General features: G+C 39.3%; 60 protein-coding genes and 1 pseudogene (1 of these 61 only partly in view). 9 read left to right on the top strand and 52 right to left on the bottom strand.

The window, feature by feature from the left end:
* From FBD94_RS21760 to FBD94_RS21690, 16 genes and pseudogenes are all read right to left on the bottom strand, one after another.
* A pseudogene (locus tag FBD94_RS21760) lies at positions 1–188 on the bottom strand (IS5/IS1182 family transposase); the annotation flags it as partial.
* Between the two features lie 161 nt (positions 189–349).
* Entirely contained in the window at positions 350–1,540 is a 1,191-nt protein-coding gene (locus FBD94_RS21755) for a thioredoxin family protein (protein ID WP_136881768.1), read from the bottom strand.
* Positions 1,541–1,562: 22 nt separating this feature from the next.
* A complete protein-coding gene (locus FBD94_RS21750) occupies positions 1,563–3,017 on the bottom strand; it encodes a RagB/SusD family nutrient uptake outer membrane protein (protein WP_136881767.1) in 1,455 nt (484 codons plus the stop codon).
* 12 nt (positions 3,018–3,029) lie between these two features.
* On the bottom strand, positions 3,030–6,680 hold the full coding sequence (locus FBD94_RS21745) for a SusC/RagA family TonB-linked outer membrane protein (protein ID WP_136881766.1): 3,651 nt from the start codon (positions 6,678–6,680) through the stop codon (positions 3,030–3,032).
* 248 nt (positions 6,681–6,928) lie between these two features.
* Positions 6,929–8,101, bottom strand: coding sequence for a FecR family protein (locus FBD94_RS21740; protein WP_136881765.1), 1,173 nt, complete (start codon positions 8,099–8,101; stop codon positions 6,929–6,931).
* A 100-nt stretch (positions 8,102–8,201) separates the two neighbouring features.
* Positions 8,202–8,774: an RNA polymerase sigma factor gene (locus tag FBD94_RS21735; protein WP_136881764.1), complete on the bottom strand. Its 573-nt coding sequence runs from the start codon at positions 8,772–8,774 to the stop codon at positions 8,202–8,204.
* Positions 8,775–9,436: 662 nt separating this feature from the next.
* On the bottom strand, positions 9,437–11,965 hold the full coding sequence (locus tag FBD94_RS21730; RefSeq protein ID WP_136881763.1) for a family 20 glycosylhydrolase: 2,529 nt from the start codon (positions 11,963–11,965) through the stop codon (positions 9,437–9,439).
* Positions 11,966–11,977: 12 nt separating this feature from the next.
* Positions 11,978–13,099 (bottom strand): acyltransferase family protein, encoded by a 1,122-nt coding sequence (locus FBD94_RS21725; protein WP_136881762.1) that lies wholly within the window; start codon positions 13,097–13,099, stop codon positions 11,978–11,980.
* Between the two features lie 15 nt (positions 13,100–13,114).
* On the bottom strand, positions 13,115–14,899 hold the full coding sequence (locus FBD94_RS21720; protein ID WP_136881761.1) for a RagB/SusD family nutrient uptake outer membrane protein: 1,785 nt from the start codon (positions 14,897–14,899) through the stop codon (positions 13,115–13,117).
* An 11-nt stretch (positions 14,900–14,910) separates the two neighbouring features.
* On the bottom strand, positions 14,911–18,447 hold the full coding sequence (locus tag FBD94_RS21715; RefSeq protein WP_205945926.1) for a SusC/RagA family TonB-linked outer membrane protein: 3,537 nt from the start codon (positions 18,445–18,447) through the stop codon (positions 14,911–14,913).
* Positions 18,448–18,640: 193 nt separating this feature from the next.
* On the bottom strand, positions 18,641–19,666 hold the full coding sequence (locus tag FBD94_RS21710) for a FecR family protein (protein ID WP_136881759.1): 1,026 nt from the start codon (positions 19,664–19,666) through the stop codon (positions 18,641–18,643).
* A gap of 72 nt (positions 19,667–19,738) precedes the next feature.
* On the bottom strand, positions 19,739–20,320 hold the full coding sequence (locus FBD94_RS21705) for an RNA polymerase sigma factor (protein ID WP_136881758.1): 582 nt from the start codon (positions 20,318–20,320) through the stop codon (positions 19,739–19,741).
* A gap of 139 nt (positions 20,321–20,459) precedes the next feature.
* Complete coding sequence (locus FBD94_RS21700) at positions 20,460–23,303, bottom strand: beta-sandwich domain-containing protein (protein ID WP_136881757.1); 2,844 nt, start codon at positions 23,301–23,303, stop codon at positions 20,460–20,462.
* A gap of 55 nt (positions 23,304–23,358) precedes the next feature.
* The gene (locus FBD94_RS26150) at positions 23,359–24,261 is read right to left on the bottom strand and encodes a hypothetical protein (RefSeq protein WP_205945927.1); all 903 of its coding nucleotides are present in this window, start codon (positions 24,259–24,261) and stop codon (positions 23,359–23,361) included.
* Between the two features lie 200 nt (positions 24,262–24,461).
* Entirely contained in the window at positions 24,462–25,481 is a 1,020-nt protein-coding gene (locus FBD94_RS21695) for a cytochrome d ubiquinol oxidase subunit II (protein ID WP_136881756.1), read from the bottom strand.
* Positions 25,478–26,812 carry a cytochrome ubiquinol oxidase subunit I gene (locus FBD94_RS21690; RefSeq protein WP_136881755.1) on the bottom strand — a complete coding sequence of 445 codons (1,335 nt, stop codon included), beginning with the start codon at positions 26,810–26,812 and terminating at the stop codon, positions 25,478–25,480. Before FBD94_RS21690 ends, FBD94_RS21695 begins: the two co-directional genes overlap by 4 nt.
* A 201-nt stretch (positions 26,813–27,013) precedes the next feature.
* Here FBD94_RS21690 and FBD94_RS21685 point away from each other — a divergent pair, with 201 nt between their 5' ends.
* The gene (locus FBD94_RS21685) at positions 27,014–27,814 is read left to right on the top strand and encodes a hypothetical protein (RefSeq protein WP_136881754.1); all 801 of its coding nucleotides are present in this window, start codon (positions 27,014–27,016) and stop codon (positions 27,812–27,814) included.
* 6 nt (positions 27,815–27,820) lie between these two features.
* Here FBD94_RS21685 and FBD94_RS21680 read toward each other — a convergent pair whose 3' ends face one another.
* Positions 27,821–30,385: a M1 family metallopeptidase gene (locus FBD94_RS21680; RefSeq protein ID WP_136881753.1), complete on the bottom strand. Its 2,565-nt coding sequence runs from the start codon at positions 30,383–30,385 to the stop codon at positions 27,821–27,823.
* A gap of 145 nt (positions 30,386–30,530) precedes the next feature.
* Here FBD94_RS21680 and FBD94_RS21675 point away from each other — a divergent pair, with 145 nt between their 5' ends.
* A complete protein-coding gene (locus FBD94_RS21675; protein WP_136881752.1) occupies positions 30,531–31,379 on the top strand; it encodes a DUF2911 domain-containing protein in 849 nt (282 codons plus the stop codon).
* Between the two features lie 98 nt (positions 31,380–31,477).
* On the opposite strand, the gene FBD94_RS21670 is transcribed toward FBD94_RS21675, so the two are convergent.
* From FBD94_RS21670 to FBD94_RS21650, 5 genes are all read right to left on the bottom strand, one after another.
* Positions 31,478–32,707, bottom strand: coding sequence for a hypothetical protein (locus FBD94_RS21670; protein WP_131608749.1), 1,230 nt, complete (start codon positions 32,705–32,707; stop codon positions 31,478–31,480).
* Positions 32,704–33,150 carry a Rieske 2Fe-2S domain-containing protein gene (locus tag FBD94_RS21665; protein ID WP_131608750.1) on the bottom strand — a complete coding sequence of 149 codons (447 nt, stop codon included), beginning with the start codon at positions 33,148–33,150 and terminating at the stop codon, positions 32,704–32,706. Before FBD94_RS21665 ends, FBD94_RS21670 begins: the two co-directional genes overlap by 4 nt.
* A 2-nt stretch (positions 33,151–33,152) precedes the next feature.
* Positions 33,153–34,355, bottom strand: a complete 1,203-nt coding sequence (locus FBD94_RS21660; RefSeq protein ID WP_131608751.1) for a di-heme oxidoredictase family protein — start codon at positions 34,353–34,355, stop codon at positions 33,153–33,155.
* 93 nt (positions 34,356–34,448) lie between these two features.
* Positions 34,449–35,690, bottom strand: a complete 1,242-nt coding sequence (locus tag FBD94_RS21655) for a hypothetical protein (RefSeq protein WP_136881751.1) — start codon at positions 35,688–35,690, stop codon at positions 34,449–34,451.
* 64 nt (positions 35,691–35,754) lie between these two features.
* Positions 35,755–37,497: an ABC transporter ATP-binding protein gene (locus FBD94_RS21650; RefSeq protein WP_136881750.1), complete on the bottom strand. Its 1,743-nt coding sequence runs from the start codon at positions 37,495–37,497 to the stop codon at positions 35,755–35,757.
* Positions 37,498–37,646: 149 nt separating this feature from the next.
* Between FBD94_RS21650 and FBD94_RS21645 the strand changes: the two genes are divergently transcribed.
* Positions 37,647–38,483 (top strand): alpha/beta hydrolase family esterase, encoded by an 837-nt coding sequence (locus FBD94_RS21645; RefSeq protein ID WP_205945925.1) that lies wholly within the window; start codon positions 37,647–37,649, stop codon positions 38,481–38,483.
* A 98-nt stretch (positions 38,484–38,581) separates the two neighbouring features.
* The gene (locus FBD94_RS21640) at positions 38,582–39,244 is read left to right on the top strand and encodes an NAD-dependent epimerase/dehydratase family protein (protein ID WP_131608755.1); all 663 of its coding nucleotides are present in this window, start codon (positions 38,582–38,584) and stop codon (positions 39,242–39,244) included.
* A 1-nt stretch (position 39,245) separates the two neighbouring features.
* Here the strand turns inward: FBD94_RS21640 and FBD94_RS21635 are convergent, their stop codons facing one another.
* The 22 genes from FBD94_RS21635 to FBD94_RS21530 all read right to left on the bottom strand — a co-directional run bounded on the left by FBD94_RS21635 (position 39,246) and on the right by FBD94_RS21530 (position 70,384).
* A complete protein-coding gene (locus tag FBD94_RS21635) occupies positions 39,246–39,596 on the bottom strand; it encodes a DUF2200 domain-containing protein (protein WP_136881749.1) in 351 nt (116 codons plus the stop codon).
* 1 nt (position 39,597) lies between these two features.
* Positions 39,598–39,999 carry a YybH family protein gene (locus FBD94_RS21630; protein ID WP_131608757.1) on the bottom strand — a complete coding sequence of 134 codons (402 nt, stop codon included), beginning with the start codon at positions 39,997–39,999 and terminating at the stop codon, positions 39,598–39,600.
* Positions 40,000–40,429: 430 nt separating this feature from the next.
* Entirely contained in the window at positions 40,430–41,701 is a 1,272-nt protein-coding gene (locus FBD94_RS21625) for a polysaccharide pyruvyl transferase family protein (RefSeq protein ID WP_136881748.1), read from the bottom strand.
* A gap of 16 nt (positions 41,702–41,717) precedes the next feature.
* Positions 41,718–43,091, bottom strand: coding sequence for an SGNH/GDSL hydrolase family protein (locus FBD94_RS21620; protein WP_169472383.1), 1,374 nt, complete (start codon positions 43,089–43,091; stop codon positions 41,718–41,720).
* 16 nt (positions 43,092–43,107) lie between these two features.
* Positions 43,108–44,520, bottom strand: a complete 1,413-nt coding sequence (locus FBD94_RS21615; RefSeq protein ID WP_205945924.1) for an alpha-L-fucosidase — start codon at positions 44,518–44,520, stop codon at positions 43,108–43,110.
* A 12-nt stretch (positions 44,521–44,532) separates the two neighbouring features.
* Positions 44,533–46,452 carry a heparinase II/III family protein gene (locus FBD94_RS21610; protein WP_136881746.1) on the bottom strand — a complete coding sequence of 640 codons (1,920 nt, stop codon included), beginning with the start codon at positions 46,450–46,452 and terminating at the stop codon, positions 44,533–44,535.
* A gap of 10 nt (positions 46,453–46,462) precedes the next feature.
* Positions 46,463–47,356, bottom strand: coding sequence for a DUF5017 domain-containing protein (locus FBD94_RS21605; protein ID WP_136881745.1), 894 nt, complete (start codon positions 47,354–47,356; stop codon positions 46,463–46,465).
* A 10-nt stretch (positions 47,357–47,366) separates the two neighbouring features.
* Positions 47,367–49,223: a RagB/SusD family nutrient uptake outer membrane protein gene (locus FBD94_RS21600; protein WP_136881744.1), complete on the bottom strand. Its 1,857-nt coding sequence runs from the start codon at positions 49,221–49,223 to the stop codon at positions 47,367–47,369.
* Positions 49,224–49,240: 17 nt separating this feature from the next.
* Entirely contained in the window at positions 49,241–52,396 is a 3,156-nt protein-coding gene (locus tag FBD94_RS21595) for a SusC/RagA family TonB-linked outer membrane protein (protein WP_136881743.1), read from the bottom strand.
* Between the two features lie 219 nt (positions 52,397–52,615).
* On the bottom strand, positions 52,616–53,368 hold the full coding sequence (locus tag FBD94_RS21590; RefSeq protein WP_136881742.1) for an SDR family NAD(P)-dependent oxidoreductase: 753 nt from the start codon (positions 53,366–53,368) through the stop codon (positions 52,616–52,618).
* 11 nt (positions 53,369–53,379) lie between these two features.
* Positions 53,380–54,645 (bottom strand): MFS transporter, encoded by a 1,266-nt coding sequence (locus FBD94_RS21585; protein ID WP_136881741.1) that lies wholly within the window; start codon positions 54,643–54,645, stop codon positions 53,380–53,382.
* 24 nt (positions 54,646–54,669) lie between these two features.
* Positions 54,670–55,836: a galactonate dehydratase gene (gene dgoD, locus FBD94_RS21580; RefSeq protein WP_131608767.1), complete on the bottom strand. Its 1,167-nt coding sequence runs from the start codon at positions 55,834–55,836 to the stop codon at positions 54,670–54,672.
* Between the two features lie 11 nt (positions 55,837–55,847).
* Positions 55,848–56,558 carry an MBL fold metallo-hydrolase gene (locus FBD94_RS21575; RefSeq protein ID WP_136881740.1) on the bottom strand — a complete coding sequence of 237 codons (711 nt, stop codon included), beginning with the start codon at positions 56,556–56,558 and terminating at the stop codon, positions 55,848–55,850.
* Between the two features lie 183 nt (positions 56,559–56,741).
* Positions 56,742–57,425: a GntR family transcriptional regulator gene (locus FBD94_RS21570; RefSeq protein WP_131608769.1), complete on the bottom strand. Its 684-nt coding sequence runs from the start codon at positions 57,423–57,425 to the stop codon at positions 56,742–56,744.
* Between the two features lie 126 nt (positions 57,426–57,551).
* A complete protein-coding gene (locus FBD94_RS21565) occupies positions 57,552–60,095 on the bottom strand; it encodes a zinc-dependent metalloprotease (RefSeq protein WP_131608770.1) in 2,544 nt (847 codons plus the stop codon).
* 50 nt (positions 60,096–60,145) lie between these two features.
* The gene (locus FBD94_RS21560; RefSeq protein WP_136881739.1) at positions 60,146–61,036 is read right to left on the bottom strand and encodes a peroxiredoxin family protein; all 891 of its coding nucleotides are present in this window, start codon (positions 61,034–61,036) and stop codon (positions 60,146–60,148) included.
* Positions 61,037–61,065: 29 nt separating this feature from the next.
* Positions 61,066–62,550 carry a PKD-like family lipoprotein gene (locus tag FBD94_RS21555; protein ID WP_136881738.1) on the bottom strand — a complete coding sequence of 495 codons (1,485 nt, stop codon included), beginning with the start codon at positions 62,548–62,550 and terminating at the stop codon, positions 61,066–61,068.
* A gap of 75 nt (positions 62,551–62,625) precedes the next feature.
* Complete coding sequence (locus FBD94_RS21550; protein WP_205945252.1) at positions 62,626–63,396, bottom strand: DUF4843 domain-containing protein; 771 nt, start codon at positions 63,394–63,396, stop codon at positions 62,626–62,628.
* Between the two features lie 8 nt (positions 63,397–63,404).
* Entirely contained in the window at positions 63,405–64,892 is a 1,488-nt protein-coding gene (locus FBD94_RS21545; protein ID WP_136881737.1) for a RagB/SusD family nutrient uptake outer membrane protein, read from the bottom strand.
* Positions 64,893–64,903: 11 nt separating this feature from the next.
* A complete protein-coding gene (locus FBD94_RS21540) occupies positions 64,904–68,314 on the bottom strand; it encodes a SusC/RagA family TonB-linked outer membrane protein (RefSeq protein WP_165503589.1) in 3,411 nt (1,136 codons plus the stop codon).
* A 219-nt stretch (positions 68,315–68,533) separates the two neighbouring features.
* Positions 68,534–69,712, bottom strand: coding sequence for a FecR family protein (locus FBD94_RS21535; protein WP_136881736.1), 1,179 nt, complete (start codon positions 69,710–69,712; stop codon positions 68,534–68,536).
* 48 nt (positions 69,713–69,760) lie between these two features.
* Positions 69,761–70,384, bottom strand: a complete 624-nt coding sequence (locus FBD94_RS21530) for an RNA polymerase sigma factor (RefSeq protein ID WP_136881735.1) — start codon at positions 70,382–70,384, stop codon at positions 69,761–69,763.
* Between the two features lie 532 nt (positions 70,385–70,916).
* Here FBD94_RS21530 and FBD94_RS21525 point away from each other — a divergent pair.
* The 3 genes from FBD94_RS21525 (at position 70,917) to FBD94_RS21515 (ending at position 75,523) form a co-directional block, all read left to right on the top strand.
* Positions 70,917–72,965, top strand: coding sequence for an ice-binding family protein (locus FBD94_RS21525; protein WP_136881734.1), 2,049 nt, complete (start codon positions 70,917–70,919; stop codon positions 72,963–72,965).
* Positions 72,966–72,992: 27 nt separating this feature from the next.
* The gene (locus FBD94_RS21520; RefSeq protein ID WP_136881733.1) at positions 72,993–74,921 is read left to right on the top strand and encodes an OmpA family protein; all 1,929 of its coding nucleotides are present in this window, start codon (positions 72,993–72,995) and stop codon (positions 74,919–74,921) included.
* 230 nt (positions 74,922–75,151) lie between these two features.
* Positions 75,152–75,523: a DUF1801 domain-containing protein gene (locus tag FBD94_RS21515; protein ID WP_136881732.1), complete on the top strand. Its 372-nt coding sequence runs from the start codon at positions 75,152–75,154 to the stop codon at positions 75,521–75,523.
* On the opposite strand, the gene FBD94_RS21510 is transcribed toward FBD94_RS21515, so the two are convergent.
* The 7 genes from FBD94_RS21510 to FBD94_RS21480 form a co-directional block, all read right to left on the bottom strand.
* Positions 75,524–75,997: a DUF4112 domain-containing protein gene (locus FBD94_RS21510; protein WP_131608780.1), complete on the bottom strand. Its 474-nt coding sequence runs from the start codon at positions 75,995–75,997 to the stop codon at positions 75,524–75,526.
* A 98-nt stretch (positions 75,998–76,095) separates the two neighbouring features.
* Entirely contained in the window at positions 76,096–78,120 is a 2,025-nt protein-coding gene (locus tag FBD94_RS21505) for an FAD-dependent oxidoreductase (protein ID WP_136881731.1), read from the bottom strand.
* 22 nt (positions 78,121–78,142) lie between these two features.
* Positions 78,143–80,182 carry a golvesin C-terminal-like domain-containing protein gene (locus FBD94_RS21500; protein ID WP_136881730.1) on the bottom strand — a complete coding sequence of 680 codons (2,040 nt, stop codon included), beginning with the start codon at positions 80,180–80,182 and terminating at the stop codon, positions 78,143–78,145.
* Entirely contained in the window at positions 80,182–81,783 is a 1,602-nt protein-coding gene (locus FBD94_RS21495) for a RagB/SusD family nutrient uptake outer membrane protein (RefSeq protein ID WP_136881729.1), read from the bottom strand. The genes FBD94_RS21500 and FBD94_RS21495 overlap by 1 nt, the downstream gene beginning before the upstream one ends.
* 10 nt (positions 81,784–81,793) lie before the next feature.
* Positions 81,794–85,174, bottom strand: a complete 3,381-nt coding sequence (locus FBD94_RS21490; protein ID WP_136881728.1) for a TonB-dependent receptor — start codon at positions 85,172–85,174, stop codon at positions 81,794–81,796.
* Positions 85,175–85,385: 211 nt separating this feature from the next.
* Positions 85,386–86,534, bottom strand: coding sequence for a FecR family protein (locus tag FBD94_RS21485; protein ID WP_136881727.1), 1,149 nt, complete (start codon positions 86,532–86,534; stop codon positions 85,386–85,388).
* Positions 86,535–86,613: 79 nt separating this feature from the next.
* Entirely contained in the window at positions 86,614–87,183 is a 570-nt protein-coding gene (locus FBD94_RS21480; RefSeq protein WP_136881726.1) for an RNA polymerase sigma-70 factor, read from the bottom strand.
* A 247-nt stretch (positions 87,184–87,430) separates the two neighbouring features.
* On the opposite strand from FBD94_RS21480, the gene FBD94_RS21475 reads away from it, so the two are divergent.
* Together FBD94_RS21475 and FBD94_RS21470 are read left to right on the top strand one after the other, a co-directional pair.
* Positions 87,431–87,826, top strand: coding sequence for a VOC family protein (locus tag FBD94_RS21475; protein WP_136881725.1), 396 nt, complete (start codon positions 87,431–87,433; stop codon positions 87,824–87,826).
* 4 nt (positions 87,827–87,830) lie between these two features.
* On the top strand, positions 87,831–88,286 hold the full coding sequence (locus FBD94_RS21470; RefSeq protein WP_136881724.1) for a VOC family protein: 456 nt from the start codon (positions 87,831–87,833) through the stop codon (positions 88,284–88,286).
* 83 nt (positions 88,287–88,369) lie between these two features.
* On the opposite strand, the gene FBD94_RS21465 is transcribed toward FBD94_RS21470, so the two are convergent.
* Positions 88,370–89,216, bottom strand: the 3' portion of a protein-coding gene (locus FBD94_RS21465) for a RagB/SusD family nutrient uptake outer membrane protein (RefSeq protein ID WP_136881723.1). 677 nt of this gene lie beyond the right edge of the window; the window shows 847 of its 1,524 coding nt (coding positions 678–1,524); its start codon lies beyond the right edge, outside the window — the gene reads right to left on this strand; its stop codon occupies positions 88,370–88,372.

The raw sequence follows: 89,216 nt of genomic DNA, 5'->3' as shown, positions 1-89,216 counted from the left end.
TTAAACATACGGATGGGACTCTCCGCAGTACGTCCATTGGTGTGGCAGTACTTCTCGAGCAGTTCATCATAAATGAAACTGAAGTCTATTAGATCGTTGATCTTTCGAAGTAAATTGTCTTTGGGAATGATCAAATCATACAATCCTGAGTAGGCACTGAATTGAATCTTTTGTTGATGAGCTAACATTGGGCACCTTTTAAAACCTACTTTTAAGGTACAAAAAAAGAGCAGATAACCATAGTTCTTCTGCTCTTTTTGGACTCCAAATATTTAAAAGGACTTTTTCAGTGCCCTCGAATAAATCAGCAGGGCTTTTTTAATTATAAAACTTAAGGCTTACGCTACATTTACAGCGCTTCAACTTTATCCAACAATTCCTGAGCAAGCTTTTGAATTTTAGAAGTCTCAGCATCTGCCAGTTCTCTTGATTTTTTTGCTGCTACAAGTGCCTCTGGTTTCTTTTTCATCGCCAGGCACACATATGCAAAGGTTGACTGAATACTATATTCCTCCGGATCAAGCACGACAGCACGTTTAGCCATCAGGTATGCCTGTTGCAAAATAGCTGGTGAGGCCTGATCATTACCGATTTTACCTCCCGAAGCCCTTCTAGCCAGAAAACTCAATTTCTCCGAGTCATCCTTCAACTCATTTTTCAAGGCTGCAGTCGTTAGCTTCACGTAATCATCAGTCCTTCCCTTTTCAAGATAATACTCAGCCTCTAACATTACACCTTGTTTTTTACGACCAATTTTATCCGACTTCTTGAAATAAGCCAGTTTGTCCATAAAAACCTGCTCGTCACCAGTCCTCATCAAACCATACATGGCGCTCGTAATTAAACGATCCTTAAGCTGCTCTCTATCTTCCAACTTACTCCAACTGTTGTAAGCCTGTTGATTGGCCATAAAGTGTGCGCCCAATTTATCGCTTTCAGTTCTTGCCAAAGCCTTTATGATCTTCCAACCCAGCTCTGTGTTTAATCCTGGTTCAGTAACTTTAGCCACAATCTCTGCACTGATTTGATTGGCAGTATTGCGATCAGCCCGCTCCAGCGCAAGATAATAATCCAATAAGAAAGGCAGGTCTCTGGCTCCTTTGTCGAACTTATCTTTCAACGCCGCTGTATTTCTTTTTGGATCGGTTGCTCTCTTTGCTTCAGCAAGAAAAGCTTCAGCCTCCATCTTGGAAGCGGTGCGATGCACCACATCACCTGCGGTATTTACAAACAAGTAAGTAGGGAAAGATTGTACGTTATATTTTTTACGCATCTCAATACCTTCGCCCTTTTCCATGTCAACCTTTAAATTCACAAAGTTGTCATTGTAATACTTGTAAACGGCAGGCTGGATGAATACATTCTTTTCCATCCATTTACACGGGGCACACCATGAAGTGTAACAATCAATAAAAATAAGCTTCTTTGATTGAATTGCTTTTTCCTTCGCTTCGCTCCAGGAGCTGTTGAAATGAATTTCTTCCTGCGCATATGAGCCTATGGCCACAAACAGAAAAAGAAAGGTGAATATGTTTTTCATAATGATCAGTTAATTTTAAAATTTAACGTTGATACTGAGGTATAGTAGGATTAAAATCAAGCACTTTTGGTGGTACAGGCAAAATATACCTGTTATCATTTGGAGGTAACGAGTAAGACTGAGCTCCAACTTGATGCATTACCGTTTTAGCAAAACGGCTATCTATATTTAAACGTTTTAAATCTATTAAACGAGTAATACCTAAATAAGGCATTTCTCTTCTACGTTCATCAAGCGTGAGCGCTAAAGCTATATCATTGGTAGCTGCTGATAGATCTATATTATTGATAATCCTCGATTTGCGTAAGGTATTCAGATAGCCCACCGCTATATTCCTATCTCCGATTCTGGCTTCACATTCTGCGGCGATTAAATAAAGTTCTGGGGTACTAAAACCAAGGTTAGGTTGTATATAGGGTGCCCACAAGAACCTTCCAGGAAATAATACAGGTGCAGAGCCGAAATTAGATTGTCCATCGCAAAAGAAGAGTGCCAGACGTTGATCTGTTGCTCCTACAGGAAGATTGACCCTATAAGTAGCGATTAAATTATCGCTTGCATACAGTTTTGCATCTAAACTAGATAAGCTAGCAGAACCTGGAACACGTGCCCAAATGCTCTCAACACTCTTATATCCATCAGGGAAGGTCACCAAGGCATTCGCCTTAGTACATACTCTACCAAAAGTGGTCCCGTTCTTTGTGGTGTACAAGCTGTAATCGATCAAAGCACTATTTATTTTAAGTGCTTCTTTCACATTTTTCAAAGCTTCAGCATAATTTCCCATATATAGGTACATCTTGCTCAAAAAGGCAAAACCTACACTTTTACTCGGGTGAAAAATATTAGGTACTGTAGCAGATAAATTTGGCAAAGCTTCATCAAGATCCTTTTTAACCTGTGTATACACTTCGGCTACTGTATGTCTTGTATACGGTGCATTGATATCTTCTGTTAAGATTATCGGAACTCCCAAATCAGTTCCCGCAGTAGTTGGGCTATAATGTGCTGAATAACCATTAACCAATGTTAAGTATTCAAAAGCACGACCTATCTGAGCCTCAGCCTTCAATTGTTTTCTACTGGCATCTGTTCCATCAGGTACCTTTTCTATGTTATTGATTACCGAATTATAAACATAAATATGTGCATAAGCAGTTTCCCAAAATGGATCGGCAGCTGCCTGGTCAAAAACTGCTCCTCCTTTAAATTCATACAAATTACGCAGTTCTAAACCCATTATCGGATACTCGGTGGCTCTGTTAGGATCATTGACTTCACCTGCACGGAGGTTATCCGTTAAAAAATTAGCGTAAGGCGAGGAAAGTCCTGCCAACGATTGATTATTTAGTAATTTCTGATAGTCGTCAAAAGTTGAAGGAATGGTATACCCTTTCGGTTTAACATCGAGGTATTTTTTACATCCAGAAGCAGCTATACTTGTGAATGCGACGAATAATATAAATATTTTCTTCATGATGAGATTCAATTAAAAATTAGCGGAAAGACCGATTGTATAAGAAGCTGGGTACAATGTACCTCTGGTAGGTGATATAGGTTTTGTACCATTCCAAACCTCTGTATCCAGGTTATTTCTGTTAGCAGCCCATCTCCATGCGTTTTGTACCTGCAAGCTTAAACGCATCCTTTGTAAATAACTCTTTTTCATCCAATTACCTGTAAAATTATAACTCAACGTAACATCTCTTAGCTTAATGTAATCGGCTTTTTGAATATTCTGATCACTAGCTTCCCATATATTGGTTATTGCACCACCTACAATGCTAAATGCTGGAGCCATCCCCGGAATTAACTCATCCCCTGCCTTTTTCCAATAAGTTAAAGCTGACCTTTCCATGTTAGTGGTATAGTTTAACTCTGCAAGTTTAGTTAAGTATGGTGCAGTTACATCACGCATTACATTTCCACCATAGTAGATAAACATAAAGAACAAATCAAAACCTTTATAGCTTAAAGTGTTTTGCAAGGATGCCGAATATGGAGGTATTGTTGTACCATTATAAACTAAATCCTTTACACTCAATTTATCAGTCGAACTAACTTCTACTCCATCGGCAGTAAATGCCTTCGGATTACCTTGACTATCTAAACCTGCATACCTAACACTATATAAAGCCCCCATTGGTACACCTACTCTATTCTGAATATCGCTCAGATAAAAGCCAACCGTATTGGAAGTGTTTTCAAGCTTGGTTAACCTGTTTCTGTTATAATTGAAATTTAACCCGGTTGACCATCTAAAATCTGTGTTGGTTATAATGTTACCATTTAAATTAACATCTACGCCACGGTTTGTCATGCTACCATAATTGAGCACTAATGAATTCCAGCCCAATGTTGGATCTGATTTCAAATCACCCAGCAAATCGTTAGTTGATTTATTATACACATCTACCGAACCATACAAACGTCTGTCAAGTACACTAAAATCCAAACCAAAATTAGTTACGTTGGTTCGTTCCCAACGCAGACCATTATTAGGTGGACTTGAAATATTATCCTGTGATTCACCTGTCAAACCATTATTGCCATTAGAAACAGAAATCATATATGGACCACCTCTTTTAGGCACATTTCCACTCACACCGTAAGTAGCACGTACCGCAACACGGTCCAACCAGTTCATCTTATTTTCAGCAATTACATAAAGTAATCCGGCTGACCAAAATGGCTTGAACTGATATTTAGGATCTGTTCCAAAAAGATTAGACTGATCAACTCTGATACTACCCGAAACTGTAATTTTATTGTCATAGGTATATGAGCCATTTCCGTAAAGAGACACATACCGATCATCTGTACTTACGAAACCTTTTTCAGCCCTGAGATCTCCTTTGGGAAAGTTAAACTGATCAAATAAAGCCTGCGTGTTTTGGACAGCCGAACTTAAAAGTTGTTCATCGATTGGCTTATAGTTTAAACTAAAATCGTCGTATCCATATTTATAGATATTGGTAGAAGAACCAACAATTTTTCTTTTTTCAGTTCCAACAATTGCATCAACACGATGTTTCGAGTTAAACTCTTTATTATAATTCAACTGCGCCCTAATTGTGTAGGAGTTCTGATCCCCCCTTTGTTCATTCATCTGTCCACCTACGGGGATCATCTTTGTCTGCTTTACGTCTTTTACGGTAGCATCATTAATCATTGTTTTTACCCTGTAGGCGTCTTTACTATAAAATTGTTTGTAATACAGCTCTGTTCTCTCATTTTGATAAAGTAAATCTAAATTTAACCCATCCATGAGCTTTAAATTAGCTGAAACATTAAGATTTAAGTATTTACTGGTATTGGTGAGGTGACTTTTATTAAGGTCTGTAATCGGATTATAATTTTCATCCTGAAGTCCCAATGAATTTAAACGATTTATTTCAAACGGTGATTTCGAGTTCAACCAGTTGGTCGCCAAGCTACCATCGCTATTCCTAAGCATATAAAAAGAAGCCTTACCTGTATTCAAGAGCCCCATTCCAGGAGTATAAATAGTCGTTCCTGCAAGAGGAGCTAAAGAAGTACCATTGTCGTAATCGTTTTTGGTGTTACTTCCCAATACCCCAATATTTACAGTTGCCCATTTCGTGAAGTTAAAACTGTTTTTTAAGTTAAACCCTATCCTATTGTTAGTTTGTACGCGTTCGTAAGGTGCATTAGCCAAATAATTTCCGGAAAGGTTGTATTTATAAAAATCTGACCCACCTGAAAATGACAGATTGTGCTGTTGGGTAATTGACGTTTTACGTAAAAATTCATCCACCACCTGATCATACCTATCTCTGTTGCGAAGAACATCCAATTGTTTTTGCAGCTCAGTTTCCGTAATAAGACCTTGCCTCGCATCATAAAACAAACGATAAGTTTCTACCATTGATTTACGGGGATCTATAGATGCAAACGAACCTGAACGTTTGTTAAACATTTCTCTTTGAAAATCAACCAGTTCAGCACTGCTCATTTTATTGGCATAAGCCCTATCCGGCAAGCCTACAAATTTTGCAGTTGCATTATACCCTATGTTTAGCTTACCCTTGCTACCGCTTCTTGTGGTAATTACAATTACACCATTAGCTGAGCGAGTTCCATAAATAGAAGCTGCTGCAGCATCTTTCAATACAGTAACGGATTCAACATCACTAGGATTAATCGCCTGTATATCACCTTCAAAAGGTGCTCCATCAACAACATATAAAGGCATCATCGAATTAGTAGTTAATGTCGATACACCCCTGATCTGGATATTCGGTTTATCATCCCTACCACTTTTAAACGAAGTTAAACCGGCAACCATACCTTCCAACCTTTCCATAATATTAGTTTGCAGTTTTCCTGCCATCGCCTTATCAGACACTACGACGTAAGACCCAGCAGCACGAGTAACAGGTATTTTCTGATAACCTGTTGATACCACTGATACCTCAACCAATTCTGAAGGATTAATGTCTAAACGAATTACAAGTGGGTTCGCTTTGCTTGCGGAAACCTCCTTTGTAGTATAGCCAAGAAAAGAGATCACCAATATGGTTTTATCATCTACCCCTTTCAATTCAAATTCGCCTTTCTCATTGGTCAGTACGGTTCTGTTGGTATTTTTAACTCGAATGGTTGCCCCCGGCAGTGGCTTACCACCTTCATCCAGTATTTTACCTGTCAAATCTATTGCGCTGAAGTAATTTGCTACTTTATCCAACAGACCGATCTCTTTCTTTTTAAGGAGTACTGTTTTTTCAATGATTTTGAAAGTAAGATCCTGGTTCTCAAAACAAGCCTTTAATGCTTCTTCCAAGGTTGCCTTTTCTAAATTAACAGATACAGGCTTTGCATCCTTAAGGAGCTTGCTATTGTATAAAAAAGTATAGTTGGTTTGATTGCGTATTGTTTTAAGCACTTCATTAAGACTCGCATCTCTTTTATGTAGTGTGACCAGCTGACCAAAGCTACTGGCTGCAGCTTGCATAAGCGACAGGGTGAGCAAAATTGCAATTAAATTAATTCGCATAATAATCTGTCTTCTCGTTGCGGGTTGTATAAGCGAAATCCACTTATAAACGTCCACAAATGGTTTAAAGTATGGTGTAACCCGAGGCTTACCCATACCACATGAAGTATTAATAAAATACATACATTTGTAAGGTTAGGTTGATAATAGTAATCGTTGTTGCTACATGTTTTTCATCCTGATTTTAATCAGGATAAACTGAAGAATAGTTAACCGAACGGTGACAAGGACTGCAATCCGAGTCTATGCCGGGTAAGGTGCTTCAACACTTTTCCCGGTTTTTTTATTCAGTTACCTCCTGGTCTTTTAATTTGGATGTAAATGTCTTTTCATTTGTTTTGGTTTAAGGTTATAATTGATTCATGTTACGGTTATTTAGAAACAACAATTCTACTTCTGTTACTTCCAATCTTTTCTATGCTGAATTTTACATCAAGATATTTTAACATATCTAAAAAAGCTGATGCATTTACATTTCTTGATACTTCTCCACTAAATTTTACATTTGGGATTCCACTTTCGTAAACCACGTCTACATCATACCATCTTGAAGCCTGACGCATAACGGTGCTTAAGTCGCAGTTATTAAACTCAAACATCCCATTCTTCCAACTCATCACTTCTCCTATATCGGCATGAGTAACATTAAGCTGGTTTTCTATCAAAGTAGCTTGCTCACCGGGCTTTAATACCACATCCTCCGGTATTTTTGCATTTGACTGTTTGCTTAGCGTAACAACTTTTACCGAGCCTTCTAACAAGGTTGTTTTAACCTCTTTTTCATCACTATATGCATTCACATTGAAATGGGTTCCTAAAACTTTTAACTCTTGTTGCGCTGTTTTAACGTGAAACGGTTGATGTTTATTTTTAGCTACTTCAAAATAAGCTTCGCCAATCAACTCTACTCTACGTTCATTTGCAGCAAATACTACAGGGAATTTTAACATTGATGCCGCATTTAGCCAAACTTTACTTCCGTCAGGCAGGTTTAACTGGTACTTGCCTCCTCTTGGGGTAGAAATGGTATTGTATAACAACACTCCCGATTGCGCTTTTTTCTCTGGTACAGACTGGTCGATATTGTAAATAATCGTCCCGTCTTCAGATTTTGTGATTGATATCCCTTCCTGTTTTGCTATCTCTCCATTAGCAGTTTCGTTAAGTATTATTTGTTGCCCGTTAGCCAGGGTTAACACAGCATTGTTTTTGCCCGGAAGTAAATCTGACGCTAACTTATTTGTTTGTTGAAATGGATTTAATTGTTGGAGGTAGAAAAACAAGGCAATACCAGCAACAACAATTATGGCTGCCGCTACTGCAATTTTAGGCCACAAGGTCAACTTTCTAGTTACTGGCTTAGTCTCCGGCTGCAACATATTCCACACCTGATCCAGATCTTGTGCCTGCTCATCGAGACTTATATTTTCTACCGCATCAAGCGGATAACTTAAATGCCAACTTTCCAATAAAGCTTTCTCCTGCTCAGTACACTCACCCGCTTCATATTTTGCTAACAGCACTTTTGCCCTTATTTTCCCCATAGTCTAAAGCACCTTATCGTGCTTATATGATGGAAGACAAACAACTTAACCCCATGGGGTAAATAAAAATGAAAATAATTTTAAAAAATGCGAATTTAACTCACAATGTAAACAGGAACAGGTTTAAACCTAGTCTTGTCCTTAAAATTTTAAGCGCATGCTGAATGTGTTTCCTTACAGTTTGATCGGAAAGTCCCAATTGGTCGGCAATTTCTTTATGACTTAAGTTCGATTTACGACTAAGCTCAAAAACTTCACGCATCTTTTGAGGCAGTGCGGCAATTTCTTTTTCAATAAGATTAGTCAGCTCTTTTTCTCGAACCAGGTGATCCGTGATACAATCGCCTCTATCTATAAAACTTTGAAGGGAGGTAATATATTGTGATTCTAACTTTTTACGCGATACCCTATTGAAAATTTTATTCCTTAAGGAAACGTAAAGATAACCGGAGAGGCTGGTGCTGAATTGAATGCTCTCTCGTTTGTCCCATAAGAAAGTAAAGAGCTCATGGATAATGTCCATGGCTTCATCTCTATCCCGCATCCATTTATAGGCATGGGTATGGAGGATAAACTTATATCTGTTATATATTTCGGTATATGCCGATCTGTTCCCAGACTTGAGTAAACAGACAAGTTCAGTGTCCGACGCAGATTCATATTTGGTTTCCATACCTTAATTCCCTAAACAAAGGTAACAAATATGGAACAATTCCTATTTCAAATAAAAAAGCGCTGCCTACTTGAGCTATTAAACAGCATTCTACTATTAGTTAAAAGTAACACCAGTACTTCGCTCTAAGACAAGAACCTACCTTTTAGGTACATGATAGGTACCTCAGCCCTACATAGAAGGTGTTTACACCTATGAGGTACCTATCATGTACCTATGATGTACCTGTTTATTATAGGCCCTAACCGAATAACAAGTGGAGGATTACCGGAGCTAAACCTCAGCCACAAATCAATACATAAAGATCTTACAATAAATAACTTACAATACAAAAAAGCAATAAAATCAATAAAAAATGGAGCATGTCGTAAAATATCAGTTTATGCCGCGAAATGTAATAATACGTCGCAAAAACATTGTTTTACTTCACAACCAAATATTACTTTATATTAAATAAAAATACAATTAATAAATAAAACACTTTACAATAATAAATAATGGAGATAAAACAATATACAATGTTCAAAAAAACACACTATCACTTTCTTAATAAGAATAATATCAACTAAAAACGACAACAACATTAACCAAACACATAAAAAAAAGAGACTGTACAAAAAGGCACAGTCTCTAAACAAAGAGCTAACAAATTAACTTAGAGGTTACTTATTAAAAACCTTAACAGAACGTCCTGCTTTTCCTTCAGTATTAAATACGCGAAATTGCAATGTTCCCTTTGATTGAATTGATTTTGAATATACCTGGCTTTTCACCGTTGGTACAGTTCCATCAGTAGTATAGCGGATAATGTAACCAGGCAGCTGAACATTCGCTGTTACCTGCCCCCCTTCAACCACCACTCCAGCAGTAGGAATCCTGTAATTAAAACCACCCGAATAATGATTCAATCGTGACATTTCCCTTTTCCCTAGTATATTCACAAACTCCGACCAAGCCTGATTGTACAAGGCAGTACTTTTAGCTGGATCTGCTTCTGTAGCCCATTCTGGGTCCTTAGACCAAGCTCTTTCTGCAATACCAAATAACTTTGGCAATAACAGATATTCAAATCTTTCAGGGCTTTTTATAATCTCACTCCACAAAGGGGCCTGCATACCAACTATATTTGATTTACCGAATTCAGTAAGCTTCTCTTTACCTTCCAATTTTTTTCTGTCTATCGGATTACCACGCTCATCTTCCTGTATATTTTTAAACATATCATAAGGAATAAAATAAAACGGCTTATCCACATCAACGTATCCGCCCCAGTACTGACCTATTTCTTCAAAGCTTTTAGTGGTGGCCATGTCGATGTAAAGGTTAGTTACCGGAGTAAGCACAACTTTATAACCGGCATTGGCCATTTTATAAGCCAGATCTTCATTACCTTTCAAATTGTTCCATACATCGGCATGAAAGTTTTCTTTGGTAAAGCGCTCATCCAATACCATTTTCTTTTGACCGTTTACTAGCGCTTTTTTCAAACCGATCTCTTCCCAGCCAGACAAATAAAGGCCTTTGGATTTAAGCATGGTATTAATTTTATTAAAATAGTAATGCCACATTTCATCAACCCCTTTAATTGAAGGATCTTTTTTAAGCAACTCTGCTACTAATGGAGATTTCTCCCAAACACCTTCAGGTACCTCATCACCTCCGAAATGAATGGTAGCCAATGGGGCATCTGCAGTTACATACATCGCTCGCATTTCATCCACTACCTTTTCAAGGAAATTATAAGCTGAAGGAAGCGCCACATTGATCACATTATCATTAAAGCCCTGAACAGACTCGTACACCGATTTATCATTTAAATCACGCAACAGATAACGCTCAGCCTCTTCTTTCTTACCTGCTTTCATAAACCGCGCATACCTTGCATTCATTGATTTTATGGCAGCTCTGGCATGTCCCGGAGTTTCAATTTCAGGTACCACACGAATGTGACGTGCAGTTGCATATTTAAGAATCTCAATAAAATCATTACGTGTATAAAACCCACTTCCAGAGTTTACACCTTTATCGGCACCTGATCCATAAGATGGAAGAATGCAGGTCATCTCATCTACTGAATGTCCACGCTGCGACCCAACCGTAGTCAGTTCTGGCAAGCCCGGAATCTCTAATCTCCAACCTTCATCATCGTTTAAATGAAAATGGAGTACGTTCATTTTATAAAGCGCCATCAGATCCAGCACTTTTAACACCTCCTTTTTAGATTGAAAGTTTCTAGCCACCTCCATCATAAAACCGCGAAATCCAAACCTTGGCGCATCCTCAACTTCTACCGCAGGTACTCCAATTTCCTTTTGGACAGCTCCCCATGATGTAGGAGGAAATAATGTTTTTAAAGATTGCAGGCCATAAAATGCACCAGCGGCATCATTTGCAGTAATCAATATTCTTTGCGGCGTAACACTTAATTTGTAAGACTCCGCACCACTTACTACTCCTTTTTTAAGGATAATAGCGTTTGTTGTACCTGCCTCAGCTATCACTGGCTTTTTGCCTAAAACCTTTAACAGTTCCTCAGCGAAAAGTCCAGCATCCTTTTTAAATGTATTATCCGCAACTATTGCAACCTGAGGCGTTAGCTTAAATACACCTTTGGTTTCCTGATATGAAATTGGTGTTGGGAAAATCTTTGGAAGGTTAGTCAGCGGAATATCTTTTATTGTTTTATTTTGATGGAAAGTATGTTCGGCAACTTGAATTTCGAGTTTGTCAACCTGGGCTACCGGATTAATATTGGTAAGCTCGATATTGTATCCTTTTGATGGCGCATGATCCCATACCAGGTAAAAACCTGAGGACAGATCGGTTTTATTTTTAACTTCCGTTGAAAGTACTTTGATCTTGGCCGATGCACCTGGTTTTAAAGCAGCAAAGCCATTTAAAGGCAGCAACTGAAACAAATCTCCATTTACCTGTTTTATTTTTGCAGCAGTAGCATCAGGACCATCAACATTTAATGGTCTGGAATTGAAATAAAGTGTCCAGCCTGCTGCAGGAAATATTTGTTTCCCCTTGTTGGTGATGGTTAACACTGATAAAGTCTGATCTCCGACATTATTCAACACCTCTCGGGTGATGTGAAGATTACTTACGTTAAATTTGGATACAGACTGTGCATCGGCAATCATAAAACTACAGAACATCAGCATGGTTAAGGCACAAAATTTCTTCATTTGATTAAATAATTAAACACGTATGTATATTTTTCGTTTGTCGAGGATATAGCCCACAACCCAGCAAACAAGCATAAAGCAAATGGCAAAGAGCAAAGAACCTAAGGCTCCCGGTGCTATTGCCTGGAAAAAATTATTGTTGATCCATCTGTTAAAATCTGAATTAGGAAAAAGCGTATTAATGATTATGAGCAATATTTCGGATACAATATAGATAAACAATGGATTTTTTCCAAAAACAGTAAAAAAGCTAGTCCATTTCATATAAGACTTTACTTCAACGACATAAATCAAACTTCCAATAATAACCAGGTCAAGTCCACAAGTGATCAAGACAAAAGAACTTGTCCACAATTTTTTATTGATTGGAAATACCCCATTAAGAGAAATGGCCAATAAAATCAGTAATCCACCGGCCAGTAACAATTTGGAAATGGTTTCGTAGCCCTTCCCTTTTTCCTGAATAAATCTACCGGCATAATAACCAATAATCACATTTACACAAGCAGGTATGGTACTCAATATTCCTTCAGGATCGAATGCAATCCCATCACCATGGTAAAGGTGTTGATCACCCAACAGGTGCAAATCCAGGTATTGACCTGCATTTCCAATCATGCTATAAGGGTCTGCTGCATTTCCAAATAACAATAAGACTGCCCAGTAGCCAATTAAAAATAAAACACTAATCAGCACCACAGTTCGGGTGCTGAAGTAGTGAATCAAAAGGGACGCGAGACCATAACAAAGGGCTATCCGCTGTAAAACACCAAAAATACGCGTGTGTGATATAGGAGATAAACTTATTCCTCCACTTTCATTGTATCCGAAAAAAGGAAACCAATACATCAGATAGCCGATGAGGAAAATGAGGAGCGTACGTTTGAATATTTTTGCCAGTACAGCAGCGTTTTCCATCTGTGCAAATTTCTTCATTGAAAAGCTCATCGCATTTCCTACGGCAAATAGGAAAGATGGAAAGACAAGATCTGTAGGTGTAAAACCATGCCATGCAGCATGTTGCAGCATGGCAAATGGTTCTGCACCACTTCCCGGTGTGTTCACGATGATCATGAAACAAACGGTCATTCCCCGAAATACATCAAGGGACAAAAAACGTTGTGGTTGATTCATTTATGTATATTTTGATTAGTTGTATCCTGGGTTTTGTTTCAACACCGCAGCGCCCTGAGCTTGACTCAAATCGATCTGGCGTTGTGGTATTGGGTAATAATCATTTTTACCTTTAACAAATTTACCTCTCCTCACATCCGAAGTGATACTACCTTGATAGCTAAAATAGGCATTCAATTCCTGATCCGCTATCCCCCAACGAACAAGATCAAAGAACCGATGTCCCTCCATAGCCAGTTCAATTTTCCTTTCGTAATAAGTCGCTTTTAATGCATAATCTTTACCATTAGCTAAGAAATTACCAAGAGGATACTGATTAATTTTATAATTAGCAGCAGGCTCATGAGAAAACCCAGTCCCTGGATCGTGATCATCCTCGTACTTATATAGCCAGGTTACCGGATTCGCAGCCCTTGCTCTAACTAAATTCACATAACTTTGTGCCTTATCTAAACTCCCCACCTGCGCTTCACATTCTGCAGCCATCAACAATACATCAGCAAATCGGATAATTGAATAATTGATAGCGGTGCCAGGAGCCCAAGTCCCCTGGTCTCCATCAACTTCGGCCGTTTCGCTCCAATAAACATTCTTCTTTGGACCATAAGGTCCGCCATAACTTTGATCCCTAGCCCAAGGCTTACCCGGGTAAATCCCCCAATCATGGTACGGAATCCCCCTGCGCCCAGCCGTCCAGTCAAGCCGTGGATCAAGTGTACCTGCGTCAGGTGTAAAATCCTCATCTGCCTCTACCCCCATATCCGTTTTTATTGGAAAATTATTATAATCTGTCAGATATGGTAATCCTGTAGCCGGGTTGGTGCGAAAATGATTCACCATATCAATAGATGGTTGAAAAAAGCCGCAACAGCTAAAGGGACTTCCATCACCATACGGGAAGTTCAACATATCACCATTGTTCGCATTTGATGGCCCAGAAGCATCTACATTTGCAGCCATCTGAATCACAAACACCGCTTCGGGGTTATTTTCCCGACTTGGCCTCCAATTGTCTTCAAACTCTTCATTTAGCGCATACTTTAAACCAGAACTTGTAGTTCCCTGCGCAATTACGAGATCATATATGGGTTTAGCATCTAAATATTTATGCTGATACATATAAGCTTTTGCAAGGTATGCACCTGCTGCCCATTTATTTGCCCGCCCCAAGTCTGATTGGGTTGGAAGAAGATTATCGTAAGCATACTTTAAATCATCTACTATTTTTGGCCACAAATCTGTATTATTGGGTTGATTAAAAACGACGGTATTTTCATCAATCCAAGGTACCATGTTCCACATTTTTTTAAGCTCGAAATAATAGTGAGCACGAAGAAAGCGCCCTTGAGCACCAAGGTTTTTCCGTTCGGCATCGCTCACATCAGTAGCCCTTGCCAAAAACTTCAATACATTATTTGCACGAGCTACGCCTTCAAATAGGGCTTTCCATTTCCCATTGAAATAGGCATTATTGGCATCCGAATAAAAATTAGCGATTGGATCTATGGCTGGCTGATCGGCCCCATCACTACCTTTCGAGGCATCTCCCCCGGCTACCGATCCAAATACCCAATTGGTTGGTGAAGCATGCCAGGCCTCGCCGCCACCGAGCGCCTGATCACCACCTTGCATACCATCAAGGGCTGCATAAGCACCTATAAGCAATCCATTAACTCCATTTTTATTGGCAATAATAGGCTCGCTCAGTGAACCCAAAGGAGGCTGTTCCAACGCCTTTTTACACGCGTAAAATTGTATGGTAAAAAATAGTACCATTAATATATATGCTGATCTTTTCATGAGTTTAAATATTAAAATTGTAAGTTTAAACCTAGCAGGAAGGTACGCTGACTTGGATATGATCCATCGTCAATTCCATAAGCCGTTTTTCCACCTGTTTTATCTGAATTTTCACTTGAAATCCCAATCTCAGGATCTACACCAGCGTATTTGGTGATCGTAAATAGATTGGCTCCCGACAAATAAACCCTCAATTTGTTAATGCCCAATTTCTCTAATTTACCCGCTGGCAAAGTATAACCTATCTGTGCATTTTTTAATCTCAAATAAGATCCTTTTTCGACAAAATAGGAGTTCGGGACACTGTTTGTACTAAATGATTGTGCCGTTTCTTGTATTGGAGCTTTTGCATTTTTGTGATTTGGAGTCCATGAGTCGTAAAGTGCAGTGTAACTTTTTGCACCTTTAAAGGAAGATTGAAAATCTGTCCACCATTTTACCTGGTTCCAAATTGAATTTCCTTGTACGCCGTAAAAGAAAACGCTAAAATCAAAATTCTTATAAGCTGCGCCTAAATTGAGTCCATAACTAAAGTCTGGATTTGCATTCCCTAAAAAAGTACGGTCATCAGCAGTTACCCTTCCATCGCCATTTACATCAGCATATTTAAAACGCCCTAAACCTATATCATTTTGATAAACGGCTGTTAAATCATTTGTTGCAGCCTGAGCGCGTGCGTTCTCTGCGGCAATTTCTTCATCCGAGTTCCAAAAACCAACTACCTTATATCCATAAAATTCACTTACGGACTGCCCTACTGCATTTCTGATGATGTTACTCCCATCAAACCTACGGGCATCAATATCATAATATTTAGCATCAGCAGAGATCTTCTGAATCGTATTGCGGTAAGTAGTGATTGTGGCCGTTCCATTTATTTTAAAATTGCTGCTTAAATTGGTGTTGCCAGATATCGAAACATCGAAACCGTCATTTTTCATTTCACCAATATTTACAAAAGGAACGGTGGCCGAACCTATTGAACCTATCATTTCAGGATTGTACAATAAATCCCGAATATTTTTGCGGTAATAATCTGCAGAAATCTCCAATTTCCCGCCCCACAAAGTAGCATCAAAGCCAATATTCGAATTTATATTCTTCTCCCATTTAGCGCCGGGATTGCCAATCTGGTTTTGATAAAAACCTGAAACAATATTGTTCCCCCCATTTATAGCATAATAAGACTGCGCTATGGCGCTGCCATAGGTAATAAATGAATTTCCACCAGTTACATTAAGCTGATTACCCATGATCCCCCATCCACCTCTTAACTTTAAATCTGTAAGCCATGGAACATCAGTCAAAAAGCTTTCTTTGGAGATTCTCCAACCCGCACTTACAGCTGGGAACCAGCCATATACATTCTCTAAAAATTTAGAAGAACCATCCCTTCTAATGGTAGCACCCAACAGGTATTTGTCATTAAAATTGTAGTCCAACCTTCCAATTAAAGAAAATAAGGCATCGGCTGTTCTGGAACTTGATGTCTCCATTGGTCCGCTTCCTGTCGAGAGGTTGGTATAATCTGGATCAAATGAAAAATATCCCCTATTGCTCCCGTTCATGGTACTGTAACGGTTTTTAAAATACTCTGTACCCACCAACACCTTTAGATTATGTTTATTAAAGGTTTTATTAAATGTCAGCGTATTTGTCCATACATACTCTAAACCCGTATACGAGGTTTCCGAATAGCTGTTATTGATGTTGTTTTCATTATTTTCATATTGAGGATACACAAATGAATGTGAAGAGCCTGAATAGGAATCACCGCCGAATGTAGTGCGTAGTGTAAATACGTCGAAAAGATCTGCTTCTGCAAAGATATTTCCAAACAACCTATTATCGGCCGCTTTATTATCCTTAGTACGATACAACATAGCCACCGGATTAAATGCATCGCCGAGCTGGGAGCCATAACTACCAGCAAAATTCCCCATAATATCATGTACAGGAATTATTGGTTGTTCACGAAAGGCATGCCCAATGGCATTATCACCACTTAAGCCTTCTATCTGTGGATTGTTGGTGATGCTATAAGCCAGATTTTCGCCTACCCTGATATGCTTACCAATGTTGTATTGTGTATTGGATCTTATGGTATATCGTTTTAAATAAGTTCTATCCAACGTTCCCTTCTGATCAAAATAGTTTACAGAGAAGAGGTAACTACCTTGATCGGAGCCCCCACTTACCGCAATATTCTGGCTGGTGATTGGCGCCGGATTAAATATTTCTTCATACCAGTTGGTACCAGCCTTATTGGCTTTATTAATTCTATAAAAATCATCGTACTCAGTCTGCGAGGTAAATAAAGGTTTTACTTTGTACAATGATGGGTTTACTGAAGGATCCCCTTCTTTAGCTCCTAAAGGATAAATATAATCTGGCAAAACATAAGTTGGTCCATTTCCATATAACGGATCGTCAAAATCATGTTCTCCTGAATTTGTTTCCGCCAGCCTTTTTAGGTTTGCCATATCCTGAGGAGATAAGATATTCCATACATTTCCACTTTTGGGACGTTGTGTACCATAATAAGCATCGTATTTTACGGTTACTTTATCCTTTCCCTTCTTGGTGCTAATTACGATAACCCCATTGGCAGCCCTTGAGCCATAGATTGAAGCAGCTCCGGCATCCTTAAGTACCTGCATAGACTCGATATCATTTGGATTGATATCTGCAACATTAAGGGTGGGTACACCATCTACTACATAAAGCGGATTGTTGTTACCAAATGTATTTACACCCCGTATGCGCACCTGAGGTTCTTCACCTGGTTGTCCGGAACCTAAAATAGTAACACCAGAAGCCTGACCTTGCAGCAGGTTACTTACCGAGCCACTTGGTTGTTTAATCATATCGGCAACATTTACCACAGAAACAGCGCCGGTAAGGTCTTTCTTCTTTTGAGTTGAATAACCCATCACTACAACTTCTCCCAAAGAAGTTTCCTCTTCAGTAAGCTGCACATTTAAAACCTTTTGTCCGTTAACAACTACTTCTTTCCGAATAAATCCGATGTAGGAAAATACCAGAACAACATTCCCTTCAGCAACATTGATGACATAATTCCCATTTGAATCAGTAATAGTAGCTGTAGTGCTTCCCTTTACTTTTATACTTACGCCCGGTAAGCTCTCTCCCTTAGCAGAGCTTACTTTACCCTTAACAGGTGACTGCAATTGTTCTATATTTAACTGGTTTCCCTTTTTCAAGGTCGACTTATCATATAGTATAATCCGGTTATCTATGACTTTGTAAAAGATATTTAATGGACTTAATGTCTCGTCAAGAATATCTCCAAGCCGTGTTTTAATATAATTGGCAGATGTTTTACGTTCCGTTTTAACTACAGATGGGCTGTAGATAAACTTAACTTTAGTTTTATTTTGTATTTCTTTTAAAATTTCTGCGATCCTTCCCTCTTTAACACTGAGGGAAATTTCTTTATTCAATATTTCCTGAGCGCCGGCGTTTTTTGCTGCAGCACTACAAGTAAACAGAGTTACAAGAAATATTTGGGCTATAGATAATCTCATTGCTATTTTTATTAAAGCAACAAATCGCTTTTTTTTCATAACTTTAGAAGTTTTGTTCGTTAATGTGAAAATTTCGTACAGAATCCTTTAACTGGCAATGTCCCGCAACATTGTCAGTTTTTTTTTGACCTTTTGGTTAGTAAAATTCTTTTCTTTTCATAAGCTGGTTAGGTTTAAGTTTAGGTGATTTTGTTTATTGGTTTGTTGAAATAACTATTTTCGTGCCTTCTACACGGTAGTTGGCTTTTATAGACTCACATAAGAAATCCAGCTGATTGTACAGGCTTTGCTCAGACAAATCGCCGGTAAACGTATAATTGTACAAAGCTTTATCTTCCACTACAATTTCGACTCCATAGGCTATTTGCAGACGATTCAAGACCTCCGCTACACGAGTATCATTAAATGAATAGCTTTCTTTAATTACTTGCTTATTTTCTTTTAGATCAATTGGTAATGGTCGATCTACCAGCGTTGTAGCAAAAGTATTTTCTGCTGCATTATAAACTGTTTTTTGATTTGGGCTAAGCACCACCTCATGGTTTGATTTTAACAGGTTCTTCATATTGAAAGTCAGGTTTTCTGAATTCGCTGAAACAATTACCTTCCCTGTTTTAACGATTACCTCCGTCTCATTCCCCCCACCATTGTTTTTTACGATAAAGCTGGTACCTACTACCCTGGTGATGACATTCTTATTGTACACCAGAAATGGTCTTTCCGGATTTTTGCTGATCTGAAAAAAACCTTCCCCTTCAAGGGATACTTCGCGAAGAGATTTTGAAAAATGTATTGGATATTTCAAACTAGCGTTAGGTTGAAGGGTAACCTGGCTCCCATCTTCCAATTTAAACAGCACCTCTTTATCTGTGCTATTCCTGTACTCCTTAAGTTGGTTTAAAGCCAACGAAGCCATAAACTTTGGTGCTTTGCTTTGATTCACAAAAAACGCATAACCTGCAAGTAGTATAAACCCTCCAATTGCGGCAGCTGCCCATATCCTAAGCGATGGAGAGAACTTAACAACTGGTGTAATGGCGTCCTTATGTACCCTTTCCCAGAGTTTTTGCTCCAACATATTTATTTCAGTGGCATCCACATCCTCCATGTCCTGCTTATCCAACATCCCATACCATTTCTCAACAATTTCTTTTTCTTCATCTGTACACCTGTCCTGCAGGTATTTTTCTAGTAATAGATGAAATGCTTCTCTGCTCATTTTTATAGCTTTTATAAAACATGTAAGCTAAGTGGCAGCTATCCCTAAAAAATAATTCAAAAAAATTAAAGCTTATAAAAAGAACCGGATAATCAATGCTAAAAAAAGATACTCCTTAAGGTAAAAACGGATGTATTTTAGCGATTGGGTGATGTGGTACTCTACGGCCTTTTCGGAGATATTAAGCTGCTTAGAGATGTCTTTTACAGAACGATGTTCCATGCGGCTCATTCTAAATACTTCGGCAGTTTTTTTAGGCAACAATGCAATCCCTTTGGCAAGGGCATCAGAAAGTTCGTTAAGCATCAACAAATAATCGGTGTTATTTACTACACCAAAATTATTAGATGCCTTTATATAGTTTTGATAATTCTCCTGAACAAGCAGAGACTTGTAGTGATTGATGATGCTGTACCTTAAGCTTCCAAACAGATAAGCACCCAGAGATTGAACAGCAACAGTTTCTCTTCTTCGCCAAAGCTCAACAAACAAATTCTGGGTTAATTCTTCGGCTAGCTCTTTATGATGTACCTTTCTATAGGCTAGACGATATACCTGCTGCCAATAACGCAAGTATATTTCTTTAAACGCGCGCTCGCAGCTGCCCTTAAAAAGGACAATCAATTCATCATCAGATAAGAGCTTATAATCCATGATTTTACGTCTGCTTAAGACAAATTTAACAATATAATTGAAAGTCCGTCATAAAAGTGTTACAATCCTATAAACGCAAACACCCACTGATTTTGCCTTCAGTGGGTGTTTTATAATTATAAAATGGATTTAAGATTGTTTACATAAAGCTTCCATCTCCTCTACGCATAATACCTCTACCGCCACGTCCTTGGGCGCCAGACCATTTTTGCAATCTCATACTAAGCTTCAACATAAAGTATCTACTAATAGGATTTACCCTTGTGTTCGTATAGCCACCATCGGCTAATTGATCATAACTAAGCGTATTATTCTGGTTTAAAATATCAAATGCCTGAAAAGTGATCTGACCTCTGCGATTAAACAGCTGACGCTCCAAACTTGCGTTTATCACTAACGGTCTATTATTCGTATTTCCAACTACCCCATCTATGTACTGCTTACTACCATTGTAAGCGAACATCCATACGTCCCATAAATAGATCCGTCCATCTAGATTAAGAGAAAGTGTATTGATCGTATTGTTAACAAAACCAGGTGTTGTATTGTCAGATTTATCAATTTTATATCCGATATCGGCATTGATCTCAAACCATTCTGTAGGATTGATTTTCGGGCCAAAACGTTGATTTAAAGAGGTGATATTAGTCGTATTCAAAATACCGTCCCTCATACTCAGGTTATGGCTATAGCTGGCTGACCCGTTGAGTTGCAAATTATACTTTCTGTTGTTGAGCTGCTTACTGATGTTGTAATTACCATTCAATCTGTATACTCCACTAACGTTTACAAAGCGCGTTTCGTTAATTTTACTTCCGGCGAGATTTGGATCTGGATTATCAACGAGTTGTACATTTCTGATTACAGCATTTTCCGTATAAGACCCATTTGTGTTTAATGAAAAGTTGAGCTTCGAGTTTGCGATATAATTATTATAATCACCTCTTATCGTGTGCACAAAAGTAGCACGCAGATTAGGATTACCAATAATTGGATTATTTGGATTCGTAACATCCCTTACTGGCTGTATCTGATCAAAAGTTGGCTCAACTGCATTTCCTGAATAGTTTAGTGACATTTTTTGCTGTCTAGTCCAACGATACTCGAACCTAGCGATAGGAATTAGATTAAAACTGCTACGATTTGTCGTAGTTCCGAGGCTTTGCTTAGTACCGGATAGTAATGACGGTACACCAGTTATACCAACAGAAAAACGAACTTTGGAGGTATTTGCCATTCCATATCTAAAATTCAATGCAATCCTCCCCTGTGTAAACGAATAATTATAAATGTTACTCAATGAATCTACGACATCAGAAAGGCCATCTGCTAGAATATTTCTTGTAGTAGCAGTATTATCGTATCCATTATAATTTACCTGTGCATTCACTTCAAATTGAGTATTGACTCCAAGAGGCTCCACGTAAGTCATACTTCCACGATAATTATCACGCATATTCTTACGTGCGATGATTTGATTAAGTATCGATTCTTTCGTAGTTAGATCTTCAAGATAAATAGTTGTTAAGTTATATCTATCCTGCTCGTTATCTTGATTATTTTTATTCAGATCTATCTGTGTAGAAAAATTTCGTCTGTATTTTTTAAAGGTATGTTGATAAAAGGCCGAAATACCGAACTCAGGTGCTGTTCTGGAATTGTTATTCGTGATGTTACGATCCTGATCCAACTTCAAAGCAATGTCGCTTCCTCTTTGCATGACCGTGGAGGCGCTATTATTATCAGAAGAACTATAATTGAAAGTCGGGATAACTTTGAGGTAATCATTTGAATCAAGGTTTACTTCGAATTCAAATTTAAACGTATGATTTTTCGATTTCTGCAAACTATTGCTTGTATTCTTAGAGAACAATTGACCACCATCTGGATTATCTTTCCCACCGCCTATATTACTTAATGATTCGGTCTCATTCAAATTATCACCATTGGAATTAGTAAATTGGTAATTCAAGTTATAATCTATCTTTTTTCCGATTTTGTCACGCAAACTGAATCTGGCATCTGCATTCGTTGTCGAGCCACTAAGTGCGTTGAGATTGATTACATCCTTATAATTGCCATTTAACCCCATCTGTTGATTTCCATTAATTCGCGTTGTGAATAATCCAGCTTCCTTTCTCTCGTTACTACCTCCAGCGGCATTCAAATTCATCATGTTACCAACAGACTTATCCGTTCTGGTGGTGATGTTCAGTATTTTTTGAGGATCTCCATCCTTAACTCCTGTACGAGCCGCCTGATCACCATAATCATCCACAATCTGAATTTTATCAACGATCTCTGCAGGAAGGTTTTTAATTGCGTTTGCGATGTCCCCCCCAAGATATTCCTTACCATTCAATTTAGCTCTGGCTACTGTTTCGCCCTGATGAACTAAACTTCCATCGGTCCCGACCTCCATGCCTTCCATCTTCTTTAACAGCTCATCAACCGTAGCATTCTTCCTTACCACATAATCACTGGCTTTATACTCAACTGTATCCGTTTTATAGGTTACAGATGGTGTACCGTTTATGACAACTTCGTTTAAGGTATTTTTTTGCTCTTTAAGCATAATGGGATCCATTACAATCCTCGGAATGATATCATTTTGTTTAAAACGCATAACTGGCGATTTTTCATAGCCTATACTTTGCACAACAAGCGTATAAGTTGCAGATTTCACGTCTTTGAAAACAAAGATACCATCACTATTGGTGGAAGTTTTTAAGGTATCCTTATCCGATGTTAAACTAACCGTGGCACCTATTACTCCTAAATCTGTACTGTCTTTTACAATACCGCTAATTTGCCTGCTCGGCAAGGGCGGAGGAGTTTCCTTTTTAGCTGGCTGCTGGGAAAACACCTCTGTAAAGCTAAGCGTCAATAATAAAATGACTGCTAGTTTTTTAAAATGCTGTAGGTATTTCGACTTAAAAAGGACATAATAATCCTTAGCCGCGACCCAATTAAAATTGTTCATTTGTGTGTTTGTATGGTTGGGGTGTATTTGTGTGTTTCTTTACAGTATTAAAGCTTTATTTCTTTGCGAGTGTGTACTTTCCCCAAAAATCGGTCGGGCTCAACATAGCCTGAAAGTCCATGCCTCCACGGCCTCCGCCACCAAAGTGACCACCGCCACCTCCTCCGCCGCCGGAACCTCCACGACCGCCACCGCCGCCGCCGCCGCCACCAAAGCTACCTCCACCGCCTCCGCCACCAAAATCTGGCAACTGTAAGCCGTTCAGCTTAATGTTATAAGCGAATTCTTTTGGTTCGGCTACTGAAATACCTAATGCTTCTAGTGGGATTGCTACTTCATAAAAGAAAGCATTATCCTTATCAATATTGGCGAATGCTTTAATACCATATTCGTTATAGATAGATACTAAGGTATCCGTTGTATTTTTAAACCCTCTTATTTTGATCTCCTTAGCAGCTGCCAATTGTGTTTTTTGCCTGGCAACCATAAAAGAATCTCTTTGTTTTGCGCTCTGTGGACCACCACCACCGCCCATGGACATCGTCATTCCCATTGCCCGTCGGCCACCGCCGCCGCCGCCGCCACCTGGCCCTCTACCAAATTGGGTCGGAATCGGATAAGTCAATGTTATACTTTCCTTCTCTTTCTTTTTGCCATCCGGGTTTACCGAAAAAGTAATACCTCCAGCCAATATTTTAGAATTGTTCCCGATCTCAGTAGATTTAATAATCAGATAAAGATTTTTATCATCATTACTGATAATATAAGAAAGGTTGGTCCGCTTATTTCCTGAAAAATCCGAGTCTTTCCACTCGAAATTCTTACCGTCAATTTTAATCGCGTGAGGAGCGAATATGCTAACTTCTTGTAGATTATTTACCTTTTGAGCCTGAGCAACTGAGCCTAGACCGGCAAACAAAATCGTACAAAATGTTATTTTAATAAATCCTGTTTTCATATTTGGTGTTATTATATTAATTGCGATATTAAATTTAAGACTTTATAAAGTGGCTTAGGTTTAATGTCCCATTACATATTAATGGAATTATTAATTCATCAATTTATAAAAGACCACGAATTAAGCACAAAAACCACTCTATTAGAAATTGTTATCGTAATTTGTTACACAAGCATCCAAACTTTAGGATTATTTTTTTGCTAATGATCAGCAATTACCTCTTTAGGCTTCTGGAAAATATAGATTAAATAAACCAAGGCTGGTAAAATGAATAGACTACCAATAAGCAATGCATACCCTAATGAGGCTATCGTTTTTACTTGCCCCTGGTGGGCAACAAGAGAAAGATTTTCACCATTTTTTAGCAATACGATATCAGGAAAATGTGTATACGTTGCAGCAAACAAAATCATAGCCACCTGAAACCCTGCTAACAATCGCAACAGAATCGGTTTATCCTTATTTAGTGCATAAAACATAATAATTAAAGAAATACTTGCTGCAATAATTGCAATTAAGCCCGGCGTATCGCCAAAAATCCATGTGGCTAACGGAATATGCTCCGCATAGGCTGCAGCAAAAACCAAAGCTCCACAAAACATAACGATAAAGATCGCGCGCTTCGCTTTCCCAACAAAATGCTGTCTGTCGCCATCATTATCTGTTTGTCCAATGATAAAAATAATAGCCAGGAAACCACAAATACTCACCGTAAAGATCCCTACGGCTACAGAAAACCAGTTTAACCAGCTAAAAATATAAGCCGACACAAAATCATTTGCCTGGGGATCAATCTGTCCTGAAACAGAACTAGCCGCAATAATTCCCAAAAAAAATGGGGTAATTAAACTCGAATACACAAAAATCGGAGTATACACTTTTTGCATATCATCTTTCACCGCATCATAGTTCCTGAAGACAAAAGCCGTCCCCCTTGCAATGATCCCCAACAGCATACACACCAATGGAATGTGTAAGTAAACCGAGATCGTAGTGTATATTTTAGGGAACCCTACAAATAAGATCACTACCGCAATAATAAGCCACATATGATTAGCTTCCCAAATAGGCCCAATGGCCTTATACATCGTTTTACGAGTTTTGGCTTTATTGGTTTTAGAAGTAAACAATTCGATAATACCGGCACCAAAATCAGCTCCACCCAGCAGAATGTACAACAAAATGGAAGTCCAAAGGAAAATAATAACTACATAAATCATAACTGCTCATCTTTTAAGTGGTTTGCGGAATCATACAATTTGTCGACCATACTGATCTGTCTAAATAACAATAAACTTACGATGACAGCCAAAGAAATATACACCGTTGTAAATAAGTAAAAGGAATAAGCGATACCGGGCATAGGCGTTACGGCATCTGCCGTTCGCATCACGCCCCGAATGATCCAGGGCTGTCGACCTACTTCTGTAACCGTCCAGCCAGCTTCGAGGGCTATAAAACCCAAAGGAGTTGCGATGACAAACAATTTTAACAACCAACGACTACGTAGCCAATCCTTTTTCTTCCACAAAGCGATGAAATATAAAACAGCAATTAATACCATAGCCATACCTAAGCCGACCATAATCTGAAAAGCATAATGGGTAACCGTTACTGGTGGCTGGTCTTCCTGAGGAACACTATCGAGTCCCTTAACTTCTCCATTAAAATCGCCTGTAGCCATAAAACTCAACAAGCCGGGAATTCTAATCGCATAATCCACTTTCTTATTCGCCGTATCCGGTATCCCACCTATGATGAGCGGCGCAAATCTTTCGGTATGAAAATGAGCTTCCATGGCCGCCAATTTTTCTGGTTGTCGCTTAGCCACATCTTTGGCCGAGATATCACCACTTAAAGGTTGCAGACAGGCTGCTACAGTACCAAATACAGCAGCAATTTTAAACGCTGTACTATGAAATTTCACACTTTTTCCTTTAAGGATCATTAAAGCATGAATCCCCGCAACGGCAAAACCTGTTGAAACAAATGCTGCTATACACATATGCAAGGATTGAGAAAACCAAGCCTCGTTGAACATCGCTTTTATAGGGTCTATGTTTAAATACTGCCCGTTTACATAATCAAAACCGGCAGGACTATTCATCCAGGCATTTGCGGCAACCACCAGAATCCCTGAAAGTAAGCCGCTGACACCAACCACCACTCCTGTTGCCCAATGAAACCATGGGTTGAGCCTATTCCAACCATAGAGATAAAAGCCCAATGCAATCGCTTCAATAAAAAATGCCGTTCCCTCCAAAGAAAACGGCATTCCAAATATCGGTCCAGCGTGCTCCATAAATTTGGGCCAAAGCAGGCCGAGTTCAAAAGACAATACAGTGCCCGAAACTGCTCCCGTGGCAAAGAATATAGCTACTCCCTTACTCCAGGCTTTGGTCACATCCCGGTAGACTACTTTTTTTGTCCTGAGCCAATAAAAATGGGCTAAAGACATAAAAAAGGGCATTACCATACCGATACAGGCAAATACAATATGAAAGCCTAAGGAGAAGGCCATCTGGAGGCGGGCAGCTAAAAAATCGTCCATAATATAATTTAATAAACGTACGTGCTAAAAAGAAATCGTGCCGTAAAAGTACTGCTTATCCAATCATCCAATGCATGTTTTTCAATGAAAATTTATCTATTGAATGAAATAATTTAATATGAATATTTTTTTTTTATACGCTAAACATCGAGAGGTTTACCAATAAAAATTCTGATAAAATCAACATAAATCAATTGAACCATGAGCAATTTAAAACATTATCACTTTTCAGCTCTCTTTGCATTACTGTTAGTACTGGCTTGTAAAAAAAACCAAAACACTAAAATAGAGATCATAGCGCCCGAACCACCCGCCATAATTAAAAAATTTATCCCTATAAAACTTGAAGGTTCCGGGTTAATTATCAACTTAAAATATATGGAAAACACGACATTACTCACAGAAATTTCTGAAGCAGCAGGTGTCAAAGCCCTCATCATTTATGATGCAGATCAATATCCATCCGTACTCGAAAAATATCAGCGCGACAAATTAATTTATAAAACCTATTACAGAAAGGAGGATAAAAAAACAATCAACAAAATGCTGATGTTCGATTATAACGACCTTCAACACAATTTCAGTCCAATAGGATTCTACACACTAAGCTATAATAATCTGCAACAGGTCAGCACAATTAATTATTACAACAAATCAGATCAGCTGACCAATATCCATATCCAATCCTATACCACATCTGGAAACCTATCAGCAGTAAACACAATCAATAATTTAGGATCAACAAATGTGCATACTTATATCTTTGATCAAAAAAACGGTATTGCCAGTAATATCTGCTACACTCAACTGCTTGCGTTTGAATTCGAACATTGGTTCCTAAGCTACTGCATTAACAATCTACTCAATTATCGAAACCAGGAATTTCCTTTGGAAAATGTAGATTTTAACTATGAATACAATGCAGATGGTTACCCTTCAAAAATGATCATCACCAAAAACAAAAACATACAAAGTATTAAAATAACCTACAAATCCATCTAACTATAACTACTGTAAAAGCTTTTGTGCCCTGAACAAGTTATCTGCAGATTGCAATATCTTGGCCTTTAGTTTAGGGTTATAATCAGAATGATTTTTTAAAAAATCAGTCACAATAGTAGCGGCCTCCGCACTTTGATAATAACCGAATGTAGCTTGTAACCAACTTTGAGGGAAGAAGATATCACCTGTAGTTTGGATCTCCTCCAGCAGTTCCAAACTTTTCTGCAGATATTTCACAGAAGTCGACTGTCTTAAAGGATGGTGCAGGTAATAAAGTGCAGCTCCTACATTAGATTCCTTTTGTCTGTTTACTTTCTGCTCGAGGCTCTTGAAGAACTGATCTCTTTCTGCCTGATTGGAAGAAAGCGCAGGCATGATGAACTCAAACCGAATCTTTCTATCCGCGTCAGTAATACGTAACAGTTGATCCTTCAAAATATTGGAATCGTTCCCCGCTCTTAATGCCAAAGAAAAAGCTAATCCGGTATAGTCATCTTCAGAAAGCTTCAAGCCTTCAGGGGCTTTTTTTGTTTTCCAAATATCATATAACTTATTACTGGCATCCTGACTTAAAAACACGTCTTGATAAGCTTTAAACAACAGTTTTTTAGAATTAGGTGCGAGCTGCATCAACAGAGCACTCCAAATTCTTTTTTCCAGTAATTCGCCTAAACTGATTCGCTCCTGGGGAGTCATAAATTCCCAATAAATGGTACCTATATAATTTGTCATCAATTTGAGATTCAACTCTTCCTTTTCTTTACTCAACCCATCCAGAAAAAGGGTTAACAATTCTGCAGGTTTCACAGACCTGCTATTCAGCATATTCTCATATAGCGAAATATATGCTGCAGCACGATTTAGTGGTTTATCAATGGTATACAATTGAGGAAACATTGCCCGATCTACCGGCCATAAACCATAACCTTGTCCAGAAGAATTGAACAAAACAAATAATGGCAGGTCCATTCCCTCCACTTCTTTCAATTCAACCTGTGGAGCGTTTAAATTAACCGTTACTTCCTTCGTATGATCAGGGTAATATAAAGTCAGTTCAAAAAACTGAGGCCAAATCCTCTCCCTACCATACTCTGCAACCTGTTTGATTACAAATTTGTTTATTTTATCACCTTTCTTTTCTATGGTATATTCCAGCACTGGTCTTCCAGGTTCATTTACCCACACTTTATTCCAGGCTTGTAAGTCAGCATCCGCATATTTATCCAAAATGGTAATCAAATCGGGCCAGGATGCATTGCTATTGGCAAACTTCTTAAGGTATTCTCTTACCCCTTGCTTAAATTTGTCTTTTCCCATCAAACGCTCCAACTGCTGCATCATAATAGGAGCCTTATGATAAATGATATTTCCATACAAAGTCCCTGCATCTTTTAAGTTATCCAACTCCTGTCTTATCGGATTAGACCCCGTCGTACGATCCACACCATAAGCTGCAGGAAAATGATCCACTAAAAATTTCAAATCAAATACATCTTTACCAACAGTACCTTCCGCACTTTTATCAGCCATAAAATTGGCGAACACTTCTTTCATCCAAACATCAGTAAACCAGTTCATCGTTACCAAATCACCAAACCACATATGTGCAGTCTCGTGGGCAATCAGGTTACTTCTAGAATTCAACTGATCTTTTGTAGCTGTTCCATCCAAAAACAAGGTTGAAGCCTTGTATTGTACCGCCCCCACATGCTCCATTCCGCCAAATTGGAAATCGGGAATGGCGGCAAAACCAAATTTCTGAAAAGGATATGCAATGCCTGTCCAGTCTTCAAAATACTTAAGGGCATCCGTATGGATCTTAAATAGCTCATGCATGCTGTACCGTATTTTTGCTGTATCCGTTTCTCTGTACAAAAAGTCCGTGTTCATCTGTCCTACGCTACCTTTTTGGAGTTCAAATTTTCCGGCGACAAATGAGAACAGATAGGTACTTAAAATATCGGATGTTACAAAACGATAAGTTTTACGACCATTTAACAGCGTCGAATCTTTTAATGGCGCATTTGCCATTGCTTTCCAGCTTACCGGAACTTTTAAAGTTAAATTATAGGTGGCCTTTAAATCGGGCTGATCAAAGCATGGAAAAACAGTTCTTGCTCGATCTGGAACAAATAAAGTATATAAATAATCTCCATTGCGGTTCAAAGCAGATTCACCTGCCTGAAATTCTATTTTAACTTGATTAACTCCTTTTTTTAGGTATTTAGCGACTATTAGCAAGTGTTCTTTATTGTGTTGAATGGGAACGACCTTCTCATTTACAACCAGTTTTTTCAATTTCTCAGGGTCCTCTTTGAAGTCAAGCTGTAAAATCTGTTTGTTTTCAGTTAAATTAAAGCTTAGCACCTCTATAGCAGCAATTTTTTCCGCTTTTTTAGCAGGAATATCAAATTCAAGCGCATAATGAATGTCACTTATAGTTGCTTTTCTATGTATAGCCAGTTTTTTTGAAACACCAGTTTCAACTTCCTGTCCAATCACCTGCTTAGCGGCAATCAATAAAATAAAAAAAACAATAAAGCCAGATAAAGCGTTCCGTGTATTAACCATAGCAGCTAATTTAAGTATGATTTTCTAATTTCTTCGTCAAGTTTCCACTTAGCCCTTATATTTAATACAGAATATACAATGATAGGTGTAGATTAGTAGCATCAAATTTATAATTGGTTAATTAACCTTTTAAATATATATTCATATGAAACAGACTATTAAAGCAATTTTGTTGTTCGCGTTAACCGTATCATTAACGGCTGACCTTCAAGCTCAAGGCTTAAAAATGCCTCAACCGAGCACAAGTCAAACTGTTACCCAGAACTTTGGGTTAGGTAAAATCACCCTTAATTATTCTCGTCCCAATGTAAAAGGTCGTAAAATTTTTGGCGATCTGGAGCCTTATGGATCGGTATGGCGTACTGGTGCAAACTCGGCTACTACAGTCAGTTTTACTGAACCTGTTAAAATTGATGGTAAAGAGTTACCTGCTGGCGAATATGGTTTATTTACCATTCCAGGCAAAGATGAATGGACAGTTATATTCAACAAAGGCGCGAAACAATGGGGATCTTATGAATATAAAGAAGCTGATGATGCTTTAAGAATTAAAGTTAAAGCCAACAAATTGAAAGATAAAGTTGAAACTTTCACTATTCAATTTACCGATGTATACCCTACAACTGCTAAATTACAATTGATGTGGGAAAATACTGGCATAAGTGTAGACATGACCACTGAAGTGGATGCTACAGTAATGGCTAGTATTGATGCAGCGATGAAAGGCGAGAAAAAACCTTACTTCCAGGCAGCTCAGTATTATTATGCAAATGATAAGGATTTAAATAAAGCTTTAGAATGGGCTACTGCAGCAGATGCTGCTGATGGTAAAGCACCATGGATAAAATTATTAAAAGGCCGTATCCAATTAAAAACGGGCGATAAAGCAGCTGCTGCAAAAACAGCTGCATCTGGTTTGCAATTAGCTACAGAGATGAAAAATCCTGAGTATGTTCGTTTACATACTCAATTACTAAACGAGGCTAAGAAATAGTCTCCTTTGTTTTATTACAAAAGCCGGATATTTTAGTAAATATCCGGCTTTTGTATGTCTAATACACGAAGTCTGAGATCGCTCTCCAATCATCAACATTAAAAGTAAGTAGATAACCCGAATTGAATAGCAGCTGTTTTGGCAGGTGGATTACCTAAAAGATCTTTTTGCTGCTGTATTCTATAACTCATTCTTAATACAGTTTGCGGTCTTGGTCTAAAGCTAAGCCCTGGCATTATGCTCCATAACTGATCCCCAATATTTTCACCCGTTTCTACAAACTTGCCAACATTCCAATCCACATATTCCAGTCGACAGGCAAGACTAACCGTCGCCTTTTGCCAGCCCAATATTGTCTTTTTTAAAATCGGTTGAACGATATCTGCAAACCCGCCCTGCTGCCTATTACCGAATTGCTGAGTATACGTTGAAGGAACATTTACCTTAATCCAAGCCCACTCTGCAGTAATAAAAGTATGGAGTCGCGGTAAAGTAGTATTAAAATCTACCGCAAATACATCCAATCGTCTTTTATCATCGATCACAATCCCATCATCCTGCCATTTGTTATAGATCCCACCCATATAGGACAATCCTATTTCTCCTATTTTATTGTGTCTTACCGCAATTTTTCCGGTTAGCAAAGGTTGTCCACTTGCCATTTCTTCAAATCTTTCCGTATTTTCCTTAGCCGCAGGCAAAAAGGTCCTATTTTCCACATTGGCAATAATCGAATTGTCAAAGCCACTTGAAGCGTAGAGTTCATATCCAAACATCCAATTGGTATTGTAGTATTTGCCATAAATACCAAATCCAGCATTGCTCCAAGTTGCTGGTAGCATCTGTGTCATGGCAATAGGCCGATCTGTAAACTCCCACTTTGGCCCATCATGATTCTGATTAAATGCACCTATAGGATTCATGATCATTCCACCTCTTAAATTCAACAATGGGTGAAGTTCAAGATCCAATGCAGCAAATTCTATGGCGATTTCCTTATCGGCAGGTTCAAATTCAATTTCTGACAAGAATTTAATTCGTTTTCCAATACTAGATGCCACAAACAAGGTCATTCTTCTAAACTGAAACTGCTGTCCATCAGAAATGCCATCTGTACCTGTGTATTGCCAGTTGGCTTCCATATATCCTCCAACTGAGACCGGTAATTTCCCTACCGCTACAAATGGACGATCATATACAGCATCCATATTCAATGTTTGCTTTACGGTATCACTCCCCGGCTTTTTTAAAAGTTTGGGATCTATCTGAGCCTTGACCGTAAGGCTGGTGATTAGAATGATAGTTAATATAGTAGCTAATTTCTTCATACTGCTTTTAGCGAAATTTTGAGATGATCTTGTTCAATCGTTATGGGGAATGTGCGTAAATCGGTATCCGCAGGTCCATTTTGCATGATTCCTTTGTTGTTAAATTCACTACCATGAGCAGGGCATTGTAGCTTATCTCCAAATACCTGTAACTCTGTACCCTGGTGCGTACATTGCATCCATAATGCACTATAGGTCTGCGCATCAAAACGGTACACACAGATGGGGTATTTCAAAAGGTCATTGTTAATGATCACATACCGCTTAAACTCCTTTTTACTTGCCTTTTTGATTTCGAAATCTGTTATTGGCACAATTAAATTACTATCTGCTATTTCTCCTGTTAATACTTGTAGCGAACCGCAGCTTTCTAAAAGGGTAGAAATTCCAATTCCGCCTAAGCAGGCAAAGCCACATGTTTTTAAAAAATCTTTTCTTTCCATGGTTATAGTGAGCGTAAGAATTTAAGTAGATTGTTTTTTTCAGTGGCAGAAAGTTGGACAAATTTATTCTTTGCTGAGGTCGCCTCTCCTCCATGTAACTGTATGGCTTCTTCAATACTTTTCGCCCGCCCATCGTGCATTAAATGATATCCTCCACCTTGCGAATTTGCAGAGAGCCCTAAGCCCCACAATGGTGGTGTTCGCCATTCATAAGTCTTTGCAGAACCTTCTGTGTAACCATCATCCAACCCCGGCCCCATATCGTGTAGCAATAGGTCCGTGTAGGGTTGAAAAGTGGCATTTGATAAGGCTTTGATAGATGAAGGGCCTGTTTTGAGCGTAGGTTTGTGACAACCAGAGCAATTGATACGGTCAAATATTAACCGACCATTTTGAACTTCTGGATCTCCTTGATTGCGTTGAATTGGTGACTTTAGTGTTTGTAAGTAAAACACAACATTGTTTACGGTTTGAGTAGAAATTTCCGGATCGATGGTTAGGTGAGTATAAACATCTACTGGATCATAGCTAGAGGCAATACCGATATCCTGGTTGTATGCATTAACGGTTTGGTGCAGTAAATTATAGGCCGCCGCTTTTTTACCAAACCGATGAATGTACTTCCCATTTTTAGGAATAGCGTTGTTAAATGGCGTTACATAATTAGGTAAGCTACCATAGTTCGGAACTCCAGAAATGCCATCATGATCAAGGTCATCTGGATCAGCCATAGCCAAAATATCTGTATCAGAAACGAGTTCAAAAAAACCTAATCCAGTATTTGCAGGTGGCGTAAATTTAGAGAAAGTCGCTCCGGCTGGTATTTGTTCGGGCATATGCCCAGGTATTGCCCTATTTTGTAATTGCGGTCCACCCTGAGCTAAGAACTTGTTACCGGTTTCATCAATCTGCCCAAATCTGGTGAGTGTGGTAAAAGGGTGTCCTTTACCGTCTCCAGCATGACAACTGCCACAACTGGTAGCAACAAAGATTGGCCCCAATCCCATTTCTGGTGTAAAAACTTCATCATTAAAAGCCACGTCTCCCAAGAGAAACCGCTGGCTTTGCTCGTAGCTTAATTCTGCTACGGGGCCGTCAAGCAACTCATCCTCTGGAGCCGCTGATGGCATGACCTTCTCGCAAGCCACCATTAAGGCAACCAGACTGCAGAGAGATCCAAGCGTAAAAAATAATCGTGTTGACATTTCGTTAGGTTATTTTACAAACCTAACTATAAAAACATAAATAACTAACAATTATTTTAGATTAATCTAACTTTTAAGTAAGGTAAGACTTTTTTACCCTCTATTGAGATATGGAGCATCGGCTAAATAGTGTAAAATAGATTCAGGATCTTTATCTGCCACCTGATTGGCGGTGAATTCCTGAAGGTGCCCTAATTTTAACAAAGAGCCACAACCAGCATCTTTAAACAGTTTACTTAGTTGTTCATTTTTCTCAATATGATATGCATTGAAAGTCGGAAGTGTATCTATCTCCAGATATTTTTTATCCTCCTTAACAATACTTAAAAGACGTCCAAGTTTTTCACCTTCGAAAGTATCGTTGTTGGTTAGAAATAAGAAAGTGTGGATCATCAGTTTACTTCCATGTAGCTTCACAACAAGATATCCAACTTTCTGACCAGAGACTAAAAAATCGACATGACTCTCGTTTCCGTTCCATCGGTGAGCTATTTCTCGCTGTAAAAAGGTAAGCAACAATATTTGGTGCATGATACCAGGGGTGATATTGATTCTTTTCTGTAGCCTGTCAAAAGTATGCGTACTGATGTATAATTCCAGAGGAATATCAAGACCTGCAGTCATAAATCCCAATTGGGAAGGCTTCACATTAAAGTGCTCCCACTGGAAGTCCGGAGAAACCCAGCCCAGTCGTATAGCAGCCCGCATGCCTTTGCTTGTATCTATCGTCTCTTTTTTAGGTTTAAAAGTGTAGATAATAATATCATTTAAGGGATTAAATGGGGCAAAATAAGGTGTCATTGAAAGATCTGCCCTGTAAATATGGTCATTGTAATCACTCAGAAATATACAGGTTTCAGTTACCAGGTCAATCAATATTTCCTGCAGATCGTGGTGGAACTTACTTTCATGTGAACCGAAAGCAAAATGCTTCTTCATTTCTTTCCGGCTTGGATCACCATTAATTTCAAGCTCGCTCATACTATCGCTTAATGTCATTCCTTCCGAAAGATACCACGCTATCGGGATTTTATTGCCATTCGGTAGCGTCAATTCAACACCGTCCATAAATTGTAGCAACAATTTATTAAACTGAACTATTCTGGCCTTCGCAATATCTGTACCGGGAGCGGCTTTAGCTTTTAGCACTGGATAACGACATTCGTAAAGTTTATCGAAATAAATGGGCGAATACTTTCCCAAGAGGTCTTCACCACCAACAAGTGTAATTAATTTCTTAATACGATCTAAAAACCTTTCCTTTAAAACCTTGCGTTGATGTTCGATATTTGCAGCAGACTTAACTGCTGCTTGTTTCTTTTTCTTTCTATCCATTTTAGCGTTATGTGATATTAGCAATATAACTAAAAATCGCATACAGAATAGGGCTGAAAAAGAACTACCTTCTTTCGCCAATTTGCTGCCGCCACATCGAGTAATACAAACCCTTCTCTTCCAGTAAATCCTGATGTGAACCTGATTCAGAAATCTTTCCTTTTTCCAACACATAAATCACATCGGCATGCATCACGGTAGACAAGCGGTGTGCGATCAGGATCGTCATCTGTTTGCGGCTGTCAGATATTTCCCTGATCGTATTAGAAATCTCCTCCTCTGTCAGGGAATCCAATGCGGAAGTGGCCTCATCGAAAATCAGCAAACGGGGTTCTCTTAATAAGGCCCTGGCAATTGACAAACGTTGCTTTTCACCGCCTGAAAGTTTCATACCATTTTCACCAAGTACAGTATAAATTCCGTTAGAAGCTTTTGCAATTAAACCGGAAGCCGATGCTTTACTAAGCGCAAGGTTGATCTCCTCATCCGTGGCGGTAGGTTTAACAAAGCGCAGGTTATCCTTAATGGTACCTGCATACAGCTGAGTTTCCTGTGTTACAAATCCAATCTGCCTTCTCAGTGGATTGTAGCTAACCCGTGTTGAGGAAATCCCATTGTAACAGATCTCCCCCATAACCGGCCTGTACAAGCCGACAAGAAGTTTAACCAGCGTCGACTTTCCTGAGCCCGAAGGCCCGACAAAGGCTATGGTTTGTCCGGACTTTATGCTAAACGATAAATCGTCTATCGCATTATATCCGGCTGTTTTATGTTTAAATACAACATCATTGAACTCCAGGCTTTGCAAATTGCCTACTTCAACCGAATTATCTGGGCGTTGCTCCAAAGGGCGTTTCATCAATCTATCAAAAGTATTCAAAGACGCATCGGCTTCCCGATAAAGAATGATCATGTTTCCAAGATCCTGCAAAGGTGTAAATATTGCGGTTGAAATAAACTGCATCGCGATCAATTCACCCGTAGAAAGTACCTTTCTAAAAATCAGCCACAAGAGGATAAATAGTATGGATTGCTTCAGTATGCTGAGCAAATTTCCCTGTAAAAAAGAAAGCACGCTTACTTTTCTTGCCTTAAGCATCTCGAGGTTAAATATTTTCAGAGTCTGCTCGTTTAACCTCCTGATCTCCGAAAAGGTTAAGCCAAGGCTTTTGACTAATTCTATGTTGCGTAGACTTTCGGTAATCACCCCCGCCTGGCTATCCGTCTGTCTGTTAATAGAGCGCTGTATATATTTTATTCTTTTAGAGAGTAATCCGGTAAGCGAGCCCAATAATAGCACTCCGACAAAGAACACGGGCACCAACAGCCAGTTCTTGCTGATACTGTACCAAATCAGAAAGCCAACTCCAACCAATGAAGAAAACAGCACATTGATAAATGCATTGGAAAAACGCTCAGTATCTGTTTTTACCTTTTGCAGTACTGATAAGGTTGTACCACTCCTGCTGTCCTCAAATTCCTGAAAAGATAGCCGAAGCGTTTGTTTCAACCCATCGTTGAAGATATGCATACCAAAACGTGCTACAGCTTTGCGGGTCACATAATCCTGCGCGGCCTTGCAAAGCCTGGCCAGTATGGCAATTCCTAAGGCCAATAATAGCCAATACAGAATACCACGTATCAGTTCATTTTCGGGAAGTCGATCCTTATTCGTTGCATATTTATCAATGATAAGACCAAATATAATCGGATCGAGCAGGCTGAGTAGTTGTGCCGAGGCCGCAAGTAAAAGCGATATGACAATTAGCATGCGATGAGGACGAAGATACTTCCATAATATAATCATAGGTTAATGAGGCTTACGTTCCACAATCGCATTTAATGTATTTATAACACCTCAATATTGGCAATTGTTTAAGTTGTTGTTTTCCAGAAAGACCAATTAAACCATTTGATTTTATTCTACTCTATGGAGTTATAATCACTTTGAGTTTTATGAAACACAGAATAACAATGATTTTAAGATTCCACCTGTTCTGCACCTTTATTCTGGCTGTTTTGCTAGTTCCTTCGATGCCTTCATATGGCCAAAGTGTAAAAATAGAGAATCCCAATCCACAGGTCATGGAATGGAAGATCGGCGACACCATAAGGAAAGCATTGGTGTATATCCCTAATGGCGCTAAAACTAACAAAACGCCCATTATTTTCACTTTTCATGGTCATGGTGGCACCATGGAAAATATGTACAAAACACGGAGATTTGACCAGTTGTGGCCAGAAGCCATCTTTATATGTCCGCAAGGATTGAATACAGTTGGGCAGTTAACCGACCCAGAAGGAAAATTGCCTGGCTGGCAAAAGGGTATTGGAGCATATGGCGACCGCGACTTGAAATTCTTTGATGCTATGCTCGCGTCTTTACAAAAGAACTACCACATTGACGCAAATAGGATTTATGTCACTGGGCATTCTAATGGTGGGGGTTTTACCTATCTACTCTGGGCTGCCAGAGGGCCAGTATTCGCGGCTGTGGCACCAACTGCCGCTGTTGCGGCAAAAGTAATGAAACAACTCAAACCAAAACCTGTATTACATCTTTATGGTGAAAAAGATGAGCTCGTAAAAACCCAATGGCAGAAAGCTACTTGCCAGTTCTTGTTAAGATTAAATGATTGCAGTGATACAGGCGTACCTTTTGCAGCTAATGCCATCTTATATAAATCCAGTATCGGCAGCTCTGTAGTGATCTATAGTCATCCCGGAGGACATGCTTATCCTCCTGCTGCCAACCAGGTGATCATCGATTTCTTTAAACAGCAGTCGAAATGATCATACAAAAACATCATCAATAAGATAGATAAAAATGGTTATTTTCGATATATGAGATTTAGCTTATTATACGTGTAGTTTCAATCCAAAAAAACGCAATGAAATTAAAAGTCATCATAACTGGAGCTACCGGAATGGTAGGTGAAGGTGTACTACAAGAATGTATAGCCAACCCAAAAGTAGAAAAAATCTTGTTGATCAACCGCAAGCCAAGTGGATACGCACATTCTAAAATTGAAGAAATCATACACAGTAACTTCAATGATATAGGCCCCATTGTGGATAGCGTAAAAAACTATGATGCCTGTTATTTTTGCCTGGGGGTTTCTTCTCTAGGGATGAACGAAGAGGCTTACACCAAAGTAACCTACAACCTGACTTTAGATTTTGCAAAAATTTTATCAGCAGTCAATCCGCAAATGACATTCTGTTATGTTTCCGGAGCCAGCACCGACAGTACCGAAAAAGGAAAACAAATGTGGGCCAGAGTAAAGGGAAAAACAGAAAATGACCTGATGAAACTTCCGTTTAAAGCTGTTTATAATTTTCGCCCTGCTTTTATGAAACCAACAAAAGGTGCTAAAAACATGAAAGGGATCTATAAAGTGATCAATGTCCTGTTTCCGTTATTTAGAGTTTTTAGTCCCAGTTATTTTCTCACCCTGGAACAGGTGGGAAAAGCAATGATAAATGTGACTATTGATGGATATTCGAAACAGGTTTTAGAAGTAACAGATATACTTTTGCTTTCTAAAACATAGTTTACTTCCTTAGAATCTTATCCATTGCTTTTCCTTTTGCCAATTCATCAATCAATTTATCCAAATAACGTATCTTTTGCATAAGTTCATCTTCGATTTCTTCCACACGGTAACCGCAGATTACACCGGTAATTTTTGAAACGTTTGGATTTATTTGTGGCGCCTGAACAAAAAAAGTTTCAAAATCAGTCTTGTTATCGAGATGTAGTTGAAATGTTTGTCTATCATATCCAGTCAGCCAAAATATGATTTCATCTACTTCCTCTTTTGTGCGGCCTTTTTTCTCCGCTTTTTGGATGTAATGTGGGTAAACGCCTGCAAAAGACATTTTATATACTCTATTATTATTCATTTTACCCGTTATTAATTAACACAGCAGATCCAAAAGGATTGTCAACTATCCACAACCAATTCCCCTCCTCATTTCTTTTCATTACACAAGAAGTATGGCCTGTCATTTTAATCGGATGTCCATCTGGTGTATTTCCAGTCATTTCCCATTGATCAAGCCACATAACCAGATCATCAACCACAGTTACATGCGGAGTTCCGCCTTTAATATCTAATTTTAATGCGCATATGTTATTCATCGCCGACTGAATCTGATCAAGTCCCCTTAGCTCCTTCCCCTCTCTATCTATATAAACCGCCTGAGTATGAAAGCAACTTAATGCTCCTATTGCATCTCCATTTTTTATACAATGGCGAAAATATGCTACGGCTCCAGTTTCTGTTTTTCTATTAAATTCTTGCATGCTACTTTTTCAACTTTTCTTCATCAAATATAGATTCATTATTAGTAAATTAGAAAACCGTCTTTATTGAAATAAAGACGGTTTTCTAAACAATGATAACACAGCATGTAAGCTATCTTCAATTTTTCTCCTTTTAAACTCATGTCAAATCCAAAAACCAGCATACTATTGCAGGTATTAGAAAGCGTAATCAATCATCATGACAGGATTATGAAGACTACACTTAAACCCGAGAAATGTTTAATATTTTACTAGGTTTTGATATCATATACCCCACCTATTCTATACAGGTTCTCTACGGGTTCTTTACGACTTTAGCCGTAGGGGAGCCGTAAGGAATACGGTATCTAATTGGCATATTTCTTTGTCCCGGCAACACACAGAATCACCCCAGCTGTTACGCCTAACCTAGCAAAAATGATTTAGTTCCTCAAATAGAATCTATAATTTTATGCATCGAGTCTTTTTGCCTTTTGATTACAAATTCCTTTGCCTTTGCCAATTTCTTCAGCGCTTTGGGATAATCTCCATGAATTTCCATCAGCGCATCCCCGATCTGATTACCGCTGGTAAAATCAATTTCAAAAAGCCATTCTGACAAACCAATATCTGCCCACATCTGTCCCTTTCGAGTATCTGTTGGCTGTCTGAGATGAATAGCAGGGACATTTGATGAAAAGGCAATGATCGGTGAGTGCATTTCGAAACTAATCAGCGCCCTTGCCTGAGCATAGACCGATTGAGCCTCATCCGGAATCCAATAGGTATCCCGCCACACTACCTGTTTTTTCACATCTTCGGGAAGTGGATCTACCAATATTTCTTTGGCTAGCTCAACCTGATAAATAACTTCGGGGCAGGCCAATACCTTTAAGCCGGTTTCCCTTACCCATCTGATGATCACCTCACGAAGTTTTGCATGGTCTGTTTCATTATAATACTGGGAAATCATGTATTTCTTTGACTCCTCCTCTGTGGGCTGTACCCCCTTCATTTTCCAGTATGGCGTATACCGAAGGCGAGGTATCACACAGATAAATTCTCCTTTTTTCAAACCTACCCTATTCAGATAATCCGTTGCAAGCTGATCATTTCTAAGGTTAATGGCAAACGTTGCATCCGGAGCAAACTCAGTTACCGGGCATTTTGACTTTAAAGATTTTAAATAATCCAATGAAGCAGTATCTCTGCAATATATAAATGAAGCTTTGTTGATCAAGTCCAAAGATGCTGCATCACCATCAACCAACGAAATACCGTACATACCAAAAGGCTTACCTGTTTGTTTATGCCATGCAGCTAGATCGTTAGGGACTACGATCCAGGGCCCAGAGCCATGCACCATAATATCGCATGTTTCAAATGCCTCCTTGAGTTCCGAGGTAGTTGGTTTGCCAGTGGCGTCAATTTTTCCGGGAGCAAGTTTTAACTGACTAAAACTCTTCTTTAGTAGCTCATCAACACCATTCTCCAGATTATTTGGCCATAGTGTTACCTCCGCCCCGGGCAGGTAAGTGTTAAGCAACTCCATAATTCCAAAAGTGTGACCAATATCGCCGATATTTACTGTTTGCCAGGACGAACGCAGTAAGATTTTGGCATTAGGTTTAATTGTACCACTACTGATAGCCCCCATAAGCGGTGCAGCAATAGGAATCGCAGCAAAGGCTGCCAAATCTTTTATAAATTTCCTTCTTTCCATCTTCTATCGTACTTGTCTATGGCTTTTTCTCAATTTTAAAAACATGTTTTTTTGGCTGGTTTACTTCGTAAATAGCCGCAGCAAGCACAGGTAATTTCTTTAAGTCCTCTGCTTCTCCATTCTTTTTCAAAATGTAGTTTTTAAATTGTTTCTGATAATATTCATAATGGCCCCCATCTTTTAAAGATTCCAGTCTTTTATCCAGATATTGCTCCACTACAGTTATATCGGATTGATCTTTAAGGCCCGAAAGCTCGTTAAATTCAACAAACCGAAGATTACGAATCACTGCTTCTGCATCCCTGTATTTTACACAGGCATCCATCACATTTATAGCCTGCTGATATTGAGGTGTGTTTTGATATAACGACAGATTAATTCCGGTTAAAAACGCTTCATCGGTAAAGGAAGCAATTAAAACATCATCAATAAAAAGATTATAGCTCCCCGGTTGTAAACTTTTCACCTGCAATAGCTCAGTGTTAAATTCTTCATAAAAAGGAACCCAACTAAGCGCTTTTTTTGCAGATTCTTTAACCGGACAAGGCAGACTCTTTTCAATACATTCAAAACTGAGCACGTTATTTTTATTGGATTGCTTTTTTATTTCTGCGTTAAAGCTATTCTTTTGTGATGCCGACAGGTCATTCCCAATCACTAATTTCGAGACATATTGAGGGGCCTTTGTATCCTTAAGAAACTGGTAAGCCATTACAAAATGACCGGCAGACAAGGGATGTACTCTATCTTTACCGATAATGGTAAATGCAGGATCTTTTGCCTGTTCTTCTCTATTGATACGCAGCAAAACAGTCTGAAAATCGACTAAGCCGGTTTGGTACTTTTCAGATAGGGAATGCATTTGTTCAGCACACCTTTGTAAAGCATCATTAACACCATACAAATTCGGAGTTTCTATAACTGCCGTCTGATCATAAATTGAAGGTTTAAGGAGAATTACATTCCCTACTCGTTTTTTCAAGATACTTACAGCGGCATCTGTATTGCTGTTGTAAGCCGTCAACGCCTTTTCCTTTAACTCATCATTAGCATCTTTTTTCCCATATAGATCTCGTTTCACATCGTTCATCCCAATCATCATCACCGCATGGGTAGGTTCATGGATCAGAACATCCTTATCCATCCTTTTCAAGATTCCGGCAGCAACATCTCCGGAAATCCCACAGTTGAAAAAATTGATTTGTTCCTTCGGGAACCGTGTGGCATAGTACATCCACAAATCATTGTAATACTCCCCGTTATTAGTAATGCTATTACCGACAAAGCAAACCTTACTCCCATTAGGAAAAAGGGATTTATTGGCCTCTTGAGTAAATCCATTTAAGATTTGAATGAACAGTCCAAGAGTTAAAATTATTTTATACTTCATACACATTGACAATAGGCTAATTAAAATTCTCTATTTTAAATACCCATGCATAATCGCATGGCATTGTTTCAGGATTTAAAGCCGGCACCTGTATGCTTAACTTATCTCCTGTCATAATTGATTTCAAGGAATCTTTGGAGCCCAATAAAGTCACTTTACCTGCTTTTTTAACTGCAGAGATGATCAGATCAGTTTGTGGCCATTTTGTACAGATCACGTAAAGATCTTTTCCCTTTAGGGTATAAAAAACATTTTTCTCCTTGCTATCTTGAGGCCTATTGGCCCAGGAAGAAGTACCGTATATCGCTTCACCGTTCACCTTAAGCCATGCACCCATGTCCAACAAACGTTCCTGCATCACTACAGGAATGAGTCCATTGGCATCGGGTCCGATATTAAGCAAAAGGTTACCACCACTGTTCACTTTATCAATCAGTAAATCGATCAGCTGCTTACTTGTAAAATAATGGTCTAATGTTTCAAACCTGTTAAAACCATAGGAAGTTCCTATTCCACGACTTTCTTCCCAGGGATGTTCAGCTTTTTCACCTATCCCTTTGGCATCATGTACCAGGTCATATTCCGTTGTGTAATAGCCGCCATGTTTACTTCGTGTTTCTTTTCCCCAACGGTCATTTACCACAACAGTATTTTTCACTGCAGATTCATTATATAACCAGGATAGAAACTTCGTGCTTTTAAGTTTTCCCGATTCATAATCCCATTCCCCGTCCGAAAAGATCACCTCTGGCTTATAACGGTTAATCAAGTCTTTCATTTGAGGCAACATATGGCTCTCCACGTAGCTGTCTATAGTTTGGGGTTTATAAAGCGGGTTAGTCCATTCTAGCAAGGAATAATAAAATCCCATCTTTAATCCCTTAGCTTTAACTGCATTGGTAAGATCGCCGGCAATATCGCGACGTGGTCCAACATCAACACTATTCCATTTATTGCTTTCGGCACTGGGCCATAAACAAAATCCATCGTGATGTTTGGAAGTAAGCACTACATACTTTGCACCTGATTTAACAAAGAGCTCGGCCCATTCATCTGGTTTAAAATATTCTGCCTTAAACATTGGGGCAAAATCGCTGTATTTAAACTGTTCACCATAAAACTTCCTATGATGCGCAGTAAATAATTTATTGCCCTGTATCAGTCTGTTTTCATAATGTTCGGCATATTTTTCGTAAACCCCTTCAACTTCATTAACAGGTGCATAGGCTGGGACTGAATAAAGCCCCCAATGAATAAAGATGCCAAACTTAGCATCAGTCCACCAACCTGGAGTTTCTCTTTTATCCAATGATTGCCATTCGGGCTGATACATTTGGGCAAAGCTCTTACCCGTTATCGTCATTAGCAATAAGGAGCACAGCAATCTTATATAAAATAGGTCCCTTCTGTTACTTTCTAAAATCTTCATTTATCAGCTTCTTTATCTTATGCGTTTAAAAATCATGGAAATGGTACCTTCCTTAACCGGTTTGGTTAAACGGATAGCCAAACGGGTATAAGGTTTTCCTCCTTCAGACAGCTCTTCACTTTTAATTTCAAACTCATTTTTACTCTCTATGGTAACTAACATCTTATCTTTCTTACCGGTGATTTCAATTTGACGGGGATTGATCTGCCTCCAATTTCCCCTTGTAATTAAGGCAGTCTCATAGGTTTGACCATTACTGAAGCTGAAATTGTCACCAACTGTGAGAGATCCCCCTGGCTTGCGGTTGTAAATAAATTCCCTTTCTAGTTTTTTCAGTTCCTTTACCGGGTAAGCTGAAGCAATGTCCATCACCAGCTTATCCTGATCATCAGTAAAGTTAGTACTGATGATATTGGCTTTCGCCGCAGCTCCAGGTACCTGCTCCTGACCTGCAACAAGAGGTACCGGATGCCCATAAGAAGCAATGGTTTTATAAGTGTACCTTTCCGGCCCAAAAGTTTTGGAAGTATAAGGTATAATTCCCGGATCCCCCATCAATACCTCATCTCCAATCACAACAGAGAAAGATCCAATATCGTTGTGGTTATGGTGTTCATTATTGTTGCCTCCTTTAATGGCAACACCCATATCTAAATCTGCGTTTTTCCCCGGCCGAACAGTAAGTACGCCAGCTTGGTCGAAGTAAGACCTGAGTTCAGTACCCTTAGCATTTACGGTAACCTTCGCAGAAGATATTTTTTCGGGGAAAACGGCTAGAATACTTTCAGCCAAATCTGTGGAACGGCCTTCAAAAGTGCTTTTCTTAAAGCTTGAAATATCTACACCAAGGTTCCTATTTACATAATAGAGAATAAATGCGGATGGCTGGGTATAGGGTCTGCAATCACCAATTGAAGGAAATACATCATGGATAATTACTGTCTTGGGAAGAAATTCTGCAATCAGTTTTACCTTGGGGTCTGCAAAGAGGTCAATTTGGCCATTAGTGCTTTTGTATACTGTTTCACGTAAAAGAACAAAATGCCCGAAACCATAATTATAATAGCCCAAACCTTCAGTACAATAGCCATCAGGCAGAAAACCATGAACGCCGTTTTTATGATAGCGCTCCGCAATGGCGATAAATTTAGCTCTTTCTGTTTTGTCGTTAATGACAGTTTCGGCAGCACCAACCGTACCTGAAAGACAAACCGCATTAAAGTTATTGGTATTGGTTAAAAAGAAATTCTCCTTGTTGCCAGTGGCAACTGAGTTCAATACAGGATCCAATACCCGCAGCTGCAGGGCTTTGATCGCTTCTGCTTTAACCTTTGGATCGATCTTGTCATCCAGCAGGTATAATGCCTGAGCAATATGATGGGCATAACTTACGGCCGATAACTCGACCAGATATTTTTTCCCCTCAAAATTTACTTTATTATAATCATGTGTAGGATTTACCCATGATTTCTGACGACACAGCTCGAGTATTGCATTTTCTGCTGCCTTGGTATATTTCCCTTGATCCGTAAGGCATTCTGCAAATATATACTGTGTTAGCCATAACAACCGTTTTTGAAGCATGTTCTTTCCAGGAACAGAAGTTCCCTTAGTCCAGTAAGCGAGGTAGTCTGAATCGCTCCAGGCTGGAAAAGGTTCGTTTAATGAACTATCGGCACTTTTGAGCAGTTTAGCATATTTTCCGGTCTTAAATAGCCTGTCCCATTCTTTACGATTTTTATAAGTTTCCCCAAATCCAGCAGGTTTTTCCGGCAACATCGCTGCAATTTGCTGAACCCTTTGCATATCCAAGGGCTGCAGTAGTACTATCGGCTTAGAATTGTCATAAACATCATTTTTAAGGGTCTGCCCCTTTACCATACCACCTCCAATCAGGAGCAAAAAGAGCGTAACTTTCTTCAATAATTCCATCTCTACTATTTTATTGCGTTACAGTAATTTCAAATTCCCTGACCACTTTTTTATTGCCATCAATATTGTTATTAAACCCAACTAAAGTTACTTTATAAACACCTGGGTTTTTATACACATAACTATAATTGGTTAATCTGCGTCCCGCGAGATTCTGTATTGCTAATCCAAAATCAGCAACTTCCTTTGTTGCATTTAAATTTAAAGGTCCTGTAACCAGCCAATCTTCATTATCTGCTGAGTTTGCAGCCCCACCATTCATCCTCAATTCAGTTGCAGAAACCACCCATGCAGCAGTTGGATTTTTAAAGTTATAGGCCATCCATGGCCCCGTGGCTAATGAAACAAGGGGCAGGGTTGATTTGTCCGGAAACAAATTACTGATAGAAAAGGCGCGGACAACCCAGGTAGGCTGTGCAACTGTGGGTTTCATTACCGCATCATACTTAAATGCCAGTGCAAAAGGAGTATCGTCTGCAGCATATGTGCTCAGATCAATGATTCCAGATACTGTGCTGGTGGAATTGCCAGCCAGCGTTACCTGATCACTGATGTCCGTCCAGTTACTGGCCAATATGTTTTCTGAAGTCTTTCCAAGCAGATTCTTAGTAACCAGAACTTTAAGAGAATTGGCTTGTGCTGTTCCCGCAAGGGCTGTTGTAAACTGTAGCTGCGGAATTCCACGCTCTATCGTCACCACATCTTTATTTGCATACCTGAAGCCACGTTCCCCAGAATAGAAAACAATATTTTCTACATCGCCAGAAAAGTTAAACCTCAGCGTATCATCAACTTTATATTGAAACTTGCTCAGTTGAACTTCGAAGTCAGGTTGAACAACATCCATTTTTTTGCAGGAAACAAACAGTAGCACAGCAAAAAGCAGCATATATATACATTTCATAATTTGAAGATTAATATCCCGGGTTTTGTACTAATAAATTATTCAGCTGAATATCATGGATAGGAATGGGCATAAAAATATTCCTGGATGAAACCTTGGTAGCAGCTGTGGTAATATTCGTTGCCGTTCCGGCATTGCCATTTGCATAGGTCAGAAAAGCTTTCATATCTGCTACAAATTTCCCCCAACGAATCAGATCATTTCTTCTTAAACCTTCAAAACAAAGCTCCCTTGACCTTTCTTCCTTTATCGCATCAAGCAGTTTTGTTTTGCTGGAAATCTCTAATGTCGACAGGTCTGCATCGGTAGATTGGGTGATCGTGGCGGTAGCGGTAGCACCTGATCCACCACCTCCGGTAATCGTAATGGTGGGTGCAGTTGTATAATAAGGCCCTGAGGCAGTCAAAGTTCCGGGTGAAGTAATGATGATACCAGTAACAACCCCAGCTGAAATGGTAGCCTCGGCAGTAGCTCCACTGCCACCACCGCCAGTAATTGTTACTGTTGGCACGCTCGTATATCCTGTCCCCCCTTTAGTTACTGCAATGTGTTTTACTACATTTCCATACAATATACCGTATGCTCTTTTACGAACCATATTCACATACTGATAGGCATTAGCAGGCCCATTCACTTCGTTTTCAGCTTCAGCAAGCATCAGCAATACATCCGAATAACGGAGGAATGCGAAATTCTGGGAAGTGTAATTTTTGTCTTTTGGCTCCACAATCTCGTATTCCCTACGCCATTTCCCTGCATTCATGAGCCATGTATTTGTAACATTCGTCTTCACAGCGGTTGCTCCTGAGCCCCAGGTATAATTGGCACAATTCCAATCCCTTCTCCAGTCGAATGAGGCTTTGTTTGGTGTGGCAGTACTCAATGGGTTTAATTGATAAGAGTTGTACAATTTCCGGGTTGCATTTACCGATCCGGAGCTAAATCCTTTATTTGCATCATTGCAGGTAATTCCGCAAAACCTGCCTGTATAGGTATTTCCAAAATTAACCCCACCCGTATTGTTGCCCCAAAATTCCAGTTCCCACATGCTTTCCTTCACATCGTACTGCTCTTTTGCATATTTTAGGAATATATCTCTGTAATCCGGATTTAGTGCATGTTCAGGTGCATTCCCTGTCGGATGTACTACTTTATCCGCCCAAAACAAAGCATCTTTATATTTTTCTGTATCGTTTAAAGGAAAGCCCGCCATATAAAGATATACCCTCGCCAACATTCCCTGAACAGCTGTGCGGGTAACTTTACCACCCATACCCAATGCTGTAGCAGTCTGCGTTTGCAATAAGGATTCGGCATCAATCATATCCTTAGTGATTTGTGCATATACCTCCCGCATCGGGGTTCTCGCAATATTCACTTCAGTTACTGATGCTGTAGGCGTTAGGATCAGTGGAACATCTCCATAATTACTAACCAACATGAAATACTGAAAACCTCGCAGAAACAAGGCCTGCCCTTTGATTACGTTTTTTGCAGTCTGATCCATCTCCACATCATCAACCTTGGAAAGCAATAGATTGGCTCGCTGAATGCCCGTATAAAGGCCTTTCCAGAACAGTTCGTTCTTTGCATCCGCAGCATCGTACTGATAAGTAGTGGTTAACTCTACCGTCTTTCCATAAGATTCATCTGTATTGGTAGTAAACATATACAGGTAATTGTTTCCATATACCTCTATGGTGCCCAAAGCATTATAAACTCCATTGAGCGCACTTTGCAGCTGCTCTGGTGTTTTGTAAAAAGCTTTCGGATCAATAAAATCAGTAGGATTGGTGTCCAAAACTTTCTGACAGGAAGTAGTTATCGCTGCCAGTATGATGAGGTAAAAATATTTTAGCTGTTTCATACTTTTATAATTAAATTTTAGAGCGACACGTTTAATCCGAATATGAGTGTACTTGCACGTGGATAGGCAGAAAAATCGAATCCAGGTGTAAGTGCTGAGTTTCTAACAGAAACTTCGGGATCAGGTCCGGAATAGTTTGTCCAGGTAGCAATATTCTGAGCAGAAGCATAGATCCTTAAACTTTTAAAATTGGCCTTTTTGAATATTTTCGCTGGAAAGTTATACCCTAATGAAACTGTTTTTAATCTGAGGTATGAGCCATCTTCAACCACCCTGCTTGAGTAATAAAAAGGCCCCTGTCCACCTGTCCGGAACAAAGTATTGCTGGGGTTGTCAGGCTGCCATCTATCGGCATAACTAGCAAACTGATTTAAAAACCTCGACTGCTTTCCATTCCCCTCAAACAACAAACGGTTGGCATTGATGATGTCGTTTCCGTAAGACCATTGCAGGAACACGTTCAGGTCAAATCCTTTATAAGTAAAATTATTTGACAAGCCTCCTGTATGGATAGGAAGACCACGTCCGATTACGGTGAAATCTGATGCATTAACGTTTCCATCTCCATTGATATCTTTATATTTAATGTCGCCAGGCTGTACTGTAGGATTCCCATTTCTTGGGAGATTGGCTTTAAGCGTATAAACACCTGTAGGACTTTTATCAAAATCTTCATATTGGTAAACCCCGTCCCAAATAACACCATACAATTGTCCTACAGGTTGCCCAATTACAGCGATATAAGGAGAAAGGGCATTCCATTTCTGGTCAAAACTTACCGGACTGGTTATTGAAGTTTGGTTTTCAGCAAGCTCCAGTACTTTATTTTGATTGAAACTAATGTTAAAATTTGAGCTCCAACTAAATTCTTTACTTCTGATATTGATGGTATTCAGCGAAATTTCAAGACCTTGGTTTTGCATTTTGCCTATATTCTTAAAAGCATCTGACAATCCGGTCGTATAAGGCAATAAGGCCAATAGCAACAGATCATGGGTAGTTTTTCTATAAAGATCGACCGTTAAATTTACCCGCTGTTTAAATAGACTTAAATCATAACCAATATTAAGCTGCTTTGTGGTTTCCCATCTCAGCGTACCATTTCCAAAGGCCGTCAATATCGCCCCTTTTGAGGGAGAACCATTACCATAAGAATATCCGGCCGAATTGGGTTGGGTAATCTGATCCAGATATGGAAAGTCGCTAACGCGGTTATTACCAGTCTCCCCATAACTTAAACGTAATTTTGCGTCAGACACAAATTTCAATTTCTTCATAAAATCCTCAGCACTCATGCGCCATGATATTGCTCCCGAAGGGAAGTATCCCCAACGATGTCCAGGGGCAAATTTTGAAGATCCATCAGAACGGAAGGAAGTAGTAAAATAATATTTTGATTTATAATTGTAATTTAAACGTCCCAGATAAGATACCAGACCAGACCTTGAACTTAAGGAAGTACCGATCTGAGAAGGAGACTCATCCAGACCATCCAGTCCCAATGACTCGTTTGGAACATTGAGCGCATTGAAACCGGTTCTTGCCATTTTGATTCCTTGCACCGTATATCCCCCTAAAATGGTAAAATTATGTACTTTATTAAATACCTTTTTATAGGTAAGCGTATTTTCGTTCAATAAAATTGTGGTAGGATTATTATAAATTGATCCATTCACACCACTGGAATTGCGGTAATTACCTGCTTGTGTTGAAGAGTTACTAAATGTTTCATTTCTCAACATCGTATTGGTAATCCCACCTGTAACCCTTAAGGTAAGATCCGGTAAAATTTTATACTCGGCATAAGCATTGGCAATGAATGTTGTGTTTAGGCTCCTGCGAAGTTCATTTTTGGCAGAAATCACAGGATTAACCCGGTAATCAGCAATTACGTTGTAATCAAAACCAGGATCAAACAGTTCATCATCCAGGTTATTGTCATTGCCAGTTACTGGACGATAACCCCATACTGCATAAAGGAGATTGGTACTGGCCGACTGTGAGGAAGAAACATCTTTTACTATCGTCCCATTAGAAACACTATAGCTATAATTCACATTTGCGCCAATTTTCAGCTTCTGATTTACATTCTGATCCAAGGTAATACGGCCCTGGTAACGCTTGAAACCAGAATTCAAAATCACCCCATCTTGGTCGATGATGTTACCCGAAATCGAATATCGTGTTTTATCTGATCCTCCTCTTATGGAGATGTCATGGTTCTGCATAGGCGCAGTTCTATAAATCTGATCCTGGAAATTAAGCCCTTTTACATTTCGATAATCTTCCAGAGTTTTTCCATCTTTCAGATAAGCAAGAGCCGCAGCTGTCGGATCAAGCTCCAATTGATATCTAACAAATTCATAGGGGCTCATTAAATCGATGGTCTTCGTATTTTTCTGAACACCATAATAACCATTATAGGCAATTACAGGTTCGCCCGCCTTCCCTCTTTTGGTAGTAATGATAATTACCCCATTTGCCCCTCTTGCACCATATATAGCTGTCGCCGATGCATCTTTTAAAACGTCAATAGACTCAATATCGGCAGGACTTATAGAATTGCTATTCGCATCTTCCAAGGGAAAACCATCCACAACATATAAAGGAGAGTTATCCTGTGTGATAGAACCAGCGCCACGAATCACGATGTTGTTGGCTTGACCTGGCTGACCGTCAGTGCCTGAGACCAGAACACCGGCTACTCTGCCAGCAAGGGCTTCGTCAAATGATCTTACCGGGGCCTTTTCAAAATCGCTCATTTTTACCTGGCCAACTGAGCCCGTAAGGTCTTTTCGGGTAGTTGTGCCGTAGCCGATAACGACAATTTCATTCAATGCATTGTCAAGGGATTTAAGTGCAAGGGTGATGGTGTTCCTATTATTTAAAGGAATATCTCTGGACTGGTAGCCGACATATCTGAAGGATAATGTAGCATTTGCATTTGAAACAGTAAGTACAAATTTACCCTCAGCATCAGTCGAAGCTCCGGTTTTAGTACCCTTTTCAAATACAGTGACACCAAAGAGCGGTTCATTGTCATCAGACGTCACTTTACCTGAAATCTTCTTGCTTTGTGCATTACTTTGGGTTGATAGAGCCATTAACAATATCCAGGAAAACAATACCCTGAAAGTAACAACGCCGCAAAGCTTTAGGGGTTTAAGTAACATATTTATATTTGGTTAGTTGCAATAAAATCAATATCTGATCAACATTCTTAGAGCGCTATACAAACCTAATAAATTATATATTGTATACAATATATAATTGAATAAATAAGAATATTTTAATAAAATATAGATAAACAGATGAATTTATCAATATACGGTTCGATATCTTGTTATTTAAACAATACTATTAAATAACTAAAGCATTTCACATTCAAACTTTTAGCGAAAATATAGACCACCGTTAATGTCTATTGTGGCTCCTGTAATATAGTTACCGCCCTCTCCTGCCAAAAATGCAACCGCAAGTCCAATGTCACGAGGTTGTCCAATACCAAGTGGTACACCTTCGGCTATTTTAGCAACCCCATCAATGCCATGTGTTTTATTTAACAGATCAGTTTCAATAATCCCAGGGGCAATACAATTTACCCGTATCCCAAATGCTGCACCCGTCCGTGCTAATGTTTTGGTTAGTCCTAAAATTGCGCTTTTGCTGGCCGAATAATGTGCATGGCCATACAAAGCCCCCTGCTGTCCAACCACAGAGCTGATGTTAATGATTCTTCCATCTTTCTGTTCGCGCATCATTTCCATGGCATATTTCGAACATAAAAAACAACTGGTTAGGTTAGTTTCGAGAATATATGACCAATCCTCAGCTGTGATCTCAAAAATATCTTTTGCCTGCGATGTACCGGCATTATTAACCAATATATCCAATTGACCAGTTTGATCTTTTACAAAATTAAAAAGTTCTGCTACTTCATCTTTTACACTCACATCAGCAGCCTTAAAAAACACTTTTCCATTAAACCTTTTAAGGGCAGTAATGAGCTCCTGAAGTTCATCACTTTCCGCTCTGTCATTCAATATAATATTTACACCTTTTTCCGCAAGGGTTAAGGCTACGCCTCTACCTATTCCTCTTAATGATCCTGTTATTAATGCTGTCTTACCAATTAATTCGCTCATGACAATAAATTTTAATTAAAATTCTGATCTGGTAATGCTTTATGTACTTCCTTAAACAAGGTAAATCTTAAAGCAATAAAAATAAAAATGCTGCCCAATAAATAGGCAAAAGAAAGTGATGACAGGCCATCAGATAATCCCAAAGTAGGTTTTAAATACCCCAAAATCCAGGGTGCAAAAGCGCCAATTAAAAAAGCAAACATGATCATTGCCCCTGAAACCGAAGCTCTAATGCGAGCTGGAGTCACCAGGAACAAAGAGGCATAAATATTAGAATCATAAAGCCCTCTAAAAAAACCAAACAGTCCCATTCCTGTATATACCCAAAACAGATCATTTGCAGAACCCAACAAATAAATAAAAGGACAACCTAATAACAAGCCAAATGCTTGTGTTTTCAGTCTTGCACCAACATTAATCTTCGCAAATCGATCAGAAAAACGTCCGCCTAACAAAACGCCAAGAAAAGCAAACACATGATGGTAGAACATGGACGAGAATCCTGCATTTGCTAAAGAAAGGTTAAACTTCTCATGCAGAAAGGTTGGAGCCCAGGTTAAATATCCCACATTAACAAATACCATACAGGCAAATGCAAGGGTAAGCAGAATTGCTGTTTTTCTTTCAAACAATCCTTTTAAGCCATCAAATAGGGTTACTTTCTGAATCACCGCTGACACTTCTGGCAAAACAATTTTCTTAAACCTTAGCACAAGAATCCCAGAGAGCAGGATACCTATCCCGCCAAAAAAATAAAATGCAGTACTCCATCCAAAGCGCTCGGCGATCAATGCGCCAATCAAACCGCTCATAATGATTCCTGCATAAAGCGCAGTTTGATGAATAGCCATAGCTAGACCAGTTTTATCACCATATTTTTCTCCGATGAGGGCATTAGCTGCCGGGGCATAGAAAGATTCGCTGCTCCCCACAATACCTCTTAAAATAACAAGATGAAACAGTCCTGCACTGAGGCCAGTAAAAAAGGTAGCCGTACTCCATAATAACAGGCTAAAAATAATCACCTTCTTTTTACTAAAAACATCCCCTATATAACCACTTAAAGGAACGCACAACCCTATTGCCCAAATAAATACGGATGCGATCATCCCCAATTCGGCATCTGTTAGCTTCAAGTCTGCTTTAATATGGGGTAAGATCACATTAAAGATCTGACGGTCTGCCTGATTGAAGAAAAAAACCAACCATAACAGCACAATCAATTCCCAGTTAAAGGACTTGGTACTTAAGCTACTCTGAGCATTTCGTTTGAACATATCTGATGTTATTCTCTAGATGGATTACTTTACAAAATAGCCCTTTGCATTTTCAGGCCGTATTTCGGTCAGTTTTCCATTGTAATGTCTTAAATCTCTTGGCTCATAGTTATACTCCGCAATTGCCTCTTCATTGATATCTATTCCTAGTCCTGGTAAATCGTTAATTTGCATCATTCCATCCATAAATTCAACTTTTTCAGTACTTATTTTATTCCGGTAAGGCACATCACTGCTCATGGTTTCCAAGAAATGAAAATTAGGGGTAGAAGCTGCAATATGTAAGGTCGCAGCATTGGCTATCGGTCCGCTTGGATTGTGTGGACAAAGCGGGATATAATAACATTCTGCCATAGTCGCAATCTTTTTAAGTTCCGAGATACCACCTGCATGACTTACATCGGGCTGGATAAAATCTGCGCATTCCTGGTTTAGAAAACTTCTGTAATCCCATCTGCTGTACAATCGTTCTCCAGCGGCAATCGGAACTTTGGTTTTCCTTCTTAATTGCGCCAGTCCCTCCATATGATCAGGTGGAATTGGTTCCTCAAACCAAGTAATGTCAAAATCTTCAAGCGCATGCGCAACTCTTATAGCGGTTGGCATATTGAATCGACCATGTCCTTCAATTAAAATATCAATATCACTACCCACAGCATCGGTTACTGCGCCAATACAGGCTAAAGCGTATGAAAATTCCTTTTTACTCAGGTTCATATATGCTGAACCAAATGGATCCCATTTCAACCCCTTGAATCCAGTTTTAACGGCTTCCCTGGCTTTCTCTGCAAATTCCTCAGGTGTCTTTGCAGGCGCAAACCAACCATTTGCATAACATGGCACAGCATCTCTTACTTTTCCACCGAGTAACTGGTACACCGGAACACCTAAATCTTTTCCCTTAATATCCCACAAAGCCATATCTATGGCAGCAAGGGCGCTCATTAAAACCACGCCACCACGCCAATAAGCATCACGATAGCAATCATGCCATATCGCTTCTATATTATGTGGGTCTTTTCCTATTAAATATCGCTTAAGTTCATTTATAGCTTGTAAAACTGTCTGCTCCTTCATTTCTAGAGTCGCTTCCCCAACTCCGTAAAGACCAGAATCTGTAATAACTTTCACAAACACCCAATTTGTTCTGTAAGCATGACAAATAAAGGTCTTAATTTCAGTGATTTTCATAATGGTTGTGTTTATAATTCTATGCTGGTATCTATTCGCATTATTTTTGTGTTTAATCCCTGGGCGCTGCACAAAAAGGCAAAATATGAGGGATCAGCTGTATTCTCGGCAAACATTCCATAATGGTTAGGAATAACAATTTCAGAATTCAAGTCGAGTGAAAAACGTACAGCATCTTCGGCATTCATGTTGCCCAACTTTCCGTTGATACAGACAAAAAATAAGTCCAGTTTTGCTCCCGACATTTTGGTAATCAAACCGGCAAGCTCAGGTACATATTCTGTATCTCCCGAAAAATAAATAGTATGTTGTTTATCATTAATTAATAATCCCGTAGAAAAGGGATCAGAGTGAAAAGCCGGAGTAGCGGTAAGTTTTAATCCCCCTAATTCAAGGCTTTCGTATTGCTGGATTAAAACCATATTCCGACCATTAATTTTCAGCCGTTTTGCGTGTTCAATCACACTTATAGGGCCTATTATTTTACACATCGGATAAAGCTCCAGAATACTGAGGATAGTTTGTGGATCAAAATGATCCAGATGGTTATGTGTACAATAAATATAGTCAGAATGTAAATCTTCAATGGCCACAGGTACGGGAACCATTCGTTTCAATCCTTGGATCTCTTCTATTGAATTACTTAGATAAGGATCTATGACTAACCTAATGCCCGCAGCATCTAAAATATAGCCGCTCTGTCCTATCCATTTTATAATCATCTGATGGTTTAATTTTTGGTTAGTATGCCTATACGCTTTTAAATCATGCGTATTCGACAGCAATCCAAAATTATAACATTATATATTGTATACAATATATAATTGAATATTTAACAAATTAGGAAATAATCCCAAAAACTATTAATATTTTACTAATGAATAGGCGTGAAAAATAAAGAAATGCTATTTAAACTTATCGCTCATCTGAGCCAACAGATCTGCTTTAGCGTTTACACAGTGTATTGCTGCAGCAGCTTCCACGGCTGCAGGATTTCTGCTTTCCAAAGCATCGAGGATAGCTCTGTGCTCCTCTATAACTTCCGTTGTCCGCCGCGAACCAAAGCCATAAGTAAGGCGTAATGTATTAATCAGTTGCCAATGCTTTTCCAAAATTTGCAAACCTTCGCTGTTATTTGCCAGTTCATATATAGTCGAATGAAACCTTCTATTTAATTGCAAACAGGTAGTATAATCTTCTTTTGAAGCCGCAGCTTCATAACTTTTTTGGATTTGATTAAGTGATTTGAGATCTTTCTCCTTTAAATTTTCAATACACTTTACAGTGAGGTATACCTCAATTAACTGCCTGATCTCGTAGATACTTTCTAAAAACTGTCTGTCTACCTTTCTTACATGAGCCCCTTTATTTGGCTCAATAATCAACAAACCTTCACCCTGCAATTGTTGCAAAGCTTCCCGAATTGGCATTTGGCTTACTTTATACCGTTCAACCAACTCTGCTATTTTTAATCTTTCTCCTGAAATAAAATATCCCGAAAGAATATCTTCCCGAAGTTTTTCTCTTACCCTGGAATAAGTAGGATTTGCCAGTTCGCTTAAAGAATCAGATTGTAATTTGTCTTTCAATTTCGCAATTTTTTAAATAACCATCAAATATACAATATATATTGTATACAATCAGATAGCACCAAGGCATACAAAAAGGGCTATAGAATAATCTATAGCCCCGTTAGCCCAGAATCTTTTTTAGAATTAAGGTGTTGGTGTTACCAGAGTTTTTGGCACTAATCCTACATCAATCTTACGCACCATCTCCTGCAAATGGAGCTTGGTTAAACCAGTAGCAACAGGTATCGCTTTTTTGATGTCGGTCTTAAGACTTATTAAATGAGCACGCATGATACTCGCACCATCTGATTTAGTAACATCGGGATTCATGTAAATATTAATCCCCCCCAATTGATTGGTCATCACAATTTCGGTTGTGGCAACAAATGTTTTTATAGCATTGCTGATATAAATCTGCTGAAGATTTCTTCTATAAATATCGATCGGTTGGTGCTTGTAAAGCTCTCCCCAAACACCCATTTTCAGATCTTTAAGGTACTCCATTACGGTATAATTTTTAACCGGATCTGTCGCTTCCCTATTGATCATTTTCACAAAAATATCCGACCCCATCATACGCATCAACACGACATATTGAAGATTACCTATGGTATTCACAGGATTAGCACCTGTTACATCCGATATCTGTTTATTGATTAACCAGGTTGGTGTATTAAAAAACTGATCATTGATGAATTTCATGGCTTCTTTCTGTGTCGCATAAGGTACAGGGGCCAATAATCCGCCTGGCTGTTCCACACTTTTAAAGGTGGTGTAATTACCAGCAAAATTCCGGATCACATGGCCTAGATATAGGGTGTATTGTTTGATTACTTCCTTATACATTTCACCGGCCTTCTCATAACCTTCGTTCGGTTCACGGTTCCAGGTGATCAGATTCGGCACTACCCTTTTCAGATTTTTGATACCGTAAGCACTTGCTTTCATGGCATTATCTCCCATATCTTCACTTTGCGAGCGTGGATCTGTATACAAGTTTTCTCCACCAAAGAACAGGCGTTTATTGCTGCTTAAGCTGTCTATGATTAGTTTATTCAGGTAAGGAGTTTCATCTTCTGCAGTTTTAAATTCAGGCATCCAACGATAGCCAAACTGTATGGCCCATTTGTCGTAATCTCCTATTCTAGGAAAAATACCCTTCTCCGAAATACCATCTTCCGGTTGTGCCACATAATTAAACCTGGCATAATCCATAATAGATGGCGTATGTCCATGCGCTTCCACAAAAGCTTTGTCTCTCAGCTTTTCTACCGGGACAGTAGAGCTTGATCCAAAGTTATGTAACAGCCCCAAAGTATGTCCAACTTCGTGCGAGGAGACAAAACGGATCAATTCGCCCATTAACGCATCATCAAATTTAGGCTTACGAGCCCTTGCATCTAAAGGCCCCGCCTGTATCATGTACCAGTTTCTAAGCAACTGCATGATATTGTGATACCAATTGATATGGCTTTCTATAATCTCTCCACTGCGCGGATCATGAACATTAGGTCCACTGGCATTTGCCACTGAAGAAGGCTTATAAACGATGGCGCTATGTGTAGCATCGTCAATACTCCAACTCGGGTCGTTTGTTGGTGCAGGCAGCGCCACAATGGCATTTTTAAAACCTGCTTGTTCAAATGCTTTTTGCCAATCGTTTACTCCGGCAATTAAATAAGGCACCCATTTTTTAGGTGTTGCAGGATCAATATAATATACGATCGGTTTTTTAGGCTCGACCAATTCTCCACGCTTGTATTTTTCAATATCTTCATCTTTAGGCTCAAGGCGCCAGCGTACAATTACGGCCGACTGCTTTACCCCCTGAGCATCGCCATCAAAATCTGTATAGCCACGTGCAAAATAACCTACTCTAGCATCCGCATAACGGGCTTTCATAGGAACTTTTGGTAGCAATACCATAGAGCTATTCAGTTCATAGGTTACCGGGATGGTAGAGTTATTAGGCTGCCCACCAACAGGCCCCCTTGAATAAGTACGAACGGTGCGAACCTCTACATTCTTGGCAAAAGCACTTACTGAAGTAATATAAGATTTATCTGCCTGAATCCCCCCAACTCCTAAAAGTCCTTTGGTGGAAGCACTAAAGAAGAAAATCTCGTTTTCTGTATTCATAAAGTCAGTTATCTCTATAACCGAACTTTTAACACTACTGGAATCTCCTCCATATGCCTTAACCTGGAATGAAGCTACGATAGGCTGGATATTAGAATTCCGGACAGACTTGTATAATCCATTTGAAGTACTGTCGGCCGATCGTTCGTTAAAAGAATTGAGGCGTAGCAAGATGCGGTCATTAGGCCCTTTTTCAAAGCTTACCACATTTTCAGCAATACCATCACCTGCATATCCCATCATTTGTGGTCGTGGTCCTGCTGCAGATTTAGAGATCCTGTTTACCACAAGCATTTCCCTTCCCAGTATGGTATCAGGAATTTCAAAATAATACTTAAGACCGATCTGATGAACATTGATCATTCCAACAGAAGTTTTTGCTTTTGCTGTGATCACATCCTTATAGGCCTTTGGTGCACCGGGCACGCTGTCTGTTTTTTTTACCACTGCAACAGGTACTGGTGCAGATTTGGATGATTTCTTTTTCTGAGCAGTTGAGGCCATAGCAAAGGCCCCCAAAGCTAGAGTGAGTAGAATAGGTTTGAACATTTGTGTGTGTGTTTTGCCTGATTTTTAGGTCAGGCATCAAGAAATAAATACTATTTTCTGGTTGCTGATTCTGGAATAAGTTCGGCAAGTTTTTGATTAAGCTCCGCACCTCTCAGGTTAACCGCAATGATTTTCCCTTTAGGATCAATCAGAAAGTTTTGGGGAATAGAGCGGATCATGTATAATTTAGCAACATCATCATCCCAAAATTTTAAATTCGAAACATGCTGCCAGGTAAGCTGATCCTCATGTATTGCTTTTAACCATGCGTCGCGTTTGCCCGTCTGGTCTAAGGAAACAGAAAGAACATCGAAATTTCTGTCTTTATACTTTTGCCATGCTTTTACCACTGTCGGGTTTTCTTCTCTGCAGGGTCCACACCAGCTTGCCCAAAAATCTAACAGCACATATTTGCCTTTATAATCTGCAAGGCCGATGCTTTTTCCTGAAGTATCTGGAGCGACAAACAAAGGAGCTATTTTTCCAATACTTACCGCCTCAAATTTATCCAGCGTAGTTTTGGTTTTAATGCCTGTCGGTGTTTGTTGCACTTTGCTATCCAATTTATTAAACAACTTTTTTAGTGCAGGCACATTAGCCGGCAATGGTCCAATTACGTCATTCAGTGCAACCAGGCTAATAAAATAATCGGGATGTTTACCAATGAATACTGCCTGTTCTTTTTTCTTTTCCGCTTTAAGAACAGCCATTTCTGCACGCCATGCGCCTAAACCAATGGTATCGTATTTTACTTTTTTTGTCTGCGCATCTCTATACGCCTTTTCGCTTAAAACAAGTTTTTCCTGTACACCCGTTAAGGCAGCTTCTAGTTCTATTTTTTGTTTTTGGATTGCAGGCGATTCCATATCTGGATCCTGCTGCGCAAAAACAGCCCCTGTTAGCATACAGGCTAACAGGGTGAAGTTCAATTTTAGTTTCATTTATGTTTTTGTGTTTGTGTGTTTATTGATTAAAAAGTCCGGCTTCCGCTTCCTTTTTCCATGTAATTGATACTAGTAACCTTACCCTGACCTTCAAAGTTTGGCTTATCAAGTGTCTGGATTGTTCCAGTAGTACTGATTTTATGTAACCACACCTTATACTTGCCTGCAACGTAAGACGCAATCACCAAATAATCTGTAGTATATTTTTCAACGTTACCTGCCGGCTGTGGATATTTAATATGTTGTATACAAGTCACCGTTTCTCCTACAGGAAGTGCGAACTCCAGTGTTTCTTGCAAAGAAACAGCATCTGTTAAATAAACCTTGTTTTCTTTGGCGTAATAGATATAATCTGAGTCATAATTACCACCAATTATATCCGCTGACATCAAGCCATGTGCCTGAGGAACGGTTTTTGTGTCTCGTACTAATGCCGCATTATTTGGAGAAGGTGGACCAGTAAATTGTCCATAAGATGTATTCAACCTTGCCAGGTAGCCTTCACCATTTTTTTTCCTAAATAATGCAATAGCCACATTCCTAACAGCAGGATAACCGGCCATCCAAACAATTTCCGCATCCAGATTTTTAATCAGATCAGCATGGGCTCCCAAAGGATAATAATTAGCATCATTGATACCAATGATAGACTTGGAATTGTCATCAAAAGCAATGCCCATTGCGCCAATTGCAGCGACAGGTGCTACTTTAAAATTAGCTATTGGAGGGTCAGCGAAATACGCTCCTTTTACCATGGTATATACTTTACCATCATTAATCAGATTCAAATAATTATTTCCCATTGGTTGTAAAATGTTCTGCGGTTTTCTAACAGCAGGCGTTGTAAAGAACATATTTTCAAATCCCATAAGTTTTTTCCCATTATCGATCCGATAAATACCGGCATCCTTATCAGACAAAACAACTAATACGTTGAAAAGCTCGTTAGAATTGATGCCTGTTTTAAATCCGCTGGAGAATATAGATTTTACTGATTTACCCAGTAAACTTTGCCCTCCGTTAAAGTGAGCCATCCAGTTATCTATTCTGCCGTTTGCATGAATGAAATCAAAGTCCGTATTAACACCATCATCTTTTAACAAATACCATCCGTTCATTGTTAACGTTGAAACAGAAACGTTACTACTGATCATTTGTGTTATTCCGGTTTTTTTGTTTTTTACATTGAATACCAGAAAATAATCTCCTGGATTAACTTTTACTTCATATGTTAAGTCTTTAGTCCTCGAAAGCGTGTCTCCACGTGGAACAACTCCTGCAGAAGGAGTATAGTTACTAGTAAATAAAGTCCAGAAATAATCGTAGTCCGACTCATTTGCAACCGTAGGATTAATTTTCAATACATCTTGAAAAGTATATACGCTGTAAGTTTTTTCAAAACCATTTACAACAGGTGTGGCAAGATCAGGCTTAAATTGATTCTTATCTTTTACACATGAATAGGTAAGAATGCAAAATAAACCTATGATTAAAATATATATTTTTTTCATCAGTATATATTATTATTTAATTATTAAATTAAACATGGTCTTATAACCATGTGTTCTTGTTATTTCTGATGCCAGTTATGGGAACGCTACTATAGGACTAGTGGGATTGCTTGTTTCTCTTAAAGGAGCCTTACCACTTGCTAAATTGGCCGGATCAGCATTAAATATTTCAAGCCTGGCTTTTAATAAGTTTTTATAATGCTGTTGTCCACCAATCTTGGCAATAGCCTGGTACCATTCCTCATCAACGCGCTCTTTTAGCGTGTCGTACATAAATTGGTGTTTACCTGTACTATATTTCCCGAACGAACTGAAAGCCGCAGCAAGATAACTATCTACTCGCCAGGAAAAAAAACGCTCTAAACGGTCAGAAAACAAAACGGTACAACTCCTGTCTTTTACTTGGCCCAAACCAAACTGGTCATTCGCAACCAGTCCCAGTCGTAAACGAACACTTTGCACTTTCAAACTTGGATCACGCAGCATGATGATAGGGATCATGGCTACCACTGCATTAGCCTTAACAACCATCATTTTTTTTAATGATGGATCGTCTAAAGGAACATAGTGTACACCAGGAATAGCAGGATTGAGTACACCCTGTTCAACAACAGGCATTAAATTTACAGCCCTGTCAAAATTTGCGATTGGACCTATTGTGTTCACTTTAATATAAACAGTATCCCGTGTAACGGTTGCCGGCTCATAAAAAAAAGTATTATTTACTGTAGAGGTATCATTCAATTGTACACGTGCTATATCACTATACAACAACCCTTTTGGTTTAGAACATCCGGTAACAACAGCTACCAGATAGATCAGTACAAAATATATTAATCTTTTCATCTTTTTAATTAGTTATTGGTATAAGATATTTCACGGTCGGGTTTTGGAATTAAATACCTTTCTGGCTTTGCATTATAATACGAACCGGTCCAGCCCGATGGTAAAGTGGTTACATTATACCGCTTAAAAGTAAAGAAGCTTTGTCCCTCTGCATAAAATTCACGTACATATTCCCTAATCATTTTATTTCTGCGATCTCCAGTCCAGTCATTCACATTAAATGAGGTAAAAGGAATTCCCTTTTTTACACAATAAGCAATATAAATTCCTTCCGCCTCAGTCTTTGACTCTGCACATTCTGTACCGATCAAGTACATTTCACTTAAACGAAGCAATGGAATTTGAAGCACTTGGTAATCTGGCAATCCTTTTTTCTGTATAAACTTTTTATACATCACTTGAGTAGATGCTTTAAGTGTCCACATATCCTTCCATCGTATATCAGCCAATCGCTCTGAAGGAGGAAAAAGATTATTCAAATAAAAATATCCGTCACCACTTGGGTAATCTATACGAAGAAGACCTCCATCTTTTCCAAATGATGAATTGGCTATGTCTTCAAGATTATATACACTTAAGGCTGATATATGCTCTGCCGACATTGTATAATCCTCTGCAGCACGATCGGTTTCTACACCTAACCTAAAAGTATGCGCTCCGTTATCATCTACTGCATCAATTACCATTTTGGCGTATCTGGCAGCATTTTGTTTGTTCGCATTATCTAATGGTACCAACCATAAATACACACGTGCCTTTAAGGCCAGCACGGCATAATAATTCATCCTAACCTGTCGGTATTGTAAATAAGGATCATTAACTACAGGAGTAACAGTTGAATTTAATTGTGCAATAGAATATTTCCGGATCGGATCAACATCTTTTAGTAAAGCTTCTGCTTCCTCAAGATCCGCCAAGATAGACTTTGCAAATTCAACATAACTTAATGGAAGATGGGTATTTTTAGTAACTGTTTTTACATAAGGCAGAACACCATTGGCAGTTATATTTGTTGGTAAAGGCCCAAACATACGCAATGCATCAAAGTGACAAAAAGCACGTAATGTAAGCGCTTCACCTTTTACAATCTCATAATTACCTCCAGTGAAAACAGCTTTTTTTGCATCAATGTTTTCTAAAATACCATTTACATCTGCTATAACCTTGTATAAATTTTCATATGTACTGCTAAACCAGTCCTTAACAGTTTGATCTGTATAATCACCGTTAATTAATTTGGTCCGCGAGATATTAGCAGAATTGGGATTATCCCAGTTGATTGCCAAATACTCTACATTACCCCACATCATATCACCTCCATAAATGCTGCCACCTTTCATCCGAATATAGGCACCTGTTAACACATCACGGAATCCTTTCTGTGTTTTAAATAATTCCTCCTGAGTAGATTTACCTTGTGGACGAACATCAAGAAATTTCTTGCAACTAGTGCTTAAAATACTCAATAATATAATAGTTGTTAGTATTCTTTTCATGGTTCTAATTTTTAAAACGATGTGTATAATGACAAAGAGAACTGTCTGGTAAACGGATAAGAGGTTCCACGTTCCTGGGGAACTGTAGAAATGTAGAAAAGCTCTCCTGTATTAGCCGATAATGACAGTGAATTCATACCGAATCGACGTAAGAATTTTTTATCCAGCACATCATAAGACACATAAACATTTTGACAGGTTAACGTATTTTCATTCTGAACAAAACGAGAAGAAGCATTTAAGTTTATAGTCTCATTTAAACCTCTGTAAAGACTAATGTCTCCTGGCTGTTTCCAACGATCATTATAAACGCGGGCATCCACATTCATTATGCGATCTGCATTCTCTACTTTATCAACTACCGTTTGGTTGTACAACTGACCTCCAAAACGGAAACCAAAAGAAGCACTTACTGATAGATTGCGGTAACGTACCATCGTATTAAAATTACCTCTATATTTAGGCTGACCAACACCTGCCGCAACACGATCTTTTGGATCCCAAAGATAAGTTACACCACCATCCTTGTTTAAAAATAGTTCTTTTCCTGTACTTGGGTCAATTCCCAGTGAACGAACTACATAAATAGTATTTTGAGAAGTTCCTTCCCGGATAATCTTGTTTGGAGTACTTGTATTCTTAGTATCCAGAGCTAATTTCTCATTTGCCGCCTTCATTACTTCAGATAATTTAACAATCTTATCCTCACCATAAGCAATATTTCCACTAACAGACCATGAAATTCTACGTTCATTGTCTCTGATCAGAAACGCATTTACACCAACCTCAACACCACGTGTCTCTACTTGACCTATATTCTCATTATAGCTGCTAAATCCATTAGCATATGGCAGGTCCATTGAAGAAAGTAAATTTGAGGTTCTCTCCAGATATGCGTCTGTAGTCAACCTTATTCTATCATTAAACAGACCTAATTCTAAACCTGCATTGTATTTATTTGTAGTCTGCCATTCCAAATCTGCATTTCCCAATTCATTTTGACGCACACCTACCCAGCTTTTATATCTATCATTCATGATATAACTGTAGGTACCTAGTGCTTGATAGGCATCAAATTGAGTAGATCCAGTAGAACCATAAGTCGCCCTCATTTTCAAATGATTTATAAACTTTAGATGATCCTTGATGAAAGATTCATTATGTAGATTCCACCCAAGACCTGTAGACCAGAAAGGAGCAAAACGGCGGTTTACACCAAATTGAGAGGCTCCGTCAACACTATAAGAAAAATCAACCATATACCGATTATCCAACATATAGTTTGCAAATGATGACATCCCCACTCTTCGCTTAGTAGACTGTGAACCACTAGGAGTTGAATTCTCTTTATATTGAAGTGCTAACGCTAAATAATCAATAGATTGATCAGGGAAACCCTGTAAGCCGAAAGTGTAATATTTAGAGTTACTCTCAGACACATCTAATTGCGCACCTGCAGAAATTTGATGAATATCTGCAAAAGTCTTATAAAAAGCTGCTCGAACATTTCCCGTATAACTAAAGTCTTTTCCGCTGGCATAATCATAACTACCTCTTTTAAATACATCTTCAGGTTTATAGCCTGCAAAGGAAGAGTGGTCTGCTGGCTTAAAGCTGTCACGATCAATCATGTTTGTTGTTACGCCAATTCCACTACTTAACGTAAGTTCTCTTATCGGACGGTATTCAAGTTGAAAGTTATTGGTAATACTGGTGTTATTCTTTATGTCAAACACATTCAATGTCGCATCATACAATGGACTAGCGTATGGTTTATTTGGATGCTTTCCGTTTATACTCATAACATCCGCATTAAACGGTGTAAAGAATTGCACTGGTCTTCCTGCAGCATCATATGGTTCCCAATAAGGATTCAACACTACATAATCTGAAAATGAACCATAAGGTGACTCATTGGATTTGGTATGACCAATCACTAAATTATTACGGAAAGTAAGATTGTTAAGTCTGTAACTTAAGTTCACAGTACCATTAAAAGTATTCCGGCCAGACTCCTTCATCACTCCGTTGATATTGTTATATTGTAATGCCATATCATACCTGAACGTCTGGTCGCCTCCTTCCACTTTTAAATTGTGTGTTTGATCAATTTGCGTACGCAATGGAATAGACATCCAGTCGGTATTTACTCCTTTAAGAACCTGCCCTAAAACCTGATTATAATATTGTTGCATTTTTATATTCTGGTCTGGTGTTTTAGTCGGACTTTCATAATAACCAGATAAACGCTCTAATTCCAACTTATCCTTTGAGTTCAACAAATTATAACTCTCAAGGTCGGGTACACTTAAATTTAATCCAACCCGATAAGTAACGCGCAGTTTTCCGGGGATCGGCTCTTTTGTTGTAATTACAACTACCCCATTTGCTCCACGAGAACCGTATTGAGCCGTGGCAGAACCATCTTTCAATATAGTAATGGATTGAATTTCGTTGTTATCCAAATCCATCATACGTTGCATGGTTGTCTCAAATCCATCTAATATAATAAGAGGAAGATTCAATGCTCCCGCGGTTTGATCTGTCAGCTGATTAATATTCGGTAAACTTTTTGAGCCCCTGATTTGAATATCAGGAATTCTGTTTGGATCAGAACCAAAAGCATTACTAGTAATTACATTGAATGCCGGATCAATATTACCCAATGTAGTAAATATATTACGTCCCTGAAATTGTCTTAGTTCTGCCGCAGTAATTGTTTTTGCAGCACCAGTGTAACTTTCCTTAGTCCGCTTAAAAATACCTGTAATTACTACATCATCCATTTTGTTTTCTTCTGGCTCCATTTTTACGGTTATGGCAGACTGATCTTTTTTAAGCTTTACCTCCTGCATTGTATAGCCTAAATAAGTGACCACAAAAATTGCCTTACTATCAACCTTAGTCAACAGGACTACCCCTCCAGCTCCAGCTACAACCTTACGGTTCGTCCCCTTAACAGCAACCGTAGCACCTGGCAAAGGCAGCCCACTTTCGTCGGTTACAATTATCCGTACATCTACATCGGCAAAAGCCGAAATAACTTTATCCAGAAAGGTTGATTCTTTCTCTTTAAGCATGACGGCCTTGTCCTCAACCTTATAAACCAGCGGTTGGTTACGAAAACAAATAGCCAAAACTTCCTCTAAAGAAGCTTCTTTAACATGAATGGTTACAGGATTGGCCTTTCTTAGCAATTCGTTGCTATAAAAAAAGTCATATTTACTTTGGTTCCTAATCTCATTAATAATCTGAGTAAGCGGGACGTTGGTTTTGCTGAGTGTAATTTTTTGTGCAAAACCTATTGCAGATACCTGCATTAGCGACGATATCAGTATAACGGTGGTTAATCGCATAATAAACAACATTTTTCGGAGATACCCTTCGGGCACACCAATTTTCTTAGTATAAATTCTATACATTTGTTTTGGTTTGGCTTTATGCAACATGCCTCAGGCTTCGAATCTTAGAGCAGTTGCAATAAATAGTTGATAATTAATTTATTAATGAAGGTCTTACTCAGCCAGAGGTGCTTCCAGGCACTTCTGGTTTTTTCCTTCCGTTTGCTATCGAATGGGCTTTTGTAGATATTTTTTCATGTTTGTTGGTTTAGGTTTAATACTGAATTGATTCTCTTTTTATTATTTGATAACGTAGACTTTTTTTCCTTCAATCTTAAAGCGAACATCACTGTTAAATCCAATGATTTTTAAAACAGCTGAAATGTTCCTGGACCTTGATATTTTGCCCGAATAAGTTAAATCACGTTCTGGAATCGTCTCGTAAATCACCTCAACACCATACCAGCGAGAGATTTTACTCATGATACTTTCCAGACTTTCATTAAATTTAAAATAACCATTTTTCCATGCCACCGCATCCTCCAGGTCAACATGATCAATTACATTGACCTTAGCCCCCTCAAGTTTACTCTGTTGTCCAGACGCAAGTAAAGCACTAGCCTTTCCAGCACTTACCTTTACAACTCCCTCTAAGAGTGTAGTTTTAACCACTGGCTCATCTGCATATGCCATTATATTAAAATGTGTGCCCAAAACCTCAACTGTTTGTCTGGAGTTATTTACCTTAAATGGCATTGCCTTATTTTTTGACACCTCAAAATAACCTTCTCCCTTGAGCTCCACGTTACGGTATGCACCAACAAATTTAACTGGATAACGTAACGATGATCCAGAATTTAGCCAGACCTTTGTACCATCAGAAAGATTAACCTGATATTGTCCACCTATTGGAGTTTCTATGGTATTGTATTGATCTGAGGCAGTTTTTTCAGCTACATCGGAAATCTCATAAATAATCTGCCCATCTGCCTTTTTAACAACTTTAATTCCAGACTGACTCATTACGCCTCCATTGGCTACCTGTTCCAGGTCAACCTTTTGACCATTTGCCAGTATCAGAATCGCACTATTTCCCCCTGGAGAAATATCCTTTGCATTTACTATATCTACAATCTCACCCGTATTTTGACTGATAAACAGTCCTCCGCCAACTATTAGTAAAACCGCAGCAGCTGCAATCCCCCATCTTTTCCAGAGTGGATATGATTTTGGATTAATATTTACTTTAGATTGGGCTATTTTATGCTGCAATTCCGCAAAGTTTGCATCGTTGACCCGTTTTCTGGATTCCTGCCCCATCGATATTAGCATTTTTCTGAAGTCATCAATTTGCTTCCTATCCTCAGGATTTTTTTGCAACCATTCTTCCCAATACTGTACATCATCACTGTTCCTTTTAAAACAATAATTGAGAAAACTCTCCTGATTTACCAGCTCCAGAATATCTTTACCTAGCATTTAATTTTATTAAACTTTAAACAATAGAGCAGAAATTTGAAATATTACCTATGAATTTTTTAAATAAAATAAAATTAATAGTGAAAGCAGGGAAAGAAGAATAGACAACGGCCCAACTCCTTCCTCTCCAATTATCTTTTTAAGCCTTTCTACAGCATTGTAAATGGTATTATAGGCTGTTTTAACAGTAATCTGATTAGATTCAGAAATTTCATCATAAGAGAGCCCTAGATAAAACTTTTGATAGATCAATCTGGTCTGGCTCTCCGAAAGCCGATCGATATAAGATTTTAAAAGTGAGGTAACACTAGCATTAGCATGCTGCTGTATATGCAACGCCTCAACAGAAGGATGTACAAGTGTATCTTCAAAATTTAAAAGATCAAGACTTTCTTCAGCGCTAAAATGCTGTTTGCGCAATAACTTCCGAAGGAAACAAGTGACTAAATAATTATGGTGATTAAGAATATGACCTAATTTTTGTCTGTTTTCATAAATATACAAAAAGAGGTCATTTACACAGTCTTTCGTTTTTTCAGGATTTGCACCTTTCTTTAGCCCCAGATAAGTAAGGTAATCGTGATAATGGGAGTATAAATCATAAAAAGAAGACTGGTCTCCATTCTGAATGAATGATTCCCAATCCACTATTAAATCTTTGCCTTTTTTCACGATCTTTTTGTTCCCCAACAATTCTGTTTATAGATTCAAACAGAAAATTGTTCAATATTAAGCATTTATATATTCATTCAAAGCAGTTTGATCAATTATAGAAATTTTTACATTAATTTAAGAATTGCGTTGACTCGACTGAACTATTTGAAATAGGATGCGACAGATTAGATTGTCAATCAATTTATCAGATAAAATTTAAAATATAGTTGGATTGTTACACAATAGTCCTATAAACAGATCATTAAATTATTTTATTAAAAATTTAATGATATTATCAATAGTTTACAAATTACCTAATTAAGTAACATAATCTCTCTGCAAGACCATTAATTAGAATAGTACGCTAGCTGCGTAACGTTATTTCTTATTGTTAGCGGGTTTATTGAAAGTAAGCTGGATTAGTTACTTCAGAAAAATTACAGGCACTTCCTTTGCAAGTGTGGCTGTACTTGAAGACTAATCATCTCCCCTATTATTTCAAATTACCAAGCCCGGTTGGAAGATTCTTATCCAAGTTTATCAAATAATTATGAAAAATAACTTTACTCAAATCCAGGGGGGCAATTCCGTGCGCAAACTCCCGCGCCATTCAAAAATGTATCAAATGCTATTTTTGGGTATTTTAATGCTTCTCACTACTATTGGTGCCTGCAAAAAGGATGATTTCAAAGATGAAATCATTGGGCTTTGTCCGGTTGTTGTTTCAACTGATCCCATGGACAAGGCTGTTGACGTACCTTTGAACAAGGTGATTTCTATAACCTTTAATACGGATATGGATTCTACCACTATAAATAACCAGACACTTACTATAAAGCAAGGCGCAACCGTCATTATCGGTAAGATTTCGCCGACAGCAGATTTGAAAGTATTCACTTTTACGCCCAATGTACCGCTTAGCCCGTTTTTATTATACTCAGGCACCGTTACTACCGGAGCAAAGGATGTATTTCATACCACTATGGAGAGTAACTATTTATGGAGCTTTACAACGATTCCTGGAGTAAGCCTAACGGCAAGTCCCGCTATTGGCGGCGTGCTTTCAGGTGCAGGGACATTTGCGTTGAACTCATCGGTTGCGGTTACTGCAGTACCTAATGCAGGCTATACTTTTACCAGCTGGACAGAGAATGGCAACGTAGTTTCTAATAGTTCGAGCTACCAGTTTACCATTACAAACAACAGAAATTTAATTGCAAACTTTACGGTGATCCCTCCGGGTAACTTTGCGGTCAACTTATCATCCAGTCCTGCTGCAGGTGGTACAACCACTGGCTCCGGTGCTTATGTCATCGGTACTTCTGTTACAGTTGTTGCGGCTGCCAATGCAGGATATACTTTTGTAAACTGGACAGAAAATGGTAACGCCGTATCTGCAAGTTCAAGTTATCAGTTCACAATCATTGCAAACAGGACTCTGGTTGCCAATTACAGGGCGATCCCGGCTGCTCAGTTTTCAGTAACTTTAACCTCCAACCCTGTTGCAGGCGGTACAACCAACGGCGAAGGATCATATCCTTCAGCCACTTCGGTTACCATTACATCTGCTGCAAATCCAGGTTATACCTTTACCAACTGGACGGATAAAACCACCGGGCTTCCCGTGTCTACAAGTCCAAGCTATACATTTGCTTTAGCAGGCAACAGGGCGTTTGTGGCAAACTTTACACTAAACACCTATACCTTAACTGTTACCGCGATTAATGGAACGGTAACCAGAACACCGGCACTGGCCAGTTATAACCCCGGAGCACTGGTTACGCTTACGGCTGTTCCGAATGCAGGCTATTTATTTACGGGTTGGAGTGTAGATGCTACAGGCTCTACGAATCCATTGACGATAAGCATGACTTCAAATAAAAATATCACCGCTAGTTTTGCCGCAATCCCGGTAGTGGGAATTGGACCAGGTGCTATAAATCTGGGTGGTGCAGGCGATTTTGCGGTGTTGACAAAATCTGGTATATCTACCACTGGTATTACTTCTGTTATTGGTAACATAGGTGTAAGTCCGGCAGCTGCAACAGCCATTACGGGCTTTGGCTTAATCATGGATACCAATGGTCAATCATCTCAGACGCCAATTGTAACCGGAAAAGTATATGCATCTGATTATGCCGCCCCGACCCCTGCTAATATGACAACAGCAGTCAGTAATATGGAAACAGCATTTACAACCGCGAATGGCTTAGTTACCCCAGCACCAATTGTAGGCTTATATGCTGGAGATATCAGCGGCAGAATCTTAACTGCAGGGCTTTATAAATGGTCTACTGGTGTACTGATATCAAATGCAGGCGTAACGTTAACAGGCGGACCTAATGATACCTGGGTATTCCAGATCGCGCAGGACCTTACCGTCAACAATAGCGCAAAAATTACTTTGTTAGGCGGTGCACAGGCAAAGAATATATTTTGGGTGGTTACCGGACAAGCGACACTTGGATCTAATACTGATTTTAGCGGGATCATTCTGAGCAAAACACTGATCTCTTTAAACACAGGAGCAAAAGTTACGGGCAGGTTATTGGCACAAACTGCTGTTACCTTAAACGCCAGTACTGTTATTCAACCCTAGTCATACAAACAAATTAAAAAATCAGTTATGTTATCCATATATAAAAACCTAAATAAAGTCCTCATTTGTTTGCTGGCAATCACCTTTGTCGCCACAAATGCAAGCGCACAAACCGAAAAACCTAAATGGTCGTTCGGCGTGTCAGGAGCAGCCAACGGCAATTTCTTTGACGGGACAACCCAAACGCTTAACAACTCACTCATGGTTCCAACAGCGTTTCATAAAGGAAAAGGAATTCGCCCATTTGGATCTATACTGGCTGAATACCAGCCCAGCAGCAAATGGGGTATTGCCCTTAACTTCGGGTATGACGGGCGCGGTGGTAAGTTTGATGGCGTAATCGCCCCATGTAATTGTCCGGCAGATCTTAAAACCAATGTAAGTTACCTGACGGTAGAACCTTCACTTAAATTTAGTCCTGGCGGAGGTAATTTCTACCTCTTCGCCGGTCCGCGTGTGGCCATGAATTTACAGAAAGATTTTAATTACACCCAGCTTAAACAACCCAATACCAATGCTGAATTTTCGGAGGTACGTAAAACCTTAATTTCCGCTCAGGTAGGAATAGGATATGATATCCCCGTTTCTGCTCCGGAAAGCAACACAAGGTTTGTGATTTCTCCCTTTGTTTCCTATCATCCTTACTTCGGACAAGATGTAAGAGAGATCGAAAGCTGGTCGATCACAACAGTACGTGCCGGTGTAGCCTTAAAATTTGGAAAAGCCAGAAAAGTAGCGCGCACAAGTGAACCGGCTCCGGTAGCCCCTGTGCAGGAAGTGAGTTTCTCCGTACGTGCACCAAAAGAATTCCTGGTAAAAAATGCGGTGAGCGAAACGTTACCATTACTAAACTATGTATTTTTTGATGAAGGAAGTACCGCCCTACCTGGCCGCTACACCCTGCTTTCAAAAAATCAAGCCGTTGATTTTAAAGAATCACAGCTTCAAAATGAAGTTGTAGCAGATATGTCAGGACGTTCGGTGAGGCAGTTATCGGTTTATTATAATATCTTGAACATTGTCGGTGCCCGTATGAAAGCCAATCCTGAGATTAGCATCACTTTAAGTGGTGCTTCAAAAGCTGGTCCTGATGAGGGTAGGAAATTTGCGGCTGCTGTAAAAAACTACCTGACAACGGTATTTGAAATTCCAGAATCAAAAATTGCAATAAATGGCCGTACCAAGCCGGTTGATCCTTCTGAACAACCTGGTGGCACAAAGGAACTGGAATTATTAAGAGCTGGAGATCGCAGGGTCGACATTCAAAGTACATCCGATAAATTGATGATGGAAATAGGGGGTGGAATGATGAAGCCGGTGCAGATCAATACAACGCAAGCAGACCCAATGGACAGCCATGTTGTATTTAACATAAACCGTGCAACTGAACTGCTCAAATCTTATACTATAGATTTAACGGACCAACAGGGAAAGGTTCAACATTTCGGTCCTTTTACTAAAAACCAGGAAAGCATAGCTGCACAACGCATACTTGGCACCAACGAAAAAGGTGTTTATAAAGTAGTGATGCTGGGTGAAACAAAAGAAGGGACTATAACACAAAAGGAAAGTTCAGTTCAGTTACAAAGCCAACAGGAAATACTTCAAACCGGGCTTAGGTATAGTGTTTTGTTCAATTTTAACAAAGCAAATACCGCAGCTGCTTACGAACAGTTTTTAACTGAAGTGGTCGCACCTTTGATTAGTAATGGTTCTGCTATTACTATTCATGGCTATACTGATATCATCGGCAGTGAAGATTATAACAGTAAGCTCTCTCAAAAGCGTGCCGAGCAGGCACAACATATACTTGAGCATGCATCGACCAAAGCAGGAAAAAGTAATTTGAGGTTTCAAACCCTGGGTTCAGGAGAGGATAGTGCACCGTTTAATAATAACCTCCCTGAAGAACGTTTTTACAACAGGACTGTTATCATTGATATCATTTCAAAATAATTTTATTATTTCTTATCTATCAGATAACTGAAAATTAAGAAATAAAAAAAAGGCTTAAGCCCAATCATGGTCGGAAGATTTATCTTCCGACATTTTTGTTTTACAAAGAACAAATATTTCTGTCCTATGCATAAAAGATAGGCAAGTGGAAAGCCTGTTTTAATTCAGTAAATTCGTTATAAGAATGCTACCCAACATTCCTGTAAACAGTAACTGTAAAATAGGAAAAAATGCTAGAAGAACTTCAAAACTACTATCTGAAAAAAGAAGAGCCGAACAAAAGCTGCCTACTTGCGCTGCGAAGTATTATTCTTGAGCAAGATGAAAACATTACCGAAACGCAGAAATATGGAATGCCCTGCTTTTGCTATAAAAAGAAAATGTTTTGCTATTTGTGGACGGATAAAAAAACGGACGAACCTTATATTCTGATCGTAGAAGGGAAATACCTAGACCATCCCCAACTAGAACAAGGCGACCGTTCCCGAATGAAGATTTTCAGGGTTAATCCAATCAAAGATTTGCCGATAAAGACAATTAATGGCGTTTTGCAAAAAGCATTGGACTTATACAGGAACGGAATAATAGAAATCAAAGAATAATTATATCTGAATCGCTGTCCACAACCATACTGCCAGGTGGTACACCCCATAACACAGTAAAGCCGACATGAGGACAAGTACAACAATTACAATTATAATCGTGTTTTTGCCGCTCCCCTGATGCTTACCATCCAGGTAGTGTGCTTTCATTAATCCAATATTCCGGGAATTGGCTTTAAAAAAGAAGTCAAAGATTTGACCAACAATTGGTATGGCACCTATTGTTGCATCCAGTAAAATATTTAGCAACATTAATACGACCAGTTTGTTACTTGCTCCCTTTTTAGCAATGGCGAGCAGCAATCCGGCTGAAATGACCAGTCCGGCCATATCGCCTGCAACAGGAATTAAATTAAATATAGGATCTAGCCCAAAACGAAGTTTCGTACCTGGGAATCTAAACTGCTCATCCATTAAATATGAAATCCTGCTCAGTAATGGAAATTTGTTGTTCGTATTGTTATTGTCGCTCATTTTAGCCGATGTTTAACAAAAACATTCCTGTCGCCTTATTGTTTGAATAGTTGTGATGGGTGTGCAGGTTACCCCATCACAACTAAATATCTATCCCATTATTTCCCAGCCTTTAATGGTTTAAATAATATCGCATCAGCTACCACTACACCACCAACTTTATGACCAATAACTTTAACAAAAGCCTTCCCGGTTCCTTTAAAATTGTACTTACCCAATGACACCCACTCGCCTGATGTTTGTCCAAGCACATTAATATCGGCTTTTACAATCGTATACTTATGCTGATCAACACCATCAAACACTTGCAATTCAGTTGTCGCAGCACCATTGTTTACTATCGGATGGTAGCTAAACAACTCATAATGACCAGCTTTCAAGTCATTCGCGTAAAAAGTAACAGATGCGGCAGCATCACTTTTCTGATTGTGATAAAGTGCATTAGGTCCATATGAACGACCTTTTCTCAAGCCCCATTCACCTTCTGTTTTTACCTCTTTTGAAAGGTTGTCAACAATAAGCTCGGGATAACTACCATCCATCAATGGATCTTTAGACAACCGCTCATTGATCTTGCGATAATCAACACCCTGCACCGCGACTTTTTGATCTACCGCTAAATTTGCCGCTACAGCTGCCGCTTGTCCAAGCACCATAAATACTGGCTCCATCCTGATTGAGCCATAGGCAATGTGGCTGGCCGATAAACATACCGGTACAATCAGGTTGCGGCATTCCTCTTCTTTAGGCACTAAAGCTCTGTAACTAATCGGATATGGCGACAAGCCCGGAATCTCGACATTACCCTCATTTTTAACCATGTGGTTAATAACCATACGGTCAGTATTATGAGAGTCCATATTATAAGCCGCCAACGCAATTCCATCTTCAGCTACGGATTCACCAACACAATTTGCCTGACTAACCACATATGCGCCCACCATTCTCCTGGCCTCCCTTATGTAAGCCTGATGCGACCAGTTATTATTTCCCTTAAATTCATCTTTTGGATATCCCCATTGCGACATTTCGTTTCTAAGCTCCAAGGGCACCCTTTTATCATGACCAAAAAAGTACAATAAACCCTTTGTATACCCTGTTAAATCATCAATGTATTTTTTTCTAACGGTATAATCTCCATCAGGATAGGCAAAATTAAGACCAATCATATCAGTAGAAAACCCATTGCGATTGTTGATGTCCGTTTTGCGGTTAGGCATTGCACTCCAGATAAAATAATCTTTCAGTTGTACTTTATCTCTCTGCTTCTCCATTAACCTTACCAGCAGCTCAAATTGTGTGCTGTCATATCCTTTTGGTTTCCGTATCGCGATGCGATTCTTAGGGTCGTCCGTCAAACAAATTCTATAATTATAAGATTGAACTTTATGATCACCCGAGCCCTGTGGCATTAAGCGATTTTTGCTCACTCCCCAAATTAATCCACTTGTAGAATCTCCTTTAATGCGATATGGATCGATGTGATCCGGAAACTGATGTCCATCCAACAACTGAACCCCGTTATAGGTTTCATTGTATTTTGAATTGGCCTCACGTCCTACAGTATAAGTCACTTTTGCCTTTGCCATTAAATCACCCTCATAACTACAGTCTATAAATACTTTAGCATTTACAACTTTATGTTTTAGTTTTAAAGCTTCCCCAGAAGGTTCAATTGTGATAGATTTAATCGTATTGTTAATCTTGGTTACGCCCGAAAGCCTATAATCATACAACACATCTACAGCAGCCCGGTTAATGTAATCCTTAAAGATGTTTTCTGCCACATGCGGCTCAAAAATCCATTGTTCAAGCTTTCCATAATGTGATCCAATTCTGCGGTAAAAATCCTTAGAAAGACCAGTTACCACATTCTTATTTCCTATGTCTGTATAGCCTAATCCCCCGGAACTTAATCCTCCCAAATTTTTGCCTGGCTCAATCAGCAAAACAGTTTTTCCCAGTTTTTTTGCACTATAGGCCGCAATTACACCGGCCGAATTGCCGCCGTAGATACAGATATCAACCGTATAATTGTCCACTTTCTGGGCATTGGAAAACTGGATGTTTAAAAAGTAAATTATAGAAAGGATCAGTAATCTTTTAAAAATATTGACATTCATATTGATTTCGTTAATTGACGGTTTAATTGATTAATTTATAGCTGATCACATCTGCACGCAAAGGCTGTCCAGCCTGTTCCGCAGTGAGTTCCACATAGTTATTAGTACCTCTCGATAATTGGTAAGTACCCAAGTCAAACCACTTCCCCTGGTTGGCGAATTGATCTACCTGGATTGTTTTTACATTTTTTCCACCCACATAAACGGTATAAAGGGCATTCCTGGTCGCATTAACTTTTAAGGCAGCATTCGAGGGAAGGTATACGGACAACTGATAATCTCCAGGTATCGCAATTGCAGATTTCCAGGTCACCTTAGCTTCAAGATCAGCTTTAGCCACTACCCTCGTCCTTTTACCATCCTGGCCCTTCACTTCTTCTATCGCCGGAAACCATTTACCCGCAGATTCCGTATAACCTCCAGCATAAAATCCATATTTAAATTGTACCGGACTGCTCGCATTGAGCACATACTCTTTAGCATATGGCGACTTCAGTTGCCCTTTAATATAAATAGCGTTTTCATCCAATATTAGAGAAACGACCCCGTTTACCGCCTTATACGTTTTAAGGTTACCCATCACATCAACAACATCGATAGCGGCTTCTTTAGGATAAAGATGAACACCTGTTCCCGAAAGCGCATACATTACACGTACATCTTGTCCGCCTTTTTTGAACTTATAAGCATGAATTAAGCCTGGAGAAACCGCCTCTTCCTCCACAAACTTTGCCCCGGACAATTCACGAGTCAACGCTGCATAAGTTGCGAAACCGGGCTTAGGCGTATAAGCACCCAAAGTATCATTCTGATGCCTGATTAACCCATAAGCACCTTCCCGATCAAACAAAGTAGATTTATTCTGCAAATTGTAAATGCCTATTCTTTGGATACCGTTGGACAAAGCGCTCACAATCCTTCTTGGTAAAGCACTGGCCTGCTCCTTCTCCGTAAATGTAAAAGAGGTAAATCCGGTTTCTGACAAGTTTATAGGAATCACCTTGTCCCCATTATGTGATCTCATGATGGCTTTATGCCTATCGATATCTAGTGCTATCAATTCAGGAACGGGTCGGTAAGAATGAAAAGAATACTCATCCATAAACTTCAACGCCCCTTTTTGTAAGATCTTATTTACTAACTGATCCGTTCCAACATCGCCCAGCACCATACCAATCACCTTTACCTTTGGAAATGAGGGATGAACCTGCTCATAAGACGTTTTTAAAAGATTGAAGTAAAAATTGGTCTTTTCATCCGTTGTGGTCAGGCCCTTTGAAAAGGTAGGAATATCAGGCTCGTTCCAGATCTCGATATCCGCAATTGCGGGATACCGCCCCAGCAGCTGTTTCACATAATTTGCAAAAGCCAGTTGAGCCGGTTCAGTAACAGGCGACAAACCGTTGTCATAAAGCGGATTGTACAAAGCACAAACGATGTAAGGCTTCATACCATTCGGCGCAAGCAAGGAAATAAACTGATCCTGCTTGTCACCAAATTTATAAACTCCCTTCTGCTTTTCAATGGCATCCCACCTGATCGCATCACGAACATATTTCACCCCCATTTTTTTGGCAATAGGGAGCAATATTTCGGCCGATTGCCAGGAATGTGTTTGCCCCATAAAGGCAGACTCGCTGACCTTACTCAGATCAAAATTTGAAACAATGGCAAAAGAAGTTTCTTTTAGCCCTGTACTCAGTCCATTTTTCTTTGCATCAATCAAAAGCTTAAACCAGCCAAGCCCTTTAGGTTCAATGCTAAATGCTACTGTATTGGCAACAACTGCATTTTTCCCCGACAGCACTTTATTGTTCCAATAGTCATAACAGGCCCATTCAATCGAATCAGCGGCTACCTGGATGCTAAACTGCTTTGGATCATGCGCATAAAAAATATTCCCCGGTACGGTTTGCACAATATTGATCTGGCCCGGTTTAACTTCCTTTGCAGCCGACTGCTGTTGTCCATAAGCAAAACCCAGGTTTAGCAAACAAAGTTGCACAGCAACAACCAGTGAAACGCATAGGCATCTCACTAATAAAAGATTTATGTTCTTCATTAGTATCCTGGATTTGGTGTTAACAGTTTATTTAAGGAAAGGTCATAACTCGGAATCGGCAACAACAGGTTCCGTTCAGTCACCATTCTTGATGCAGTGGTGATGGTTAAATTATTACCACCATTGGCAATAGCATAGGCCAAAAAGGTCTTCATGTCCTGTACAAAATTGCCCCAGCGAATCAGATCAGGCCTTCTTAAAGCTTCAAAACAAAGCTCTCTCGACCGTTCTGCTTTAATGGCATCCAGAAATTTATCCTGTAGTAGCCCCGGTGTCAGGGCCGAATTTACAGTAGGATTTGGTGGCGTTGGCAACATCAATCCATAAGCTCTTTTTCGTACTTCATTAATTGCATCGTAGGCAACTTTTGTCGGCCCGTTCACCGCGTTTTCAGCCTCTGCAAGCATCAACAAAACATCGCTATACCGCAGCATTGGGAAGTTCTGAGGGGTGAAATTGGAATTCTTAGGAACAACCTCCTCGTACTCTCTTCTCCATTTCCCTGCACACATTAACCATGGACTGGTAACAGCGGTTTTCTTTGCAACGGCTGCAGATCCATAATTGTAATTCGCACAATTCCAATCCCTGCGCAGGTCAAACGATTCCTTGTTAGGTGTGGTAACGCTGGCCGGATTAATCTGGTAAAGATCAAATAGCTTTCGGGTAGCCACGAGGCTCCCTGTGCTATAACCCACAGAATTGTCTGAACACCTGATGCCGCAAAAACGGCCTGCATAGGTACCACCCTTATTGGCAAAGCCATTGTTGTCTCTAAAAAACTCAAGCTCCCAGAGATTCTCTTTTACATCATATTTATTTTTCGCATAATTGATAAAAACCTGACTATAGTCGGGATTTAAGCCATGTTCTTTTGAGTCTACCACTTTCTGCGCCCAAAACAAGGCATCCGCATACTTGTCTGTCTGCATTAGCGGAAAGCCTGCCATATACAAATATACCCTCGCCAGCATGCCCTGTACTGCAGTCTTGGTTATTTTACCGGAATAACCAACTGAAGTGATGGTTTGCGTTTGCAGCAAGGTTTCTGCCCTAATCATGTCTTTCACAATTTGCGCATAAACATCCTTCGTTGGCGTTCTTGCAATGTTAACATCCTTTACGGAAGCAGTAGGCGTAAGTTTTAAAGGAACATCTCCGTAATTGCTTACCAACAGAAAGTAGAAATATGCCCTTAAAAACAAAGCTTCTCCTTCAATGATACCTCTTTTGGTCTCATCCATCTGCGGCTTATTGATGTTGGCCAACAACATATTTGCTCGCTCAATACCAATGTAACTACTATTCCAAAGTACATTTACCTTTGTATCTGTAAAAGTGTATTGGTAAGAAGTGATTAAATCAATACTGAATCCGTAAGATTCATCTGTATTGGTATTGAACATATATAAATAGTTGTTCCCATAACAGTCCGCATCAATAAGCTGTGAATAAACACCATTTAATGCCATCTGGAGTTCGGCAGCATTGGAGTAGAAAAATTCCGGAACCACAAAATCCGTTGGCTTAGTATCTAACAGCTTTGAGCAGGAGAAATTAAAAAACAAAAGCGTTGTGAGGATAAAAAATATTTTTTTCATGATCGTTTAATTAAAGAACCAGGTTTAATCCAAAAGTTAGCATTCTGGGACGCGGGTAAGCGGAATAATCAAAGCCTAGGGTAAGGGCAGAATTACGAATAGAGACTTCAGGATCAGGCCCCGAATAATTGGTCCAGGTCAATAAATTTTGAGCAGAAGCAAATACCCGAAGCGACTTTATAGCCAGCTTCTTCGCAGAGGCATCTCCAATTTTGTAGCCCAGAGTAACCGTTTTAAGACGGAGGTAAGATCCATCTTCAATGATCCTGCTCGAGTAGGCGAACGGCCCTTGTCCACCTGTTCTAAATAAGTTATTACTTGGGTTATCAGGCTGCCATCTGTCTGCCCAATTCGCAAACTGGTTCAGCGATATCGTATTTTTTCCATTCCCTTCAAAAACCAATCTGTTGGCATTCAGGAGATCGTTGCCGTAAGACCACTGGAAAAAGATATTGAGATCAAAATTCTTATACGTAAAATCATTTACAAAACCCCCGGTATGCAGCGGTACACCTTTCCCGATGGTGGTAATGTCACTCGCATTCACAACCAAATCGCCGTTAAGATCCTTATACTTAATGTCGCCCGGCTTCACATTTGCGCGTGCAGTACCATTGGTTGTCACCGTGCTTTTAAGCACATAGTTGCCCGGTGTAGGCTGATCGAAATCGCTGTATTGGTATACACCATCCCACAAATAACCACGCATCTGTGCAACCGGCTGTCCTTTTTGTGCGGTATAGGCAAACAATGAATTGTAAGAAAAATCAAACAACACAGGACTTAGTATTTCCTCCTGATTTTCCGTCAGCTCCAGCACCTTGTTTCTGTTAAAACCAATATTAAAACTCGTTTTCCAGTTAAAGTCTTTTGTACTCACATTAACCGTAGTCAACGTAAATTCCAACCCTTCATTCTGAACTTTGCCTACGTTTTTAAAAGCAGAGCCAATTCCCATGGTAAAAGGAAGATTTGCCATTAACAATAAATCCTTGGTCGTTTTCCTATACACATCTGCAGTTAACATCACCCTGTTTTTAAACAATCCCAGGTCGTAACCTATATTGGTCTGGGCTGTTGTTTCCCATTTCAAGTCAGGATTACCCATCGAATTAAGCTGTGAACCTGTAGAAGTTGCCCCATTGTTATAGGAATAACCTGGCAACACGCCCAATGTGATCTGTGATAAATAACCAAAATCAGCAATCCTGTTGTTACCTGTTAAACCGTAACTTATCCTTAATTTTGCTTCTGATATAAAGTTCATTTTGGCAAATAATTCTTCCTTGTTCATGTTCCAGGCAATGGAAGCAGAAGGGAAAGTACCCCAGCGATGACCGGGAGCAAACTTGGAAGAACCATCAGCACGAATTGAAGCTGTTAACAGGTATTTCGACTTATAGTCATAGTTTACCCTACCTAAAAATGAAGCAAGGCCCCAACGGGAGCTCAAAGATACGGCAGACAATAAGGCCGACTGATCCAGCCCGTCAAGTCCAAGTGCTTCATTTGGCACCGATGTGGCGCTAAAACCATAACGACCCGACTGTAAAGCCTGCATCGTATAACCTCCCAGTGCAGTTAGGTTATGCCCCCCCTTAAAGCTTTTCTTATAATTTAGCGTATTCTCATTTAACCAAGAGTTAGAGACTGCCGTGTAGATAGATCCATTTACACCAAAAGTATTGTAGATACTTCCTCTGCTGGTCATAGAGTTAAAAAAGCTTTCTGTTTTTCTTGCATTTCTGGTTACCCCGCCTGATATGCGCAGACTAAGATCAGGAGTAATCGAGTAAACCAGTACACCGTTGGCAATCAGGTTGTCCGTGATGGCATTTAAAACCTCATTTTTTGCAGAGATCACAGGATTTACGCGATAGTCAGCAAAAAGATTTCCTTCTAAGGAAGGATCTATCAGATTATCCAATAGTACATCATCGTTATCACGGCCAGTAACGGGCCTATAGCCCCAAACGGCATAAAAAAGGTTGTTGCTATACGAAACATTTGACGTTGGTTCTGATGGACTTACCCCATAAGATTTGCTGTTGCTGTAGTTAACGTTTACGCTGGCCTTCAACTTTTTACTGATGGTCTGATCCAGATTCATCCTACCCTGGTAGCGTTTAAATCCCGAGTTGATGACAAGACCTCGCTGATCAAATATATTTCCAGAAATGGCATACCTGGTTTTGTCATTTCCTCCCCTTAATGAAATGGAGTAATTTTGAACAGGCGCAGTTTGATAAATAAGGTCCTGCAAATTGATCCCTTTTACATCTTTATAGCTATCTAAAGTTTTGCCTTGTGTGAGGTAAGTTTGCGGGGCAATTGTTGGGTTAAGTTCCAGCTGGTACTTCACAAATTCATAAGGACTTAATAAGTCCATTTTTTTAACAACGTTCTGTACGCCATAGTAGGCATCAAACCCAAGCACAGGCATTCCTGCTTTCCCTTTTTTTGTGGTAATAATGATTACACCATTTGCCCCCCTGGCACCGTAAATAGCCGTCGAAGAGGCATCTTTAAGTACACTGATGGATTCAATATCAGTAGGATTTATGGAGTTGTTCATCCCATCCTCAAGTGGAAAACCATCTACGACATACAATGGAGAATTGTCCTGAGTTATTGAACCATAACCCCTGATCACAATGTTATTTACGCCACCGGGCTGACCATCATTTCCTGAAACGCTAACACCAGCAACTCTTCCTGCCAATGCTTCGTCATAAGATTTAACTGAGGCCTTGTTAAAATCTTTCATATTAACTTCTGCCACAGAACCCGTCAAATCAGTTCGCTTTACCGTACCATAGCCAATAACAACCACTTCATTTAAATCCGTTTTTTTGGGTTTCAATGTGACATTGATGGTCGTTTTTCCGGCAATAGGAAGTTCTTGCGTATCAAAACCGATCATAGAAAAAACCAGTATCGCATTTTGGTCCGGAACAACTATTTTGTATTTCCCATCTTTAGTACTGGCTGTAAAAATCTGTGAATTTTTCAGTTTAACTGTAGCCCCAAATAAAGGTTGATTATCTTCGTCTCTAATCACTCCTGTGATGGAGACTTGCTGTATTGGGGCCATAGTCACTTTAGGAGTAACTAAAATGGTCTGCTTATCAATTTTATAACTGAAAGGCTGCTCAAGAAAGCATTTATTTAAGGCCTCCTCCAGCGAAACATTTTTAACATTGATGCTGATCTGTTTTGCATGATTAATGAGATCGACATCATAAAATATGTTGTATCCACTTTGGTGACGAATGTCATTCAATGTTTCCTTAAGTGAGGCGTTTTTTTTATTTAAAGTGATCTTCTGCGCTACCGAAGCTGCGCTCAATGCATTCAAGGAAATAAGACATAGAAGATATGATAGTCTCATAATCAGCAAAAATTTAGGGTGAAAGAAGTAACACCTCCCGCATCTGATTGCAGTAGTTTTTTTATACATTTGAATGTTAGGTTTCTTAAATATTTGGTTGATTGAAAAGTGATCATTAGGCTACTTAACAGCAGCTACAATTAGCTACACTGTCAGGAGCGGTGGTACGCTCCTGACATTTGTTAAATTCCTATGATTTATGAGGTACCCGTTAATTCATAAGAATCACCCTCCTTCCTTCGATTTTATAGTTAACGCCCCCTGTTATTTTCATATAATCAAGTAACTCTGTGATGTTCTTATATCTGGATATGGTTCCGCCGAATTTTTTACTTTGCACATTGCCCTGGTATTCCACATCAATGTCGTACCAGCGACTCGCTATTTTCATTACTTCTTTTATACTCAGGTCTGCAAATACAAAGGATCCTTTTGTCCAGCCCATAACTTGTTCTATGTTGGCATTCTGCACAGAAACGGTTTTTAGGCCCGATCTTGAGATGCCTTGTTGCCCCGGTTTAAGCAAAGCAGTAACGTTTCCTTTATTTATACTAACAGAGCCCTCAAGTAAAGTGGTAGTTATTACCGGATCATCCTGATAAGCTGAAATGTTAAAATGGGTGCCCAAAACTTTAATTTCAACATCGCTTGTTTTTACTACAAAAGGCATTGCCTTTCTTTTTGCAACTTCAAAATAGGCCTCTCCTTTAAGCTCCACATTTCTTTGCTGACCATTAAATTGTGTTGGATACGTTAATGAAGATGCAGCATTCAATAAAACCTTAGTTCCATCAGGTAAAATCACCTCATATTGTCCCCCTCTTGGGATGGTGATGGTATTGAACAAAGTTTGAGGATTGGCATCCTTATTTTCAACCTGATAAGCCAGTTCTCCATTGGCCTTCTTAACAATTTGAGTTGAACCTTGGTTGGTCAATACCCCATTGTCAGCATCCGACAAAACGATTTCCTTTCCGTTACTTAAGGTCAGCACGGCCTTATTTGAACCCGGCAAAATGTCGTTCGCCTTCAAATTCGCAGTTTGCACTACTGGACGCGGGGTTTTAGCCTCATAAAAATAACTTCCAACAGTCAATAGCAACAATATGGAAGCAGCCATGTACCAAATTTTATAACTACGTTTCAGCTTTGGCTCAACATGCTCTTCTTCTGAAGCTATACGGCTTTGAATCTGTTGCAGCATGGATTGCTGAAATTTACTTTCTTCCTGATCAGACAGTTCAAGCTCAGACAATGCATCTAATCTTTTATAATATTCTTCCAACAGGCCCTGCTCTTCTTGCGTAGCTTGCCTGTTGATATATTTGTCCAATAAAATTAAAAAGCGTTGTTTTTCCATGGGGCCGTTATTGTCCGTTTATTATAAGTGTAAAAAACGTGTGGACACCCTACGCAAAAAAGAAAAATAATTTAAAAACCTAATAACTAGTCAGCACTATAAGGCATGAGCTGAGGCTTAAACCATTGCGAATATGCTTTAAAGATTTGCTGAGGCGCTTTTCTACTGTCTTTTCAGAGATATTCAACAAGGCAGCAATCTGCTTATAAGTCATTTGCTCTTCCCGGCTCAAACGAAATGCCTCCTTACAATCATCAGGCAAGGATTCAATGATGTTCTGCAACAGTTGTTGTTGCTCTTTAAAAAGTAAAGGATTGTCGGTAATCATATCAGTGGTCACCAGGGCCAGGCGATTATAAAAAGAATCATCGTGTTTTTGTTCACGGATCGCCTGAAACACGCTAAACCGGGTAGCTTGCTGCAGATATGCTTTCAAGTTTAAAATTTTTGCTTCTTCGCGACGTTTCCATAAACTGAAAAACACGTTCTGCACAATATCTTCCGCGGCGGCCGTATCATTGAGGACACGGTACGCGCTACGAAAAAGCACCTTCCAATAAGTATTGTAAATGGTTGTAAAAGCATTTTGATTCCCCTGCTGTAGTAAAGCAAGCAAATCAGAATCGGCAATATGGCGGTTGTCAACCATTAATTATTAGCTGGTTATTACAATTTGGTTAGAATGGAATATCAATAATAATTATTCTTTCCGATTATTCATAACGCGCTGCAAAGTATTATTCTTGAGCAAGATAAAAACATTACTGAAATGCAGAATGAATAATATACCGAAGAGGCTTCACAGTCGCATTTCCCCCCTTAACTTGTCGTTATTGCACATTTGAATGTACATGGCATTACTGTACCTTTGAATAGAACGAAAACAAAAAGATAATATGGCAACTCAAATTTTTGTAAACCTACCCATTAAAGACCTCAACAGATCTGTAGCGTTTTTTACCAAACTGGGTTATACTTTTAACCCAAAATTTACCGACGAGAAAGCAACCTGTATGATCGTCAGCGATACCATTTACATCATGCTGCTGACAGAACCTTTCTTTCAGACCTTTACTAAAAAAGAAATTGTAGATGCCCACAAAGCGGTAGAATGCTCTATTTGCTTATCTGCCGACAGTAAAGATGCCGTTAACGAAATGGTGGACAAAGCAGAAGCAGCGGGCGCCACCATACCTAATCCGGCCACAGATTACGGCTTTATGTACCAACACAGCTTCGAAGACCTTGATGGCCACCATTGGGAATATGTATGGATGGATCCTAACAGTTAAAACTATGGAAAATAACAAATTAATAAGAATGGACAATATGGGCATCGTCGTGGAATCGCTCGACAATGTAATCCCTTTTTTTATAGAGCTAGGCCTAAAGCTTGAAGGTCGGGCCACCATTGAGGGCGAGTGGGCTGGTCGTGTTACCGGACTGGGCGATCAGCAAGTAGAGATTGCCATGATGGTTACCCCTGATGGCCACAGCCGTCTGGAGCTTTCGCAATTTCTCAGCCCTACTGTTGTTTCAGACCACCGTACAGCCCCCGTGAACTCGCTCGGTTATTTACGTGTCATGTTCACTGTTGAACACATTGACGAGATGGTATCCAGGCTCATCAAACATGGCGCTCAACTCGTTGGCGAAGTGGTGCAGTATCAAGACTCATACCGGCTGTGCTACATTCGCGGAGCAGAAGGGATTCTGATCGGTCTGGCAGAACAACTCGGTAATAAACGGTAATAAATTTAGTTTTTTAATCATGCTAAAAAGGGCTGTTAAAATGATTTAACAGCCCTTTTTACAAAAATTATCTGTACTAGAATCTATGGATTCTGTTCCTGAATCAAATCGTTATAATTTAATTCAGTGTTTAAAGGTATTTGTAAAGTGAATTCTTTACCGGGAAGTACAACGTTTTTAAATTGGTGGTTGGCAGATGAAGTTCGATCAACCCCCACGTTCCAACGTTTGTTATCATAGAATTCCATACCACCTTCTCCCCACAATTCAATTCTTCTTTGCAATTTGATTTCATCCAAAAGCCCTGCACCGGTTTTTGCGCTTTTAACATAACTTGGATCGCGTTTAGAAACCAGGTTAAAAAGGGTGGTTTGGGCATCGCCATCTTTATTCCCCCTGGCTTGTGCCTCAGCTTTTGCTAAGATAATTTCAGATGCCCGAATGTAAATTTCATTTTGATTATACTCAGGAATAGCGGCCGAAATTTTAGGAGCAGCAAACTTGAGGTTATAATATTTTTCGAATTTTACTTTTGCGCCGGAAGTTGGATAGGTGTATTCGATAAAATCCAGGTTTACAAAATTTTTCTTTCTGTAATCCGAATTCGGAATCTGATCAAATAAATGTTGATCAATAGCCATCCAATGCCCTTGTGAACCCCCATAGCCACCTTCAGATTTGATGTTCATCCAACCATAAAATGAAGAAGTCCCCTTTCCGGTTATACTGGAGTACGCATATCCAAAAATAGCTTCTTTAGTCAATAAAGTCATCCCAACAGTGGTATAATCTGCTTCATTGAACAGATCAGAGTAAACCGCTAAAATGTCATCTGCTGCACTAATGGCTTTATCCCAATTTCCCATAGTTAACTGGGCACGAACAAGAAATGCGGATGCCACACTGCCGTCTACATCTGTTCTGGATTCA

Origin of the sequence: Pedobacter hiemivivus (assembly GCF_005144565.1) — a bacterium.
Taxonomy (GTDB): domain Bacteria; phylum Bacteroidota; class Bacteroidia; order Sphingobacteriales; family Sphingobacteriaceae; genus Pedobacter; species Pedobacter hiemivivus.
The sequence above is the reverse complement of the archived record's forward strand: the minus strand, read 5'-3'. Positions and strand labels throughout refer to the sequence as shown.

Bases quoted from the DNA above. Each gene is read 5' to 3' on its own strand.
- FBD94_RS21755 (WP_136881768.1), bottom strand. From the start codon at position 1,540: ATGAAAAACATATTCACCTTTCTTTTTCTGTTTGTGGCCATAGGCTCA.
- FBD94_RS21750 (WP_136881767.1), bottom strand. From the start codon at position 3,017: ATGAAGAAAATATTTATATTATTCGTCGCATTCACAAGTATAGCTGCT.
- FBD94_RS21745 (WP_136881766.1), bottom strand. From the start codon at position 6,680: ATGTATTTTATTAATACTTCATGTGGTATGGGTAAGCCTCGGGTTACA.
- FBD94_RS21740 (WP_136881765.1), bottom strand. From the start codon at position 8,101: ATGGGGAAAATAAGGGCAAAAGTGCTGTTAGCAAAATATGAAGCGGGT.
- FBD94_RS21735 (WP_136881764.1), bottom strand. From the start codon at position 8,774: ATGGAAACCAAATATGAATCTGCGTCGGACACTGAACTTGTCTGTTTA.
- FBD94_RS21730 (WP_136881763.1), bottom strand. From the start codon at position 11,965: ATGAAGAAATTTTGTGCCTTAACCATGCTGATGTTCTGTAGTTTTATG.
- FBD94_RS21725 (WP_136881762.1), bottom strand. From the start codon at position 13,099: ATGAATCAACCACAACGTTTTTTGTCCCTTGATGTATTTCGGGGAATG.
- FBD94_RS21720 (WP_136881761.1), bottom strand. From the start codon at position 14,899: ATGAAAAGATCAGCATATATATTAATGGTACTATTTTTTACCATACAA.
- FBD94_RS21715 (WP_205945926.1), bottom strand. From the start codon at position 18,447: ATGAGATTATCTATAGCCCAAATATTTCTTGTAACTCTGTTTACTTGT.
- FBD94_RS21710 (WP_136881759.1), bottom strand. From the start codon at position 19,666: ATGAGCAGAGAAGCATTTCATCTATTACTAGAAAAATACCTGCAGGAC.
- FBD94_RS21705 (WP_136881758.1), bottom strand. From the start codon at position 20,320: ATGGATTATAAGCTCTTATCTGATGATGAATTGATTGTCCTTTTTAAG.
- FBD94_RS21700 (WP_136881757.1), bottom strand. From the start codon at position 23,303: ATGAACAATTTTAATTGGGTCGCGGCTAAGGATTATTATGTCCTTTTT.
- FBD94_RS26150 (WP_205945927.1), bottom strand. From the start codon at position 24,261: ATGAAAACAGGATTTATTAAAATAACATTTTGTACGATTTTGTTTGCC.
- FBD94_RS21695 (WP_136881756.1), bottom strand. From the start codon at position 25,481: ATGATTTATGTAGTTATTATTTTCCTTTGGACTTCCATTTTGTTGTAC.
- FBD94_RS21690 (WP_136881755.1), bottom strand. From the start codon at position 26,812: ATGGACGATTTTTTAGCTGCCCGCCTCCAGATGGCCTTCTCCTTAGGC.
- FBD94_RS21685 (WP_136881754.1), top strand. From the start codon at position 27,014: ATGAGCAATTTAAAACATTATCACTTTTCAGCTCTCTTTGCATTACTG.
- FBD94_RS21680 (WP_136881753.1), bottom strand. From the start codon at position 30,385: ATGGTTAATACACGGAACGCTTTATCTGGCTTTATTGTTTTTTTTATT.
- FBD94_RS21675 (WP_136881752.1), top strand. From the start codon at position 30,531: ATGAAACAGACTATTAAAGCAATTTTGTTGTTCGCGTTAACCGTATCA.
- FBD94_RS21670 (WP_131608749.1), bottom strand. From the start codon at position 32,707: ATGAAGAAATTAGCTACTATATTAACTATCATTCTAATCACCAGCCTT.
- FBD94_RS21665 (WP_131608750.1), bottom strand. From the start codon at position 33,150: ATGGAAAGAAAAGATTTTTTAAAAACATGTGGCTTTGCCTGCTTAGGC.
- FBD94_RS21660 (WP_131608751.1), bottom strand. From the start codon at position 34,355: ATGTCAACACGATTATTTTTTACGCTTGGATCTCTCTGCAGTCTGGTT.
- FBD94_RS21655 (WP_136881751.1), bottom strand. From the start codon at position 35,690: ATGGATAGAAAGAAAAAGAAACAAGCAGCAGTTAAGTCTGCTGCAAAT.
- FBD94_RS21650 (WP_136881750.1), bottom strand. From the start codon at position 37,497: ATGATTATATTATGGAAGTATCTTCGTCCTCATCGCATGCTAATTGTC.
- FBD94_RS21645 (WP_205945925.1), top strand. From the start codon at position 37,647: ATGAAACACAGAATAACAATGATTTTAAGATTCCACCTGTTCTGCACC.
- FBD94_RS21640 (WP_131608755.1), top strand. From the start codon at position 38,582: ATGAAATTAAAAGTCATCATAACTGGAGCTACCGGAATGGTAGGTGAA.
- FBD94_RS21635 (WP_136881749.1), bottom strand. From the start codon at position 39,596: ATGAATAATAATAGAGTATATAAAATGTCTTTTGCAGGCGTTTACCCA.
- FBD94_RS21630 (WP_131608757.1), bottom strand. From the start codon at position 39,999: ATGCAAGAATTTAATAGAAAAACAGAAACTGGAGCCGTAGCATATTTT.
- FBD94_RS21625 (WP_136881748.1), bottom strand. From the start codon at position 41,701: ATGGAAAGAAGGAAATTTATAAAAGATTTGGCAGCCTTTGCTGCGATT.
- FBD94_RS21620 (WP_169472383.1), bottom strand. From the start codon at position 43,091: ATGAAGTATAAAATAATTTTAACTCTTGGACTGTTCATTCAAATCTTA.
- FBD94_RS21615 (WP_205945924.1), bottom strand. From the start codon at position 44,520: ATGAAGATTTTAGAAAGTAACAGAAGGGACCTATTTTATATAAGATTG.
- FBD94_RS21610 (WP_136881746.1), bottom strand. From the start codon at position 46,452: ATGGAATTATTGAAGAAAGTTACGCTCTTTTTGCTCCTGATTGGAGGT.
- FBD94_RS21605 (WP_136881745.1), bottom strand. From the start codon at position 47,356: ATGAAATGTATATATATGCTGCTTTTTGCTGTGCTACTGTTTGTTTCC.
- FBD94_RS21600 (WP_136881744.1), bottom strand. From the start codon at position 49,223: ATGAAACAGCTAAAATATTTTTACCTCATCATACTGGCAGCGATAACT.
- FBD94_RS21595 (WP_136881743.1), bottom strand. From the start codon at position 52,396: ATGTTACTTAAACCCCTAAAGCTTTGCGGCGTTGTTACTTTCAGGGTA.
- FBD94_RS21590 (WP_136881742.1), bottom strand. From the start codon at position 53,368: ATGAGCGAATTAATTGGTAAGACAGCATTAATAACAGGATCATTAAGA.
- FBD94_RS21585 (WP_136881741.1), bottom strand. From the start codon at position 54,645: ATGTTCAAACGAAATGCTCAGAGTAGCTTAAGTACCAAGTCCTTTAAC.
- dgoD (WP_131608767.1), bottom strand. From the start codon at position 55,836: ATGAAAATCACTGAAATTAAGACCTTTATTTGTCATGCTTACAGAACA.
- FBD94_RS21575 (WP_136881740.1), bottom strand. From the start codon at position 56,558: ATGATTATAAAATGGATAGGACAGAGCGGCTATATTTTAGATGCTGCG.
- FBD94_RS21565 (WP_131608770.1), bottom strand. From the start codon at position 60,095: ATGTTCAAACCTATTCTACTCACTCTAGCTTTGGGGGCCTTTGCTATG.
- FBD94_RS21560 (WP_136881739.1), bottom strand. From the start codon at position 61,036: ATGAAACTAAAATTGAACTTCACCCTGTTAGCCTGTATGCTAACAGGG.
- FBD94_RS21555 (WP_136881738.1), bottom strand. From the start codon at position 62,550: ATGAAAAAAATATATATTTTAATCATAGGTTTATTTTGCATTCTTACC.
- FBD94_RS21550 (WP_205945252.1), bottom strand. From the start codon at position 63,396: ATGAAAAGATTAATATATTTTGTACTGATCTATCTGGTAGCTGTTGTT.
- FBD94_RS21545 (WP_136881737.1), bottom strand. From the start codon at position 64,892: ATGAAAAGAATACTAACAACTATTATATTATTGAGTATTTTAAGCACT.
- FBD94_RS21540 (WP_165503589.1), bottom strand. From the start codon at position 68,314: ATGTATAGAATTTATACTAAGAAAATTGGTGTGCCCGAAGGGTATCTC.
- FBD94_RS21535 (WP_136881736.1), bottom strand. From the start codon at position 69,712: ATGCTAGGTAAAGATATTCTGGAGCTGGTAAATCAGGAGAGTTTTCTC.
- FBD94_RS21525 (WP_136881734.1), top strand. From the start codon at position 70,917: ATGAAAAATAACTTTACTCAAATCCAGGGGGGCAATTCCGTGCGCAAA.
- FBD94_RS21520 (WP_136881733.1), top strand. From the start codon at position 72,993: ATGTTATCCATATATAAAAACCTAAATAAAGTCCTCATTTGTTTGCTG.
- FBD94_RS21515 (WP_136881732.1), top strand. From the start codon at position 75,152: ATGCTAGAAGAACTTCAAAACTACTATCTGAAAAAAGAAGAGCCGAAC.
- FBD94_RS21510 (WP_131608780.1), bottom strand. From the start codon at position 75,997: ATGAGCGACAATAACAATACGAACAACAAATTTCCATTACTGAGCAGG.
- FBD94_RS21505 (WP_136881731.1), bottom strand. From the start codon at position 78,120: ATGAATGTCAATATTTTTAAAAGATTACTGATCCTTTCTATAATTTAC.
- FBD94_RS21500 (WP_136881730.1), bottom strand. From the start codon at position 80,182: ATGAAGAACATAAATCTTTTATTAGTGAGATGCCTATGCGTTTCACTG.
- FBD94_RS21495 (WP_136881729.1), bottom strand. From the start codon at position 81,783: ATGAAAAAAATATTTTTTATCCTCACAACGCTTTTGTTTTTTAATTTC.
- FBD94_RS21490 (WP_136881728.1), bottom strand. From the start codon at position 85,174: ATGAGACTATCATATCTTCTATGTCTTATTTCCTTGAATGCATTGAGC.
- FBD94_RS21485 (WP_136881727.1), bottom strand. From the start codon at position 86,534: ATGGAAAAACAACGCTTTTTAATTTTATTGGACAAATATATCAACAGG.
- FBD94_RS21480 (WP_136881726.1), bottom strand. From the start codon at position 87,183: ATGGTTGACAACCGCCATATTGCCGATTCTGATTTGCTTGCTTTACTA.
- FBD94_RS21475 (WP_136881725.1), top strand. From the start codon at position 87,431: ATGGCAACTCAAATTTTTGTAAACCTACCCATTAAAGACCTCAACAGA.
- FBD94_RS21470 (WP_136881724.1), top strand. From the start codon at position 87,831: ATGGAAAATAACAAATTAATAAGAATGGACAATATGGGCATCGTCGTG.